Genomic DNA, 115343 nt, shown 5'->3' on the forward strand with positions numbered 1-115343 from the left:
GTGATCCATGGCAGACAGCACTATCAATCCCCTTGAAGGACAGATGAAGGCAACCGAGATCCGCGAGGCTGGAGAGACGGCCGAGCAGCCAAAACAGCGGCGCTTTGAAGATCTGCCCCCTGCTGCACAGCGCGCCTTGATTGAAGCGGAAGCCCGCCGAAAAGAGATTGATGCAGTTACCAAAAACAGGGCGAAGGAAATTAACGGGCGCGGCGGCCTCGACCCTGCACGTTACGAGGACTGGGAAGTAAAAGGCATCACCAGCGACTTTTAAGCACTGGTCCAGCCTACCCAAACCTTAGCCTTACCGGCTCAATCAGCACCACTCCCACAATGCACGGCCGCGCCGTTTCGCGCGGTCATCTCATATTCATCTAGAAAGTGCAAAAATTACAAACTTATCGCAGAGTTAGAATTTTACCACTTTCCTACGGTGAGTAGTGACATCATGCACCTTTATCATTCGCAGTTTTGCTCCGATTAGCTGCAACATCAGCAAATTGGTTAAGGCCCGATTTACCTTAAATCACTATAAATCTTCAGGACCAAGAGCTGTGAAACAAGATATGAGACTTTCCGTGACCAGCGTAGATGCAAAAGCAAAATCCTCCGGTGGGAATCCGTTCCAGCGGCTGCGCGACCAACTGCAAGGTATCCAGCCTGCGCTGCCGGACATCACCATGACCATCGGCGAACCTCGTCACGAACCACCTGCGTTCGTTGGAGAGGTGCTGGCACAGAACATCAACGACTTTCGCCGCTATCCGCCAATTCACGGTACGCCGAAGTTCCGCGAAGCTGTTGGAAGCTGGCTGAAGAACCGCTTTGGCCTTTCAGACAATTTTGATGCCGACAAAAGCGTCATTCCGCTCAACGGCTCCCGCGAAGGGCTGGTTTATGGCTGCGTCAGCGCACGGGATTACCTGAAAAAGCGCGATGCGACGCCTGCTGTCATCTTACCGAACCCGTTCTATCAAAGCTATGGCGCCGGTGCGCACATGGCAGGCGCGGAAGAAATTCTGCTGCCAGAACCGGCTGATGGCGCATTGCCGGATCTTGATGCGCTGGACCCAGCACTCTTGGATCGGACGATCGCGTTTTATTTCGCAACGCCTGCGAACCCGCAAGGCACTGTTGCCCCTCTGGACTACCTGAAGAAGCTCGTAGAGCTTGCCCGCAAGCACAATTTCATCGTGTTCTCTGACGAGTGTTACTCCGAGATTTACCGCGACGAGCCACCAGCAGGTATTTTGCAGGCCGCAGAAGCCATTGATGGCACGCTACGCAATGTTGTGGCGTTCAACTCGCTCTCCAAGCGCTCTAACCTGCCGGGTATTCGCTGCGGCTTGGCTGCTGGCGATCCCGAGTTTATCCAGTTTTTTGCCGATTTCCGTAACGTTGCCGCGCCGCAAGTCCCGCTGCCAGTGCAAGCGCTGGCCGTTCGCTGCTTTGGCGATGAAGAGCACGTTATCGAGAACCGGCGCCTCTACAATGAAAAGTACGAATTGGCGCAGGACATGCTGGAACCGCTGTTTGGCAACACCACCAAAGAAGGCGGCTTCTTCCTCTGGCTGGACGTTTCCCGCTGGGGCGACGGCGTAACAGTTGCTGAAAAGCTATGGCGTGAGGCAGGCCTAAAGGTGCTGCCGGGCGCTTACATCGCCTCGGATATGCCAGATGGCACAAATCCGGGTGCCAAATACATTCGCATCGCACTGGTGGAATCTCTTGAGACCAGCCGCGAAGCCTTCCAGCGCATTATTAATTGTCTGGAGTAAGAGACCATATGCGTCAGGCAAACACTATCAATCCAGCCCGAGTGGCAACTGTATCGCTTGAAGACACTGAAAACCCAATCAAGCGCTTCTTGAAGCGCAACCTGATTGCGGCAACGGGTCTGCTGATTATTGTCCTCGCGGTGTCCATTGCGGCCTCTCTTGCCACGTGGACCATTACTGATCCAAGCCTAAGCCATGCAACAACAGGGCCGACACAAAACGCACTGGGAACCCCCGGCGCAATATTGTCTGACTTGTTGATGCAAACCGTCGGGCTCTCGACTGCCATCTTCATTTTCCCGATTTTGGTCTGGGGTTGGCGGGTCTTCTGGCGTGGGCATTCCGGCTTTTCCAAAAAGCGATTTGCCAGCTGGCTCGGTGGAACGATAGTGTTTGCGGGCGGCCTTGCCGCCTTGCCTGTAAATCAGGCTTGGCCCCTTCCAACGGGCCTTGGCGGCTTCTTGGGCGACTGGGTGTTTGCTGTACCATCCGCCTTCCTGCCACAAATGTCAGAGAGCGTAAGCACGCTTGTAGGCGTCATCGGCCTTGGGCTGCCTGCCCTCTTTTTGCTTGCCCATGCAGCAGGCTGGGTAGGCCGCGACGCAGAACCGGTTGCTGTTGAAGAAGCCCCTGTCGCAACGCGCTACGACGACGAAGATTACGATGATGAAGAGGATGATCACCTCTCCACCGTCATCGGCCGCCTAAGCCACTGGAAGCTAATGGTGACGAGTGCCGTTAAACGCACAATGAACCGCCAGAAAGCCCAGCCAGCAGCATCTGCGGCGGCTGCAGCCACTCACGATGATTACGAAGATGACTACGATCATCAAGAGGAAGGCACCTATCGCCGCGGTTACACCCAAAACCAGCGGACCCAGCAGGCTGATGTCTATGATGATGAAGACGACTTCGTAGAAGAAGAGCTTGTTGAGGATGAAAAGCCGGCCGGCTTGGTAACGCGCCTGCGCCGTTCCGTTGCCAACCGCTTGATGCCGAAAGAAGACGACGGTCTTGACGAGTTCTACGACGCCTCAAAAGACCAGCCGCAACAAGGCGCAAACGCCCCCTACGATCAGGATATAGACGACGATCAATATGATCGCCGCGACTACGCTCATCACGATCAAGAGGATTTTCCGCCGTACCAAGGCGACTGGGAACCTGACGTTCCGCATGCCTATGATGACGATGACTACTACGATCATGAACAGGATCACCGCCACGAGCACGGGCACGATCATGACGTCGACCCTTATGACTACAAAGAGCAGGTGACGCCCGATACCCCAGCTCCTGCGCCTCGTTTGCGCCCTGTAGGAATTGCAGCGCCTTTAGAACCAGCGCCGACCGCACAGCCTCAGGCGCGCGTGGTACCACAAGCTCCTGCGCCCATACCAGCAGCCCCGGCCCGCAAAGAAGTACGCATTGCAGAACCGCAGCGCGAGCGGGAATATGAGCTGCCGCCTACAGAGCTTTTGCAGGAAGCGAAAGACACTGGCCGTGGCCGCCTGAGCCGTGATGCGCTAGAACAAAACGCCCGAATTTTGGAAGGTGTTCTGGAGGACTTTGGTGTACGCGGTGAAATTATCGAGGTTCGCCCCGGCCCTGTTGTAACTCTCTATGAACTGGCTCCGGCACCTGGCATTAAGTCATCCCGCGTTATCGGCCTTGCAGATGATATCGCCCGCTCTATGAGTGCGATCTCCGCTCGTGTAGCCGTCATTCCGGGCAAGAACGCCATTGGTATCGAGCTTCCAAATGCCACCCGCGAAACGGTTTACCTTCGTGAACTCATCGCAGCGCAGGACTTTGATCGCTCTAAAGCCAAGCTGGCAATGGCGCTCGGCAAAACCATCAATGGCGAACCGGTTATCGCAGACCTTGCCCGCATGCCTCACTTGCTGGTGGCAGGTACCACCGGCTCCGGTAAGTCCGTATCCATCAACACCATGATCCTTTCCCTGCTCTACCGCCTGACACCGGAGCAGTGCAAAATGATCATGATCGATCCAAAGATGCTGGAACTTTCCATCTACGATGGCATCCCGCACCTGCTGACCCCAGTGGTGACCGATCCGAACAAAGCGGTCGTCGCCTTGAAGTGGACAGTGCGCGAGATGGAAGACCGCTACAAGAAGATGTCCAAGATGGGCGTGCGTAACATCGACGGTTACAACACGCGCATTGAACAGGCCATGAAGAAGGGTGATCGCTTTACCCGTACGGTCCAGACCGGCTTTGATAAACACACCGGCGAGCCGATCTTCGAGGAAGAAGAACTGCCGCTCGAAAAGATGCCATACATTGTTGTTGTCGTCGATGAGATGGCAGACTTGATGATGGTCGCGGGTAAGGACATCGAAGGTGCTATCCAGCGTCTTGCTCAGATGGCCCGTGCTGCCGGTATCCACCTTATCATGGCCACGCAGCGTCCATCTGTGGACGTGATCACCGGTACCATCAAAGCGAACTTCCCGACCCGTATCTCGTTCCAGGTTACCTCCAAGATCGACAGTCGTACCATTCTTGGCGAAATGGGCGCAGAACAGCTGCTTGGTATGGGTGACATGCTCTACATGGCCGCCGGTGGTAAGACCCAGCGCGTCCACGGCCCGTTTGTCTCCGATGACGAGGTTGAGGATATTGTGAACCACCTGAAGGAACAGGGCGTGCCGCAATATCTTGAATCGGTGACCGAGGAAGAGGAAGAAGCTGGTGGCTATGACAGCCTGACTGCTGGCAGCGGCAACGCAAGCAACGATCTTTTTGATCAGGCAGTTGCCATTGTTGCACGAGACAAGAAAGCCTCCACCTCGTACATCCAGCGCCGTCTGTCCATCGGGTATAACCGTGCAGCGTCGCTCATCGAACGGATGGAGCAAGAAGGTATTATCGGACCGGCCAACCATGCCGGTAAGCGCGAAATTTTGCTGCGCACCGAGGACGAGGAATTTTAAGCAACCGGCAAGCATACAAGAATTGGGCGAAATACCGCCCAATCTTTGCCGAATAGACGAGTTAAAATAAGGCGAATCTGGCGCACATTGCAGCGCCCGCCAATCCAGAATTGACCGACGCGGAGTTTGTTTGATGATTGCAATGCCGATGCGCATGAAGAAGCAGAGCCTGATGCGCCTGTTCTCAGCCGCTATTCTGCTTTTAGGTGCCAGCCTTGTGGCGGCCCCTTCCCCTGCCCTTGCCGCAAAGACCAAAGCCTTGCCTTCCAAGCAGCAGGCACTGGCCGCAATCAATAACTACTTCAACCGCGTTAAAACCATGCATGGAGATTTCATCCAGTTTGGTCCAACCGGTGGCAGCGTTGAAGGCCAGTTCTTCATCAGCCGTCCGGGTAAAGTGCGCTTCTACTACAACAAGCCATCGACCCTCGACATCATCGCTGATGGCAAGATGATCAGCGTGAAAGACCGCAAGCTGCAAACGCAGGACCTGTGGCCGCTGTCGCAAACACCGCTGCGCTTCCTCTTGAGCGATAACATCGACCTTGCCCGCGATACCAACGTCACCAGTGTTGTTGTCGAACCGGACCTGATTTCCGTTGTTATTGACGATAAGACCCGCTTTGCCTCCGGTCGCCTGACGCTGATCTTCGACACCAAGGACTACAAGCTCAAACAGTGGACCGTGCGCGATAACCAAGGCTACGACACCTCGGTTGCCATCTACAACGTAGAAGAAAACGGCCCGACCAATCCGAAATTGTTCAAGATTGACTATCTGGCAAATGCTCGGCAGAACAGGGACAGATAGCCCTCAAAAAGAATTCTGAAAGAAAGCGGCTCAATGGGCCGCTTTTTTGTTTGGCTTAAAGCCCGTTTGAAAGAGACACCAATGGCCTTTTTTGCCGCCAGTGCCCACATGGATGACCTGCCAATCGCCAATCGGCTCTTTGCCGAACTGTGCGAGGAGCGCGGTGCCCGCCTCTATCTCGATGGTGATTTCAGATACGCCGGTTACATTGAGCGAGCTGACGGTAAGCGCTTTCCATTTGTTGGTGCCGCGTACTCACTAAACGGGCACGGACCAGCCCAGCTGGCAAAAGACAAAGATTATACCGGCCATATGCTCGCCCATGCCGGATTACCAACGCCAACGGGCATCATGGTTCATTCGGATGTAGAAATTGCAGCAATAGCGCGTCGCAACCCAGCCAGAGCCCACACCCTGAAAACGACAGCGGACGCGCTTACCTTTGCCACACATCACGGCTATCCGGTCTTCGTAAAACCGAATGACGAAATGCAAGGCACCGGCGTTTCGGCCGCTCATTGTGATGCAGAGCTAAACGTTGCCCTCAAAGAGCTTCTCACCACCTATGGCAAGGCGCTCGTACAGCAGGCAGTGAAGGGTAAAGATCTGCGCATCATCGTTCTGGATGGCAATGTTCTGCTCGCCGTTGAACGCATTCCTTTGAACGTCACAGGCGATGGAGAGACGCCGCTAGGAGCTTTGATCGAAGCTCATCTATCATCAAGAAAAACCCGAGGTGGCGGCCAGATCATTGCAGCAGATGACCCGCGCATCCATGCGCATTTGAAAGCACAAGGAAGGCACCTCGGTGACGTTCCAGCTTTGGGCGAAGTTGTTGGCCTTGTACCGGGTGCAAACCTCTCCACGGGCGGCTCTGCCGTTGACCGCACTTCATGCCTTGCACCGGACCTTGCCGCACTTGCGGTGAAAGCAGCGGAAGCCATTGGCCTTCGCTATGCAGGCGTTGATCTAATGGCGCACTCGGAGGAAGAAGCTGGACAGCCAGCCCATGTTCTTGAGGTAAACGCGGCTCCGGGCCTGACCCACTTTTACCGCGCAGATCAAAGCCATCAGGAGCCGGTTAAAAAGGTTTATGGCGCCCTTTTGGACGCCATACTGGCAAGCAACTAGTAGCCTTGTAGAACGGCCAGCGTCGTCAATGTAATCGACGCTGCAAAGGTCGTTACAAGCAGCACCTGACTGATAATGCCGCCATTCACGCGGTATTGCAGAGCAAGCACAAATGGCAGTACGCCACAAGGACCGGCAGCGGCGAACACGCCTGCGTTGGTCCAGCTTGGCGGCAGGCCTACAACACCAATCAGCATGACAGCGGCACACGCTGGCAACACAAACAGCTTCATGCAGGAGATGGTGGTCACAAGCATTTTGTTTTCTGTCAGCTTTTGTGCACTCAAGAAAATACCAAGCGCGAACAGGGAAACAGGCGAAGCAGCATCACCCAAGAAGCGGGTAAACACGCCCAAGCCATTGTCAAAGGACACCGCCATCAAATTGAGCCCCAGCCCTGCCAGCATAGACATGGCGTGCGGGTTCTTGATGATGCATGTGATGATCTTCAGCGCCGGGTTAACTTTGGAGGTGCTGCTGGCGCAATCGAGAATTACGACGGTGATGCCGTACATAATCATCGTATCGGTGGCGATTACGGCAACGATAGGCAGTACCGCATCAACGCCATAAATCACTTGCGCGATCGGCAGCACAAAGAACGTATGGTTGGTGAAGGCGGCCATAAAGCCAAAGAGCACACATTCCAAGATTGGCCGCTTGAACACGAAGCGGGTAATGCAGAAGGTTGTGAGGTTCACCAGAACCGCAACGGCCATGTACCCGACGACATAAAGAGGCTCGAATGATGAAAACGGAGCCGTGCCCACCATGTACAAAAAGAACGGCGGCAGGAGTGCATAAAACACAAGGCGGTTGAAGGTCTGGGCTTCTTGATTCGAAAACAGGCCAATGCGGCCACCTGCAAAACCCAAAAGGACAGCGCCGAAAATCGGCAGAACAGCATTCAAAAATACGTTGAGCACAGAGGGACCCCTTGAACGGAACCGCCAAGGGTTACGCTGGAGCGCCTCATTGAGCGACGCTCCAACTTGTCACAGGTATTTCAACCTATCAGTTAAAGCGGCAGTGCAGCCACAATCGTAATAGTGAACGCCGACAGGAAGGTTGTTACCAAAATAACCTCGCTCAGCAGATCCACCCTCGCCCGATACTGAATGCCCAGCACAAAGGTTAGAACACCACAAGGTCCGGCAGCCACGAGCACACCTTGAGGGACCCAGAAGTCTGACAGCGAAAACACCGGAACGAACAAAAGCCACGCAACGACTGGAATAAACACCAGCTTCATGAAGGTGATCGCCATCATGATTTTGCGCTCACCGCCAAGCTGCTGCTGGCTAAGCACAATGCCAAGCGCAAACAACGAACATGGTGCAGAGGCGTTACCCAGAAAACGGCTATAGACCCCGAAACCGTTATCCAGCGAGAAGCCTGCAAAGTTCACCAGAGTACCCAGCACCAGCGCCATGATATTCGGGTTCTTTACGAAGTTCTTGGCCAGATTGACGAGTGGATTGCCCTCCTGCTTCTTACTGGTCATCTCCAACACAAGGATCGTACCGCCAAGCAGAATAATGTTGTCGACAACGATTACGGAAATCACCGGAAGAGTGGAATCCGCACCGTGCAACAATTCGGCAATCGGCAAAATCACAAAGGTATGGTTACAGAACGCTGTCGCCATGCCCAGCAGCAAGCTTTCTGTAAACGACCTTTTGAAGACGAGGCGAGCAAGACAGAACGTTGCCGCATAGACAAACAGTTCCGCGCCCAAATAACCAAGAACATAGAAATAATCGAACTGTTCGAATGGTGCTTCAGCGACCAATATGAACAAGAGCGGAGGGAGAAGAACGTAGAATACGGTCTTGTTAATTACGCGAGCATCCGCGTCATCAAAGTATTTAATCTTGCCTACAATGTAGCCGATCAATACAGCACAGAAAATCGGCAAGACAACATTGAGAAATATATCAAGCACAGGACCATTTCCTCTTTGCGTTAATCAACGCCTACAGGAAATTCCGTGCTTCAACGAGTTAGGGTTATTTCTCAGATAAAGGAAACCTGCCCCGTTTCTCTGGAGCAGGTTTCAAACTGGCAAGTAAATATATCAGTACTGACCGAGCTTTGTTTCGCCTTTTACAAAGGTCTCTTCAGGAACATGCTTGATAACAGCCTGTCCGCACATGGTCACACCTTTGGTCGCGTCGTAGGTCATGGTTGGAGAGCCATGAAGTTCCCAACCCTTGTTGAGCGCTTCACTCACGCGGTGACAAAATTCAGAGGTATCTGGTTCGGTGATCAGACGATAAAGACGCATTGCAAGTCTCTTCACTACAATTGAAACGGGATGGGAACCTAACAAAATTAGCTGCGGAAAACCAGAAGGCTCCGGCGCACTAATCTGTTACTCACCCCGCCCTTCAATCGCCTGTGCAATCATAACTGTGCGCTCTGCCATCTGGGCATGCAGACGCTCCACCATCTTGCCTTCAACCTGAACAGCGCCTTTGCTTGCACTTTCTGGCAACTCGAACGCAGCGATGATTTTCTTCGCCCACTCCACTTCGGCAGTACTTGGCGCGAAGATACGATTGGCCGCTTCAATCTGTTTTGGATGGATAAGCGTCTTGCCATTCATCCCAAGATCCGCCCCTTGCTCACACTCGGCCGCAAAACCATCGAGGTCGGCGAAATCGTTGTAAACGCCATCCAGAACATCAACACCAGCAACGCGGGCAGCGGCTACACCCGTCATCAACCACGGCAAAAAGGCCATGCGCTGATTAGAAAAGCGCGCACCGCTCTCCTTAGCCAGGTCATTGGTACCCATCACAAAAACGGTGACCGGATACAACGGATCGCTTGCTGCCAGCGCTATTTCCTTGGCATTGAGCATGGCAAGCGGTGTTTCCAACATCGCCCAAAGCGCGGTAGGTTCTGCCTGTAGCTCTCCAAGAACCTGACGAACATAAGCAAGGTCTTCGGCGCTGCTTACTTTGGGAATAGCGATGGCATCGGCCCCAGCTTGTACTGCTGCTGCCAAGTCTTCAGCGCCCCAGTCCGTCTCCAGCCCGTTGATACGAATGACAACTTCGCGGTGACCGTAACCACCCGCTTTCACCGCAGCGCACACCTGCTCTCTGGCGACAGCTTTAGCATCAGGCGCAACAGCATCTTCCAGATCGAGAATAAGCCCGTCCGCATCCAGCTGCTTGGCTTTTTCCAGCGCTCTAGCATTAGAGCCCGGCATATAAAGCACACTCCGGCGCGGCCTAAATTCACTGTCTTTGGCTTCAGGTGTCATGCGAACCTCCCCATGCGCATAAAACTGACCATGAGTTGTAACTGAATTTGCTGCACTGCACCACTACCCGTAAGAGCTATTGTGAAGCCGCTAGAGAACGCCGGAAGATCAGATCCTTTGCAGCCACCACAGCACCAAGAACGATAAGCAGGCAGGAGGCAACAACGGGCATGGTGAGCGAGCCAAACCCCAGCAAGATCATCAAAAGCGTAGAAAGAAGAGGCGCGGCATAGGCGCTTGCTCCCAAAATCTGAATATCGCCGTGCTTCATGCCGATGTCCCATGTGAAGAACGAAAGGCCAAGCGGGAAAAGCCCCATGCCGACAATCGCCGCCCATTGCACTGCTGTCTGCGGAAACTGGGTTTCTTCAAAAAGCAAGTGAGCGCCAAGGGATAGAACCGCGGTGGCAATACAAAACCCACCGACAGCATCCGTTGGAACGGAAGGAAAGCGGCGAGAAAGCACCGAATAGGAAGACCAGAAAAGTGCCGCTGCCAGCGCGCACAAGTAGCCAAGCCAGTACTCGTCGCTAACGGCCAGAGAGCCATCTTTCATCAGCAAAACACCGACACCCAAGAGGCCCAGAAGGACGCCGATGATATGGTGGATGCGCAGGCGCTCGCCCGGCAAAAGCGCCGAGAACACAACAATCAAAACCGGCCATAGGTAGTTGATGAGGTTCGCCTCAAGTGGCGGTGCGTTGCGCAGACCTAGAAAATAAAAGGCGTGATACCCGAAAAGCCCAGCAACACCCAGCAGCCACACCCGTTTCGGCTGACGCAAGCTGCTAAACCCGCGACCAGTTACAGCAAGGCGCGCCATCGCCAAACCGCCGGAAATCGCAAAACACATGGCATTGAGCAGAAACGGCGGAACCGTGCCGGAAGCCGCGCCGAACGGACCAAGAAAAGACCACATGAAGATCGTGGAGAAGCCGATCATGGTCGCTGTTTGACGCGAAAAACTATTCATCGTTGCAAGCCAAATTGAAAAACACCAAATCAGGAAAAATCCATATCGGCCCTGAAGTGATTTTTCAATGCAATCAATGGCTACATTAAATTGGTCGAGGATTTACGCGTCGCTACGGAATACTCACTTGATTTGGGACTGAATTTCGCGTCACTGTATATCTGGGAAATTTATGGGACAGGAAAAAGAAGAGCATGAGTGACCTGACAATCAGAGTCCTTGATTATAGCGACGCCCCTACGCTCGCAGTACTTATTGCAGAAAACGCACAAGCCGTACGCCGCGGAGCGCCACGCCGCCCTGATGAAGTGTACGCTGAACGTGTTCTGGGTGATAAAACCGCAGAGTTGATCGGCGCCTTTGACGGGGACACCTTGATCGGCTTCGCGATATTTTTCGACCTGCCAGACCTAATCACCGGCTTCCGCGTTGGCCAGTTGGACGACATTTACGTACAGCCAGAATATCAGGGCAAAGGCATCGGCAAAGCGCTGATCGGCTTTATCGCTGCTGCTGGCAAAGAGCGTGAATGGTCTCACGTACGCTGGATGGTTTCCGAGAACAAAGACTTCGGCAGCGATCTTTACAAGCGCATTGGCGAACCTGGCGAAGAAAAGACTTACAACGTTTCTTTGGACCGCTTGGCAGACGCCTAATCGGCTCGCATCCCTTAAAGGGAGTTCAGATTTAGAAGACCTAAGGGCGCGGCGCTGACACTTTTCAGCAGCACGCGCCCTTCGCTTTTAGAAAAGCGGTGGAACTGGTCCGAGATCAATAAAGACCAAGCGGGCGCGGCCATTCTTCAAAGTGATTGGCAGCCGAATGACGGCTTTGCCATCAGCTTGCGCCCCTGATCCAAATGTCTTCATAGTCGTTTGAATGGATTTTGGAGCTTTAGACCCCTCAGGGAAGAACGGCGCCATAACGTGCGCCAGTCCCTCAATCCCTTCAATCGTTACAGGAAGGTCACCAGAAAGGCGTCCTTGTTGATCAACTGACAGCTCGCCTTGGGTTTCCAGCACCAGATCTCCCAGCTGTACCCGTAGGGATTTCAGGGAAATATCTATCCCCTCGGCTGCAAACAGATCCTCTAATGACCTGTGCTTGCCGTTCACCAACCCCATACCGTCGTTGAGCGTTAGGACAAAAGAAACGTCAGCATCAGGCAGCCTGTTTGCTTGCTCGAGCAGTTTGAAGCCGGAAAGTGAGCCTGCAACATCCATAGCTTGCGGCTGTTCTTCGTTCCGGCGGGTATGCAACTGCAGTTCCTGAGCACTCGCGCTCAAAGGTGCTTGGCGAGTTTCAACATCAAGCTCTAGTTCCCTTATCTCCAAGTCCAAACGGGAAAGAACCGGATTAACTTTCTGATCAACACCAAAACGGGCACTGGCGCGCGCACTGGCCCATTCAGCATCCACGCTGGTATCTTGTGACGGCAAAACTGCGCTTGCTGGCCCATCAGCCTCTACAATCAAGCGGTTGGGCGTATAAGCCATTGTCACCGCCCGCAGGCCATCCAAGGTCAGTTTCTCGCCTGCGTTCTCAACGGAGAAGCGCGAGCAGTTCAATTGATAGCGAGCCGGAAAGCCGCTAAACGAACGATCAGTGCACTCTAAGGCAGCTTGCTTGTCACTTGCATCAAACACTTCGGCCAGCCTCGCATCCAGCGAGTTCTTGCCGTAAAACCAGAAACCGGTCCAGCCGATACAGAAGAGAACCACCAGCCCAATCAGCACAAAGGTTGGCTTGCGCGGAGAGCTCTTCGGTTTAATGTCCTCGGACATAGATTACCCCCTTCTGGTTTTGATGCGATTGCACAAGGCTTAGGGGGCCTTTTTAGCGGTTACAACTGTTTTTTATATGAGTTTGTGCATATGAGCGATCTTTGGGTCTTTGGCTATGGAAGTTTGATGTGGCGGCCGGGCTTTGCCTACGAAGAAAAAGTTCCCGCCCTTTTACACGGCTCCCATCGTTCGCTCTGCGTTTATTCGTGGGTGCATCGCGGCACTCAAGAACGGCCGGGATTGGTGTTTGGATTGGACCGCGGCGGAGCATGCCGCGGCATGGCCTATCGCGTTCATGCTGACAATATGGATGAAACCGTCGCGTACTTGCGCGAACGTGAGCAGCAGACGATGGTTTATAAAGAAACCTATCGCACCATAAAGCTGGGCAGCGCTGCCACGCAGAAAGTAACAGCCCTCACCTTTGTGGTAGACCGCGACCACCAGCAATATGCAGGCGCCCTGCCATTACAGCATCAGTTGGATATTGTGCGCGGCGCTATCGGTATGTCTGGTGAAAATCCCGAATATGTCATCAACACAGCGCAGCATATTCAAGAGCTTGGTATCAAAGACCATAATCTTGAATGGCTCGCCAACGCGCTAAAAGCCTAGGCAGCACACAACGCAAGATCATCGAAAGCAGCTTTTCTATCCTCGTCACCCGTGGCGAGGAAATGCAGCAGCACAACACAATCTTCCGGCATCGGCTTTGGTAGACCGGCAGACAACATCTGCCCATCCTGATCTAACTGCCCAGACCAAACCAGTTCACTTTGATCTGCCTTCTTAACCACCAGAACGAGGCTATCGCTGTAGTGCTCCAACTCATCGGCAGGAACGCGTGTGAACAAATAGCGCTGACCCGAGCGGCCATGCCAGTAGGCAAAACGGTCTTCAAGGCCGAGCGCCTGTGCAACACTTGAGGCGGCGACTTTTGGCTGTCTTTGGGAAAACAGGGCGTACTGCATATCTCTTGTTCACACTTTGTTCGATTTCACACTCGAAATATATAGAACAAAATATGAACAAACTGCTACCAAAAAAACGGCTATGAAACTCACAGCCGTTTTCAATAGTTTTAGCTTTCCGCTGGCTGACGGGACCGTGCTACCGCATTCGCTCGCTGCCTTTGGCGCGCTTCCTTGATGATGATATTGTCTGGCGTTTCTTTTGCCGCCTCATCCAGCAGGCGGTTCGACGCGTTTTCAATCCGAACCTGTAGCTGCTCCATGAACACTTCCATAGGCAAACCCGGTTCGATTGCTGGCAGGATCTCAGCTTTAATCGTGCCCGGGAAGCGGAAGAAACGACGACGCGGCCAGTAGACACCTGAGTTGATCGCGACTGGAATAACCGGGCAATCAAGGTTTTTGTACAGGTGCGCAATACCGAATTTGTACTTCGGCTCGGCTCCAGCTGGACGACGTGTGCCTTCAGGGAAGATGATGATATTGCGGTCTTCAGCAATCGCTTCGCGGGCTTTTTCTGTCATTGCCGCAAGAGCAAGGGTGCGCTTACCACGATCAACCGGAATCTGGCGGAACTTGGCGGTGTACCAACCGAAAATCGGCACATAACGCAGCTCACGCTTCAAGATGAAGGTTGGATCATGCAGCCCTGGCAACAGGGCAAAGGTTTCCCAAGCAGACTGATGCTTGGACGCAATGATACAGCCACCCTTTGGAATATTTTCCCAACCGGTAACTTCCGAGCGAACGCCAGCAACCCAACGCAGCAGGAATACCTCGATATGCGACCAGACCGGCAAAACCCAGACACCCCAGCGGCGCGGCAATAGGAACACCGGACTTGCAACAATCATCAGCACAAACGTGGTGAGATAGAACAGAAAATTAAACAGTAAAGATCGAGCGTAAATCATTAGTCCGGATCACAAGCCATCGCCTAACTATGGCCAAGGCCACATCAGACATCTATTCGGTTAAGGGAGGCACTGACGTTTATACAGGTCTAGGTAAGCGCCAACTCCACACGCGTTCGCACGAGGATATACTTTACAAATTCGCGAAGGAGAAGCTTTGTTGTTGCCCAGCTCTTGTACCACTCCTGCAATTTTAGCCCAGTGTGGAAGACAGGAGCAGGCTTAAGTTCGATTTCTGGCAGTTGGTGCTGCAACTCCAACAGCGCTCTTGGCATGTGGTAGGCGCTAGTCACCACAAGCAGTGAGTCAAAGGCGTTGTTTCTCACCCAAAGCGCTGTTTCTTCTGCATTCCCAACAGTATTGAGTGCTTTACGGTCCAAATCGACACAGCAATCAAACAAGGCGATCTGCTGCGACGTAAGACGGGCGATTTGCTGGGCTGTTGTCTGCGGATTAACGCCAGAGATTAGCAAACGCTTGGCTTTTCCTTCCGCCAACATGTTCAATGATTTTGAAATGCGCTCACGCCCGCCTGTGAGCACAACAATACCCTCTGCATATTCAGGGGGATGTTCCAAGGAGGGGGTTAGCGATGAGACAAACCACGAAAATCCTGTGAAGAACGCAACCAGAAAGAGGGAAACAGAAACGCACGCAGCCAGAAATAACCGGCGCAGCAGTTTCCGCCACGAAAACGCCCGTTTTCGCACCTCTTTTGCAGACACTTTTGCCTGTCTGTTTTGCTCTTTTGGAACACCAGTTTGCCGCAGAAAATCATTAGGTTCTGGCTGCGTGTGTTCCCGAATTTCGCTTGCCATACCCTAACATAACATCAAATTTCGTTGTTTTTTAAACGGAAAGACTCGCTATTCCATGTTGGAAAGGTGCGAGTGAACTGCCAGCCGCGACGTAAACGCGGTAAGCGCTGCAACAAGCAACACCACAGCAGCAACACCAACGTAACCCGTTACACCCACCGACACAGATCCAACAAGCGCTTGCAGTTGGCTTGAAAATGCTTGTCCCGCCTTTGTAGCTCCGCCCATAAACTCGGCTAGAAGGAACAATAGCACAGCAACACCGCCGCCTATGCCACCGCCTTTAAGGCCCAGCCAAAGGAAGTGCTTTTGAAACTGGCGTGCAACAAAGCTGTTTTCCGCGCCAACAAAGTGCAGCACTTCAACAACTTCCTTGTTCCCCGCCATAGCTGCCCTTGTCGCAAACACCACCGACAAAATCATCGAAATAAGCACAAGAACCAGAACGGCAAACCCGCCGATAACAATGGCGTTGGCCATGGCAGAAAGTTGTCTTGTCCAAAGCCGGTGATCATCAAGGCTCGCGCCGCGAATATCGCTTTCCACCTGTTGTTTTAGCTCATTGATATCAAGCTGCTCAGGCGCGCTAATTTCTACCAAAATGATGCGCGGCACAGGCAACTCTTCAAGCTGCAAACCAGCCCCTAGCCAAGGAGAAAGCAGGTCTTCCGTTTCCTTGTCAGAGAAGGCTCTCGCCTGTCCGACACCCGGAAACTCTTGAACCAGAGCAATTGTCCTGTCGATCTCGCGCAACATATTGATGCCCTCGGTCGGACGGATCTGGATGGTCACCTCACGCACCAGATCATTACTCCAGTCGTTGGCTGCATCTTGCACAATGCTCACAAAGCCAACGGTAAGGCAGGCCAGAAAACTCATGATCGCCACAACCAGCATCAAAGCGCTGCCCACCACGTTTTGCGGCGGTACGATTGGCGCTGTTGGCCTGTGGGATTGGCGTTTGCGCTTTCTGGAAGGCTGCGCCGCTGTAGGCGCTTGCTTGGCTGCAGGCCGAGTGCCCTTCCCCGCAGCAGGCTTTGGCTGCGCCGAACCTTGACGCTTCTGCTGCATGTCGCTGCGCGGGGCGCTTGGTCCACGTCGATCAGTCATAAATAGTCAGCCGCCCGTCGTTCAAAACCAGATGGCGTGCATCCACCTGTTCAAGCAAATGCAGATCGTGGGTCGCTATAAGCACAGAAGTTCCCAAGCGATTAAGCTCGATAAACAAGCGCACCAAACGGCGAGCCAACGGCGGATCAACGTTACCGGTCGGCTCATCGGCCAGCAGAACTTCAGGTTGGGTAATCAGCGCCCGCGCGATAGCGGCACGCTGTTTTTCACCGCCTGAAAGAACCGGCGGAAGAACATGCATCCGGTCCCCCAGCCCCACCCATTTCAGCAGATCAATCACATCGGCACGGTATTCGTGCTCGGATTTACCGGCGACGCGGTGTGGCAGCGCGACATTCTCATAGGTCGTTAAATGCTCAAGCAGACGGAAATCCTGAAAGACGACGCCAATACGGCGACGCATTGCCGGCATTCTGGCACGGCTGATCTGGGTACAATCCTGACCAAAGATGCTGATAAACCCGCGCGTAGGCTTAAGCGACATAAACAGCAGACGCAGCAAACTTGTTTTACCGGCACCCGACGGGCCGGTAAGAAACTGAAATGATTGTGGTTCGATACTGAATGTCAGGTCCTTCAGGATTTCAGGACCCATCCCATACCGAAGCCCGACATTTTCGAATTTAATCAACGCCTGCTCCTCACTGTCACAGCGACGCTACTGATTTGCTGTTAACGCATAATTAAGTCTGTGCTTTTCGGGTTTGCAACTATCCCCAGCTTAGTTCCCGTTTAAAACTTTTGCCAAGTCGCCATGCATGCGCACAAATACAGAACTTCACCCTATTACCCTGCCCTGCAACAACGCAAAATTAACCCTTCATTAAGCATATTTATTATCCACTGGCCTCGGATCATGAGGTGCTTCGCATTCCATCATCCTGCAGGCAGCTTCAACATCAGCTCCTGTCATGCTCTTGTTACCGGGGTTTTAAACGCGTGAGGATCGCTTGTCCTGATTGCGGCACCGCCTATCAGGTGCCCGTTAGCTCCCTTGGCTCTGCCGGGAGAAAGGTGAAGTGCGCCCGATGCAGCTCCCACTGGTTTGCCGAGGTTCCCAAAACAGCCAGTGAAACAGAGGCAGACGAGCAATGGATGGATTTGGACCGCCAGACAAGCGCCAAGACGAACGGCACAGCAGATTCTGCAAGCCAGCGCTCTGCAGCCAACGATGATGAAATCGCCGACCAGCAAGATCAAAGCCAGCCTTCTTCGCTAGAGAGTAGTGAAGTGGCGCAGGACTCGCGTATTTCTAGCCCTACAGAACCGAAAAACAGCGCGGATATACCCGTAACTCCCAAAAACAAACGGGAGTCTGTAAAAAAATCACCGTCTTCCAGAAAATCCAGTGCTATAAGGGTGCGCCGACGCATGGGCTTGGCTCTTTTTGTAGCCTCCCTTGTACTTTGCTTTGTCACTTTTAAATATCGTGACGAACTGGTAAGGGCCTATCCTGAACTAGCGGAGCTTTACCAGCTCGTTGGCATAGAAATTAACCTGCGTGGACTCGTCTTCAAGGACCTGAGAACTTTTCGTGAATACGAAGAGACCTCGGAAATTTTGGTGGTTGAAGGAACCATCGAAAATATTACCGGGAAGACTAACCCTATTCCTGCTGTGCGCCTTTCTTTGCGCTCTCAGGATTTGCAGGAAATATATGCTTGGACCATTGAGCCCAAAGAAGCTCATTTGGACCCAGGTGCAACCACACGGTTCCGCACCCGGTTGGTATCGCCACCGGAAAGGGCCGCAGACATACAATTGCGCTTCGTAGGGCGCCAAGACAGAAGAGCGAGCATTCGATGACCGGACAGCCGGAAATCCGTGTGTTGTTTGATGAAGAAATCATCGCCACACGTGTTAACGCTATTGCAGAAGAAATCGCGAAAGACGAGCCAAAGGACCTGCTGGTCGTAGCAGTACTAAAGGGCAGCTTCATGTTCGCTGCGGACCTTGCCCGCGCACTGCACACCGCCGGTATGGCTCCGGAAATGGAATTTTTACACCTTTCCAGTTATGGAAGGGAAACAGTGTCATCTGGCACCGTAACTGTGTTGCGCGACATCGAGAGCGATGTGACCGATCGCGACGTAGTTTTGGTAGATGACATTCTGGAATCTGGCCGCACCCTGCGCTTTGCAGCAGACATGATTGCAAAACGTGGTGCTCGCTCTGTTCGTGTTGCTGCGCTTCTTGATAAGCCAGAGCACCGCAAAGCGGATATCACAGCCGACTATGTTGGCTTTGAATGCCCAGATAAATTCGTAGTGGGTTACGGCATGGACATGGCTCATGCCTTCAGACAGTTGCCATTCATCGGGTACGTCCCGCAGGAAGGCGACGCCTAAAAGGGGAAACGGCAATGGCACGCGTACTTCTGACAGAAGACGATGAAGCAGTCCGGGTTTTCGTAAAACGAGCCCTTGAGCTTGATGGCCATAACGTAACCGCTGTTGAAGACGGCACCGAAGCGGCTGAGGCTCTCTTGCAAAATCAGGGAGCCTTCGACCTGCTGCTGTCCGATATCAAAATGCCGGAGATGGATGGCATTGATCTGGCCATGCAGACCAGTCAGCGCTATCCCGGCTTACCTATCCTATTGATGACAGGCTATGCAGACCAGCGCGAACGCTCTGACGAGCTGAGCGGCTGCATTAAAGACGTGATCACCAAGCCGTTTTCTCTAGTAGAAGTTCGGCAAGCTGTAGCACGCGCTTTGGCAGGCGAAGAAATTCACGCAAAGCCGCGTATCTACGCCTAAGCCGCGAAGAACAGCGCTCTTCACACATCTATAAAGCGTAGAAGAAGCCCGTCGCCTCTAGCGCCGCGGGCTTAATACTGTTTGAGAAGACGTTCCAGATAGTCGAGCTCGTGCGGCGGGCGATCCGGATCAGAGAACCGGCGGCGGAGCTCTTCCAGAATACGGCGTGCCCGCTGAACGTCGATCACGTCTGGAATTTCCACCTGATTGCCAAACTCCGGCCCCTCTGTGCGGCGCATACGGCCCAAGGGATCTTGGCTATAGGGCGAGCGCGTTCCCGCGCTTTGGCCGCCACTTTGCCCAGTAAGCTGATCCGCCAATTGTCGTGCACCTTGCCTTAGAGCCTCAACAGCTTCGCCCTGCTCTCCAACAGCCTGTCCTGTCTGCCCTTCTTTCAGCGCGTCTTGGGCATCGCCCATGGCTTCACCAGCTTGATCCAGTTGCTGGTTCGGCTCTGCTCCATTGTTTGCAAGATCATCAAGAAGCTTTTGCAAGCGATCAGACAATGCACCCTGCTGTTTTTGCAAGGAGCGCAACGCATCTTCCATGCTCTGCCCGCCTTGATCCTGCTGCATCTGACCATTTTGCTGACGTTGCTGATGGGTTTCATCCATCAAAGACTGCTGCCCTTCTATCAGGTCACCAAGCTCCTGTAGCGCTTCCAGCATCTTTTGCTGCTGTGGGTTCGGGCGCTGAGGCCTTGCGGTCTGCAGATTTTCAAGCATTTGCTGCATTTGCGCCAGCAGTTCCCGAGCAGCCTCTAGAGATCCGGTTTTTGCCAACTCCTCCATGCGCCGCATCATCTCCTCAAGGTCTTGGGGACTGATGCTCTGGGCATTGGGGTCGGGCGGCATTTGCTGCGCTGTTTGAGGAGATTGCTCCATCTGTTGTCTAAGCGCCTGCAAATATTCCTGAAGGGCCTTGCGAAGGTTATCCATCAACTTGGCGATTTCCGCTTCAGAGGCACCCTCTTCCAGCGCACGGCGCAAAGCTTCCTGCGCTTCACGCAAAGCACGCTCTGCGTGAGATAGATCGCCATCTTCGACAGTCAGAGCAATATCCCAAAGAGCGCCGACAATCGGCGTAAGCGCTTCATCGCTACGGGCATCAGTAAGGCGCGAATAAACGTGGTTTAGCGGCAAATAGATACCAGCGTCATTGATGAATACCTCTGGCGCGATAAGCAGGCTATCCATTGCATCGATAACATCAACCTGCCGGTTCGTATCCATCGCCAGTTCGCGGCGTTGCTCCACCAACGACAGAGCCAGAGGCTCGGTAAACCGTCGTTGTGGCAAGGTAAGGCGAACAGGATCACTCCGCGTTTCCTGTCCTGCTTCATCCACTGCGATCAATACCAAGAAGACCTCTGATCCCGCCCATGGATGCGCAGTAAGGTCTTTAAATGTCTCTGCTGTCCCACTTAGCCCCTTGCCAGCAGGCAAACTCAGCATGAATTTTGGCGCTTCAACGAGAGGCGATAACGGCTTGTGCGCCCTTTGCATAGAGCCAGAAGCCGCGATTTCTGCCCGCGCCGATGCTACCCCATAATCATCGCCTGCCTCGTAAAGAAGCTTGAGACTGCCAGAAAGCTGCTCGCTTGGCGGTTCAAGCAAACGGATTTGCGGAGGCTTGTCTTCGGTTACCGAAAATTGCCATGAACGGATGATGTTCCGCCCTTCAGCAAGCACCAACTCCCCACTGGAGGCTAAATCAAACTGCCATTCTTGAGCCTGTTGACGCCTTCCATCCGGCGCTTTGATCTCTGGAAGTGGTTCTCCTGCTCCAGTGGTATCCTCGCCCTTAAAATACATAGAGGCTTCGCGGTCCCCTTGAACGCGAACCAGCACCTCACTGCCCTCAACCACTGTTATCGGGGCACCTTCCTCCCGCAGTTCCATGGAACTTCCGCTCAAAAATATCGGCGCTTCACCAGTATAAAGCGGCGGTGTAATCCATGCATCAATGCGCGTCGCAACAGAAGTGCCGGAAGCTTGGCGGTTGAAGGGATCTAGAAGGCTTTGCCAATTCGCACCGCCGGAAAGACCGAGGCTTGCAACAACGAACAGCCCAACCACAGCGCGGATGCCATAGGGGTCCCTCTGGTAAGTCTTTGCATTGGGGTAACCTACTTTAAGAGCACCCAGAGCCTCTCGCAGGCGTTTTTGATGGACCGTCCATAAAGCGCTGGCAGCAGGGTCATCCGCGCCAGCTGCAAGGCGATCTTCCATACCAACGAGAGGTCGGTGATCAACACCGCTCTGCAACTCGACGCGTCTTAGGCAATCAGCTCGCGTGGGAAATCTAAAGGTGCGGCACCGCCAAACGCTAACAGAAAAACCGGCAGCGAGGACCACCACAAGCGTACCCACTAGATAGAGCGGGATGACTTGCCAGAAACCAAGGAAACTCAGACCTGCGTAGACCGCAAGAAACGAGATTGGCCAAAGCACAAGAGGCCATCCCCGCTCCCAAATAAGCGCGAGCCTTGAAAGCAGAACCTTCCGCTCAATGGTTCCTTCTATGCTTTGAGAAAAGAGGGAGGAACGGGCAGAATCCGCTCCCTGACGCCCAGCAGAACGAGGCGTTACAGATTGCTCAGTGACGTTTGCATCATCGTTCAATTCGGCCTCTCATGCTGCCGCTTTTAGTTAAAGGGCAGCATAAGGGCTCAATGACGCTAGGGCAATCCGCTGATGGATATGGGCTTAAGAAGCCCTTATTTGCCAGCGACCCAGTTAGGAATTGTGTCCAAACCAAGCAGTTCATCGTAGGACTGACGAGGACGGACAACAGCAAACTTGTCGCCGTCCACCAGCACTTCAGGAATAAGCAAACGGGTGTTGTAGGTGCAAGACTGGGTCGCACCATAAGCACCGGCAGAATAGACAGCGATCAAATCGCCCTCTTCAAACTGAGGTACTTCGCGGTCTTTTGCCAGATAGTCACCTGTCTCGCAGACAGGGCCAACGATGTCAGCGGTAAAGGTCTCGCCGTTCTGACGCTCTTCAGAAACGGCACCAACTTCGTGGTGGGCTTCGTAAAGCGTTGGACGGATGAGGTCGTTCATCGCCGCATCAACAATCACAAAGTTCTTAACTTCACCCGGTTTTACAAACACGGTTTCCGTTACAAGAATACCGGCGTTTCCGGAGATCAAACGGCCCGGCTCAAGAATAATCGTGCAGCCCAGATCCTTTATACGCTTGCGAACTACCTCGGCATAGTCAAGCGGAGATGGAGCATCGATACCGCCGCCATAAGGTATGCCCAAGCCGCCACCAAGATCGACATGGCTGATATCGTGGCCATCTGCCTTCAATTGCTCGACCAACTCTCCAAGACGGGAAAACGCGCTGTCAAACGGCTCCAACTCAGTAATCTGGGAGCCTATATGCATATCGATACCGGTTACCTTGATGCCCGGCAGTTTCGCTGCATTCCCGTAAACCTCTCGAGCATGTTTCCAAGCGATACCGAATTTGTTTTCCGCCTTGCCGGTCGAAATCTTGGCATGGGTTTTTGCATCGACATCTGGATTGATGCGCAGCGAAATCGGCGCAACCTTGTCCATTTCGCTTGCCACTTCGGAAAGGCGGCGCAGTTCGGACTCAGATTCAATGTTGAAGCACTTGATGCCCACTTCCAGACCAAAGCGCATTTCAGAGCGCTTCTTGCCAACGCCGGAAAATACGATCTTGTTTGCCGGAACGCCTGCAGCCAAAGCACGGCGCAGTTCGCCCTCGGAAACAACGTCCATACCAGCGCCAAGGTTCGCAAGAACCTTCAAAACAGCAAGGTTGGAGTTGGCTTTAACCGCGTAGCACACCAGATGGTCAATACCCTCAAAAGCGCCGTCAAATACAGTGAAGTGACGCTCAAGGGTCGCGCGCGAATAACAATAGAACGGAGTTTCAACGGCCTGAGCCATTTCCGCGATGGAAACATCTTCGGCGTGCAGCACGCCGTTTTTGTACTCGAAGTGATGCAAGGTCGGGTCCTCAACAAACCGGGCCCGTGGCAGCTCTATCCGCGGGCATTTGTCTAGTTTTTAGATTTTTAATAGGGGTCAGATCAGCGGATCAAGCACAAAGCTCTTACCATCGACCGTGCTCTCAGGTTTTTCGCCTTCCAGTTCTACGACTTTATTTTCCTGCGCCACGGTATCACCGGGAATGACAGGATCAAGGCTACCTCTGCGACCACACGCAGAAACAGCAAGGGCCACACCAAGAATAACGGTAAGGGATACCAGTTTGGAGGAAAGGCCGGAGGACTGAAGCATTATTTCGCCGCCACAAAAAATCACAACTGAGAAATGGATAGAGCAGACTTCACTTGGGTAAACAAAGCCTGCTCTAATCCATGCACGTAATTAGAGGCCCATGCAAGGGCCAACTAACCCTAGATTACTTGGATGCAGTCTCTTTTTCCAACTGCTTGAGCCAGCGACGTGCTTGTTTGCGAACGTTTACCGGGCTGGTACCGCCATAGCTCTCACGGCTGCGAACGGATTTATCAACGGACAGAACCGAGTAAACATCATCAGTAATGCGCGGCTCAACGCTCTGCATTTCTTCAAGGCTCAAGCGGTGCAGTTCAACGTTCTTTTGAACGGCCATACCAACCAGAGCGCCGGTAATGTGGTGCGCATCGCGGAATGGTACGTTAAGAACACGCACACACCAGTCAGCAAGGTCGGTCGCCGTTGCATAGCCGGAACCAGCCGCCTTTTTCAGCACCTTGGTGTTGAGCACCATGTCATCGATCATGCCGTTCATCGCAGCAAGCGCCAAAGACAGGTTCGGCAGTGCATCAAACGCCTGCTCTTTATCTTCCTGCATATCCTTGGAATAGGTGAGCGGAAGACCCTTCATCATCACCAGAAGTGCATGCAGAGCGCCGTAGATACGGCCGGTTTTAGCGCGAACGAGTTCCGCTGCATCCGGGTTTTTCTTCTGCGGCATGATGGAGGAGCCGGTTGAGAATTTATCGGAAAGCTCGATGAACTTGAACTGGGCAGAACACCAAAGAACGATTTCTTCAGCAAGGCGGGAAAGGTGCATCGCGCAGATGGAGGCATCAGCCAGCACTTCCAGCACGTAGTCACGGTCAGAAACACCGTCCAGCGAGTTGGCCGTTGGGCGATCAAAGCCAAGCTCTGCAGCAGTCATTGCGCGGTCCAGCGGGAAGGATGTACCAGCCAAAGCTGCGCTACCCAGTGGGCATTCGTTCATTCGGGCACGAGCATCACGAATGCGCGAGCGGTCGCGGGCAAACATCTCCACATAAGCCATCATATGGTGACCGAAAGTCACCGGCTGCGCGGACTGCAAATGCGTAAAGCCCGGCATAATATCAGCCGCATGGGTTTCAGCCTTGCGTGACAAGGTGTTCAGCAATGTGGTGAGCTGGCCATCGATATCATCAACTGCATCACGCACCCAAAGACGGAAGTCAGTCGCAACCTGATCGTTTCTTGAACGGCCTGTATGCAAACGCCCTGCTGCCGGACCAATTAATTCAGCAAGGCGTGCCTCGATATTCATATGAATATCTTCAAGGGCGCGGGAGAACTGGAACTTGCCTTCTTCGATCTCTGACAGAATTGTGTCTAGACCGCCTTGGATCTTTTCGGCATCTTCCTGCGTAACGATTCCCTGCTTCGCCAGCATTCGGACATGAGCTTTGGAACCTGCAATATCCTGCTTGTACATCTTTTTGTCGAAATCGATGGAAGCATTGATCTCTTCCATGATCGCGTCTGGTCCCGCCGCAAACCGGCCACCCCACATGCGGTTGCTCATCTAACGCCCTCGTGCCTTTGAGAAAACTATGAAGAAAAAAATTACTACCGAAAGTTTGATGCCTCGAAAAGCAATAATTGCCGGTTTTCTTTTGATTGTTGGCGCTGGAGCGGGATACTTTAGTTTTACTAAACTGAGTTCAACCGATGCAGATGCCGCTACGTGTTCTGCATCTTTAGCTGCGGCAAAGGCGGTTAAATCTATCGCATCGGGGGAAGTGGCAGGTTTTTTGGCTGCTGAAAAACCGCTTTATCTTGGTGATCTAACGTTTGTTGATGACCAGAAAAACCAAATGAATATCTCGCAGGTTTCCCAAACCCGCCTCATGAACCTTTGGGCCACATGGTGCGCACCGTGCCGAAAAGAGATGCCGCATCTGGACAAGCTACAAAGCGAAATGGGCGCTGATGATTTCGAGGTCGTGGCCGTAAATGTCGACAGAGGGGAAAATAACGCTAAGCCCAAGGCTTTCCTCGAAGAAATCGGCGTGACCAATCTTGCCTACTACAACGATCACACCATGACGATTTTTCAGGACCTAAGGAAACTGGGCCGTGCGCCGGGCTTGCCAACAACCGTCCTTGTGGGCAAGGACGGCTGCGAGATCGGTTCTATGTTCGGCCCTGCAGACTGGGCTGCGCCTGAAGCGCAAAAGCTTATTAAAGCCGCCATGGAAGCGCAGGGCTAACTTACGGCTTGTCGGTTGCTCCGCCTTCACGAACGCGGATCAACCCTTCCTGTGCGGCAGACGCTACTAGCACGCCTTCACGGGTATAAATGCTGCCACGGGTAAAGCCGCGGGCACCCGAAGCGCTCGGGCTATCTTGCGTATAAAGCAACCATTCATCAGCTCTAAACGGACGGTGGAACCACATGGAATGGTCCAGACTTGCAGCCTGCAGGTCTGGATTAAACACCTGACGACCGTGATTGAAGAGCGAAGTATCCAGCAAAGTCATGTCAGAGGCATAAGCCAAAATGCACTGATGAATGAGCGGATCATCCGGCAAAGCGTCCGTCGCGCGGATCCAGACGTGCTGGTAAGGTGGCAACTTCTTGCGGGAGACAAAGTGGGTGAAGTCAACCGGACGCAGCTCTACAGGGCGCTTGCGCTGCCAATAGCGCTTCACCGCCTCTGGAGCATACTCCATAAACTTCGCCTTTAGCTCTTCCTCTGGCACCAGATCTTCCGGCATTGGCACATCCGGCATGTCGATCTGATGGGAAAGTCCCTCCTCCATCACCTGATAAGAAGCGGACATGGAAAAGATCGCCTTGCCATGTTGAACAGCCACAACGCGGCGTGTTGCAAAACTGGCACCATCTCTAATGCGCTCTACTTCGTAGATGATAGGAATGGACGGGTCACCCGGGCGCATAAAATAGCCATGCAGGGAATGTACCTGACGGCCATTGGGCACAGTGCGAGAGGCTGCCATAAGCGCTTGCCCGATCACCTGCCCGCCAAACACACGTTGCCAGCCGGACTTGGGACTTTGGCCGCGATAAAGGTTCTGTTCTAACGGCTCAAGATCGAGGATGTCCAAAAGCTGAGATACTGCGTTCGTCATGGGCGACAAATCCGGTGTTGTGGTGATATAGATCGCTTAGCGTGTAAAACAGGGTTGCATACAACAGTCAACGGGCCTTTGGAATAGGCTTCAATTTACAGGAAGCATGTTGATGACGATAGGGGAAGCAAACGGTCATAGTGAACAGTTTGATGTTCTGATTGCAGGTGGAGGCTACGTTGGTCTCTCGTTAGCCCTGGCAATCAAGCAATCCGAGTCGTCGTTGAACGTGGCCGTCGTTGACCTGAGACCAAGATCTGCAATCGAAAATGATCCGCGAGCCTCTGCAATTGCAGCAGCAGCGTCGCGCATGCTCGATCAGCTCGGCATCTGGTATAAGATCGAAGGTGAAGCGCAGCCGATCAACGAAATGATCGTCACTGACAGCAAACTGCACGACAGTGTACGCCCTGTTTACCTGACCTTTGCCGGCGAAGTGGAAGATGGTGAGCCATTCGCTCATATGGTGCCGAACAACAAGATGGTTGGCGCCCTTCACGATGCCTGCGTAGACGAAGGCGTGGTTATGTTCGCGCCCGAAAGCGTTAAGGACTTCACAGTTAAACAGAACGGAGTTTCCGTTAAGCTTGGGTCCGGCAAAACTGTCGAAGCCAAACTGCTCGTCGCAGCTGACGGTGTAAAATCTCGCCTGCGTGGTTTGGCTGGCATTCCGGTTAATCACTGGAACTACAAGCAGTCCGGCATCGTTACCACTGTTGCCCATGAGCGCCCACATAACGGCCGCGCAGAAGAGCACTTCCTGCCAGCTGGTCCATTTGCCATTTTACCTTTGAAGGGCAACCGCTCATCCATCGTTTGGACAGAACGCTCCATCGAGGCAGATCGCCTTGTAAATGGTGATGATTTCACCTTCGAGATCGAATTGGAACGCCGCTTCGGCCATCACCTTGGCAAGATCGAGGTCGAAGGACCACGCAAAGCCTTCCCGCTGAGCCTTACCCTCGCCCGCTCATTCGTCTCCAACCGCTTTGCATTGGCTGGTGATGCCGCTCATGGCATTCACCCGATTGCCGGTCAGGGTCTGAACTTTGGCTTCAAAGATGCAGCAGCACTGGCGGAGGTGATCGTCAACGCGCACCGTTTGGGTCTTGATATCGGTGCAGAGCATATCCTTGAAGATTACCAGCGCTGGCGCCGCTTCGACACGTTGCAGATGGGCGTGACAACTGACCTGTTGAACCGCCTCTTTTCCAACGACCTCGACCCTATCCGCGCAGTGCGCGATCTTGGCCTTGGAATGGTGGAAAGAATGCCGTTCCTGAAAGGCCACTTCATTGGAGAAGCGGCCGGCATGGCTGGCCCTACCCCTAAGCTGCTGCTTGGTAACCCACTTTAAATTTTCAGTTCCGGTACTAAAGACGTGACCAACAAAAAGAATACTGCCCGTTCCATCCTCATTACGGGCTGCTCCTCCGGTATTGGCTACCGCGCTGCCCATATGCTGCGTGAACGTGGCTGGCAGGTTTTCCCGACCTGCCGCAAACTGGACGATGTTGAAAAACTGCGGGCCGAGGGCTTTGAAGCGTTCTGGCTGGATTATCAAGACAACGGCTCAATCGAAAGCGCACTGACGCAGGTTCTTGATATTACAAATGGAAAGCTCGACGCACTGTTCAACAACGGCGCTTATGGTCTTCCAGGCGCTATTGAAGATATTCCCGTTCAAGCCATGCGTGATCAGTTCGAGGCAAACGTCTTCGGCTGGCACGACCTCACCTGCCGCGTAATTCCGGTAATGCGTAAACAAGGCCATGGCCGTATCGTGCAGTGCTCCTCCGTTCTTGGCCTCGTTGCCATGAAGTATCGCGGGCCGTACAACGCAACCAAATTTGCGCTTGAAGGTCTTACCGACACACTTCGCCTAGAGCTGCATGGGTCTGGCATTCAAATCAGCCTTATTGAACCAGGTCCTATCAGAACCAAGTTCACACAGAACGCTATTTCCATGTTCTTCAAAGAAATTGGCGAAGATGGCTTGCAGAGATCACACTTCCGCAAGATCTACGAGCGCCGCTTGAAGCACATGTCCAAAGGTGGCGCTTCCAAGTTCAAGCTGGAACCAGATGCGGTGGTTGAAAAACTCATCCACGCCATTGAAGCGCCCAAGGCAAAAGCTCGTTACTATGTGACGGTACCAACACATCTAATGGGTGTCTTGCGTCGTATTCTTCCATACTCCATCTTAGACAAAGTCCTCTTGAAGGCATCGGATTCGGAAGAATAATTCCAGCGGAGACAACGCGTGCAACTTTCCCAACCCTATAAGGCAAAGCTAAGAAACAGAACTGTCTGGAGCCGCCTGTTGGGCTGGGGCTTGCTATGTTACGCCGTTGCTTCCTACGGCAGCATTGTCACCATTCCGGCAATACCGGAATGGTATGCGTCTCTCTCAAAACCTGCGTTTTCGCCGCCAAACTGGCTGTTTGCTCCCGTTTGGACCATTCTCTACGCCATGATGGCGTTGAGCATCTGGCTGGCAACCGAATTCGAAAAGCCACGGGGTGAAAGTAAAGAAAAAACGCCATCCAAATTTACAGTCCAAGTCGTGTTTTTGGCCCAGTTGCTGCTCAACGGGCTTTGGTCTTGGGCCTTTTTTGGCAAACAGGAACCAATTCTGGCCCTTGTTGTACTGGTGGCAATCTTCGCTCTGGTTGTTTTATCAATCTATCTGTTTTCAAAACGCCAACCTCTCGCGGGCTGGCTCTTAATACCTTATGGGGCTTGGCTGCTTTACGCAGGTGCCCTGAACACCGCCATCATACTCCTGAATTAACTGGATAAATTGATTGGCAAATTGAATTGGAGGGAACCATGAGCGGTGTATTTTCCAGCCTTGTTCCAATGGCCCTTGCGGCTGTCGCTATTGTTTTGGGTTTAGGTCTTTGGAATATGATGCGCGGCGGTAGCTCTAGCCGTTCGCAAACCTTGATGCGCTGGCGCGTCATTCTGCAGTTTCTTGCGGTTATTCTTGTTATGGCTAGTGTGTATTTTGCTAGCGGACAAAACTGATAATAGGCATAGGGCACCATGGTTATTCTAAATAAAATTTACACCAAAACCGGTGACGACGGCACCACAGCGCTTGCAAGTGGTGATCGCCGCGTAAAACATGATCTTCGGGTCGATGCCTACGGCACGGTTGACGAACTGAATTCCGTTTTGGGCGTTGTGCGCATGCATGCTGCGCAGGAATTGCCGGATTTTGATGGTGTTCTTGGCCGCATTCAAAACGACTTGTTCGACATGGGCGCAGACCTTGCCTGCCCTGATACGGGTGAAGACTTGGGCTACGAGCCACTTCGCATTACCCCAAAGCAGGTGGAAGCGATTGAAGACGTTATTGACCGCATGAACGCGGACTTAAAGCCGCTTCGCTCTTTTACCCTTCCGGGCGGAACGCCTTTAGCGACCTATCTGCATCTAGCCCGCACCGTGGCCCGCAGAGCAGAGCGCCGCGTATCTGAACTGCAAGCGCAGGAGCCGCTCAACAAGAGCGTTCTGTTGTACCTCAACCGTCTTTCCGATCTGTTCTTCGTTGCATCGCGATACGCCAACAACAAAGGCGACGGTGACGTGCTCTGGGTTGCTGGCAAGAACCGCTAAACGATGGGCTGTCAATGCAAAGGACAGCCCTTCAACCCATAAAAGTGAAGGAGTTAGACCAAGGTATAGAGCAAACAGCATTGCTCAATCACGAGCCTTATACATTGGTGGAACCCTTACCATATTTTACCTAGCGTGCGCGTTGACAGGGTATCAACGGCTCGGTACGGTCGCCTGAAAATTGCATTGCAGCAAAGCCATCGCAACCAGTGGGAGGGCTCGGGTGTAAAAACCACAGCCGAAGGTGAGATGAATTGCTGGAATGCAGAGAGCAAAATACTCTCTAACATGGCTCTTCATTTGGAGGTTTTGGTAGGATGAAGATACTCGTACCCGTTAAACGGGTCGTCGACTACAACGTAAAAGTCCGCGTAAAGTCAGACGGTTCCGGCGTCGAACTGGCCAACGTCAAAATGTCCATGAACCCGTTCGATGAAATTGCCGTTGAAGAAGCCCTTCGCCTGAAAGAAGCAGGTAAGGCTGAAGAGATCGTGGTTGTTTCCATTGGCCCTAAACAGGCAACTGAAACCATCCGTACCGGTCTTGCAATGGGCGCTGATCGCGGCATTCTCGTGCAGACCGACGACAGCACCGAACCTCTTGCTGTTGCCAAAATCCTTAAAGGCATTGTCGATGCTGAAGAGCCGCAAATGGTTATCCTCGGCAAACAGGCCATTGACGATGATTGCAACCAGACAGGCCAGATGCTCGCAGCCCTTCTTGGCTGGGCACAAGGTACCTTCGCTTCCAAAGTCAACCTTGAAGACGGTTCCGTTGATGTGACCCGCGAAGTTGATGGTGGTTTGCAGACCGTAAAGCTTAAGCTGCCAGCAATCGTGACCACCGATCTGCGCTTGAACGAGCCTCGCTACGCTTCCTTGCCTAACATCATGAAGGCAAAGAAGAAGCCAATCGACGAGAAGACGCCGGCCGATTACGGCGTTGACACAGCTCCGCGCCTCAAGGTTATCAAGACCGCTGAGCCGGAAGCACGTCAGGCAGGCGTCAAGGTCGGTTCTGTAGCCGAACTCGTCGACAAGCTGAAAAACGAAGCAAACGTACTCTAAGAGCCAAGGAAGAGGAGTTAAAACATGACCACACTTCTTGTGGCTGAACACAGCAATACCGAACTTAACGAAGCTACAGCAAAGGCGCTCACCGCAGCAGCCGAGCTTGGCGGCGACGTTCATATCCTTGTAGCAGGTAAAGACTGCGGCGCAGCGGCCGATGCAGCTGCAAAGCTCGTTGGCGTAGCAAAGGTTCTGGTAGCAGATGATGCTGCTTACGAGCACCAGCTGGCCGAGCCAATGGCTGACCTCATTGTCAACCTTGCTGGTGACTATGACGCAATCCTTGCGCCTTCCACCACCAACGGCAAGAACACCCTGCCACGCGTTGCAGCAAAGCTCGACGTAATGCAGATCTCCGACATCATCAAAGTCGTCTCCGCAGACACCTTTGAGCGTCCGATCTACGCAGGCAACGCCATCCAGACCGTACAGTCTACCGATGCAAAGAAAGTCATCACGGTTCGTACCGCTTCCTTTGCAGCAGCAGGTGAAGGCGGTAGCGCCAGCGTTGAAACCATCAGCGCAGCCGGTGGCGCAGACCTTTCCTCCTTCCTTTCGCAGGAAATTGCAGAGCTTGACCGTCCAGAACTGACTTCTGCCCGTGTCATCATCTCCGGTGGCCGTGCGCTTGGTTCTGAGGAGCAGTTTAACACTGTGATCACACCTGTTGCAGACAAGCTTGGCGCTGCAATTGGTGCATCCCGCGCAGCTGTTGATGCAGGCTATGCACCAAACGACTGGCAGGTTGGTCAGACCGGTAAAGTGGTTGCTCCAGACCTCTACATTGCCTGTGGCATCTCCGGTGCGATCCAGCACCTTGCAGGCATGAAGGACTCCAAGGTCATTGTTGCAATCAACAAAGATGAAGAAGCGCCAATTTTCCAAGTTGCTGACTATGGCCTAGTCGCAGACCTGTTCGAAGCTCTCCCAGAGCTCGAAAAAGCGCTCTAATGAAGATCTATCCATGAAGAAAGAGCCCCGAAGCGACAATTTATTCGCCTCGGGGCTCTTGTTGTTTGTTGCCAAGATTGCACTGAATGGAATACACGTTATAGCGGAACTCTTGTGCTTGCATATCTTTGAGAAACTTGGATCGTATGATGGTGGCCGACTTGAAAATAATTGGTGTTGTAGGCGCTGGCCAAATGGGAAGTGGCATCGCGCATGTGTGTGCGCTGGCAGGGTATCCTGTTCACCTCTATGACATTTCGCAGGAGAACATCGATGCCTGCATGGAAAACATCCGAGCCAATTTGGGTCGCCAGATCGCCAAAGGCACGATCTCTGAAGATCAAGAACAAGCCGCAGTCGATTTGATCACCGCATCAACCGACAAAACAATCCTTTCTGATGCAGATCTTGTTGTTGAAGCTGTGAGTGAAAACGAGCAGGTCAAGCGCAAGGTTTACAACGCCATCTGCCCTATTCTGAAGCCAGAAGCCATTTTGGGCACCAACACGTCCTCGATCTCCATCACCCGTCTTGCTGCAGCAACCGATCGCCCTGAGCAGTTTATCGGCATTCACTTCATGAATCCGGTTCCTATCATGGAGCTGGTCGAGCTGGTGCGCGGCATTGCAACCGATGACGCAACCTTTGAAGCAAGCCGCAAGTTCGTTTCCATGCTTGGAAAAACTGTGGCGGTTTCCGAAGACTTTCCGGCCTTCATGGTCAACCGCATTTTGCTGCCAATGATCAACGAAGCCATCTACACCCTTTACGAGGGCGTGGGTTCTGTTGAGGCGATCGACACGGCAATGCGTCTTGGCGCAAATCACCCAATGGGTCCGCTGCAGCTGGCTGACTTTATCGGTCTTGATACATGTCTATCCATTATGCAGACCCTCTATGAAGGTCTGGCAGACACCAAGTACCGCCCTTGCCCGCTGCTGGTTAAGTATGTTGAAGCTGGATGGCTTGGCCGCAAAACCCAGCGCGGCTTCTACGACTATCGCGGTGAAGAGCCAGTTCCAACCCGCTAGCGCGGCGAGGTGGAAAGCTCCAAGAGCCTTGAATAAACTAGATACGAAAAACCCGCCTCTCGGCGGGTTTTCTTTTTTCTATTTAAATGAGCCGCTAAAGCCCGAAACGGAAAGCGGATTGTTCATCATCGCATCGCGGTCAGGCGTATCGAAGCCAACCTCACCCACAAACGCATCGAACATGCGCTTTACATAGCCCTCAGGAAGCCCGTTGGTGATGAAGACAATACGGGTGCGCCGATCATCATCCGGCCAGCCAGCAAGGCGCGCAGGCGGATGAAAGACGTGCTGAACGCCGTGAATAACAAGTGGCCGCTCAGGATCGCTTTCGGTTTTGATGATGCCTTTGACGCGCAGCAGCTTCGGCCCCTGCGTTGAGCGCAGCAGGTCGAGAAACATCTCCAGAACGGTTTCGCTTATGGCGCGCTCTGTTGTCAGCGAGAACGCTCTCACCTTGTCACTATGGCGGTTTATATCGTGATGGTGGTGCCCGTGATCATGGGTGTGTCCATGACCATGCTCATGACTATGGCCGTGGTTATGACCATGATGGTGGTGATAATCGCGAAACGCTTCTTCCTTCAGCCACTTGGAAACCTCTGGAATTTTGGTGTCCGGATTATACAGGCCGCAGTTGACGATGGATGCTGCAGTCACATCACCCTGCTGCACATCCAAAAGCTCAGCGCCAGGGTTCAGACGGCGAACACTGGCGATTGCTGCTTCCAACATCTGCTTGCCTTGCTCACCTTCTAGCAAGTCTGTCTTGGTAAGGATAACGCGGTCAGCAACGGCAACCTGCTTAACGCCCTCTTCATGCTCATCCAGCGTCGAAGGACCATTTACAGCATCAAACAGCGTGATCACGCCGTCGAGGCGGTATCTCATCACCAAGTAAGGGTGCAGCATAACACTGTGAAGCACAGGCGCAGGATCTGCGAGCCCTGTGGTTTCGATGATAACGCGGTCCACCTTCTTCATGCGGCCATTGTCCATACGGCGCAGAAGATCTTCCAGCGTGTTAATCAGGTCACCGCGAATGGTGCAGCACAAACAGCCTGATGAAAGCTCAATAATGCCGTCTTCAATGGAATCGACAAGCAGGTGATCCAGACCCACCTCACCGAACTCGTTGATAATGACCGCGCTATTTTCCAGCGTCGGGTCTTTCAGTAAACGGTTGAGAAGCGTGGTCTTACCAGACCCGAGGAAACCGGTAATTACGGTGAGCGGAATTGGCGTAGGAGGCGTTGTCGGGCGCTCGATCTCGGACATCTGGGCGTAAACTCTTGTTCTTGTTTAAAGGCACTTGGCCTAATTGCTGGAATACAGGCCCCCCGGAGCGCCAAACATGATCTGCTTGGCTTCATTCAGAGCCTGATTTTCTGAATACTGCTTTCTATCCTTATTCTGCGAACTTGCAAATATGGATGCACTCTCGGCAGTCTTGTTCATTCCAAAACTCTGATTGAGCTGACCGGCGTTACTCTGCTTTCGCCCTTGGCTCAAAGCAGGCTTGGGTGTCGGAAGAGGTACCGTTTCGCCGGGGAGTGTTAGCTCGGCAACTGCACTTTTAGGCAAACCGATTTTCACACGGACTGGCGCATATTCTTTGATCTGTGGCCCAAGAATTTCCTCATAGACCAGCTTCCAGTTTACCTTCTTGTTGTTGCCAACAACGTTTACGCCATCAGGCATTTGCTCATCCCCGCGGGCATAAGCCAAAATTGGTAACTGGCCGCGCTTACTGCCAAAGCGATCGACAAGCTGCTGCGCACTCAAGGATTCATTGCGCTTACAGTACTTTGCCTCTGGCGGCTTTTTAACGTTGCTTGAACGGCGGCTGTAAACAGTTGCACGGCCTGACTTAGCAAAGGAATCGTCAACCAGCTTTTTGGCAAAAGCGGCCCGTTCAAGGCCCGAACCTGCGCCAAGCACCACTGCAATAACGGTGCGTCCATGACGCGTAGCAGAGGTCGCAACGTTGTAACCAGCATCACAGATGTAACCGGTCTTCATGCCGTTGGCCCCTTGCACACGCAGCAAATAATCTTTGTTGCCAGAAGGCATGGTGATCTTGCCAAAACGAATGGCAGACTGATCCATATACGAGTGGTACTGCGGAAACTCGTTCCACAAAGCTAGCGCAAGGATCGCAAGATCACGCGCTGAAGATACCTGATTTGGATTTGGCAAGCCGTGTGGGTTCACAAAGCGCGTATGGGTCATTCCAAGGCGGCGGGCTTGCTCATTCATCATGCGAATGAACTCTTTTTCCGTTCCGCCAAGGGTCTCTGCAATAGCGACGGAGATGTCGTTGGCCGACTTGATCATGATCATGTTCAAGGCGTTATCCAGCGTCATCTGCGTACCCACCTTAAAGCCCATTTTGCTCGGTGGTTGGTTCAAAGCATTTTGAGAGATGGTAACCGGACTGGTAAGGGAGAAGCGCTCTGCGGCCACCAGACGAAACGCAATATAGGCGGTCATCATCTTGGTGAGGGAAGCTGGGTACCACTGCTGGAAAATTTCGTGCTCTTCCAGAACAGTGCCATTGCTGGCATCAACCGTAATCCACGCAGCAACATCTGCCCTCGCAGTTGCCGTATAGGCCATGGACAAAAGACAAACAGCCAGCACGCGTCCCAATCGACCAATTTTCATGAACTTGCCAGCAAACACGGTGACGCCACTCCACATTTCAAAGTTCTACCGCTTTCCCGCAATTGAGGATCACGGAAACGGAATTACGCTAAGGAAGATATTCTTCTAAAGTTAATAGGCCATATGCAGATACTGGGAAAAAAATAAGACAGGCTCGCCACACTTTCCCCCTATCCTCATCTTTCTTTAGCCTTCAACCAAGCGGATGTTAATAGGCCAGATTCGTAACCATCAAGCGAGTGATGCTAACTGGATCACTCAAAAAACTCCCTCCGTCAATCTTAGGGAGATAGCTAAAATGCCGTCGGCTATTTAACCCCTGTTTGCCGATGGTGCGCTATAGTGATTTGCAAACTACGGATCCACGCATAAGAACGAAAAGAAAAAGTGGAGTTCAAGAATGCTGCGTATCATTGCTACCCAATTGTGTCTGTTGGGCTTTATCTCGCTCGGTGCCAACACTGCGAATGCTCAAGTCAATGAAGATTGCACCAAAGACGCGTCGCCAGAAATGCAGCAGGCTTGTTCTACTCCGGCTTATCTGAAGGCCGCCAACGATATGCAGCAGGCCTACACCCTCGCCCAGCAAGCAATTGATGCGCACGAAAGTGCCAAGGATGAGAAGGAAGCTCAGGCTTCTCTGGATGCTTCGCAGCAGTCATGGGTTGCCTTCAGAAACAAGAGCTGCACCACCTTTGGTTATATCGGCCGTAGCGCGGCGATAGACCCAAAGAACATTGCAGCGTGCCTCGTAGATCTGACGACTAAGCGCACCGATCAACTGAAGCAGATCGTAGAAGAATATTCCAAGTGATAGAGAAACCTTGAAATGACATGGAAATAGAACCCTTATCGCCTGCAATACGGTTATGAAATTAGTTTTGAAAACAACCTTGCGTGCATATCATTGCCGCAAAGGAATATAAGAAAAACGTAGATATTATTCAGCAGTCTCTACCAAAGTTCGAGAGAGAATAACTGGACTGGACTATCAGCCCCATAATAATATCCCCCGAGAGGAAACAAGTCGGCTGACAACAGCCGCCTACACCCATGGGGAGGCCACAAATGACTGGGGAAGTATTTCCGGTGCCCGCCGATGTTGCGGCGTCTGCGCTTATCGATAACGAGCGCTATCAGGAGCTTTATAAGGCATCAACAGCAGACCCTGAGGCTTTTTGGGCCGAACATGGCAAGCGCGTTGATTGGATCAAGCCATACACTAAGGTAAAAAACACCTCCTACGACCCTCACAACGTTTCCATCAAATGGTTTGAAGACGGCACGCTGAACGTCTCTGCAAACTGTATTGACCGCCATCTGGCAGACAAAGCAGACCAGCCAGCCATCATCTGGGAGGGTGATGAGCCAACAGACCATAAGATCATTACGTTTAGAGAGCTCTCCGAAGCGGTAAACAAGCTGGCGAACGCCATGCTGGCAAACGGCGTCAAGAAGGGTGACCGCGTCACCATCTATATGCCGATGATCCCGGAAGCTGCATACGCCATGCTGGCATGTACACGCATCGGTGCTGTTCACTCCATCGTTTTTGGCGGTTTCTCGCCTGACAGCCTCGCGGGCCGAATTGAAGGCTGCGAATCCCGCTTTGTTATCACTGCAGATGAAGGCCTACGTGGCGGCCGCAAAGTGCCACTCAAAGCCAATACCGATGCTGCAATCGACAAATGTGGCGGCGTCGAAAAGGTGATCGTGGTCAAGCGCACTGGCGGTGATGTGCAGATGATCGAGGGCCGCGATGTCTGGTACCACGAAGAGGTCGCCAAGGTATCAGCGGATTGTCCACCTGCCGAAATGTCTGCAGAAGACCCACTCTTCATTCTCTACACCTCCGGTTCTACTGGCAAACCAAAGGGCGTGCTTCACACCACTGGTGGCTATCTCGTTTATGCCTCCATGACCCATGAATACGTCTTCGACTACAAGCCGGGCGACATCTACTGGTGTACGGCAGACGTGGGCTGGGTAACAGGCCACAGCTATATCGTTTACGGGCCTCTAGCTAATGGCGCGACCACCCTGATGTTTGAAGGCGTACCGAACTACCCGACAGCTTCGCGTTTCTGGGAAGTGTGTGACAAGCACAACGTCAACATCTTCTATACCGCTCCAACAGCCATTCGCGCTTTGATGGGCGCTGGCGATGAGATGGTAACCTCCACCTCCCGCAAGTCGCTTCGCGTTCTTGGCTCTGTTGGCGAGCCGATCAATCCCGAAGCATGGATGTGGTACTACAACGTCGTTGGTGAAGCGCGCTGCCCAATCGTCGACACATGGTGGCAGACCGAAACCGGCGGTATTTTGATTACTCCGCTTCCGGGGGCAACCGCGCTCAAACCAGGCTCTGCAACCCGTCCATTCTTCGGCGTTCAGCCGGCCATAGTTGATGCTGACGGCACCATCCTTGAAGGTGCGACAGAGGGTAACCTCGTCCTGCTCGACAGCTGGCCGGGCCAGATGCGTACCGTTTATGGTGACCATGAGCGCTTCGTACAGACCTACTTCTCCACCTACAAAGGCATGTACTTTACTGGTGATGGCTGCCGCCGTGACGAAGATGGCTACTACTGGATCACCGGCCGCGTTGACGATGTGATCAACGTATCCGGTCACCGCATGGGTACAGCTGAAGTTGAAAGCGCCCTCGTCTCCCATGACAAGGTCTCTGAAGCAGCAGTTGTCGGCTATCCGCACGACGTTAAGGGCCAAGGCATCTATGCCTACGTAACCCTTATGGAAGGCGAAGAGCCAACAGATGATCTTAAGAAGGAACTGGTCAAGCACGTTCGTGCAGAGATCGGTCCGATTGCAACACCAGACCTCATCCAGTTTGCACCTGGCCTACCGAAGACCCGCTCCGGTAAAATCATGCGCCGCATTCTCAGAAAAATCGCCGAAGATTCCTTCGAAAACCTTGGCGACACATCCACCTTGGCGGACCCAACCGTTGTTGGTGATCTCATCGACAACCGTCAGAACCGCAGCGTAGATGTAGAATAATCTCTAGAAACTAGAGAGAATGAAAGGAGGGCTAGTTGCCCTCCTTTTTTATTTGGAAAGGAAGATTTGCTGGATGTTGCGAGCAATCTCGGCAAACGCAGCAATAAGCTCGGCCTTGTTGTCAGCATAATAAAATTGATCTGACGTGCTGGCGCAGTAACGCATAATCTCCGCCGGCGTGGAGCCACCGCCAGTGTTGTAGTAGACCGAATAGACCGTCACACCGCTGGTTTTCATGTTGTCGCACATAGACTTGGCGAGATTGTTAGATTCTCTGGCAGGGTCGAGCTGGCACAGATCCTCTTCATCATCCCAAGTGTCGAAGTTCTTCCAATTGCCTGCCTTGTATTTACAGCGCTTTTCCTTGCGCTCTTTGACCTGCCTGAAAATCGTGTTGAACTGGCCATCAGTCATCAAAACTGCAAATTTCAGCAGTTCATCATCGTTGTAGGGACCAGGAACACTGTTGGGATCGATGCTGCGCCACAAGTCGGCCCAGTTCGGAGAAATCGTGTACCAGCCCCAGCCGATGCCAGTATGCCCCGCCGTTGCACCATTAGTGTTGAGCTTACGGATTTCGCTCACCATCTTGTCACGATCAGCAGTCAGCGGAACCAGTTTGGACGAGCTGGAACAGTTCGAGCTTCCGCCGCCAAAATAGCTGATCGAACCGCTACGGCGCTGGTCATAAGGCGCATCCGTAGTGGCATCCTGCCCTTCGCGCTCTGTTACACAGTAGCGGCTGGAACTCGCCTTATTGTTGGAGACCGTTTTAGCGCCCTCTTTAAAACGAACGCCAGTGCTGTACGGAATAAGAGAGATGCGCACCTTTGCATCTTCCGGCGTAACCTCAACAGGAAGTAGGGTAACAGCCAAATCCTCAGCAGCTTCACGCAGATCGCCGATGTGGTTTTTCATTGAGCCCGTCACATCAACAACCAAAGCAATTTCTGCATCGCGGGTTGGGAATGAAGCCTCAGCGCTCGCCGTTAGCGCAACATCCTTTTCAGGGTCCGTTCCATCGAGAATATTAAGCAAGTGAATGAAATTGGTTGGCACATCCGCATTCACTTTCGCAAATACGGTTCCGGCAACATTATCAATAACAAGCGTCGGCTCATGAACAATGACATCGCGGTAAACGCCGTTATTGCTAGACGCGCTACCGTCTGTTGGCCCACCCTGATTGGGCTGCCCGTAACCAGAGGTGTTGCTGTTGGCCTTGAAATATTTATGAAACTCTGCTTCGGCCTGCGCCTGCGTCATCATCTGAGTGGAGAGCTTATAAGAAAGCGCAAGTACCGCATTATCAAGCGCGTTTGTGACCACGCGTTTTGTGTTTACAGCGCGGCCAAAGTCGATCGCTGCCCCGGCAACGACCACAAGCACAACAATCATCACCGCGGTTATCGGTGCGATAACCCCTTTGTTGTTGCGCGTAAAATCTCCAAGTATTCCCGAATGAAGTTTTGCCATTTGCCCCTGCCCCGCAAAACCCAGTCTAGGCGATATTGCCCCATAGATTTTGAAGGGAGACTACATGATCAGTAGGCATTTTTGCGAGCAAAAGGAGAACTTGGTAATTGAACCCTTAACGTTATGTCTATGGCTCCAGCTCTATGTCCCAATAAAGGAAATCCAACCAACTATCGTGAAGGTAGTTTGGTGGGAACAGCCGACCATTGTTATGGAGATCATGCACGCTTGGCAGATAAGGAAACTGATGGGGCCGCATACCGATTTCCTGCCACGTCTTATTGCTTTTGCGCAAATTACAAGGCGAACAGGCAGTAACGACATTTTCCCATGTGGTCTTCCCGCCTTTTGAGCGTGGAACCAAGTGGTCAAACGTTAGATCCTGCGCTGAACCGCAGTACTGGCACTCGAACTTATCTCGCAAGAACACATTGAAGCGCGTAAACACGGGCTTCCTGTTCGAGTGAACATAGCTTTTGAGGGAAACTACACTTGGTAGTCTGAAGACGAAACTCGGGCTTCGCACGCACGTATCATATTCTGAAACGATGTTTACCCGATCAAGAAAAACGGCCTTAACCGCATCCTGCCATGACCATAATGACAGGGGATAGTAAGACAACGGCCTATAATCCGCGTTCAGTACGAGCGCCGGACACGAGCCAACCGGTACCGCTACTGTCACATCCCACTCCTTCGTCCTGCTGCAACTTCATGGGTTGAGCTGACCTACCTGAGAGGCATTTATAGTGTAGTGTCCAAGTGACAGAGTTGTGAAGGCAAAAACGCCAATTCTTCCGATCTTGGGAAGCTCCCGTTTTCCCACCCCTTCTAAGCCTATGGCATCCCTTCGTTTATCCGTTTTACACACGCCCAACAAAAAAGGGGCGCTGTAGAAGCGCCCCTTGCGAATTATGACGGTTCTGCGATCAAACGCTTAGAAATCGCGGTGATCTACGAAACGGCCCGCAATTGCAGCAGCGGCTGCCATAGCCGGAGAAACAAGGTGTGTGCGACCTTTAAAGCCCTGACGACCTTCAAAGTTACGGTTGGAGGTCGATGCACAACGCTCACCCGGCTTCAGCTTGTCAGCGTTCATTGCAAGACACATGGAACAGCCCGGCTCACGCCATTCAAAACCGGCAGCCTTAAAGATCTCGTCCAGACCTTCTGCCTCTGCCTGCGCTTTCACCAAACCGGAACCTGGAACAACCATCGCGTTGACGCGGTCAGAAACTTTGCGGCCCTTTGCAACGGCGGCAGCTTCACGAAGATCTTCGATACGGCCGTTGGTGCAAGAACCGATGAATACGCGGTCGATCTCGATATCGGTAATCTTGGTACCAGCGAGCAAGCCCATGTACTCAAGCGCACGCTGCTTGGATACGCGGCGGGTCTCATCCTTGATGCCAGATGGGTCCGGTACAACTGCATCAATCGCAACAACGTCTTCTGGAGAAGAACCCCATGTTACGATTGGCGGCAGGTTGGCAGCATCCAGAACGATCTCACGGTCAAACTCAGCATTTGCATCAGAATAGAGCGAAGACCAGTAAGCGACAGCTTTATCCCAATGCTCTGCATCCGGTGCCATCGGGCGGCCTTTGAGGTACTCGTATGTTTTCTCATCCGGTGCAATCAAGCCAGCGCGAGCGCCCGCTTCGATGGACATGTTACAAACGGTCATACGACCTTCCATCGTCAGCGCTTCAATGGCTTCACCAGCGTATTCGATCACGTAGCCGGTACCGCCTGCAGTGCCCAGCTCGCCAATGATCGCCAGCACGATGTCTTTCGCGGTAACGCCTTCAGGAGCTTTACCGTTCACAACAACGCGCAGGTTCTTCGCTTTCTTCTGGATCAGCGTCTGGGTTGCCAGAACGTGTTCCACTTCAGAAGTACCGATACCGTGAGCCAAGGAACCAAACGCACCGTGGGTAGATGTGTGGCTGTCACCGCAAACAATGGTCATACCAGGCAGAGTAAAGCCCTGCTCTGGACCAACGATGTGAACAACACCCTGACGGTCATCCAGCTCTGAAAAGTACTGAACGCCAAACTCGGCAGCGTTGTTTGCCAGCGTTTCAACCTGCAACGCGCTTTCAGGATCATCGATGCCCTGCGAACGGTCGGTGGTTGGAACGTTATGGTCAACAACAGCAAGTGTTCTGTGCGGATGACGAACCTTGCGACCAGTCATACGCAGACCTTCAAACGCCTGCGGGCTGGTTACTTCATGCACAAGGTGACGGTCGATGTAGAGCAGGCTTGTTCCATCTTCCTGCGTATTGACCACATGGTGGTCCCAGATTTTGTCATAAAGCGTTTTAGCCTGCGACATGGCGCGATCTCCTGAAACGACAACCCGGTAATGCAGTATACCCTGCTTTTGATACCCCCCGAAGGTCGTCGATTTTTGCCACCAGTGACTTTTGTTTTTTCACTATCACCGGATCATAAATCTTGATTGTGCATTGATGCAAAAGCATCAGCACTCGCCCACATAATTGGACTAGGAGCGGCCCAATGGCAAGCTATCTGACCCTTGAGTTTCTCTCAAGGCGCGTTGATTGGAATGGCGCTAAGGCACCGATTTGATGGGAACTAGGCGATTACGTTAGGTTGATTTCTACAATTTCCGGCGCACAGCGGAATCTAATTGGCAGCTGGGAGCAACCAAGCCCGGCACTGACAATGAGTGTCTTTGAACCCTCATCATGACGCCCATAAACGAACCGCTTTCCATGAAGAGAAGGCACTTTAATCGCCCCTATAAATGGCAGAAGCACCTGCCCGCCGTGGGTATGGCCACTCAGCACCAGCGAAACACCGTCAGGCACCTGAGGAAAAATGTCAGGCTCATGGGCCAGCAAGATAATGGGCCGCCCGTCCTGCTCCACCTGCTCAAGCGTTGCCCGCAAATCATCGCGCCTTCCGGGACCATGAAGTTTACCGTCATCGCTGTACTGATCTGCAAGTCCTGCCACCCAAAGGTGATTGTTCCCGCCAACAGAAACGCGGGAGGACTGGTTTTCTAGGACAGTGATATGCTCTTTCAAAAGCGCTCGGCGGGATCCTTCTAGATCTTCACTCCAATCGTGATTGCCAAGAACTGCATAGATACCGTGCGGCGCTTTCAAAGCACCAAGCGGCGGTGCCCACTCTTCCGGTTTTAAAAAGCCCAAGCAGAACGGCTTATGGATGCCGGTTTCATAGTCACCCAGCAACATGATGATATCGGGAGAAAGTGCATTTGCACGTTTCACAATACGCGCAATGTGAGCCGCGCTCATCCATGGCTTACATGCATGGATATCGGAAAGAACAACGATTTTGAGCGGACGTGCTAGATCTTTGTCTTTGAACAAAGGCAAATCGTATTTGGTAACACGAAGCCTCAGCTGCGGTTCAATAATGACCGCATACAGGCCAAGTCCCAATGCTGCGACTATGATAACCGTTATCCAGATCATCCAGACACCCTATCCAGTCTTTGTAAAGGAAGTTTGGCAAGGTTTGGTCCGCTTCGAAATAACTTTTAACGGCCATGAAAAAACCCCGCCGACAATAGCCAGCGGGGTCTAAACTTTTCTAAAGCTAAGCTGTTAGGCTTATTCTTCAGAAGCAGCAGCAGCAGCTTTCGCTTCAGCAGCAGCAGCTTTCGCAGCAGCAGCAGCCACACGAGCTTCCTCGTTAAGGCGCTTTGCGCGAACATTGGTGTTTTCTGCGATACGTGCAGATTTACCGCGACGATCACGCAGGTAGTAAAGCTTCGCACGACGAACGCGACCGCGACGTACTACTTCCACACCTTCAACCATTGGGCTGAAAATTGGGAATACGCGCTCTACGCCTTCACCGTAAGAAATTTTACGAACTGTAAAGCTCTCGTTGATGCCACCGCCAGAACGTGCAATGCAAACGCCTTCGTATGCCTGTACACGGGTACGGGTACCTTCGGTAACACGTACGAGTACACGTACGGTATCACCTGGAGAGAATTCAGGAAGTTTGCGCTTCTCTTCGATGCGCGCCATTTCTTCCTTGTTGAGCTGCTCGATAATGTTCATAGCAGTTTTATCCATTTTGCAATTGATCAGAGCGTCCTCGCACGGTCCAGCCGAGGGGACGGATACATCAAACCTTCACTATACCGGGAAGTAAGAGTGGAATATGACCCCACGCCCGCATGAGCGATGAGATTCCAGACTCCGGTTGGCGCGGTAATAACTGTTTTTCCGCCCCTTGTCATGGAAAAATTTGCGAAAAAGCGCGAATTAGCCCTTATCGCTGGCTTCATAAGCTTCCCATAAGTCCGGACGGCGCTCTTTGGTCAATTCCTTAGACTTTTCCAAGCGCCATTTATCAATCAGCTTGTGATTGCCGCTGGTCAAAACCTCAGGAATTGTGCGCCCTTCGAATTCAATAGGTCGGGTGTAGTGAGGGTGCTCCAAAAGCCCGTTCTCAAAGCTTTCCGTATCACCACTTTCCTTATTTCCCATAACCCCCGGAAGAAGCCGAACCACTGCATCCAGAACAATCGTCGCTGCCATCTCACCGCCGGAGAGGATGTAGTCACCAATGGAAACTTCCTGAAGATTGCGCGCTTCAATCACACGCTCATCAACGCCCTCGAAACGGCCGCAAACAATCACAACACCCGGACCATCAGCAAGTTCGCGAGCCATTTTCTGCGTCAGCGGCTTACCACGCGGGCTCATCAGCAAAACAGGACGCTCCTCGCCCTCTTCCACCACACCATCAATGGCCTTGGCAAGAATGTCAGCGCGTAGCACCATGCCTGCACCGCCGCCCGACGGCGTATCATCAACCGAGCGGTGCTTGTCGGTCGCATAGTCGCGAATGTTGCGCGCTTCGATCGACCAATCGCCCCGCTCCAACGCACGGCCAGACAAACTCAAACCAAGGTTCGCAGGAAACATTTCCGGATAAAGGGTCAAGATGCTGGCGCGAAAAGGCATTGTCTTCCTATTGAGTGATAGTGTTGTTAGCCCAGCCAATAGCGCAAATACGACAAAAACTCACGCTGAAATGACAAAATTTCCATTTATCTTAAGGTTGTAAAAGTAACGTTGGGATTTCATTAAGATATCATCCTTTACCTTTACGGATAATCACAGACTGGGAACTCTCAATGCTGCGCTTATTCAACCACTTGGACCTTGGATGGAAAAACCTGTTTGCCCTTGTTGCATGCGGGCTTTTTGGGCTTTGCTTCGGTCTGGTGTTTAAGCTCGGCCTCGACCATCCCTACGACAAGATGGTTCATATCGCTTATTTCGTTACCGTAACGATTGTTTTCACGCGCATTCTCAAGGGGCGATATGTGTTCGCCTCTCTTGCTGCGATTTGTCTAGGAATTGCCGGTGAAGTTGCCCAGTCGCACACCGGTGTGCGCTTCGGCTCCTTGGGCGATCTGCTGGCTAACACGTTCGGAATTGTTGCCGCTGCTGCTCTATATGCTTTGGTGAAATCTGAAACACGCATAGCCAAGAGAGACTATGGAACCCACGCAGCCGCAATTGAGCCGCTGCACCAACCTGCAGCGACACCAGCGCGTATTCATCTCATGAAAAAATAGCTATTCGCTATCCGGTTCTTTTTCGCCAGCTTCAAAGAAGCCGATTGGCGGAATAACAGTGACTGTACCTTCTTCAAGGTTGATCACTGGCACCACTTCCTTGGTGAAAGGGAAATAAATGGTGCTACCGGTTGCTGGCGCGACTTCCAGCAAATCACCTGCTCCGAAATTGACAACAGCTACAACGCGTCCATGACGGTCGCCGCTTTCGCCATAAACAGGCAGGCCAATGAGGTCGGTGTGATAAAACTCGTCTTCATCCTCGGTTTCAGGCAGTTTGTCCCGAGTGATGTAAAGTTTGGTGCCGTTAAGTGCCTCAGCTGCGTTGCGATCATTAATTCCTTCGAATTTTGTCACAACCACGGTCTTTTGGACGCGTGCGCGGGTCACTTTGAATTTGCGGCTACCATCGACGGTAACAAGCCGTCCATAGTCGGTGAAGGAGAGCGGGTCATCGCCGTATGGCTTGACCCGCACCTCACCCCGAATGCCGTGGGCAGCCCCAATCTGCGCCATCAAGATTAGATCTTCTGGTTTGCTCGCCATTTCAGCGCCTCATGCAGATTGGAGTTCCAAGCAATTATTCGGAAGCTTCAGCAGCAGCAGCTTCTTCAGCAGCAGCTTTTGCTTCTGCTTCTTTAGCCAGCTTCTCGTCAAGGCGTTCCTGAGCCTTTTTGCCGAGCTGAGCTTTGGTAGGGTTGTTGCGTGGCTCACGCTTCAGCAGGCCAGCTGCATCGAGGAAGCGGTGTACGCGGTCGGTTGGCTGTGCGCCGTTGTCAAGCCAATGCTTGATGCGGTCTTCGTTCAGCTCAACGCGCTTTTCGTCGCCTTTTGGCAGCATTGGGTTGTAGCGGCCAACGATTTCGAGGAAGCGACCGTCGCGTGGGGAGCGAACGTCAGCAATTACGATGCGGTAGAATGGGCGCTTTTTCGCACCACCGCGAGCGAGGCGGATTTTAGTAGCCATTTTTATTCTCCTAAATTCAGTCGCTGCTTCGGTCTGCAGCAATGGCTTCGTGATGCCGGATAACCTCTTTCACGATGAAGTTGAGGAATTTCTCGGCAAAATCAGGGTCCAGATTTGCGTCGACTGCCAACTGGCGAAGACGCTCGATCTGAGATTTCTCTCGGGCAGGGTCAGCTGGAGGAAGAGCATATTCAGCCTTTAATTTACCGACTGCTTGTGTGCAACGAAATCGCTCTGCAAGCATGTGAACCAAAGCGGCATCAATGTTATCGATGCTGGAGCGCAGACTTCCAAGGATTTCCTGCGCTTGCGCGGTTTTGTCGGTATCGGCCAATTTACTTCTTCCCTTTGCCTAGTCCTGGCAAGCCAGAACCGCCCCCAAGTCCGGGCAGTTTTGGTCCGCCAAGTCCTGGCAAACCACCGGGTAGCCCAGTGCCCGGTAAACCTTTTGGTAGCTCCATGCCGCCTGGCATCTGGCCAGCTTTAGCCATCTGCTCAAGCGCTTTAGGGTCGATGTTTGGCATACCACCCATGCCCGGCATTCCGCCGCCCATCGCGCCCATCATTTTGCTGAGCATGCCTTTGCCCTTGCCTTTGGTCATAGCCTTCATCATATCGGCCATCTGGCGGTGCATCTTCAGAAGCTTGTTCACTTCTGCGACCTCGACACCAGAACCGGCAGCAATACGCTTTTTACGGCTCGCCTTCAGCAATTCAGGCTTTTCACGCTCCACTTTGGTCATGGAGTTGATGATAGCGACCTGACGTTTGAACATGGAATCATCCAGGTTCGCCGCCTCGATCTGCTTCTTCATCTTGCCAACACCTGGAAGCATGCCCATCATGCCGGACATACCACCCATCTTCTCCATCTGGCCAAGCTGGTCCTTAAGATCGTTCAGGTCGAAGTGACCCTTCTGCATCTTCTTGGCCATCTGCGCAGCTTTTTCCGCGTCGATTGCCTCGGCAGCTTTCTCAACCAGAGAAACGATGTCGCCCATACCCAGAATGCGGTCTGCAATCCGCTTCGGGTAGAAATCTTCAAGCTCGTCCGCCTTTTCACCGGTACCGATGAGTTTGATCGGCTTGCCGGTAACTGCGCGCATGGAAAGCGCTGCACCGCCGCGACCATCACCATCCATACGAGTGAGCATGATACCGGTGATACCGACACGCTCATCGAAGTTCTGGGCAAGGTTCACAGCGTCCTGACCAGTCAGGGCGTCGGCAACAAGCAGGATCTCGTGCGGATTGGCTTCACGCTTGATGTCTGCCATCTCGACCATGAGAGGCTCATCAATGTGCGTACGGCCAGCCGTATCGAGAATAACAACGTCAAAACCGCCCAGTTTCGCAGCAGTCATTGCACGCTTTGCAATGTCGACAGGCTGCTGGCCGGCAACGATAGGCAGGGTCTCGATCTCGTTCTGCTCACCCAGAACCTTCAACTGCTCCTGAGCAGCCGGACGGCGGGTGTCGAGAGAGGCCATCAATACCTTACGCTTGTCGCGACGGGTCAGGCGGCGGGCGATCTTTGCAGTAGCGGTGGTTTTACCCGCACCCTGCAGACCAACCATCATAATGCATACTGGCGCTGGCGCGTTCAGGTCGATTGGATCGCCTTCACTACCGAGCATTTCCACCAGCTGGTCATGAACGATCTTAACGACCATCTGACCCGGCTTGATGGATTTAACAACCTCGGCACCAACAGCGCGGTGACGCACCTTGTCAGTGAACGAACGCACAATCGGCAACGCCACATCGGCCTCAATGAGCGCGCGACGAACTTCGCGCAGCGCTTCATTAACATCGGATTCCGATAGGGCACCACGCTTGGTGAGCTTATCGAGAATGCCGCCAAGGCGATCTGACAGATTATCGAACATAGCGTTCCTTCATCAAAATTAGTGTTTCTGAAAGTGAGATGGTCCCGCATCTTAGTGTATTCAATGCAAACCATCAGCAGGAAAGTCCCCAAAACACTGCTTTTTGCCTATTTTACTCGCCGGTTAAGCGATTAAACATAGCAAAAAAGCACCCGAGGGCGCATCGCGCTGTCGGGTGTTGACCTCTGGGCTCTCTTTATACCTTTTCGGGTCCCAGTCAGTGGCTCGGTTACAAACCTTTCCAGAATTGGCTTGGGATTTAAGGGGAATGTCGACGGGAGTCAAGTATTTTCCCCCCATTTTCGGCCGTTTGTCTGTACACCCCCAAACCTCGGGTTCTTGTAATGAACAGGAAATCCCCTAGTGTTTGTGCAAGATGTGGAGGAACGGCTTATGCGGGCAGCGCTTAAGGTATTGATTGTTATAGTTCTGGTGCTGACTGGCATCTACTTTTTCGGTCCAAGAGCCTCAGATGACACACAAATCAGTTTTAAGCCTTCGCAAATCGGTGAGAATGTCGATGAATACCTTGCCGAGCGCGAGAGCCAATACGATGACATCCGCTCCGGACTGGCAAAGCAAGTCATCTGGAACGATCCTCAAACCAAGCAGAAGACACCCTATTCCATCGTTTACCTGCACGGGTTTTCAGCCAGCAAATGCGAGATCCGTCCTGTTCCCGATAATATTGCTGACGCGATGGGGGCCAATCTCTTCTATACCCGCTTAAAAGGGCATGCGCGTACCAGCGAGGCAATGGGAGAAGCGACCCTGCCCCTTTGGCTCGACGATCTGGCTGAAGCTCTGGAGATCGGCAAACGCATCGGCGAGAAAACGATTGTCATCAGCACCTCCACAGGCTCAACTTTGGCAAGCTTTGCATTGCTTACAGATCAATATCCGGAATTGAAGGAGAATCTCGAAGCTGTGGTAATGGTCTCGCCCAACTTCGGACCAAACGCGTTTGGCGCGTTCTTGTTAGCTGCCCCTTATGCCAAAGAGTATGTCCCGCTCATCCTTGGAAAGACCTATGGAGACGATGCCGGAGCTTCTCCTGAGCGAAAGCACTGCTGGACGATGGTTTACCCCTCCACGGCTCTCGTACCCATGGCGGCAAGTGTTGATGCAGTTTCCCGTCTAAACGCGGAGAAAAACACGGTTCCGAGCTTGTTTTTCGTGAGTGAAAAAGATCAGACGGTTGATCCAGCCAAAACCCATGCGTTTTACGATCAGCTGGGCGGAAGCAAAGAATGGATCGATGTCGAAAGATCCGGCGATCCAAACTTTCATATCAACGCTGGTGCGGTAGTGAGCCCGATGAATGACAAATTCTTCACCGACACCATTTTGGACTGGCTTCAAGGACAAGGGCTTTTCAAACCGTAACCAGACGTTTCAAAGCCCTTGTTGCTGTTTAATCCTAGGAATAGTCGCGCTCACCAAAGATCGCAGAACCAACGCGCACATGGGTCGCGCCGTGCTGTACAGCAATCGGGAAGTCGGCAGACATGCCCATCGAAAGCTGAGAGAGACCGTTACGGCGTGCGATCTTTTCCAATAGCGCGAAATGCATGCCCGGCGCTTCATCAACCGGTGGAATGCACATCAAGCCTTCGATGCTCAAACCAAGCTCGTCACGGCACAGTGCGATAAATGCATCTGCATCCTTTGGCATGATGCCAGCTTTTTGAGGTTCTTCCCCGGTATTCACCTGAATAAACAGCTTTGGGTTTTTGCCCTGTTTATCCATCTCAACCTTAAGGGTTCTTGCGATTTTTTCGCGGTCGACACTGTGAATAACATCGAACGTTTCCACAGCCTCTTTGGATTTATTGGACTGAAGTGGGCCAATGAGATGTAGCTCAACACCCGGATAATCCGCCTTGAGCTCCGGCCACTTGCCCCGTGCTTCCTGCACTTTGTTTTCGCCAAATACGCGCTGTCCAGCTTCCAGAACCGGACGGATTTCTGGCGCATCAAAGGTCTTGGAAACCGCAATAAGTGTCACAGGGCCAGTCTTGCGCATATAGTCTTTCTCTACGCGCGCGATTTCACTTTTAATGTCCGCCAAACGTTTTGCGGCACCCTCGCTCATTGTCGTCTCCACACTTGAAAAAATCGAAACTATTTGGCCGAAAATGGCCTCAATATCCTGCTTATTGCTCTCTTACTGCCTTCTGCGTCATTTGTCGCTGGCAAATTATGCATTTTGCTCGTCTTGAAGGTTGACCGCGCCTCTGATTTCTGGTGACAGTCCTGCAAACGAATTTATTCCCTTTTGGGAACTCCAAAATAAAACGGCGGAACGAATGGCTACGGAGCGTTACAACGCGCGCGATACGGAAGCGCGCTGGCAAAAGAAATGGGAAGATAACAACGTCTTCACCACGGACAATGATGATCCGCGGGACAAGTACTATGTGCTTGAGATGTTCCCATACCCATCCGGTCGCATCCACATGGGTCACGTGCGCAACTACGCCATGGGCGATGTTGTAGCACGTTACAAGCGCTCAACCGGCTACAACGTTCTTCACCCAATGGGTTGGGATGCGTTCGGTATGCCTGCTGAAAACGCTGCAATGGAAAAGAAAGTCCACCCAAAAGGCTGGACCTATGAAAACATTGCCACCATGCGCGGCCAGCTTAAATCCATGGGCCTGTCTCTCGACTGGAACCGTGAATTTGCGACCTGTGATGTTGACTACTACGCACAGCAGCAGCGACTGTTCCTCGACTTCCTCGAAGCAGGTCTGATCTACCGTAAGAAATCCAAGGTAAACTGGGACCCTGTCGATATGACCGTTCTTGCGAACGAGCAGGTTATCGACGGCAAGGGCTGGCGCTCCGGTGCAACCGTTGAGCAGCGCGAACTGACCCAGTGGTTCTTCAAGATCTCCGATTATTCGCAGGATCTTCTGGACGCTATCGACACCCTCGACAAGTGGCCTGAAAAAGTACGTCTGATGCAGAAAAACTGGATCGGCCGTTCTGAAGGTTTGAAGGTCTTCTTCGAGTTTGTTGAAGCTGCACCAACCGGTGACACCGCTCTGGAAATTTTCACTACCCGTCCAGATACCCTTTTCGGTGCGTCCTTCCTCGGCTTGTCTCCAGATCATCCGATCACCGCAAAGCTGGCAGAAACCAACGAAGAGCTGCAGGACTTTATTGCCAAGTGCCGCCAGATTGGCACCACCGCAGAAGCAATCGAAACCGCTGAAAAGCTTGGCTTCGATACTGGCCTGCGCGTAAAGCATCCGCTTGACCCGTCTTGGGAACTGCCTGTTTACGTCGCAAACTTCATTCTTATGGACTACGGCACCGGCGCAATCTTTGCCTGCCCTGCCCACGACCAGCGCGACTTGGACTTTGCTCACAAATACGACCTGCCAGTGAAAGCCGTCGTGCTTCCTGAAGGTGAAGATGCCGCAACCTTCAATGTAGCTGACGAAGCTTACACCGGCGAAGGCACCATCTTTAATTCCGACTTCATGAACGGCATGTCCATCGCGGATGCGAAGGAAGCAGTTTCTGCAAAGCTGGAAAGCCAGAGCGTGAACGGCGCACCTCAAGGCGCTCGCGAAGTTAACTTCCGCCTACGCGACTGGGGTATTTCCCGTCAGCGCTACTGGGGCTGCCCAATCCCGATCATCCACTGTGATGACTGTGGCCCCCAGCCAGCACCGCGCGAAAGCCTGCCGGTACAGCTGCCAGATGATGTAACCTTTGACCGTCCGGGCAACCCGCTTGACCGTCACCCAACATGGCGCAACACCTGCTGTCCTAAGTGCGGTAAAGACGCTCTGCGTGAAACCGACACCATGGACACCTTCGTGGATTCCTCTTGGTACTTCGCACGCTTTACCGATCCGAAGAACGCAAACCCGACCGATCCAAAAGCAGCAAACGAATGGCTGCCGGTAGATCAGTACATCGGTGGTATTGAGCACGCGATTCTGCACCTGCTCTATTCCCGTTTCTTCACCCGCGCGATGCAAAAGACCGGTCACCTTGGCCTCAGCGAGCCATTCAAAGGCTTGTTTACACAGGGCATGGTGAACCACGAGACCTATAAAGCGTCCTCCAACAACCGTTGGGTCGCTCCTGCCGAGATCAAGATCGAGGAACTGGACGGCGTTCGCAAAGCAACTCTGCTTGAAACCGGCGAAGACGTGGTTATCGGCTCCATCGAGAAGATGTCCAAGTCCAAGAAGAACGTGGTTGACCCGACCGACATCATCGAAACCTACGGCGCAGATACTGCCCGCTGGTTCGTGTTGTCCGATAGTCCGCCAGAGCGTGATATTATCTGGACCGAAGACGGTGTTCTGGGTGCATGGCGTCACGTGCAGCGCGTTTACCGCATCATCAACGAGATTGCTGAAAAGACCGCTTCCGGCGTGGAAAAACCAGCAGAATTCGGTGATGACGCTCTCGCTCTGCGCCGCGTGACCCACAAAACGCTGGCAGCTGTTGCTAAAGACTACGACAGCCTCGGCTTCAACCGTGCAGTTGCCCGTCTTTACGAGTTCACAAACGCTGTCTCCAAAGCTCTGCAGGCTGACCTGTCCAAAGCGGATGTTGTGTTTGCGCTTCGTGAAGCTGCCGACAGCATGATGTCCATGATGGAACCAATTACGCCTCACCTTGCTGAGGAATGCTGGTCCATTCTGGGTAACGAAACCCTCATCAGCCAAACTGCTTGGCCGCAGATCGAGGAAGATCTACTTGTCGAAAATACCATTGTTCTGCCGATCCAGATCAACGGTAAGAAAAAAGGCGAGTTAACAATCGCACGAGACGCTTCCAAAGAAGACATCGAAGCGGCTATCCTACAGCATGAAGTTGTAGTGAAGGCTCTGGATGGAAACGCACCACGCAAAGTGATCGTCGTTCCTCAAAGGATTGTTAATGTCGTTGTCTAAATCGACAGGCCATAACACCAACTCAGCCCGCCGGATTATTTTCGGCGGCGCTGCTGTTCTGGCCGGTGCTCTCTTGCTATCGGGTTGTCAGGTGCGCCCTCTTTATGGCGTTACCGCAACGACTTTTTCCGTTGATGGCGCAGATCAAGTGCAGGTGAAAGACCAGCTTGCTGCAATTTCCATCAAGGTATCGCCAATTGGCGACCGTAGCGGCCTGGACCGGCTTGACCAGCTTATTCGCAACGAGCTGAACTATGCATTCAGACGTGGCGGAGATGCCCCTCAGGCAGCTTACAAGCTTGAGGTGCTTATGGATAAGCAGCAGACTGAAGTGGGCGTTGAGCGCTTGTCTGACGTGCCTTCTGCGTACAACGTAACTGTTTCGGCAAGCTTTGTTCTTTCCGATATCAATACTGACAGAACGCTGTATCAGGGCCGTGCATTTGCATCAGCCTCCTTCGACTTCTCCAGCCAGCGTTTTGCAAACTTGCGCGCAGAGCGTGATGCGGAAGACCGCGCAACCAAAGTGGTTGCTCGCGACATCCACGCCCGCCTTGCAGGCTACTTTGCAACAAACCCTTAAGGCCAAGAGGCTTCATGGTTGCGCTTAAAGCAGGCGACATTGACAAGTTTGTCGAGAACCCTCCGGCCTCGGCAAACCTTATTCTAGTTTATGGGCCTGATACCGGCCTTGTAAACGAGCGCGCCAAAAAGCTCATCGACAACACTGCAAAAGAAAACAACGACCCGTTTTCGCAGGTGAAGCTAGATGCTGCCGATCTCAATTCGGATCCGAATCGATTGATCGACGAAGCTCTAACAATCCCGCTCTTTGGTGGAAGGCGTACGATCTGGGTACGTGATGGCGGCGCTAAAAGCGTTGCAAGCGCTGTAGAGCCACTTTTCTCCAATCCCAACTTCGATGCTCTTGTTGTTATTGAAGCCGGTGATTTGAAAAAAGGCACTGGCCTTCGTAAGAAATTTGAAAGCAGCAAGACGGCCTATGCCATCCCCTGCTTTTCTGATGCCACTAGAGACGTTGACAGGCTCATAGAAGAGGAAGTCTCAAGCGCAGGTCTATCCATATCCCGAGAGGCCAAACAAGCGCTCCAGAGCCTCCTAGGCGCTGATCGCCTTGCAAGCCGCGGTGAGATTAAAAAGCTTTGCCTTTATGCAGCTCATGAACCGCGTATTGAAGTCAAACATGTAGAAGAGATCATCGGGGACGCCTCCGCATTCGCCATTGATGAGTTGATTGATGCCGCCGCTCTCGGCGATATGGTGACACTCGATCATGGGCTAGAGCGCCTGTCAGCAAGTGGCATGGATGCCGGTGTAATCGCCAGCCAAGCACTTAGACACTTCCAAACCATTCATCTATGCCGTCTGCAGATGGAAAAACGGACGCCTGCTGAGGATGTGGTTGATGGTTTGCGTCCACCTGTTTTCTGGAAGCGCAAGGCAAAGCTAGTACGCCAGATCAACATTTGGACCTTGCCGCGCCTTGAACGCGCCTTGGAACGCCTTGCAGATACAGTAAAACAGGCCCGTCTGAACCCGAACCTGTCAGTTGCTATTCTCTCTCATAATTTTTTGGCAATTGGTCAGGCCGCAAGACAGGCCAACAATCGTCGCTAAATGTTTTGAAGCCGAAACGATTATTCGGCTTCAAAGTCTGCTGCAATGCGCAGTTCCCTTAATGGGCGAACAATATCAATGGATTGCTGATAGGTTTCGTGCGCTTTGTAGGCATCCAAAGCCGCTTTGTTTTCAAACTCACCATAGACAACAAAGTCCACCGTTTCGTTTGAAATCGCATCAGTCTTCAAGTTTTTGCCGATTTCAATATGAGCCGCATGCGGGTTTGTTTTTAAAACACAAAGCCCTTCATAGACGCGCTCGTAGTCTCTAGCTTCTTTGACGGTGAAGAAAACGATATGGCGGATCATCCTGACCTTTGATTATTCTTGTTTGGTTTAGGAACTGCTTGTTTGGCGGCGATGGGCATATCTATAAAAATATGCCCAATCCCCTTTTCCCGTCTAGCAACGTGGTTTGGAAAAGCGCGTCTTCCAACAGGCTTTACGTACCCGATACAGCCTCTGTTTCGCTGCTGAGCTTTGCGCCTTTTGGTTCCTCGAAGAACAGAGTAATGCCAACGATGAGGAACCAGATAATGCAGCCAAGACCAAAGAACGCCCCTCCAGCGCCGCTGAGAGCCGGAATGATAGTCGATAGGCCCGCTACACCAACAAGTATCCCAAAGCCGCTGACAAAGCGTGGAAGCGCCTTAGAGCGAAGACCAGCTATGCTCAGAAGCAAGACCCATAGAGCACCGACAATCTCGTTACCTCCGCCCAAGCCTTCAACCACTGTCGACAGCATCTGCCATTGAAGAAGAGCAGCAGCGGGATCAACCACCAGAAGCCCCATAACGTGCTCAAAAGAGATTGTTGCTACCATGCCCGATGCAATAACCAGCCCGCACCAGATAACCCCAAAACCGGCGGCCAACTGCGAGAGATGGCTAGCCTGACGTTTCAAACGCTCATGCAAGGCCAGAACCAAGGCTAGAAGCACAACGCCGTTGAGGACATAGATGACAAAATACCAAACAAAAACAACTGTCTGATGGGCTTTAAAAAGTTCAAGGGTTGCAAGCGACGCCGCACCTTCGCTGTCATAGCCAGCAGGCATTAGCACTGCAAACAGTATGCCCATTCCGAAAATATAAGTACCCGCAGCTGCAAGGGATGCAAGCCCACCTACCCGCTGAAAATTCATGAAACGACCTATACAATTGAAAGTTGAGATAGGCTATTTACGGGTAAAACTTATAGTAACGCAAGGGAAGATATATCTACCCACCGTCGGGCACAAAAAAACCGGCCTGCGTGCACCGCAAGCCGGTCTTCTAATCCTTGGCCAGAACTCTCTTAGTTCTGGATGCCCAACAAACGGCAAACTTCATCAAGTTGCTCAACTGAGGTGTACTTGATCTTCAGTTCACCAACGCCCTTCTCAGGCTTGTGAGCGATGTTGACCTTAAGCCCCAAACCATCCGCCAGACGCTTTTCAAGCGCCTTGGTGTCAGCATCTTTCTCCGGCTTAGGAGCTTTCTCTTTTTTCTCGAGAATGGACGGATCCTGCGCAATGCGCTCCGCATCGCGAACCGTAAGCCCCTTCTCTACGATCAAATCCGCAAGCGCTGCAGGATCTTCTGCAGTAATCAGCGCGCGTGCGTGACCAGCAGTCAAAAGGCCCTCTGCAAGATAGTCTTTGACGGAATTCGGCAGTTTCAAAAGGCGCAGTGTGTTGGCCACATGAGAACGGCTCTTGCCGATAACCCGTGAAAGCTCCACCTGCGAATAGGAAAACTCTTCAATCAGCTGATCGTAACCAAGCGCCTCTTCGATCGGGTTGAGGTCCGCACGCTGAACGTTCTCGATGATCGCAAGTTCAAGCGCTTCTTGATCGGTTACCTCACGAATGATGACCGGCACTTCATGCAGGCCCGCTTTCTGGGCCGCTCGCCAACGACGTTCACCAGCAATGATCTCAAAGTGACCCGGCTCATTGGGCGTCGGACGCACGAGAATAGGCTGCACAATGCCCTTCTCCTTCACTGACTCAGCAAGGCTGGTCAGATCGCTTTCAACGAATGTTTTGCGCGGGTTACGTGGGTTCGGCTTTACATACTCAATTGGCACCTTGCGGCTATCGCGGGTGCGCTCAGGTGCTGCTGCTGGCTCTGTGTTAACTTCGCCTATAAGCGCTGCCAGTCCACGGCCAAGACGCTTATTGCTCCGTCCACCTTCTTCTGTTTTTGCCATTGTTCGATCACCTGTAAAAAACTTCTGTACCTATAACAGTACAAAGAGGCCCACTGCGCCGACTAGGCACAGGGAACACTATTCCACACTAAAAAGAAAAGATGACGGCAAAAGGCTACGCTGCCGCCATACGCATATCGCGCTCACGCTGGATAATTTCGGAGGCAAGACGCAGGTAAGCTTGAGAACCAGAGCACTTCAGATCGTAGAGCAGCGCTGGCTTTCCGTAGGACGGTGCTTCGGAAACACGCACGTTACGCGGAATGATCGTGTCATACACCGCATCGCCCATGGTTTCGCGAACGTCCTGAACCACCTGACTGGAGAGGTTGTTGCGGCTGTCGTACATGGTCAGCACAATGCCGTGGATCGTCAGCTCTGGGTTCAGCGTATGCTTCACCTGCTCCACAGTAGACAGAAGCTGGCTCAAACCTTCCAGCGCGAAGAACTCGCACTGCAATGGAACCAGAATGCTATGAGAAGCCGTCATTGCGTTGATGGTGAGCAGGTTCAAAGATGGCGGGCAGTCCACCAGCACATATGAAAACCCTTGCGCTGTGCCCTTCTCTGCCGATTTAGCAAGACCGGAAATCGCGCTGCGAAGACGGTATGCACGATCAGAGGCAGAGGAAATTTCCAGCTCGACACCAAGCAAGTCCATGGTGGAAGGAGCAATCCAGAGGCGCGGAACCGCAGTTTCCAAAATAGCCTCTTCCATGGTGCAGTCACCACACAGCACATCGTATGTCGAAAACTCGCGTGAGTTCCGATCGATACCAAGACCCGTGGAAGCGTTTCCTTGCGGATCAAGGTCAATCACAAGCACCCGCTCGCCGATTGCAGCCAGCGCGGTTCCCAGATTGATTGCCGTCGTTGTTTTGCCTACGCCACCCTTTTGGTTGGCAACAGTCAAAACGCGCGGAGACTGTGGTAGATTGCTCATCTGTCCAAACCTCGTCCGACTTAACGCGCCGCCATTTTCGTAATGATCAGCACCTTACTTTGCGGATCCACAAGACTATCATGTTCTACCAGATCCAACTCCCACTTGTGAGAGGCCTCTTCAATTTCCCGGCGAAAATCTTGCCCTTTGTGGAAAACAGCGGTTGCACCGCGCTGAACAAACTGCGCAGAAAACCCACAAAGCATCTCCAGATTGGCCAAAGCGCGAGCTGAAACGCCCTCAATCGGCGCCGTCCAACCCTTCGTTACAGCTTCGATACGACCCGCATGAACCTTGACCTTACTGCCAGTTTCACGCGCGACCGTACGCAAGAAGGAGGCCTTGCGCTGGTTGCTCTCCACCAGGTTCACCATGGTGTCTTCCCGGCCCCGCAGGAGGATTGCAGTCACAAGACCAGGAAACCCTGCCCCACTGCCGAAGTCGATCCAATGGTTTGCTTCAGGAAGGCTCTTCTGGATTTGAATGGAGTCTGCCACATGGCGCATCCAGATATCGTCCATAGTAGACGGCGCTATCAGATTCTGCGCCGGCTGCCACTTTCGAACCAAATCGACATAAATTGCAAACGCTTCAAGGGTTTCACATGAAACATCCGGATACATACGACGCACAGCGTCGATCTGGGCGCTATCCGCCCTACCCGTTAGACTTGTCATTTACGCAGCACCTGCGGCACTAAGGCCGTTACGACGAATATAAGAAAGGAGCAAAGTCAAAGCCGCTGGTGTTACCCCATCGATGCGGGACGCCTGACCAATGGTGGCCGGACGAACATCAATCAGCTTCTGCTTTACCTCATTGGAAAGACCGGCAAGATCATCATAGTTGATGGTCTTTGGAATGATGAGTTCCTCATCACGCTTCAACGCTTCAATATCTGCTGCCTGACGCTCCAGATAAACCGCATACATCGCATCCACCGCTACCTGTTTGGCATAGGTCAGATCGACGTCTGAGAGCTCCTCAAAGACCTCTAGGATCTGTTCCAGAGTGATATCAGGATAGGCCAGAAGATCGAATGCGGAGCGCTTCACACCGTCCTGATTGATCGGCAAACCGCGCTTACGGCCTTCCGATGGACTTATGCGCGAAGATTCAAAACGCTCCCGAATCTCCTTAAGGGATTCAAGCTTTGTTTCGAATGCGACTCGACGCGTTTCACCCACACAACCCCACTTTATACCAAGCGGCGTCAAACGCTGGTCAGCGTTATCTGCACGAAGGGAAAGGCGGTACTCGGCGCGGGAAGTGAACATGCGATATGGCTCGCTCACGCCACGGGTAACGAGATCGTCAATCATCACGCCGATGTAGCCATCAGCACGGCCAACGATAATATCGTCACCGTCAACGGCATTACGCGCAGCGTTCAAACCAGCAAGAAGCCCCTGTGCGCCCGCTTCCTCATAACCGGTGGTACCGTTGATCTGGCCCGCCAGATAAAGGCCCTTCTGTTTCTTTGTTTCCAAAGTCGGAAGAAGTTCGGTCGGATCGATGTGGTCATACTCAATGGCATAACCCGGCTGAATAATGGTTACATCTTCAAGGCCGGGAATAGAGCGGATGAACTGCTCCTGCACATCTTCTGGAAGCGATGTAGAAATGCCGTTTGGATAGATGGTGTGATCGTCCAGCCCTTCAGGCTCAAGGAAGATCTGATGGCCATCACGATCACCAAAGCGCACCACCTTATCTTCGATGGATGGACAGTAGCGAGGGCCCCTGCCCTTGATCTCGCCAGAGTACATCGCAGACTTATGAATATTGTCGCGAATGATCTGGTGGGTTTCCATCGTGGTGCGAGTGATGTGGCACGGCACCTGACGAACCGTGACCTCATTAGTCAGCGTAGAGAATGGGATCGGATCTTCATCGCCCGGCTGTTCAGCGAGCTGATCCCATTTGATTGTACGGGCGTCAAGACGCGCTGGCGTTCCGGTTTTCAGACGACCAAGACGCAGACCTATCTGTTCAAGAGATTCAGAGAGACCCATTGCTGGCGCTTCATCGACACGGCCCGCTGGTATTTTCTTCATGCCGATGTGGATCATACCGCGCAAGAAAGTACCTGTGGTGAGCACCACGGACTTTGCAAGAACGCGGGTTCCATCTGCAAGAACAACACCCTTCAGCTCGCCATTTTCAAGAATGAGTTTATCCGCTTCGCCTTCAACAACTTCAAGGTTCACGGTGGCACGGATCTCTCTCTGCATGGCTTCGCGGTACAGTTTACGGTCAGCCTGCGAACGAGGCCCCTGAACAGCTGGCCCCTTTCTGCGGTTGAGCATGCGGAACTGGATACCGGAAGCATCTGCAACGCGGCCCATCAAACCGTCAAGCGCGTCAATCTCACGAACTAGGTGTCCCTTCCCCAAACCACCGATGGCTGGGTTACAGGACATGATGCCCACAGTATCGAAGCGATGAGTAACAAGCGCTGTGCGTGCGCCCATGCGTGCGGCTGCGGCTGCGGCTTCACAGCCTGCATGCCCACCGCCAACAACAATGACGTCGAAGCGCTGTTCAGTACACTCTGACATTATTTACCTGCTGTATGCCCGCTCCAACACCTATTAGCACTGACAAAATAACTATCAATGAGGCGCAGCGGGTCTAGATAATTTGAAACTTACAGCGGTTAATACAGCATCAAAGGGCGGCGGTCAAAGGCTTACAGGCAACGGGTGAGTCGCCTGCAAGCAACAGCGAGAATCATGTTATTCACATATTCACCGCTATCAATTCACTGAGAAGATTCCGCTTGCAGGAATCGTTTCACGTGAAACATGGTTAAAGCTACTTACCGATACAGAAGTCTCTGAAGATCACATCAAGCAGGTCTTCAACGTCAATACGGCCTGTAATCCGGCCCAGATGATCAGCGGCACGACGCAAATCCTCACTGCGCAGTTCGATAGGCAACTGCTTTGCAGCGATAGCTGTTTCGATCGATTTAACGCACTGCTCTAGATGAACACGGTAGCGCTCACGGGTAATGAGCGGATTTTCGATCAAACCGATATTCTGCTCGGCAAACACCTTGAGCGCTTCCAAGAGCTGATCCATACCTCCACTAGCGACAACGGATGTATCGATGACAATAGATTCTGGATCATGATCTGCATCATCTCCCCGCTCTAGATCGCTCTTGGTCTTCAAGAACCACAGGCCTTTGCGGTGACGAAGATCTTCAGGAACATCCAAAAGAGAACCGTTCGGTGGAAGTGTCCAGAGAATAAGGTCAGCACTTTCTGCATGAGCAAGTGCGCGGCGGATACCTTCTTTTTCCACCAAACCTGCATCATCACGTAGGCCCGCAGTGTCAGCCAAAGTGACCGGATAGCCGCCAAGGTCGAGATGAACCTCAAGCACGTCGCGGGTCGTTCCAGCCTCGGGGGTAACAATCGCAACATCGCGCTGCGCCAGCTTATTCATCAAACTGGACTTACCTGCATTCGGCGGACCAAGCAGAACGACTTGAAGACCAGAGCGCAAACGCTCCCCTCTCCTTGCATCAGAAAGGTGCGCGTGAATTTCACCTGAGAGAGCTGTTAGCTCCATCCAGATTTCATCAGCAACAGAATCCGGAACATCGTCCTCATCTGCAAAATCAAGTTCCGCTTCGATCATGGCACGGCTGCGTACCAACGCTTTACGCCATCCATCATAGAGCTCACCAAGAGCACCGGACATCTGGCGCTGCGCTTGACGACGCTGAGCTTCGGTCTCTGCATCGATCAGATCAGCAAGACCTTCCACTTCGGTGAGATCAAGTTTTCCATTTTGGAAAGCGCGGCGGGTATATTCCCCCTGCTCGGCAGGACGGCTTCTTTCAAAACCGGAAAGCACGCGCAGTACCGCCGCCACAACAGCGCGGCCACCATGACAATGCAGTTCCACTACATCTTCACCGGTAAAACTGTTAGGCCCCTCAAAGCGCAGAACCAGCGCTTCATCCAGAACCGAACCATCGGCAGGATCGTAAAGACGGCGCAGAGCAGATTCACGTGAAACAGGGAACTTGCCCTTAATGAGCGCACGTAGAACAGTAAAGCTCTCAGAGCCAGACAATCTGATGACAGCAACGCCGGACGGCAGCGCACCACTGGACAAAGCAAAAATGGTATCAGTTGTGCCAGAATAAGAGACGCTCATATACTAACCAATCATTCCCAGCGTTTGGACCCAGCACAAGGCCTACGCTTCCTATTATATCTGATAGATGCCCGAATGGACGTACCCACTATGTGCCACAATCGCTTAACGAACGCTTCAAGCCCTTACCTTCTTCAACATAAAGATAACCCTGTTCATTGGTGGGAATGGGGCGAAGAGGCACTGCAAAAAGCTCAAGCACAAGACAAGCCAATCCTTTTATCCATCGGGTATTCAGCTTGTCATTGGTGCCACGTTATGGCGCACGAGAGTTTTGAAGATCAGGAAACCGCTGATCTGATGAACCAGCTATTTATCAATATCAAGGTCGATCGGGAAGAGCGGCCGGACATTGATTACATTTATATGCGGGCGCTGCACAGTTTGGGAGAACAAGGCGGCTGGCCCCTAACAATGTTTCTCACACCGTTCGGCGAACCATTTTGGGGTGGCACGTACTTTCCGCCCACAGCTCGATATGGCCGTCCATCTTTCAAAGAAGTTCTAGGTTCCATCGCTCATGCTTATGAAACAAATCGCGATGCCATTGAAGACAACAAGCAGATACTTCTGCAAGCCCTACAGAAAGATACAGCCTCACGAGAGGGCGATGGAATCGATGTCACACTGCTAACCGCTGCGGCCCAGAAGATTTCTTCTATCCAAGACCCTATCAATGGCGGACTTAACGGCGCGCCAAAGTTTCCGCAGGCCTCAGTGCAAGAGGTCCTATTCAGAGCAGCTGTTCGTGAGAGTTCCCTCCCCTATCGCGAACAGTTCCTCCAATATCTAGACCGGATGGGTGAAGGCGGCATCTATGACCATCTAGGCGGTGGTCTTGCTCGTTACGCTGTCGATTCAAAATGGCTCATCCCTCACTTCGAAAAAATGCTCTACGACAACGCTCAGTACATTCAGCAGTTATCTTGGGCCTACGCAGCCACGGGAGATACAGCCTACAAAAAGCGCATTGATGATGTCGTCGGATGGATAGAACGCGAGATGTCTCTCCCTGATGGAATTCTTGCTTCAGCATTAGATGCAGACAGTGAGGGCGAAGAAGGCAAATTCTACGTCTGGTCCTATGAGGAAATCGAGAAACTCATCACCAACACCGGCCAACTGGATGCGCTAAAAAAATTCTACGACGTAGCACCAGATGGCAATTGGGAAGGCAAGATAATCCTCAATCGTCTCGCTGCCGATTCAATTCCAACCGACAAAGAAAAACGTGATCTCGATGCTGCGTTCCGAATTCTTTTCACTGAACGGGAAAAACGCATACGCCCACATCGCGATGACAAGGCACTTACTGATTGGAACGCAATGACCGTCGTTGCTCTAATCAGCGCTTTTGACAATGTTTCATGTGAATCAAATCGCACTCTCGCCACCAGAGTTTTCGCAGCGACACGAGAGCAAAAGAACACTCCCCTTCCCCATTCTACAAGGCTTGGAAAAATTGGAGCGGATGCTTTTGCTGCAGATTATGCATGGATGGCCCGAGCCGCCCTCGCCCTTGCCAGAACCGAACCTGATGAGCAGGTGCGGGCAGAATATTATCAAGACGCAGAAAAATATCTCGCCATATTGAAGAATGAATTCAAAAGCGACGAAGGTGGATTTTTCTTCACCTCACATACTGCAGATAAAACAGTTATCAGACCTCTTCACGCCTATGATGAAGCAACGCCGAATTACAACAGCGTCGCTGCTCTTGCATTCATTGAACATTGGGTACTGACTGACAGCGAGGAAAGCAGAGAAATCGCCGATCAAATTATAAGCCGCTTCGGACCTCTTATTGCAAAGAATGTCACCGGCACATCATCACTTCTAAATGCCTTTGATACACGCATCCGATTTAAGAAAGTGATTTTGCCTTCTGCCGGGGACGCGGATCAGCGAGCAACTCTTACCCAAGCAATTATCAGAAAAGCTGATCCTGCGATTATTATGGAGCACTACCCCGGTCCAGCTTCCAACAAACTACCCATCAACTTCTCGCAGAACGAAGCACTCTACATTTGTTCGGAAGATGGATGTTCATTACCTATCACAGACCCAAGTCAATTCTAGAGCCAATAAAGTGCAAGAGTTTCCTGATCTGAGGGTGACTGGAATTCTCCATCTATACAGAAGTTATACACCGAGATTCCAACAGGACGATTCACGTGAAACATGCCCACTAATAAAGACTGGGTGATGATTCACGTGAAACACGTCTAGACAACACAAAAGCAAGAGAATCTCGGTCTTATTTCGAAAGAGTCATGAACTCTTCAAGCCTCAGCCGATGAAGCACATGACGCTTCAAAGGACTATCATCGTCCACAGCCGGATGATCAAAATCATCCACAGCATCACGGTGCATTCCCAGCTTATCCATTACGCGACCAGAACGGATATTCATTGGCACCCGCATGGCAATAATCTCTTCAAGGCCCAGTGTCTCAAACCCATAAGCGAGCCACGCTCTGGAAGCCTCAGTCGCATATCCCCTCCCCCAGTACTCACTCTTAATACGCCAGCCAATCTCGACACATGGATCAAACGGCAACGGCACATCAAACTCAGGGATACTCAAACCAGCAAAGCCGATAAACGTTCCATCCACCTTATCGGCGATTACAGGGAAACAAGAACCGTTTCGTTCCTGCTTTTCCATAAGCCTTACAAGCATCCTTTCGGAATCGACTCGATCCATAAGCGCTGGAAAATACTCCATCACAATTGGATCAGCACACATCTGTGCCAGACCATCTAAATCGGATAGCTCCCATTTTCTGAGGGCCAGTCTTTCGGTCTCCAAAGTCGGTGTTGCTAGCAAAGGCATAATGAAAGCTCCAAAGAAAAAGGGCCGTCCCTTTTATAAGAGACGGCCCTCAATCACAATTCAGAAATACGATATTTTACGTATTCATTGAATCGAAGAAATCGTCGTTGGATTTGGTCTGGCGCAGTTTGTCGAGCAAGAACTCAACTGCATCCACGGTGCCCATTGGGTTGAGGATACGGCGCAGAACGAACGTCTTCTTGAGCTTGTCGGCAGGAACCAGAAGCTCTTCCTTACGTGTACCAGAACGCTGAATATCAACGGCTGGGAAGACGCGCTTATCAGCGATCTTACGGTCAAGGATGATTTCGGAGTTACCGGTACCCTTAAACTCTTCAAAGATCACTTCGTCCATGCGGCTACCCGTATCAATCAGCGCTGTTGCGATGATAGTCAGGGAACCGCCCTGCTCGATGTTACGAGCAGCACCAAAGAAGCGCTTAGGACGCTGCAGAGCGTTCGCATCCACACCACCGGTGAGAACCTTACCAGAGGACGGCACAACGGTGTTGTAAGCGCGGCCCAGACGAGTGATGGAGTCCAGAAGGATCACAACGTCACGGCCATGCTCTACAAGGCGTTTTGCCTTCTCGATAACCATTTCCGCAACCTGTACGTGGCGTGCAGCTGGCTCATCAAAGGTAGAGGAAACAACTTCACCATTCACGGTGCGCTGCATGTCCGTCACTTCTTCTGGACGTTCATCGATCAACAGAACGATGAGGTAGCACTCTGGGTGGTTGGTTGTGATGGATTTTGCAATGTTCTGCAGGAAGACAGTCTTACCGGTGCGCGGAGGCGCAGTGATAAGAGCACGCTGACCTTTACCAAGCGGTGCAACCAAATCAATGATGCGGGAGGAAAGGTCTTTGCTTGTCGGGTTTTCAATTTCGAGATTGAAACGCTGCTCTGGGTAAAGCGGTGTCAGGTTATCGAAGTGAACCTTGTGGCGCGCTGCGTCAGGATCTTCAAAATTGATCTTATTGACCTTCAGAAGGGCGAAGTAACGCTCACCTTCCTTAGGGCTGCGGATCTGGCCTTCAACAGTGTCACCGGTACGCAAAGAAAATCTGCGGATCTGGGACGGGGAGACGTAAATGTCATCCGGACCTGGAAGGTAGTTCGCATCAGGAGAACGAAGGAATCCGAAGCCGTCTTGTAGGACTTCGACAACACCTTCACCAATAATTTCAATATCTTGTTCTGCAAGCCGCTTAAGAATAGCAAACATAAGTTCCTGTTTGCGCATAGTGCTTGCATTTTCTACTTCATGTTCCTCTGCGAAAGCGAGGAGCTCAGTAGGGGTTTTAGATTTTAGATCTTTAAGTTTCATTTCCCGCATGAATAGGGATCGTCTTTTCTACTGGTTCTATGCTGTAATAAATAAGTCTTGCACGAACTAGGAATTTAGGTGGGATCGTGTAACTTTCGTAGCGCAGCTCAGCTGAGCAATGTGGTCCGCTTTCTCCGAGCGCGAAAAAGTCACCTTTGGTGAAGTTGGGCAGCAATATACCCAACTCTTTGCGTTGCTTCAAGAGCCAAAATATACTGAAAAATCACAATAGGAGAGAATTTTAAATAAAACAGACTAAATCGTAGGTTTAAACACCACGATAAAGACAATGGCGACCATTAAAACTGTCGGTACTTCATTCAAAATTCGAAAATAACGCGAGCTTTTCTGGTTGTTATCTGCCGCAAATCGCTTCACATGCCCGCTTAGCAAGCCGTGATAGCCACTCATAATTAGAACAAGTACAAATTTAAGCATAAACCAAAAATCATGGTAGGCACTGAGCAGAACAACTGCCCAAAGACCAAAAATCCAGCTGGCGATCATAGCCGGATTCATGATGGCCTTGAGTAATCGCCGCTCCATGACTTTGAAGGTTTCGCTTTTATCAGAGCCTATTTCACAATCGGCGTGATAAACGAAAAGGCGAGGCAGATAGAAAATTCCGGCCATCCAGGCAATCACCGAAATGATGTGCAGTGACTTTGCTAGGCTGTACCAATCCATAATCTACTCCGCCTCTTCCCGTTAACGTGTTTCTAGATCTCGCCTTTGACGCGCTTGACCATGCGCGCAACATGATCTGGTGATGTTTGCGGCGTTACACCATGCCCCAGATTGAAGATATGCGGACCAGAGCCGAGCGTCTCCAGTACATAGTCAATTCCCTCATCCAAAGCTGTGCCGCCGGCCACAAGACGCATCGGGTCCAAGTTACCCTGAACCGGAACCTTCTTCTGAAGCGCCTGAGCAACGTGTGCAGGCACGGTCCAGTCAAGACCAAGGGCATCCACCCCCGTACCCTCTAAATAACGCTCCAGACGCGCTGCAGAGGCTTTTGGGAAGCCAATGAGCTTGGCATCAGGGCGCTGTGCTTTCACACCAGCCACAATCTTGGCTGTTGGTGCGATGCTCCAACGCTCAAATCCGGCATCATCAAGCACACCGGCCCAGGTATCAAAAATCTGCAAGGCATCGGCACCGGCATCGATCTGGGCGACGAGATAGGTAATGGAAGCTTCAACGAGCTGATCGATGAAAGCCTGCATCAGCTCAGGATCCCTATAAGCGCCGATACGAGCGGCGGTCTGGTCCTGAGTGGTATGTCCTGCAACAGAATAGCAAGCGACTGTCCACGGAGCTCCGCAGAAGCCTAGAAGAGTGGTTTCGGATGGTAGCTGAGCACGCAGGCGTCCAACGGTTTCGATAACCGGAGCCAAATGCTTCATCGTCCTAGCCTGATCGAGCTTTGCCAATTGCTCGGAGCTAAGAGGTTCAAGAACAGGTCCTCTGCCCTCTTCAAACCAGACTGGATAGCCCAGAGCGTCTGGAACGACGAAGATATCAGAAAACAGAATGGCTGCATCAAAGCCATAACGGCGGATCGGCTGGAGAGTGACCTCGGTAGCAAGATCGGGGTTGTAGCAGAAATCGAGGAAGTTCTTCGCCTTGGTTCTCTCTGCCCGGTACTCAGGAAGATAACGACCTGCCTGACGCATCATCCAGATAGGTGGTCGCTCTAGGGTTTCTCCGTTCAGTACGCGCATCACTGCCCGTTCATGAGACTTCATAGCCAATCCCCTTGTCCACTAATCCCCCAATAAGAAGATTCTTATTAGAGTGATTTTTGTTTCTATTAGGGAGTGGATTACAAGGATCAAATAAACTCCACAATGCACCAAAGAGGGATAGAGAAAACGACAGTTGTGCTATTCGACCGCGAAACGATAATGCACAAGAGTCGATAAGAGTCATTTATCCTATAAGATTCAGCGGGTTATCGCCGAAACGTTTTTTTACGAACTTTGGATTGCAGCGATTGTAGCCTGTGAATACACTCCTAAAAAAGTGTGTAATCCAAAGAACTCAAACCGTTTCGCCTAAAACATCCACGCGCCTGTGATTTGTTAATTAAATATAGCGAACGAGGATGAAATTCGCGTAGCCTGCGAGTTGTCAGGGGTTATCCATGATTGTTCAAAGACGTGGGGATTGAATCATGGGAAAAGATGCTAACTATTTCCATTTACACATGATTTCGGATTCAACGGGCGAAACTTTGATGACTGTTGCCCGTGCTGCCAGCGCTCAATACGCCAACATAGAGCCGATTGAGCACGTATATCCCCTCATTCGTCAGGAGCGCCAGCTAGAACGGGTGCTTCAAGAGGTGGAAAGCGCCCCTGGTATCGTGCTCTATACTCTAGTGGAGCAGGATCTAGCTAAGCTATTGAAAAAGCGATGCAAAGAGCTTGGTGTTCCCTGTGTTGGTATCCTCCAGCCTGTCTACGATATCTTCCACTCCTACCTGAATGTTTCGGAAACGTGGCGCGTTGGCGGCCAGCATGTGCTTGATGACGAATATTTCGAGCGTATGGAGGCCCTGAACTTCACCATGATGCACGACGATGGCCAGATGATGGAAAATCTGGAAGAAGCGGATGTCGTTCTTCTGGGTATTAGTCGTACATCAAAAACGCCCACCTGCATCTATCTAGCTAATCGGGGGATAAAGGCAGCAAACGTTCCTATTGTTCCGGAGATAAAACTGCCCAGAGGCCTGTTTAAGCTAAGAAAACCCTTGGTTATCTGCCTAGTTGCATCTGCGGATCGGATCCGTGACATTCGGCAAAATCGGGTACTGGAAACCATGGGTAAAACCAACGAGGTTTATGTGGATCGTAAATCCATTTCGCAGGAGATACGAGCATGCAAGGCAATGGCCAAGGAAAACCATTGGCCCCTACTGGATGTAACCCGCAAATCCATTGAGGAGTCATCGGCGGAGATCATTTCGTTGCTGAAAAAGCACCGTGCGGAACATGGTGCACGCCCATAGCTATTGAAAACCGCAGCCGGCTATGTCTGATAGAGCCTAACAACGACAACAAGTGATCCCCAATCAAGAAAGAAGCCTATGACCGATCTTGTTCTGGCGAGTGGTAGCCGTGTTCGCGCCACCCTGATGGAAAACGCAGGTCTGTCCTTCACCATTGATCCGGCGAAGGTGGATGAGCGCGCTGTTGAAGAACCGCTTCTGGCACAAAATGTTGAGCCGCAAGAAATTGCCCGCGTTTTGGCGCAGGCCAAAGCGATTGAAACCTCAACCCGCAACCCCGGTAAAATGGTTGTCGGGGCTGACCAAATCCTTGCTTTTGAAGGCACGCGCCTCACCAAACCGGAAAACATGGCAGCCGCTCGCGCTCAGCTAGAGAGCTTCTCCGGCAAAGCCCACGCACTGCACGCTGGCGTGTGTGTTGCCTTCGATGGCCACGTTCTTTGGGAAACCGTCTCTACAGCGAACCTACACGTTCGTACCCTTTCACCAGAGTTTCTTGACTGGTACATGGAAACGGCTGGAAGCGATATTCTCTCCAGCGTTGGTGCTTATCAGCTTGAAAGCGTTGGTATTCAGCTCTTCCAGCGGATTGAAGGCGACTACTTTACGATTTTGGGTCTGCCTATGCTGCCGCTGCTCGACTTTTTGCGCAAATCTGGAACGTTGATTAAATGAAAACCGCAGCCGTAACGGGACATCCTATCAAACATTCTCGCTCGCCTCTTATTCACGGCCACTGGCTGAAGAAATACGGGATGGAGGGAGCCTATGGAAAACAGGATGTACCGCCGGAAACCGCAGTAGAGTTTTACAGCAACCTGCAATCCCACGGGCTTGTGGGCGTCAATGTCACCATTCCCAACAAGGAGGCGGCCTTTAAGGCTGCGCAGACGCTGGATGACGCCGCAAAGGCGATTGGCGTTGTAAATACCTTGTGGCTGGATGATGAGGGCACTCTTCACGGCGCCAATACCGACGCGTTGGGTTTTCTTGGAAATCTCGATCAGGCAGCGCCGGGTTGGGACAAAGCCAACAAAAAGGCAGTCGTTCTAGGTGCTGGCGGCGCAGCCCGCGCTATTGTGTGGGCGCTTTTGCAGCGGGAATTCACAGAGGTGTATATCCTCAACAGGACTCGCCAAAAAGCCGAGGATTTGCGCGATTATTTCGGTGAGCGAGTCATTTGCGATGACTGGGATAACCGGTCGAATACACTTGAAAACTGTGATCTTCTCGTAAACACAACCGCGCTTGGTATGTCTGGTCAGCCTGATCTTGAGATCGATCTCGCCCTGCTCCCAACTCACGCCGTGGTCACTGATATTGTTTACACCCCTCTCATTACAGGCCTGCTAGAAGCAGCGCGCGGCCGCGGCAACTCCATTGTGGACGGGCTGGGTATGCTGCTGCACCAAGCGGTTCCGGGCTTTGAGAAGTGGTTTGGTGTACGCCCAGAAGTGACCGATGAACTCCGCGATATCATCATCGCGGACATGGAGAAGTAATGAGATGATCATTTTGGGGCTCACCGGTTCTATCGGAATGGGAAAATCAACGACAGCGAAGATGTTCGCGGCCGAAGGCGCTGCGGTTTATGACGCTGATGCTGCCGTCCATAGCCTTTATGCCGGTAAAGCTGCCCCTTTGATCGAAAGTGCATTTCCTGGAACAGTAAAAGACGGCGTCGTGGACCGCACGGCGCTTGGAAAGATCGTTCTTGGGGATGCTAAGGCAATGAAAAGGCTTGAGGCTATCATTCACCCATTGGTGAGAAGCGAGGAAAAAGCTTTTTTATTACGGTCTCGAAATGAAAATCGAGCTGTTGCTGTAATCGACTCCCCTCTTCTGCTCGAAACCGGCGGCGATGTGCGCGTTGATGCAGTTGTGGTGGTAAGCGCCGATGCGCAAACTCAAAAGCAGCGGGTTCTTGCAAGACCGGGCATGGACGAAGAAAAGCTGGACTCCATCCTTTCCAAGCAGATGAGCGATGCTGACAAGCGCAAAAAAGCCCACTTTATTGTCGATACGTCCAAGGGTATGGAAGCAGCCGAACGAGCTGTAAAATCCATTTTGCGGAGCGTTGCAGCAAACGCCTAAACGCCTCCCCTCGTAAGGGCTATTGTACGGCCAAATAAACGGAATGAATGAATGCGGGAAATCTCTTTCGATACTGAAACGACGGGCCTCAATCCGCTGGATGGTGACCGCTTGGTCGAAATCGGCGGCGTTGAGCTGTTCAATTTCATTCCCACTGGCCGCACGTTCCACGTTTATGTGAACCCGCAGCGTGACATGCCGGAAGAAGCCTTCCGCGTTCACGGGCTCTCTGCAGAGTTTCTCTCCGACAAACCGCTGTTCGCTGATGTTGCTGATGCATTTTTGGAATTCGTTGGCGATGCCCGCCTTGTGATCCACAATGCGCCCTTCGATATGGGCTTCATCAATATGGAACTGGGCCGCGTTGGCCGTCCGCCTATCGGCAACGAACAGGTCCTTGATACACTAAAGCTGGCGCGCCGCCTGCACCCAACCGGTTCCGCATCTTTGGATGCGCTGTGTAACCGTTACGGTATCGATAACTCCAAGCGAACCAAGCACGGCGCGTTGCTCGATGCTGAATTGCTGGCTGAAGTTTATCTGGAGATGAACGGCGGCAAGCAGAAGAATCTCGGTCTTATGCCCGATGATGCCAAGTCCTATTCTGATGATGAGGACGATGCGCAGGGCCTTCTCAAGCACGCTCCGGCAAAACAGCGCCCTACCCCTCTTTCTGCACGCCTCACAGAGGAAGAATTAAAGCTCCACAGCGAGTTTGTCGGCGGAATGAAAGGCGAGACCCTTTGGAGTAAATACGAGGGCTGACAGGCCATTAAAAAGCCCGCTACGTTGAGCGGGCCTTTTTGTATCTGAAACTTGTTTAGAGCATCGATGGTAGAACGCGGTCTGGCGGGCAGTGCCCGTCCATAAACGCTTTGATGTTCATGATCACCTTCTCGCCCATATCAATACGGCCCTCAATGGTTGCCGAACCCATATGTGGCAGTAAAACCACCTTGTCGTTCTTGAGCAGGCGCGGGTTTACCGCAGGCTCATGCTCAAACACATCAAGACCAGCACCTGCAAGCTCTCCTGCTTCGATCTGGCGGATCAGTGCGTTCTCGTCCACGATCTCACCGCGAGCAGTGTTGACGATGTAGGCATCCGGCTTCATCAGCTTCAAGCGGCGGGCAGACAGCAGGTGATAGGTTGCTGGCGTATGTGGACAGTGGATCGAAACTACATCCATACGGGCAAGCATTTGGTCAAGGCTCTCCCAGTAGGTGGCCTCCAGACGCTCTTCCACCTCAAGCGGCTCGCGAATACGGTTGTGATAGTGGATGGACATACCGAACGCGCGGGCGCGGCGGGCAACAGCCTGACCGATACGGCCAAAACCGATAATGCCGAGACGCTTGCCCCAAATGCGGTGACCCAGCATCCATTGCGGCGACCAACCGGACCATTCGCCCTCTTCAATCTTGCGAATACCTTCAACCAAGCGGCGTGGTACAGCAAGAATAAGCGCCATGGTCATGTCCGCTGTATCTTCGGTCATAACACCGGTGGTATTGGTGATGGTAATGCCGCGGTTGTTGGCAGTAATCACATCAATGTTGTCGATGCCATTACCGAAGTTGGCAATCATCTTCAGGTTGGGTCCTGATTGAGCCAGCACTGAAGCATCGATGCGGTCTGTCACTGTTGGCACCAAAACATCGGCTGTTTTGACGGCCTCCACCAGTTCAGCCTGACTAAAAGGCTTGTCGCTAATGTTGAGACGCGTATCAAACAGCTCCCGCATGCGCGTTTCCACTACATCGGGCAGTTTGCGCGTTACAACCACAACAGGCTTCTTTTTCGTCATGAACCCCGCCTTTATCCGTTCCGTTGAGGGTTTATTAACCCTGTGCTATTCACGATGAGGGTCACGGTGACCCTGAGTTGTTTCTAATGCAGAACTTCGTTGCAAAACAAGACTTGTAATGCACTCTTGTTTGCACTAGCTGCCCCTCATATGCGCACCGTCCTTCAAAGGGTGGAAGCCTCCACCCCTTAACTGCAACATTAATGCGATTCTACCGTACGGAAAGATTCGAAATCATTATGGCAAACTTCACATTTCGCTCCGGTCGATTTCTTCTCGGTTCTCTTGCAATAGCTGGCATGCTTTCGGCTATAGATATGGCGGCGCTGGCCCAGACAGCAAGCTCCAGCGTTTCCGGATTGCCAATACCAAGATATGTGAGTTTGAAGTCCGACCGCGTAAACGTACGCGTTGGCCCAAGCCGCGAGCACGATGTTTCATGGACATTCATTCGCAGCAGGCTTCCTGTTGAAATTATTGCAGAATATGAGGATTGGCGCCGCATCCGTGACTGGGAAGGGCAAACCGGTTGGGTGTTCAGAACTTTGTTGACCGGATATCGCTCCGCACTCGTAACCCCATGGGAAAGCGCGGAAGGAAATACGCCGCTGCGCCGCCGCCCGGGTCCTAATGAGCGTGTCGTTGCAGAGCTGGAGCCGGAAGTTCTGGTTGGCGTTTTGGAATGTAAAGATGGCTACTGCCGCGTCTCGGGAAGAGACTTTGACGGCTGGGTCGATCAGAGCCGGCTTTTTGGCGTTTATCCTGACGAAGTTGTCGAATAATCCTTTAGGATAAGTTTTATAAAAAAGGGCTGCGATACCGATCGCAGCCCTTTTTGTTTCATTATCGAAATGATTTTACTGATCGCGTTTTTCCATCAGCTTCAGCTCTTCCAAGCGAGGCATGGAAACGATGTTGTAGCCGGAATCAACAAAGTGCACTTCACCGGTTACACCGCCGGAAAGATCAGAAAGCAGATAAAGGCCGGAGCCACCCAGTTGCTCGCTGGACACTGTCTCAGCAAGCGGTGCGTTGACCAGCTGGTAGTTGAACATGGCGCGAGAGTCACCAATGCCAGAGCCTGCTAGCGTGCGCACAGGGCCTGCAGAAATCGCGTTGACGCGGATCTTTTGAGCGCCGAAGTCCATCGCCAGATATCGTACAGATGCTTCCAGCGCAGCTTTCGCAACGCCCATCACGTTATAGTTCGGCATCACGCGGGTAGAACCGCCATAGGTCAGCGTGACCATGGAGCCGCCATTTGGCATCAGCTCGGCAGCACGCTTTGCAATCTCGGTAAACGAGAAGCAGGAAATCACCATGGTGCGAGAGAAGTTTTCGCGGCTGGTGTCGGCGTACCGGCCCTTGAGCTCGGTTTTATCCGAGAATGCGATGGCGTGGACGAGGAAATCGATGGTTCCCCATTCTGCTTTCAGCTGTTCGAATACGCCGTCCACGCTTGCAAGGTCTTCCACATCGCAAGGGATCAGCTTTTCGCAACCAATAGAATCTGCAAGGGGTTTTACGCGCCGGGCGAAAGCGTCGCCCTGATAGGTGAAGGCCAGTTCGGCCCCATGCTCTGCCAGTTTTTTGGCAATGCTCCAGGCGATGGAGTGATCATTGGCAACGCCCATTATAAGGCCGCGTTTGCCTTTCATCAGGCCGCCCATACCTAAACTCCTGTCAGCAGGGCGCCGCGCTGCGACGCCCTACAAATTCGTTTCTTAGTCGGTATAGCGTTTGAACACGAGAGACGCGTTCGTACCGCCAAAGCCGAAACCGTTCGACAAAATGCAGTTGAGACCAGCGTTGTCGACGCGTTCGAGCACGATCGGCAGGTCTGCAAACTCAGGATCAATTTCTTCAATATGAGCGGAAGCGGCGATGAAGTCACCCTCCATCATTAGAAGGGAATAGATCGCTTCGTGAACGCCAGCTGCACCCAGAGAGTGACCGGAAAGAGCTTTGGTTGCAGAGATTTTCGGAACGTTGTCGCCAAATACTGCGCGGATCGCTTCGATCTCTTTAACGTCGCCAACCGGAGTAGAGGTCGCGTGCGGGTTGATGTAGTCAACCTTGCAGTCCAGATCTTTGATAGCCAGCTGCATGCAGCGCTTTGCGCCTTCGCCGCTTGGTGCCACCATGTCGTGACCGTCAGAGGTTGCGCCGTAGCCAACAACTTCTGCATAGATCTTCGCGCCGCGTGCTTTCGCGTGCTCCAGCTCTTCCAGAACCAGCACACCAGCACCGCCTGCGATAACAAAACCGTCACGGTTTTTGTCATATGGACGAGAAGCGGAGGACGGCGTGTCGTTGTAGTTGGAAGACATAGCGCCCATAGCGTCGAACATGTTGGACAGGGTCCAGTCCAGATCTTCGCCACCGCCTGCAAAGACGATGTCCTGCTTGCCCCACTGGATCAGTTCGGCAGCGTTACCGATACAGATGTTGGTGGTCGCACAAGCTGCGGAGATGGAATAGTTCACACCATGAATGTGGAACGGCGTTGCCAGAGTTGCCGAGTTGGTAGAGCTCATCGCTTTTGGCACTGCGGTAGGGCCAATGCGTTTCGGGCCCTTTTCGCGGGTGATGTCTGCTGCTTCCACGATTGCCTTGGTGGAAGGGCCGCCAGAACCCATGATGATGCCGGTACGCTCGTTGGTGATGAGGTCTTCGGTAAGACCTGCATCGGCAATAGCTTCTTCCATTGCCACGTAGTTCCATGCAGAACCTTCGCCCATGAAGCGGGTTACACGGCGACCGAGCTTTTCAAAAGCGTCAAGGGTAGGCTGACCATGAACCTGGCAGCGGAAGCCAAGTTCAGCGTATTTGTCAGCGTGCACAATGCCGGATTTACCCTCGCGCAGGCTGTCCTGCACTTCTTTAGCGTTATTGCCGAGAGAGGACACAATGCCCATACCGGTAACGACCACACGTCTCATAGAGGACTCCCGTGGATGAAAACTATAAGCTGCCAAATGGCAGCCTATAGCGAAGTATTACAGAAGAACCCGGTGATACTCACCCGGCTCCGATTTCTTCTTGCCGCTAGGACCTGAAGATTACTCTTCAGACTGGAACAGACCAACACGAAGGTCTTTAGCGGTAAAGATGGTTTCGCCATCAGCCTTAACCCAGCCGTCAGCAATAGCCAGTTTCAGGCGGGAGCGCATAACGCGCTTCATATCAACGCCGAACTCGAGCTTTTTGACGGAAGGGGTAACCATGCCGGTGAATTTTACTTCGCCGGAAGAAAGTGCACGGCCACGACCAGGCTCACCCAGCCAGCCCAGATAGAAGCCGGTCATCTGCCAAAGAGCATCCAGACCAAGGCAGCCAGGCATCACAGGGTCACCAATGAAGTGACAACCGAAGAACCAAAGATCAGGCTTGATTTCGAATTCAGAGCGGATCATGCCCTTGCCGTACTCGCCACCTTCCTCAGAGATCTGGGAGATGCGGTCAAACATAAGCATTGGAGGCACAGGAAGCTGTGCATTGCCTTGACCGAAAAGTTCGCCGCGACCGCAAGCAAGGAGGTCTTCGTATTCGTAACTCGAACGCTGTTCGTGCATTCTATTCCCGCATGATTGCTCGTTTCGCTATAATTGGGCAGCAGAGCGATGCTCAAGTAATTACGAAACGAAAGTTCTAAAAGTTAATCCGTTGCGCACTTCCTAGCACAGCCCATACAAGTTCGAAAGGGTGCACTACACGGTATGGGGTGTTCTTCCTGTGAGCAGTTGCTTTCGTTTTACAGACAACTTATTATTCTTCGAAGATGCTGCAGATGCAGAATCCCGTTTGTATGTATGGTTTCAAAACACGCTTGCAATGGTGAAAATTTTAACGTTGCGAGAATATCCGTGTTGCTGACGTCGCCAAGCAACGGCTAAGGCTCTTAAGAGGTGCTGAAGCACGGTTTGGCAGTTTGGTAAAAAGAGTAACCTGGCCTAGGAAAAACATGAGTATTGCACATAACGCTCAAGACCATGATGTTGTAAGCAAACTGCGTGATGCAGGATTGCGCCCTACCCGCCAACGCGTTGCTCTTGCAGAACTTTTATACTCCAAAGGCAACCGACATATTTCTGCCGAAGGTCTGCACGAAGAAGCCATACTGGCAAGTGTACCTGTTTCTCTGGCAACGGTTTACAACACATTGCACCAGTTTACCGAGGCTGGCCTGCTGCGCGAAGTTGCCGTTGAAGGTACTAAAACCTACTTTGATACCAACACAACAGAGCACCACCATTTTTACTTCGAAGATGAAAACCGCATCGTCGATATTCCTGATAGCGATCTGTCGCTGATCAACCTTCCAACACCACCGGAAGGAACAGAGATCTCGCGTGTCGAAGTGATCGTGCGTGTAAAAAAACTGGGTGAAAACACCGTGTTGGCGGTGTAGTCACACCAATTATTCGGTGTGTGCGTCAATTTATCACGCTTTGGTTTTTTTCTCTTTGCTCTTGCACAGATCGTAAATGATGCAGCGATGGCACTCCGGCTTGCGCGCTTTACACACGTAGCGCCCATGCAGGATGAGCCAGTGGTGTGAATGGCGCACATATTCCTTCGGAATAATCTTCTCCATCTTCTTCTCGACATCCAGCGGCGTTTTACCCGGTGCAAGGCCTAAACGGTTCCCAAGACGGAAAAGGTGCGTGTCTACGGCGATAGTCGGCTGACCGAACCAGATGTTTAGCACCACGTTGGCTGTTTTGCGGCCAACGCCCGGCAGCGCTTCCAGCGCCTCACGGTTATCCGGTACTTCCCCGCCATGCAGGTCAATGAGCTGCTGCGAGAGCGTAAAGACGTTCTTTGCCTTGTTCTTGTAAAGGCCGATTGTGCGGATCTCTTCGCGGATTTTGTCTTCGCCCAGAGCCACCATCTTGTAAGGATCGTCAGCCAGCTGGAACAAGTGCTTGGTTGCTTTGTTGACGCCAACGTCCGTGGCTTGAGCTGAAAGCACCACCGCCACAAGCAACGTAAACGCGTTCGTGTGGTCTAGCTCTCCTTCCGGCTCCGGATCGAACTTCTCGAACACCTCGAAGATCTTATGGATTTCCTCTTTGGAATATCGGGAGCGGGAACTCACGGCCCGTTTTGGCTTTGCAGCTTTTTCAGTGCCTGTAATTTTCTTGGTCTCGCGCATAAGTATCTTTTCGTAATATCGAGAGGCTTTATAATCGAACTATGGAGAAGCAGTGTGACGGCAACCAACCATCGACAGAGCATACCCAAGCCCTTGCTGATAGGGAACAGTTTCCGCCCTTCTTTGAAGCTGTTTTAACCCCGCATAGATCACTTTCTAAGGGCGGTTTGTGGCTGTTGCTTGGTGCTCTGGGGTTTCTCTCGCTGTTCTATTCCGTTTTCCTGATTGCCCTCGGTTTCTGGCTTGCACCGCTGGTTCTTGCTCTGCCCCTTATCTCGATTTGGCTAGCGTTTCACTGGAACAACAACGACGCGAAAGCTTACGAGCACATCTCGGTTTCTCCATTAGAAGTACGAATCCGGCATGTGAACAAAATTGGAAAAGAGCAGGAGTTTTGCTGTAATCCGTTTCGGGCCCGAATTGAAACAAAACACGATGAAGATCAAGGGATAATCAGCCTTTTGCTCTATGCAGAAGGCAAAGTGGTCACCATCGGCAAGTTCCTTAATCCGCAAGATAGAACAAATTTTGCCCATGCTTTTGCGCAGGCTCTCCACACCGCTCGCCGCTCTGGCGTTAGTCCCAAACTATCGTGATTTTCAATGCTCACAAGGCATTCGGCCTGTCCATCGGTTTTCGGGTGGTTAGCATCGGCGCCTCCTTCTATGATGCCCTTCAAACTATGACAGCAGATGATGAATTAGCCCCATGCAAGACATGTTGATTGATGCGCTGCCAGCGCCCTCCAAAAGCGATCAAGAACATTACGATATTGTTCAACGCACATTGAAAGCAATTGCACAGGATTGGCGTGAGCAACCATCTTTGGAGCAGCTTGCCGAGCAGGTTCACATGCAGCCAATCCAGTTGCAGCGTGTGTTTTCAAAGTGGGCAGGCATTACGCCAAAGCAGTTCTTGCAGGCACTCACGCTCGATCATGCCCGTGCCATGTTGAAGGACTCTGCCTCGGTTCTGGATACAGCGATGGAGGTTGGCCTTTCTGGACCTGCCCGCCTGCATGATCTTTTCGTGACCCATGAAGCAATGACGCCGGGCGACTATAAAAAGCGTGGTGAAGGGGTAACGGTATCCTACGGCTTCCATCCCTGCCCGTTCGGTCTAGCGCTTGTTATGGCAACTGATAAGGGCCTTGCTGGACTTGCGTTTGCCGATCCGGGTGAAGAAGCCACAGCGTTTGAGGATATGAGCCGCCGCTGGCCTGCGGCCCGCTTTGAAGAAAGCCCGCAACAGACCGCTGGTTACATCCACCGCATCTTTGATCCGCAGCAATGGTCACAGGAGCAGCCGCTGCGTTTGGTCTTTATCGGAACGGATTTTGAAGTCCGCGTATGGGAAACGCTTTTGAAAATTCCCCTCGGCCAAGCAACCACCTATTCGCAGATTGCCGCCAAGCTGGGCAAACCTACCGCCTACCGCGCCGTTGGCACTGCTGTTGGCAAAAACCCGCTCTCCTTCGTGGTGCCGTGCCACCGCGTTCTGGGGCGTGATGGTAGCCTTTGCGGCTATCACTGGGGCCTTACCCGCAAACGCGCCATGCTCGGCTGGGAAGCAGGACTCGCTGGCGCGGTGTAGGTGGAAACTCCCATGAAAATAGTCCAGTCTATCCCTGATTTGATTTGGGGTTGGATAGACATTGCACTGTTTTATGAAGGAATGGCGGAAGGCTAAGGGGCTCACCCTGCAGTCTTTAGGAGAAAGCGTCGATATAGATCACGGTACGCTATCAAAACTCGAAAGAGGGTTTAGGCGTTGGAATTTGGAGCAGTTGGTACGCGTGGCCGAAGCTTTGGATGTAGAGCTTTTTATGCTCTTTATCGATCCGAATGATCCCATTGGAAAAATTCATGACGAGATTAGGCGCATACCTTTAGGGGCAAGAGATACCGTCGTTGAAGTGATCAGAGCTATTGCAGACACTCCGATCATTAGTGATCCAAACGAAGAAGTAGCTCCGGATAGTCAGAAACAAAAAAGCGGGCTCTAAAGCCCGCTTTTTCATCAGTATTCAAATGGCTAAACCGCCTAGAGGTCGAAGCCCAGCATGTTACCAACGGTGAACACGTCTTTGTCGCCGCGGCCACACAGGTTCATCACGATGATCTGGTTTTTGTCCATCTGCGGTGCCATTTTCACCACCTGTGCCAGCGCATGGCTTGGCTCAAGAGCTGGAATGATGCCTTCAACGCGGGTCAGCATCTGGAATGCGTCCAGCGCCTCTTTATCGTTGATGGAAACATATTGCACGCGGCCAATATCTTTCAGCCAAGAGTGCTCAGGGCCGATGCCTGGATAGTCAAGTCCTGCGGAGATGGAGTGGCCTTCAAGGATCTGGCCGTCATCGTCCTGCAGCAGGTAGGTACGGTTCCCGTGCAGAACGCCCGGCTTACCAGCGTTCAAGGATGCGCAGTGCTCTTCGGTATCAAGACCGCGGCCACCCGCTTCAACGCCGTAGATTTTTACAGCATCGTCATCAAGGAACGGGTGGAACAAGCCAATTGCGTTGGAGCCACCGCCAACAGCTGCAACGAGCGCGTCCGGCAAACGACCTTCCATTTCCAGCATCTGCTTCTTGGTTTCTTCACCAATCACGGACTGGAAATCACGAACCATTTCCGGATACGGGTGCGGACCAGCGGCTGTCCCGATGAGGTAGTAGGTGTCTTCAACGTTGGTCACCCAGTCACGCAGGGCTTCGTTCATGGCATCTTTCAAGGTGCCAGCGCCAGCGGTTACCGGAACGATCTCAGCGCCCAAAAGCTTCATGCGGAACACATTTGGCTTCTGGCGCTCAACGTCGGTTGCGCCCATGTAAACCACGCAAGGAAGACCAAAGCGGGCGCAAACGGTTGCTGTTGCCACGCCGTGCTGGCCAGCGCCGGTTTCTGCGATGATGCGGGTTTTGCCCATGCGCTTTGCCAGAAGGATCTGGCCAAGGCAGTTGTTGATCTTGTGTGAACCGGTGTGGTTAAGTTCGTCGCGCTTGAAGTAAATCTTCGCGCCGCCCAGTTCCTCGGTCAAACGCTCAGCAAAATACAGCGGCGAAGGACGGCCGGTGTAATAGGTGTTGAGCGACTTCACTTCTTCAAGAAATGCGGGATCAGCCTTGGCATCATTGTAAGCTTGTTCCAGCTCAAGAATGAGAGGCATAAGTGTTTCGGCAACGAAACGACCGCCGAAATCGCCGAAGCGACCGTGATCATCAGGTCCCGAACGCAACGTGTTTGCGTGCTGGTTCATAGGCAGGTCCCCATACATTATTCGTTAGGCGCTCAGGGCTTCCTTCACAAACGCCTTAATCAATTCAACGTCTTTTATGCCTTTCTCGCGTTCAACGCCAGAGGAGACATCAACCGCAGGAGCGCCGGAAACAGTCAGCGCTTCGCGTACATTCTCGATCCCCAACCCTCCAGAAAGCATATAGGGTTTGGAGAGCTTGATGGATTTCAAAAGGGTCCAATCAAAGGAAACACCGTTTCCGCCCGGGCGATTGGAGTCCTTTGGAGGTTTGGCATCAAACAGGAAGCGATCAACGGCATCACCATAAAGAGATGCCTTTTCAAGATCTTCCGCTGTGCTGATGCCGAAAGCTTTCATCACAGGCAGGCCAAAGCGGCTTTTAACCGCTGCACAGCGCTCGATACTCTCGCTGCCATGCAACTGGATCACGTCAGGGCGAACATGCTCTACGATCTCGCCAAGCTCTTTATTGCCCATATTAACGGTCAGCGCTACGATCTGCGTGCGCCCACGCGCATGCTCGGCAAGTGCCTTGGCTTTCTCGATGGAAATATGACGCGGACTTTTAGGAAAGAACACGAGGCCGATCATCCCTGCGCCAGCATCAATTGCTGTATCAAGGGTTTCTATGTCCGAAAGACCGCAAATTTTGATCAAGGTGTCGCTCACGACCAGTTCCGCCCGTAACGTGTTTTTCCGCTAAGGTTTAAAGCAGAGTTTTTACAGGTTGTCACCTCTTGGGTGCATACTCCGATTTGCTGAGCTTTGCGATTTTCTCAATCCTCAATGGCGTTAAGGCAAGCAGCTTCACAAAACAAAAGAGCGAGGAACAAGTCCCCGCCCTTTCAATGCCAAAGATGATTTTAAAAATCAGGTCACATTATAAGCAGCAATTGCCGCCATATTGAAGATGTCATTATCCTTTGCCCCCATCGGAACGATCTGAACCGCCCGATCAAGGCCTACAAGCAGGGGTCCAATGACCGTGGAACCACCTAGTTCTTGCATCATATTCACAGCGATAGATGCAGAATGGAACGCAGGCATCACCAAAACGTTGGCAGGGCCGGTCAAACGGCAGAACGGATAGTTCGCCATTTTGTCCATGTTGAGGGCCACATCGGCACCCATTTCACCCTCGTATTCGAAGTCTACACGGCGGCGATCAAGTATTTTTACCGCCTCCATAAGGCGCTCTGAGCGCTCGCCTTTAGGGTGTCCGAATGTTGAGTAAGCCAACATTGCCACGCGTGGCTCATAGCCAAGGCGGCGGGCAACGTGCGCTGCTTCTTCTGCAATGTCAGCCAGCTCTTCAGAGGTTGGCATCTCATGAACTGCAGTGTCAGCAACAAGAACGGTACGGCCACGGTTAATGACCAGAGACAGACCAATAACGCGGTGACCCGGCTTAGTGTCGATACACGCTTTGATCGTGTCCAGCGCGACGGAATAGTTACGGGTAAGGCCGGTAACCATGCAGTCTGCATCGCCGCGAGCAACCATGATCGAAGACCAGTAGTTACGGTCGCTGTTTACAAGGCGCTGGCAGTCACGCAGCAAGAAGCCCTGACGCTGCAAACGGGCATAGAGGTAGTTTGCGTAGTCGTTGCTGCGGTTGGAAATACGCGCGTTCTCGATGGTGATACCGATACGGTTGATATCGATACCCGCTGCTGACGCGTTTTCGCGGATTTCTTCTTCACGGCCAATAAGGATCGCTTCACCAAGGCCCTGAGAAACGTAGTTAGCCGCTGCGCGGATAACCGGAGTTTCCTCGCCTTCAGCAAACACGATGCGCTTTGGATTTTGGCGAACCTTGGAAACAAGGCGCTGCAAGGTGCCCGCCATCGGGTCACGGCGGGACTGGAGCTGAGCCTTATAGGCTTCCATGTCCACAATCGGACGCTTTGCAACGCCGCTGTCGATTGCTGCCTGCGCAACTGCAGCCGGAATGCGGGAGATCAGGCGCGGATCAAACGGAACCGGAATGATGTATTCAGGGCCGAACTTTGGACGTGCACCACGGTAAGCTGCTGCTACTTCATCCGGCACATCTTCTCGGGCCAGTTCTGCCAGGGCCTGCGCACAGGCAATCTTCATCTCGTCGTTGATGGTGGTCGCATGAACGTCCAGCGCACCGCGGAAGATGTAAGGGAAACCAAGAACGTTGTTTACTTGGTTTGGATAGTCAGAGCGGCCGGTTGCAACAATCGCATCGTCTCGAACGGCATGTGCTTCTTCCGGCGTGATTTCCGGATCAGGGTTTGCCATTGCAAAGATGATCGGGTTCGGCGCCATAGCGCGCAGCATGTCGGCAGTCAGTGCACCCTTAACCGAAACACCAAGGAACACGTCAGCGCCTTTGAGAGCATCATACAGTGTGCGGGTATCGGTCTCGATAGCGTGGGCGCTCTTCCACTGGTTCATACCTTCAAGGCGGCCTTTGTAGATAACGCCTTTGGTATCGCACAAGGTTACGTTCTGATGAGGAACGCCCATTGCCTTGATGAGTTCGATACAGGCAATACCTGCAGCGCCAGCACCGTTACAAACAACCTTCACTTCGCTGATGTCGCGGCCGGTCAGGTGAACAGCGTTGATGAGACCTGCAGCAGCGATAATTGCGGTGCCGTGCTGATCGTCATGGAATACCGGAATGTCCATAAGCTCGCGCAGGCGCTGCTCGATGATGAAGCAGTCCGGGGCTTTAATGTCTTCCAGATTGATGCCGCCGAAGGACGGACCAAGATAACGAACGCTGTTAATAAACTCTTCAACGTCGAGCGTATCGACCTCTAGGTCAATTGAATCCACATCGGCAAAGCGTTTGAAGAGTACGGCTTTACCCTCCATTACCGGCTTGGAAGCCAGCGCGCCGAGGTTACCCAGACCCAAAATTGCAGAGCCGTTGGAGATAACGGCAACCATGTTGCCGCGAGCAGTGTAGTCAAACGCTTTGCTAGGATCTGCAGCGATCGCCTTTACAGGAACTGCTACACCCGGGGAGTACGCAAGGCTAAGATCACGCTGCGTTGCCATAGGCTTAGTAGGTGTGATCTCCAGTTTGCCCGGTTTACCTTCCTGATGGAACTGGAGCGCATCCTGGTCGGTAAAGCTAATTGTATTAGACGCTGATTTGTCTGTGGTTGGCATCAGCTGAGGTCCTCACCCGAATCGTGCTAATTATATTTAATAAATCGAAGACAGACATTATCCCCGCATTTTCGCTATCTCAAGGTAAGAAGACCACTAAGCACGGTGAAACCCCCTGCCCGTTTTGCTATTGTCCGCGCCATGACAAGTGATGCGACGACCCAAGCTGCGCCGGACACTTCCCGTGTCACGCCCATGATGGCGCAATACATTGAAATCAAATCTGCAAATCCTGACAGCCTCCTGTTCTACCGAATGGGAGATTTTTATGAGCTGTTCTTCGAGGATGCAGAGGAAGCCTCCCGTGCGCTCGGCATTACGCTCACAAAGCGTGGCAAGCATCAGGGTGAGGATATTCCTATGTGCGGCGTGCCGGTGCACGCAGCTGATGACTATCTGCAAAAGCTGATTGGTCTGGGTTTCCGTGTCGCTGTGTGTGAGCAGACCGAAGATCCGGCCGAAGCGAAAAAGCGCGGTTCCAAGTCCGTTGTTCGCCGCGATGTTGTGCGCCTTGTCACGCCCGGAACGCTCACAGAAGACCGCCTTCTGGATGCGCGCCGCAACAACTTCCTTGCCGCCGTTTCCCGTTTGAAATCGGGCTCCAGCAGTGAAGCGAGCACCTTCGGTATTGCGTGGATTGATATGTCCACCGGCTCGTTCCGCGTGGCTGAATCCGATGATGTACGCCTTGGCGCCGATCTTGCCCGTATCGAGCCAACAGAAATCGTCGTCGCCGATGCGTTGTTGCAAGAGCCGGAACTGCGCATGGTGCTGGAAGGCGTTGGTGCAGCGCTTTCTCCTGTGCCGCGCGTTTATTTTGATGGCTCCACCGCAACAGACCGCTTAACCGGTTATTTCGGTGTGGGTACGCTTGACGGTTTTGCCAGTTACTCTCGCGCAGAACTGACTGCTGCGGCCGCTGTTCTGGCTTACATCGAAAAGACCCAGCTGGGTGAGCGTCCGCTTCTCGACCCACCAGCTAAGGAAGTGTCTGCCGGTCAGCTACTGATTGATCCAGCGACCCGCGCCAACCTTGAGCTTACCAGAACGCTGGCAGGCGAGCGCCGTGGCAGCTTGCTGTTTGCTATCGATCGCACCGTTACGGGAGCGGGATCTCGCTTGCTTGCAAGCCGTCTGGCGAGCCCGTTAACAGACCCTGAAACAATCAATGATCGCTTCGATACGCTGGATTATTTCGCAGGCGATACGATGCTGCGCGAAGATATCCGCCAGCTATTGAAAGCCGCGCCGGATATGGCCCGCGCTCTGTCTCGTCTGGCCGTTGGCCGCGGTGGTCCGCGTGATCTTCAGTGCATTGCTGTCTCTCTCAAATCCGCCCGTGAAGTAGCTGGTCTTGTAGCCTCCAGCGCCAGCTATCCGGTTGAAGTTTCCAAGGCGCTTGAAAGCTTGAAGGATGCGCCGCACGAGCTTGGCGAGCAGCTCGACCGTGCTATCGCCGAAGAGCCTCCGCTACTGAAGCGCGACGGCGGCTTCATCGCCACCGGCTACCATGGCGACCTCGACGAGCTGAAAAGCCTGCGGGACCAGTCGCGCAAGGTGATTGCCCAAATGCAGGCCGATTTGGCCGAAGAGCTTGGCATTCGCTCTTTGAAGATCAAGCACAACAACGTACTAGGCTGGTTTATGGAAGCGCCAACGGCCCAGTGCGATCCGATGAAGGATGATCCGGCCCGCTTTATCCATCGCCAGTCCATGGCAGGCGCCATGCGCTTCACCACCACCGAGCTGGCTGATCTGGAAAGCAAGATCGCAAGCGCTGGTGAGCGCGCCCTTGCTATTGAGCTGGAAATTTTCGAAGAGCTGACCAAAGCCGTTGTCGCGGCTGGCAACCAGATCAAGGGCGCCTCTGACGCACTCGCTTTGCTGGACGTTTCCACGGCCCTTGCTGTACTGGCCGAGGCTGAAAACTACACCCGCCCGACAGTTGACACCTCTCTGGCGTTCCACATCGAAGGTGGCCGCCATCCTGTCGTTGAGCAGGCGCTGCGTAAAACCAGCGGCGAACAGTTTGTTGCCAATAATGCCGATCTTGGTCCGCTGGCTGAAGCAAAGCTGGGTCAGATTTGGCTGATCACCGGTCCTAACATGGCCGGTAAATCCACCTTCTTGCGCCAGAACGCTTTGATTGCGGTGCTTGCCCAAATGGGCTGTTTTGTTCCGGCAAGCAAAGCCCATATCGGCGTTGTTGATCGCCTGTTCTCCCGCGTTGGCGCGGCAGATGATCTGGCCCGTGGCCGCTCCACCTTCATGGTGGAAATGGTCGAAACGGCAGCCATTCTCAATCAGGCAACAGACCGCTCTCTCGTTATTCTCGATGAAATCGGACGCGGTACGGCGACCTTTGACGGTCTTTCCATCGCGTGGGCGGCGATTGAGCATCTACACGAAACCAACCGGTCCCGCGCGCTGTTCGCTACTCACTATCACGAGCTAACAGCCCTTGCTGCCCGTCTTGAACGTCTGGCAACGGCGACCGTTCGCGTGAAAGAGTGGAAGGGCGACGTTGTCTTCCTGCACGAGATCGTACCGGGTGCGGCTGACCGCTCCTACGGTATTCAGGTGGCCAAGCTTGCAGGCCTTCCGGCAACAGTTGTTAAGCGTGCGCAGTCCGTTCTCTCCCGTTTGGAAGAGCAAGACCGCAAGTCTCCTGCGGAAATGCTAATCGATGATCTTCCGCTGTTTGCTGGTATCAGTAAGCCGCTGGACCAAATCCCAGAACCAACGCAGGAAGTTGAACCGCAGTCTACCGAGCTGCAAGACATGCTTTCTGAGATTGATCCTGATGATATGACACCGCGTCAGGCGCACGAAGCCCTTTACGCGCTCAAACAAAAGCTGAAGGAGCTTGAGGCAAACTAGCCTCAAGCCGCAAAGCGATAGGCGCTCATGCTCAAGGAGCGGTGGGTCCAGCTCTCATGCAGTTTGGTCGCCGCTGCGCCTTTGCCTGCCGCACCATAGGCCACAAACAGCGGCATTAGATGCTCATCTGTTGGTAGTGCCCGCTGATAGTGGGCGTGGTTTTTCAGATCAAGAATGGCCGCGTCACCAAGCGCCAATGCATTCTCGACATCTTTGTCGAACGACACAGCCCACTCAGGGATGGGTTGATTTTCCGGTCCCATCTCTCGGAAATTATGGGTAATAGCGCCCGTGCCGATCACGAGAATGCCCTGTTCGGCAAGGGGCGCCAAAGCGCGGCCCAACGCAATGCTTTCAGCTGCTCCATAGCCAAGAGGCAGAGACACCTGAACGATTGGCAGTGTGTTTTCCGGCAAAGCAAGGATCAGGGGAACCCAAGTGCCATGGTCTAGCCCCCAAGTGTCATCCGCTTCGATCTTCAGTCCGCCAGATGAAACCGCCTCAATAACGCTACCCACGAGCCATTGCGGCGCTGCGCCGTCATAGTTCATCTGATGGAGTTCCTCGGAAAACCCTCTGAAGTCATGGATCGTCTTTAGCGGGCCAGCTGCCGACACCTTCAGCCCTTTGGTCTCCCAGTGAGGCGAGATAACAACCAGTGCTTTGGCTGCGGTGATTGAAGGTCCCATCTCCTTCAAGAAATCATGGGCAGCGCTTTGTGTGACGGCCAGATTTGGTGCGCCATGGGGCAGAAACAGTGGATCTTGTTTCATTGTCATCTCCGTGTTTTCAAGTTGGAGACAACCTATTGGATGTGCTTTGCAGTGATAATGCCAAGAGTTTGAACAGGATCGTCAATGATCCGTGAACAATGGGAGAAGCGCCAGAAAGCGGTAGAAACAAGGGCGTTTGCCTGTTAGTTCTCTGCTCAACGCAAAAAGGCAATCCCATGACACAGACACTAAAAATCAAGCGTTTGCCCCACGGGGCGGACCTGCAATTGCCAGCTTATGAAACAGCTGATGCAGCGGGTATGGATCTTCGTGCCGCAGTAACCGATCCTGTGACCCTGCTTCCAGGTAAGCGCGCCCTCATCGAGACCGGCCTTGCCATGGCAATTCCGCGTGGCTTTGAAGGTCAGGTGCGTCCGCGCTCCGGTCTTGCTGCCAAAAACGGTGTGACCGTTCTCAACACACCGGGCACAATCGATGCGGATTATCGCGGCGAAGTAAAAGTCATCCTCATCAACCTTGGCGATGAACCATTTGTCGTTGAACGCGGTATGCGTATAGCACAGCTGGTTCTGGCTCCAGTGGTACAGATGGCGACAGAAGAAACCGGCAGCCTTGACGATACCGATCGCGGTGCTGGCGGCTTTGGCTCTTCTGGCACGAAATAATTTTCTAAAGCCTGCCCGCGAACGGCGAACCTTAGCCGGTTGCGGGTGGGCCTGATTGCAATGAATGAGGACGCGCCAAGCGTTCTTCCAAGTGGGGTAAGGGTATGACACCGGAATTGGTAATCTTCGACTGTGACGGCATTCTGGTGGACACTGAAACCATCGCGAACCGTGTTTTGTCGGAGTTTATTGCTGATATCGGCCTCGACTTCTCTCCATCCGAATGCCATGCCCGTTTTACCGGACGCGCGCTTGATACCATCCAGCGCATGCTTGAAGAAATGACCGGTAAGGGTTTGGGCTCTGACTGGGCCGACCGCGTGCGCGCAGCTGATCTGGAAGCATTTCGCGCCGGTATCGAGCCAATTGACGGTGTTCGGCAGGTCGTAGAAAGCTTGATCGAAGAAGGCATTCCTTACTGCGTCGGCTCTTCTGGCCGCTATGAGAAAATGCACCTAACCCTTGGTTCTGCCGGTCTATTGGAATTCTTCAAGGACGTTCTGCACTCCGCGCAGGATGTAAAAGAGGGCAAGCCAGCCCCTGACATCTTCCTTTATGCGGCCCGCAGCATGGGCTATGCGCCGGAAAACTGCGTTGTTATTGAAGACAGCATCGCGGGTATGATGGCGGCTCGCTCTGCTGGTATGCGCTGCTTTGGCTATACAGCCCATTTGCAAGGCGAATTGCAGGACCTTCATGATGTAGGCGCGGTGCCATTTGGCCATATGAGCGAACTTCCAGCGCTGCTCGGCCTTAAAGAGCACGTCTCCTGATTGATGAGTGTTTGCGGAACAAACTCCTAAAACATTATCCTAGGTAAAGTGCATTTTGAAAAAATGTGCTTCTCGAATTGTGCCTTTTAGAATGAATTTTCACAAAGTCCCGTGCGAACAGTTTTCATAACCTCGTAAACAGGCTCGCTGCTTACTACATTTCTCTCCAAGACATCGATTAGTTTCAAGAGTTTACAAGAATCGACTACTGGAGGTCACCAATGACAAGCGCTGCACCGGGTCGTGGCAAGATTTATAATTCCATCATCGAGACCATCGGCAACACTCCGATTGTTCGCCTTGATAAGCTGGCTAAAGCTCATGGCGTGAAAGCCAACATTCTGGCAAAGCTCGAATTTTTCAACCCTATCTCTAGCGTGAAAGACCGCATCGGCGCTGCCATGATTGAAGCCATGGAAGCTGCCGGCCAGATCAATCCGAAAGAGACAACGCTTATCGAGCCGACCTCCGGCAACACAGGCATTGCGCTGGCATTTGTTGCAGCCGCAAAAGGATACCGCCTCATCCTCACAATGCCTGAGTCCATGTCTGTTGAGCGCCGTAAGATGTTCAAACTGTTGGGCGCTGAGCTGGAGCTAACCGAAGCGGCTAAGGGTATGAAGGGTGCGATTGCCCGCGCTCAGGAGCTGATGGAAGAAATTCCAGGTGCTGTGATCCCGCAGCAGTTTGAAAATGCTGCAAACCCAGAAATTCACCGCAACACCACTGCGCTGGAAATCTGGAACGACACCAACGGCGAAGTGGATGTATTTGTCTCCGGCATCGGTACAGGCGGCACCATCACCGGCGTATCGCAGGTTCTTAAAGAGAAAAAGCCGTCCTTGCACGTTGTAGCGGTTGAGCCTTCCGCAAGTCCGGTTCTTTCTGGCGGCCAGCCAAGCCCGCATAAAATTCAGGGCATCGGCGCAGGCTTTGTGCCGGGCGTGCTCGACACCTCTGTCTACGATGAGATCGTCACCATCGAAAACGATGATGCCTTCGCAACAGCTCGTGAAGTCGCGCGAACCGAAGGTGTTCCAGTGGGAATCTCTTCAGGAGCAGCTTTGAAAGCAGCCTTGGAAGTCGGCGCTCGTGAGGATATGGCCGGTAAGAATATCGTGGTCATTATCCCAAGCTTTGCAGAGCGTTACCTCTCCACCGCACTCTTTGACGGTTTGGAATAGGCCAAAAGAAAAGGGAGGCTTTTTGCCTCCCTTTGTTTATTTGTTTCGGGTGCGAAATTAATCACTCCGGCGGGGTGCCGTTCTTAGCTAGAACCTCGCCTGCCAGATAAAGCGATCCACAAAACAGAATACGGGCCGGTTCGCCGATCAGAGTGAGTTCGTCTTCAAGCGCGACCAGTGCTTCTTCTAGGCTTTCATAGCCGCGCGTTTTAAGACGAGCTTTTGTGGCAAACTCTGCCAGCTCTAGCGGTGTCCGGCCCTGACTTGTTGTAGTCAGTGGAACGCAAGAAACGCTCTTCACCAAACCATCAAAGCAGCGGAAGAACCCTGTCGGGTCCTTGGTCTGCATCATGCCGCTGATGAGATAAACCGGTTTTGGTGCTGTCTCGTTAAGGTCAGCAAGGAACGAGGAAATCACCTCGCCCGCCCCCGGATTGTGACCACCGTCTACCCAGATCTCTGTTTGTTCGGGAAAACGCTCTAGCACAGTGCCCGTACGAAGCGGTTGCAGGCGCGCTGGCCAGCTTGCAGCACGCAGCGCTGTGTTTGCCTCTCCCTCTGCCGTTTCCGTGCTCAGCAGCCCTGCAATGCGCAGCGCGGCCACAGCAAGGCCTGCATTGTCGAGCTGATGGTGACCGTGCAGCTTCGGCAGTGCCATATCCAGAAGACCGCCTTCATCTTGATAGATAAACCGACCGCCCTCGTCCCAAGATGTAAACTCCTGCGTCCCAAACCATAGCTCGGCTTTACAGCGGGCCGCTTGGCGCTCGATTACCCGGTGCACCTCATCAACTTGCTGGGCACTGACAACGGGGCAGCCCTGTTTGATGATACCGGCTTTTTCGGCAGCGATACCGGAAAGCTTGTCTCCCAGAAAGTTCTCGTGGTCTTTGGAGATCGGTGTGATCACGCTGACAAGCGGTTTTTCGATGACGTTAGTCGCATCCAGAATGCCGCCAAGACCAACTTCAAGAATGAGATAGTCGGCAGGTTCGCGGGCAAACAGCCAAAATGCAGCGGCGGTTGTTGCTTCAAAAAATGTTACCGGACCTTCACCTGCTGCAACTTCAACAGCGAGCAAAGCGTCCATGAGGCGCTCATCGCTCACAAATTTGCCGGTGCTGCCAAGGCGGATGCGCTCGTTAAACGCCACCAGATGCGGTGAGGAATAAACGTGAACCCGCTTTCCTCGCGCTTCCAATAGTGCGCGAATGAACGCGCTTGTAGAGCCTTTACCGTTGGTTCCGGCGACGTGGATGGTTGGTGGCAACTGCTTTTCAGGATTACCCAATGCCTTGAGTACAACCTGCATGCGCTCAAGCGACAGGTCGATTTCGGCAGGGTGAAGTTTCATCAGGCGCTCAAGCGCTTTATTCACGGCATCCATAGGCGTTGGTTTCTCGTTGGTCCTGAACCACAAACAAAAAGTCCGGCACCATGCGCCGGACTTTCAAAATTCTAGCAAAAAGAATGGCCTAGCTTATGCTGCGCCATTTGCTTCCTGTGCTTCTGCTGCTGGCGCTTCAATCTGCTTTGCTGCATCCAGTGCAGGTACAGCTGCTTCACGCTTAAGCAGAAGGTTACAGATGTTGGAAATGGTGTCTTTCATGTCATGACGATGAACAACCATATCCACCATGCCGTGATCGACAAGGTATTCAGAACGCTGGAAGCCTTCTGGCAGCTTCTCGCGGATGGTCTGTTCAATCACGCGCTGACCGGCAAAGCCGATGAGAGCACCTGGTTCTGCAAGATGAACGTCGCCTAGCATCGCGTAGGACGCTGTCACACCGCCGGTTGTCGGGTTGGTAAGAACCACGATGTAAGGCAGGCCAGCATCACGCAGCATCTGAACACCAACGGTGGTGCGCGGCATCTGCATCAGGGAAAGAATACCCTCCTGCATACGTGCACCGCCCGAAGAGGCGAACATGATGAACGGGGTCTTGTTCTCAACAGCGGTTTCCATGCCCTTGAGGATCGCTTCACCAGCAGCCATACCAAGAGAGCCACCCATGAAAGCAAAGTCCTGAACAGCAGCGGTCATGTCGTAGCCGTTGACTTTACCCTTTGCGACCATGACGGAGTCTTCAAGCTCGGTCTTGGTGCGGGCATCTTTCAGGCGGTCTACATAGCGCTTCTGATCGCGGAACTTCAGCGGATCAACCGGCACCTCAGGGGTCGCAACGGTTTCGTACTCGCCACCATCAAAGAAGTATTCCAGACGCTTTTTGCCTGCAATACGCATGTGGAAGTTAGAGTTCGGGACAACCCACTGGTTTGCCTCGAGATCACGGTGAAAGACCATTTCACCCGTTTCCGGGCATTTGATCCATAGGTTTTCCGGCGTGTCGCGCTTTTCTAGAAAGCTGCGAATCTTTGGCCGTACAACGTTGTTAATCCAGTTCACGGGCAGCCCCGGCTGTTGTTAATGTTCTTGTCAAAGGCGCAGTGCAAATAACGCACTGCATGAAACGATAGGTCAAGACCGCGCTTTTTCTACGCCAGAGCGCAAAGAAGCAACAATCTCGGTTACCGCGGCAACGGTTTTGTCGGTCGCTTTGCCGTTTTCATCAAGGCTCTTACGGACAGCCTCAACGAGAACAGAACCAACAACCACGCCGTCGGCGTCTTTACCAATAGCGGCAGCGTCCTCGGCAGTTTTAACGCCAAAACCAACCGCAACAGGCAGATCGGTATGCTGCTTGATACGATTGACCGCTGAAGCGACATCCGCTTTGCTCTTGATTTCCGAACCGGTCACACCGGTGACGGAAACATAGTACACAAAACCGGAGGTATTTTTCAAAATCGTCGGCAACCGGACATTATCAGATGTAGGTGTGGCCAAACGAATAAAATTCAAGCCCCCCTGCACGGCAGGGATGCACAATTCATCATCTTCTTCTGCTGGAACGTCAACAATGATAAGCCCGTCGGCGCCTGCTTCCTTGGCTTCTTTGACGAAGTTTTCAGAGCCGCGCACGTAAATCGGGTTGTAATAGCCCATCAGAACGATGGGGGTGTCATTGTCGGTTTCGCGAAACTTGCGCACCATGTCCAAAGTTTTGTTCATGGTCTGGCCGTTTGCCAGTGCACGCTGGCTCGCCAGCTGAATAGGCACGCCCTCTGCCATTGGGTCAGAAAACGGCATGCCTAGTTCGATAACATCGCTGCCTGCGGCCGGAAGTGCTTCAAAAATTGCCTGCGAAGTCGCACCATCAGGGTCGCCTGCGGTAATAAAAGTTACAAGCGCAGGGCGACCTTCACTTTTCAGTTTCGCAAAGCGGCGATCAATACGAGTTTCAGTCATGCAACTCCAACCAACGAATAGATTTGGAGGGATTTCCCCTAAAATAGACAGAGAAGGGTGTAGGGTGGCAACCTGCACTCTGTCAATAAGTGGTTGGGGTTGGATGGGGTAAATGCCAAAATAAAGCGTAGTTTTACCGCCTAATCTTGGGAAAACCTCAAGAACTGAGTTTGCGGATAATTGACTGGTTGGCTTCTTCGCGGGTCAGACCCTGACGGGCCAACTGCTCATCGCTCATGTTCATGTAACGCTCTGCCATCTGGGCAGCCAAAGTGCTCTGGGCAAGGGCGTGGAGGAAATCAGCAGTCGCTTTGTAAGCGCCTCGTGCTGCATCGGCAACGGCATGGAAGTCGTGGTGTGGGTGGTGGATGCTGGCCATTTTGAATGCCTTTCCTAGTTACAACCTCAAATTGCATACATGAGTATACAATATCGAATCTGGTGTGACTACAGGTAGTTTCGCAACGCAGCTTTGAACTGAGTGCATGGCTCTTAATACAGCCGAAAATGAAAAACCCCGCGGTGAACGCGGGGTTTAATCTTTCTCAAGTCAGCGTCTAACGCTTAGCGACCGAAACGGGCCTCAACGAAGCCGAAGATACGGCGAACGTCGTGCAGAACAGGTTCTGCAATCGCTGCTGCGCGCTCCGCACCATCCTTAAGAACGGCGTCAATTGCGGTTGGATCTGCCACCAAACGGCGGATTTCGCCGGTCATTGGCGCAAGCTTTTCAACGGCAAGGTCGGAAAGAGCTGGCTTGAACGCAGAGAACTGCTGGCCGCCATATTCCTTCAGAACGTCTGCTTTGGTGGTGCCGGCAAGAGCTGCATAGATGCCAACAAGGTTGTCAGCTTCCAGACGGTCTTTCAGGCCTTCCACTTCGCTTGGCAGCGCGTCAGGATCGGTCTTTGCCTTTTTGATCTTCTTCGCAATGGTCTCTGCATCATCGTTGAGGTTGATGCGGGACAGATCGGAAGGATCAGACTTGGACATCTTCTTGGAGCCATCGCGCAGGCTCATGATGCGGGTCGCAGGACCAGCAATCAGAGGTTCTGGCAGCGGGAAGTAAAGCTCTGCAGGAGATTCCGGTGTCGGCTCAGGGTTTGTCACGCCAAGGCCCAGCTCAACGATGCGCTCAGCGTAATCGTTGTTGAACTTCTGGGCGATATCGCGGGTCAGCTCAAGGTGCTGCTTCTGATCATCGCCAACCGGTACGTGGGTTGCGCGGTAAGCCAGAATGTCGGCAGCCATCAAGTTAGGGTAGGCAAACAGGCCAACAGAAGCGTTCTCGGCGTTCTTACCCGCTTTTTCCTTGAACTGCGTCATGCGGCGCAGCCAGCCCATACGGGCAATACAGTTGAACATCCAAGCCAGTTCAGAGTGCTCTTTCACCTGACTCTGGTTGAAGATGATCGCTTTTTTAGGATCAACGCCCGCTGCCAGATACGCCGCGGTTACTTCGCGGGTGGCGCGCATAAGTTCAGCTGGGTCTTGCCACACGGTGATCGCATGCAGGTCAACAACGCAGTAAACGGAAGGCATCTGGTCCTGAAGTGGAACAAAGCGAGAGACTGCACCCAAATAGTTTCCAAGATGCAGGTTGCCGGTAGGTTGAACACCGGAAAATACGCGAGGCTCAAAAGCCGTCATTCTATTAATTCCCTATTGCTACAGCCGGTTGGAAGGGCTTGATGGGCTGCACCCTATGTGCAGAAAACAAGATGCTATATGAAGAACGGCGAGCCCGCGCGCAACAAAAATTGCAGCGAGTCACCGTTTTCTGAAAATGGACCTGCTTATTGTTTGCGCCGGCGCAGACGTTTGGCTTGTTCCTTTAGGTTAAAGGCGCCAGTCACTTGGGCTAGAACCGCAAAGGTGACCATGCCCACCAGCACCAAAATGCCAAGCTGCCCTGCCCGCACGATAAACAGCGGAGATGTCGCCATTGGCGCAAGGAAAACTGCAGCGGCATAAACGGCTGCGCCCATCAAAAGGCTGGCCAGCAGCAGCAGCGGAACGCGGCGCATCAAGGTTTTATCGGTCTGGAAATGGCCGCGCTTCCAAAGCACATAACCCAGCAGGCCTGTGTTGGCCCAGCCAGCAACCGACGTTGCAACGGCAATGCCCACATGCTGAAGGTACGGGAACAAAGCGATAGAAAGCACCACGTTCACGACCATGGAAACGCCTGCAAAATACATTGGCGTTTTGGTGTCTTCGCGAGAGAAGTAGCCCGGTGACAGCACCTTGTTGAGCACAAAGGCCGGAAGACCGACAGCAAACGCCATCAGCGCCGTTGCGGTGTTAGCAACCGCTGCACTGTCGAATTGGCCGCGCTCGAAGAGAACCGAAATGATTTCCGTTGGAATTACAACCAGCGCAACAGCGGCAGGCAGGGTGAGCGCTAGAGCGAACTCAAAGGAGCGGTTCTGGGTGTCCATGAGCGCTTGAACATCACCAGAGCGCAGCTGACGGGTCAGGCTTGGAAGCAGTACAACGCCAATGGCAACGCCCACTGTACCAAGTGGCAGCTGATAGATGCGGTCTGCGTAGTAAAGATAAGCGTTTGCGCCTTCCTGCAAGGAGGCGATGATGGTGCCAACGGTAATGTTGATCTGGGTAATGCCGCCAGCAATAACGCCCGGAATACCAAGAGCCAGCAAGCGCTTAACGCCTTTCGTCATACGGGGGCGTTTGATAGGCACGGAAAAGCCGATACGGCGCATGTCAAAAGCAACAAAGGCAAGCTGAACAAGACCGGCAAACGAAACACCGCACATCAAAATGATACCGGTGAGCTGGTCAGGCGCACGGTCGGAAAGGCCGATACCTGCCAGAACGAGGATCATCACCACATTCAGCATAACAGGCGCCAGTGCCGCTGCAGCAAAGCGCTGGTAGGTGTTCAAAATGCCGGAGATAAACGCCAGCAGTGACATGAACAGCAGGTATGGAAAGGCGATGCGCGACATCAACACGGTGAGGTCGAACTTTGTCGGGTCTTCAAAGTACCCCGGCGCCAGCAGGAACACCAAAGCCGGCATGAAGAGCTCGGCAACTGCGGTTACAACAACAAGCGTCCAGAACAGCGCTGCAGCAATCTCGCCAGCAAACTGGCGCGCGCCCTTCTTGCCCTCTTCTTCTACTGAGCGGGCAAACAGCGGAATAAAGGCGGAGTTGAACGCCCCTTCCGCAAACAGGCGGCGGAAGAGGTTTGGCAAGCGAAAGGCCACCACAAACGCATCCGCCACAGGTCCGGTACCCACAAAGGCAGCCAACAGCATGTCACGAATGAAACCGAGTAGGCGGCTCAACATTGTAGCGCCGCCTACTGTGGCAAAGTTCTTAATCAGGCTCATAAAGTATGTTTAGCTCGCCAATTTATGTGGCCGCCCGCCGCGTGGCTTTGGAGCAGGCTCGGCATCTGCACCGTCAAAGGCAATGCGCATGGTATCGCGTATGACTTCCTGACGGCCCACGTTGCTGATTTTGTCTCCCATTAGATCAGTTACATAGAACACGTCCACCGCCCTCTCGCCAAAGGTCACAACATGTGCCGAGGCAATGTTGAGGTTAAGGGCGGAAATGGCTTTGGTGAGGTCATAAAGAAGGCCCGGTCGGTCAAGACCCGATACTTCGACCACCGTGTAGTCCTCGGACCATGAGTTGCTCACGTGCACGGTGGTTTCAATATCAAACGCCTTACTCTTGGAGTTGGTCGCCTTTTTCACCTTAGCAGCGCTGACAACCGGCTCCTTGCCCTGCAGAGCCTGCTCAATCAGCTCGCCAATGCGCTCACCGCGGCGGCGCTCGTCCTCATCCTCCGGCAGTTCGCGGCGAACGAAAATGGTGTCCAGCGCCAGCCCGTTGGTGGTGGTGTCGATCTGCGCATCAACAATATTGGCGCCAGCGGCAAAGCAGGCATGAGCGATAATGGAAAGCAGGCGCGGATGATCGGGCGCCAGAACGGTGATTTCCGTGACCGCCTCGAACGAGTGCGGCTGTACGCGGGTTGCCAGCAAATTACCCTTGGCTTCCGTATCGCGGATCATCTGGGCGTGGCGCAACTTGCTGTCCAGATCGCCGCGCAGCCAGTAGGCGCGGTAATGCTTTCCCATGTATTCTTCGCGCTGCTTGGCGTTCCAGCGCTTTTTCTTAAGCGCTTCATCCAGTTCGCTTTTGATCATCTCAACGCGCTGGTTATGGCTCATGGCGCTGTGACCGCCGCTCAAGATGGTCTCGCTCTCGTAGTAGAGCGTGCGCAGCAACTGGCCCTTCCAGCCGTTAAAGACGCCCGGACCTACAGCGCGGATATCGGCAACGGTGAGGATGAGCAGCAGCTTCAGGCGCTCAAGGCTCTGCACCTTGTTGCAGAAATCTTTGATGGTCTGCGGGTCGTTGAGATCACGCGACTGCGCCACCGTGCTCATTTCCAGATGATGCTCAATGAGCCAAGCAACGGTATCCGTTTCGGATCCGGAAAGACCTAGGCGCGGACATACCTTTCTGGCAATGCGCGCACCTGCAATGGAGTGGTCCTCAGGCCGGCCCTTGGCGATATCATGCAGCAACATCGCAACATACAAAACGCGGCGGCTCGGCACGGTTTTGATAAGATCAGTCGCCAGAGGATGATTATCCCCCCCCAGACCGCGTTCGATTTCCGACAGCACGCCAATGGAGCGGATGAGGTGCTCGTCTACGGTGAAGTGGTGATACATGTTGAACTGCATCATCGCGATCACCTTGCCAAACTCCGGTACAAAGCGGCCCAGAACGCCCGCTTCGTTCATTTTGCGCAAGACAGGTTCAGGGTCACTACGCGAGCACAGCACCTTCATGAACAGGCGGTTCGCCCCTTCATCCTGACGCAATTCCGTGGTGATCAGCTTCAAAGAGCGTCGGATCAGCTTCAGCAGCTCAGGGTGAATGTCGAGATTGTGCGTGTCGAGCAGCACGAAAACGCGAAGCAGATTGGTCGGGTCACGCTCGAAGATATTCTCATTCGCCGCAACGATACGCCCGTTCTCGTCGTAAAAGTCTTTGGTGCCCTTAATCGTGGTGCGACGGCGCAGCTTGCCCGGCACAATGCGCTCGATGAAGCGGGAAATACCCGGCGCCTGCTTAACGTGTTGCTCTTCAAGCGCGGCGGAGAACACGCGGGTGAGATCACCCACATCCTTTGCAACGAGGAAGTAGTGCTTCATGAAGCGCTCAACGTTCTGCTGGCCCGGATGGTCCTTGTAGCCAAGGCGGGTGGCGATCTCGCGCTGAACGTCAAAGGTCAGGCGGTCTTCCGGCCGCTTGGTAAGAAAATGCAGGTGGCAGCGAACAGCCCAGAGAAAGTCTTGGGATTTGCGGAAGCTGTTGAGCTGTCGGCGGGAATAAACGCCCTTCTCCACCAGTTCCGAGCCGTTGCGCACACGGTAGAAGTATTTGCCGATCCAGAACAGGGTGTTGAGGTCGCGCAGACCGCCCTTACCCTCTTTGACGTTCGGTTCCACCAGATAGCGGGAGACACCGTGACGGGCGTGACGTTCATCGCGCTCGGCAAGCTTTGCGGCAATAAACTCGGGCCCAGAGCCTGCGATAACCTCCTTATCAAAGCGCTCCACCAGCGTTTCGTAGAGCGAAAGATCGCCCCAGACATAACGCGCCTCAAGCACGGCGGTGCGGATGGTCATATCATCGCGTGCCTGCTTGATGCATTCGTTAAGGCTGCGGGTGGAGTGGCCCACTTTGAAACCCATGTCCCAAAGCATGTAAAGGATGTATTCAACGATCTGGTCGCCCCACGCGGTTTGCTTGTAGGGCCAGACAAACAGCAGATCGATATCCGACTGCGGCCCAAGCGTTGCGCGGCCATAACCGCCAACGGCAATCACGCTGATGCGTTCTGCCTTGGTCGGGTTCTTGTTGGGATAAACGTAGGTGGTCGCAAACTCGTAGATCACCTGAATGAGCAAGTCTTGCAGACCCGATAGGCGCTCGGCGCAACGCCGTCCGCTGCCATCATCCAGAAGCATCTGCTCAATTTCGGCGCGGCCCGCTTTGTTCAGCTCTTTCAAACGGGAAAGAACAGCACTGCGCACTTTGGGGCTGGAGCCATCGCCGCCATGCTTTTCAATCAGCGCTGCGAACTCTTCAAGAACAGCAGGTGGCTCTAAAAGGTGTGAAATCTTTAGTGCGGCAGGTGTCATAACGGCGCGTCCATTCCCTGTGGGGCTACTGCGGCTTGCGAAAGCGCAGACCTCTTGAATGTCCTGCGTTATTTTATGTTTTGCAAGCCCGTAGGGCTATGTGTTTACACGTTGTCCTTGGCGCAAACAACACGTAGCTGGTGCAAAAGGTGGTCAATAGACTCTTCGGAGAGGCCGCTGATTTTCATTGCCACCATGTTGGTGAGTTCAGTGGCGTTGGGGCTAAGGCCGCCGGTATCAATGGTCACGCGTGGGTCAGAAAGCTCGGCAAGACGTTGCAGCTCTTCAGCCTCGTCCCAAATCACGTTGAAATAGGTGATGATGCGCTGAACCATATACCAAGTTGGTGTGCCGCGCTTGCCGTGTTCAAGGGCAGACAGATAGGCGCTGGAAACCGAAAGGGCTTCCGCCATCTCTTTCAGCGTCCTGTTGTTTTTCTTTCGCAGTTCCCGAACTTTGGCTCCAAATGGTGTCATGAGTAATCTCTGGATGAATTCCTGCGCTTGCGAATTTGAACATAAATTGCCCCCTCACCGCCATGGGTAAGATGAGCTTCTTCAAATCCTAGCACCAACTGGCGAAAATCCGGAGCTGAAAGCCAGTGTGGAACCATACGTCGCAACACGCCGCGATCATCGCCAAAGGAAAAGCCCTTCGCGCGGCTGCCTTTACCTGTGATGACAAGCACCAAGGAATAGCCGGAAACCTGCGCGTGATGCAAAAACCCGCGCAGCCGATCATGGGCCTGCTGCTGGGTATAGCCGTGCAGATCAAGACGGCCATCGATAGTGCGTCCGCCGACCTTGGTGACCTTTTTGCGCTCTCTGCGGTGCATGGTGACCAGAGGCGGAATGGATGGAACGGCAGGTTTTGGTGCTCGCAAGGCAGCAGAAGAAACGTGAACCTTCGCTTCGGCCTTGGCCTTTTTAGCTGCGTTTATCTCGGCTGGTGTTGGCTCTGGCACATGCGGAACAAGGTCTTCCTGATTGAACGCCTCACCCTCTGGGTGCATTGGGGTAACCGAGGTTGTTACCCGCTGCCATAGGAGCCGGTCCGACGCAGAAAGGTGCTTGCGCCGCCTTCTATTGTTGTTGTTATTCATTGTCATGCGTTCGGTCCGTACCCTGCCAAGATTGGCTTGGGGCGAAATACAATAAAGCGCGCCTCGTGTTTTATGCGGCCCGCCAGATCTCCTGCCTCAATTCCCTCGCCTGTATATATGTCCCCTCGCGCTGGGCCAACAATGGCAGAGCCCGTATCCTGCGCAATCATTAGTCGCTGGAACTTTTTTTCCAGACCAAACGCCCAGGGCAGCCGCGTCTGCACAAAGATCGGCATGCCGTAAGGGTGCAGGTTGCGGTCAATTGCCAGCGATCGCATTGCGGTTAGCGGTATGCCAGCGCCTCCTTTGGGTCCACCGTCTTCATCGTCTAGCGAGAAGAAGATATAGCTTTCGTTCTGGCGCAGCAGCCCATCTCTTTGATCAGGGTTAGCGTCCAGCCAATCGCGAATGGCCTGCATGGACATAGCCTCGCGAGAGACCTCGCCGCGCTCGATGAGAATACGCCCGATGGGCGTGTAAGGATGACCGGATTTACCGGCAAAGCGTAGTTGGCGTGCGCTGCCGTCTTCCAGCCTCAAGCGGGCCGAGCCTTGGATTGCGATAAAAAACGCATCGGCAGGGCTTTCAAGCCACACCAGCTCCAGACCCTTGCCGTCAAGCGCTCCGTCCATCACCGCCGCGCGGTTTGGCAGCTGCTTCATGCCCTCAGGTAGCCCGTGAAGGGGAACCGAAAAGCGGCGGCTTGGCGTAAGAGATGCGGTGACCTCCGGCTGGTAATAGCCGGTCACGAACCCATCGTGATCAACAAGTTCGGGTTGGAAGTGGTTTTCAAAAAACATCCGCGCGCGCACATCATCAAGCGGGCCAAGAGATGTGGCTCGGCGGCAGATTTCAAGAAACTCTTGTTTTTGCGTGCCCTCCCAGAAGTGCTGCAGCGACTGGGCGTTTTTGCACTGGGCCATGAACACGGAAAAGGCCGCGGAATGATCTTCCGCAGCCCAACCGTCAATATTCTCGAACTTTATAGAATGGCTTTTCATCTTGCTTGGCTTGGCGCGCTCCCCTGCCTCAACTGTTACTGCTGAAAGCAGGACTAACAAAGCGCTTCCGAGTATGCCGCGCAGGCTGAACCAGCCGCACGAGAAAATCATTCTGCCGATTCAGTTGCCACAAGTTTCCAGTTTGGATTGTTGGAGCCCAGTTCACGGCTGAAGGTCCAGATGTCGGTCACTTCGCTCACCTGAGTCGGGTCACCATCAACAATGTGGCCTTCTTCGTCCTTGGTCGCGGAGATCAACTGTGCTTTCAATCGAACAGTAATCTGCGCAACGTTGCCGGTCAGGTCTACGTCCGAAATGGCTGCCTTATCGATGCCGATAAAGGTCGAATCGACAGTTTCCTTGCGGGATTCTCGTTCGTTGATCGCGCCAACAAAACCATCAAACACTTCATCGGAAAGCAGACCCTTCAAGGTCTTGCGGTCGCCATGGGCAAACGCAGTGATGATCATCTCATAGGCAGCGCCTGCGCCTTTGATGAACTCTTTCGGATTGAAGTTAGGCTCGAATTTGAGAATCTCGTGAAGTTTCTCGTTGCTTGGTGATCCTGCAGGAGCAACCTGATTGATGGCTGCCTCGATTTCATCGCGGCTTTCATCATAAACGCGTGCATTGCCGGTTTTTTCATTACCTGGCAGCGGAATGACATTGTCGCCATTACCGTTTGCGCGCTTTTCAGGTTCCTTCTTTTCTCCGCGTGCGGAGTATGGATCATATGGCGGCCGCTCGTTCCCTGTCCGTTTTCCAAGTACGGAGCGGAGACGAAGGAAGATAAAAACAGCTGCTACGAGAAAAATAATATTGGTTACGTCAAAAATCTCGCTCATGTCACGTCGCCGACCGGTCCTATTCTACAACGCCGCAACCGATATTTGTTGCAGCCCGCCTGTTCATTTAGTTTGGCTCTAACGCTTTTTACAGCCTCTGTCACTAATTTAAGGTTTCTACGCGCAACTTCCAGTGATTTCCGGATTGTACCTTAGACGGGGCACCAAACTTTAATGTCCTTGGGGAAATAATCTAAGAAATCGTACTAGAGTTTGTTGTTTTTCGCTGATTACACTCGAAAAACAACAGTGCAGCGCCTATGTTCGGGAAAACGGATTATAAAAGCGAAGCCATGCCAATTGGATTGATCTTACTTGCTGCCTTTATTCTGCTGCCAACGATTGAAATTTATCTTTTCATCGAGGTCGGCAGTGAAATCGGCGCTATTCCAACAATTCTGCTTACAGTAGCAACTGCAGCAGCCGGTTCTCTCATGTTGCGCCATCAAGGGCTTTCGCTTTTGATGCGAATGCGCTCGGAGATGGATGCAGGACGTGTGCCGGGTGACGAGCTGATGCAGGGCGCCCTCATCGTGGTTGCCGCTATCATGTTGCTCATCCCGGGATTCTTCACCGATGCCATCGGTTTACTGCTGTTTATTCCGCCAGTACGCGCAGCAGTTGGCCGCTTTTTGGCTGCCCGCGTTGATATGCGCACGGTGAACATCAAAACCTCGCAAAGCTACAAGCGCGATAGCGGTGTTGTAGACCTTGACGAAGGTGAGTGGTCTAGCTCTGAAGATCGCGATGGCCGCCGCAATGGCCCATCCAATGGTCAGGACCGCATTAGCCCGTGGCGTGACGATAAAACCGACTGACAAATAGAGCTGGAGCCTGCTGTCAGGCTCCGGTTAACTGTAACAATAATTTGATCATGTCCCCGACCCCTCCAAAGATATACCTAGTGCAGTTTAGAAAAGCTGTAAAAATTCAATAATTGATTCTGGTGGGGTTATTCATGGAACGAGCATCGGCGGCAGCGCGGATCGACTGGGTCGATTATGCCAAAGGCTTCTGCATCATTTTGGTTGTCATGATGCACTCCACCTTGGGTGTTGGAGCTGCAATCGGTGAAACCGGCTGGATGGGCGCAATCGTTGCTTTTGCTGCGCCTTTCAGAATGCCGGACTTTTTTATGATCTCCGGCTTGTTCCTCGCAAATGTCATCAATCGCGACTGGCGCTTGTATCTGGACCGTAAGCTGGTCCACTTTTTCTATTTCTACGCCCTGTGGCTGACCATCCAGTTTGCACTGAAACTACCATCGTTTGCCGGTGAATACGGCTGGAACGAAGCGCTGCTGATGTATCCAATGGCGTATCTTCAGCCCTTTGGTACCCTTTGGTTTATCTACATTCTGCCGATCTTCTTTGTGCTGACTAAACTGCTGCATCAATTCAAGGTGCCTTGGCAGGTGACGTTGGCTGTTGCAGCTATTGCGCAAATCGCCACCATTCACACAGGCTGGCTGCTGCTTGATGAAACGGCGGGACGTTTTGTGTTCTTCTTCGCCGGTTATATCTTTGCCTCCAAGATTTTTGAGTTGGCCGCTTGGGTGCGTGCCAATGCGCTAAAGGCGCTTGCTCTGCTAGCGCTTTGGGGACTGGTGAACGGAACCGTCGTCTTTGCCGGTTATTCGCAGCTGCCGTTCGTGTCTCTCGGTTTGGGTGCGCTTGGCGCTTTTGCTGTGATTTGCGTTTCGGCGCTGCTAGCCGATGTTCACCGCCTCGGTTTCTTGCGGTACTGCGGTCAGCGCTCTATCGCGGTTTATCTGGCCTTCTTCTTCCCCATGGCAGTGACCCGCACGGTCTTGATCAAGCTCGGCGTTGTGCCAGACGCAGGGACTTTGTCTTTGCTCGTAACAAGCGCTGCTGTCGTCGGTCCGCTGATCTTGTGGTGGCTTATTGAAAAAACCGGCTTTGGCGCCTTCCTTTTTGAGCGGCCGCAATGGGCCTACATCGCCCGTTCTCCAAGAGCTGCGGCAGAACCAGCACAATAAACTGACGCAGCGTTAGAGCTTCTTTACCTGCTTCATCTATAGTCCTTGTTAGCGGCTTGGCCTTACGGGTCAGGTCGCTGGCCGCTTGGCATCACCAAGAACCACAAGAACAATGGACTTGCCAATGATGAGCTGGATAAAGGCGGGCGTGAGCGCTCTGCTGCTGTGCTTTATTCTTTCTCTTCCCTTTGCGGGGGCGAACGCCAACCCGACCATACAAAGGCAGGATGAGAAGGCATTGAAGATGCTTTCTGATTTGCTGGAGCTGTTTCGCAATACCGAAAAAATGCAGTTCACGGTGAATGCCAGTGAAGAGCGTGTATTCAAAGATCTGGTCCCCCTCAACTTCACCTACCAGTATTCGGTAAAACTGGAGGGAGAGGATAAGATCAAGATTGAGCTGCCTCGCGTGAACGGTCTGAGCCAGCTCTTCTATTTCGACGGCATCATGAGCTACTACGATGTCACGAGGAACCTTTACACCGAGGGCGACTTTACCGGCGATTCCGGTAGTTTGGTGAAGGTTCTGCGCGATGAGTTCCAGCTCTCCTTCCCCGGTCTGGACATCATCAATCGCAATCTTTCCAATACCATCAATAACTGGACCAACACCGCGCTTTATGTGGGGCGGGAGTTACTGCCAGAAGGCGTTGCCCATCACTTGGCGTTCTTCAGTCAGGATATCGATTGGCAGATCTGGATTTACGAGGACACCGGCCTGCCGGGTTATCTGATCCTCTCCTACAAACTTCTGGACGGGCTACCACAAACCCATGTGCGCTACAGTGGTTGGAACTTGAAGCCAACCTTCAAGGACAATGAGTTCCGCTTTGATCCACCTGCAGGCGCAAGCCAGTTCGCCCTGCCCGACTTCGGCAAGAAAGTAAGGGGGACGCAGCAATGAAGAAGTTTCTCTGTATCGTGATGGCGGGAACCAGTGTGGCCTTTGCTGCTTATGCACTCACCACCATCGATGAACCGCTTGCCGATCTCTCCGCGATTGCTGCGCCGCGCTACTTTGCAAAGATCGACGTTGCCCCGCCGCCAAAGCCCGAAAGAGCCATTGACGGAAATGGATCTGTTTTGTTTTCTGAAACCGTCGCCAAGACCAGCACGGCGCTTGGCTCGTTCTGGGATAACAAGAACCGCCGCGTTCAAGCGCAAGGCAATTCCCTTGTCTCGGTCTTCGACCACAAAGCGGAAGCGGGAGCCACTGACATTCAAAGCGCCTCGAATTTCTTCTTTGGCGGCTATGACGAAGGTGTTCTTTATGAGCTTCCGCAGACCTGCATGGTTTTAAAGCCACCAGCGCCGCTAATGTCATCGGGCAAAGCAGATGCACCGGAGCAAAAGGTGAAAGAGCTGAAGAAGCTTCCAGAAGGCGTAAAAGTCAAAGCTGGCAAACTTACAGCCAAAACGCAGGTGAAGGAGCCGCCGCGCAAACCGGTTTTGGTTCCCGTCGTCGCTGAGCAAAGCCACGAGGCGTTTTTGGAGGCCATCGAAAACCTGCCGGTTGAGGAGCAATCCCTTCGCGAGTTCTTCGCCATTCATAAAGGGCAATTGGTGTTTGAGTGTGAGGGTATTCGTTACCGTCCGGTTCTCATAAATAACCAGTCAGGTTTCCAGCCGATTTGACGAAACGCTATGCGCGCGCCGGCGCGCGCATGCAACCAGATAAAAAAGTTAGCTTGATAGCGCAGTTCGCCTCTTTTCAAGCGCCGCCTGCGCGGGCATGATCCGCCCATGTCCACGTCATCCATAGCCCCAGCGCTTAACGAGAACGATCACCTGATTTTGGTCGATGGTTCCACCTTCATTTTCCGCGCGTATCACGCGCTGCCTCCGCTTACCCGTAAGCCGGATGGCTTGCCTGTTGGCGCAGTTTCCGGCTTCTGCAATATGATCTGGAAGCTGATCCAAGAAGGCCCGTCAAAAGAAATTGGCGAAAGGGCAACTCACCTTGCTGTGATCTTCGATAAGTCCGGCAAGACGTTCCGCAATGACTTTTACCCTGAATACAAAGCGCATCGTCCGCCGCCGCCGGAAGATCTTATCCCGCAGTTCGGCCTAATCCGAGAAGCGACCCGCGCGTTTGGCCTGCCTGCTATCGAGCAGGAAGGCTATGAAGCTGACGATCTGATCGCCACCTACGCCCGTCAGGCTGCAGCTGCTGGTGCTAAGGTGACAATCGTCTCTGGTGACAAGGACTTGATGCAGCTTGTTACCGAGCGCATTGGCCTTGTTGACACCATGAAGAACAAGGTAATCGGCGCTCCGGAAGTTTTTGAAAAGTTCGGCGTCGCGCCAAACAAGGTCGTGGAAGTGCAGTCTCTTGCTGGCGACAGCGTGGATAATGTTCCCGGTGTTCCGGGCATCGGCCTGAAGACGGCAGCGCTTCTTATCAACGAGTTTGGCGATCTGGATACGCTTCTGGAACAAGCCGAAACCATCAAACAGAAAAAGCGCCGCGAGAACCTGATCGAGTTTGCCGAGCAAGCTCGGATCTCCCGCCGCCTCGTACAGCTGAAAGAGGATGTGCCGGTTGAGGTTGAGGTGGAAAGCTTCTCCTGCTGCAACGTGGACGGCCCAACGGCAGTTGGCTTCCTCAAGGCGATGGGCTTTACCAGCCTGACCCGCAAAGTCGCGGAGTTCTGCGGTTCTGAAGCTGATGCTATCGAGGCCGTTGACGTTCCTGTTGTTGGTTTTGAAGCTGCTGCAAAAGCAGAGGATAAGCCTGCGGACAAAGAGGGGATTGCTGAGGACAAAAACTGGAGCCCATCCGCTCTTGTTGAGCGTATAAAAGCGCAGCAGTCAGCTAATCCTGTAGATCGTTCCGCATACGAAACAGTTTCAACGGTGGAACAACTCCAAGCGTGGATTTCTGTTGCTTATGAAACCGGTTATGTCGCGGTTGATACCGAAACCGATGATCTCAACGCCATGCAGTCCGGCCTTGTTGGCGTATCGCTGGCAACGGCTGCTGGCAAAGCCTGCTACATCCCGCTCGCCCATGTCGATGGGGAAGGCGACCTTCTCGGCGGCGGTGCGCTTGTCAGCGGCCAGATCCCGATGAGCGAAGCGCTCGATCTCCTCAAGCCGATGTTGGAAGACCCGTCTGTTCTGAAAATCGCTCAGAACATGAAATACGACTGGCTGGTTCTGTCGCGCTACGGCATTGAAATGGCGCCGTTTGATGACACGATGCTGCTCTCCTACGTGCTGGATGCAGGCGTCGGCGGCAATGGCATGGACGAGCTGTCAGAACGTTGGTTGGGTCATACACCAATCCCGTTCAAGGATGTGTGCGGTTCCGGTAAGTCGCAGATTTCGTTCGACAAAGTTCCACTTGATAAGGCAACAGAGTACGCTGCAGAAGACGCAGATGTTACCCTTCGCCTCTGGGAAATTCTGAAACCACGTCTTGCTTCTGAAGGTATGGCAACCGTTTACGAGCGCCTTGAGCGCCCGATGGTTGAAACGCTTGCGAAGATGGAGCGCCGCGGCGTTGCGATCGACCGTCAGATCCTTTCGCTTCTTTCTGGCGAGTTTGCGCAAAAAGCAGCAGCGCTGGAAGCGGAAATTCACGAGATTGCGGGCGAACCGTTCAACGTTGGCAGCCCTAAACAGCTTGGTGAAATTCTGTTTGCGAAAATGGGTCTTCCGGGCGGCAAGAAGACTAAAACGGGCGCGTGGTCTACCTCTGCATCGGTGCTGGATGATCTGGCAGCTGAAGGCCACGAACTGCCAAGCAAGATTGTCGACTGGCGTCAGCTTTCCAAGCTGAAATCCACCTATACCGACGCATTGCCGGGCTTTATCAATCCGCAAACCGGCCGTGTTCACACCTCCTTCTCACTGGCGGCAACGACAACGGGTCGCTTGTCTTCTTCTGAACCGAATGTGCAGAACATTCCAATCCGCACCGAGGAAGGTCGCAAGATCCGCAAAGCGTTTATTGCTGAGAAAGGCTTTAAGCTGATTTCAGCTGACTATAGCCAGATCGAGTTGCGTATCCTTGCTCACATGGCAGATATTCCGCAGCTCAAGCGTGCCTTCGCAGAAGGGCTGGACATTCACGCGATGACGGCCTCTGAAATGTTCGGTGTGCCGATTGAAGGTATGGATCCGATGGTGCGCCGTCAGGCAAAGGCCATCAACTTCGGTATCATCTATGGCATCTCTGCGTTTGGCCTTGCCAACCAGCTGGGCATTTCACGCGGTGAAGCGGGTGATTACATCAAAACCTACTTCGAGCGGTTCCCGGGGATTCGCGATTACATGGAAGAAACCAAAAAGTTCGTCCATGCAAACGGTTACGTGGAAACTATTTTTGGCCGCAAAGCGCACTATCCAGATGTGAACACAAAGAACCCGAACATGCGTCAGTTCTTTGAGCGTGCCGCTATCAACGCCCCTATTCAGGGCTCGGCTGCTGATATTATCCGCCGCGCGATGGTGCGGATGGACGACACGCTGGAGAACGCAAAGCTGGATGCGAAAATGCTGCTTCAGGTGCACGACGAATTGATCTTTGAGGTGCCGGAAGATCAGGTTGATGCAACCAAAGCCTTGATCGTTTCGGAGATGGAACGAGCTGCGGAGCCTGCAGTTAAACTCTCCGTGCCGCTAAAAGTAGAAGCAGAAGCTGCTGATAACTGGGACGAGGCGCACTAGCGCCTCTCCACTCCCAAATGCGCAGGCGGCATAGAGGTTAATTGTAATCTCTTTGCCACCTCTAACTATCGCAACTAATGTGATGGTCAATACATGGCTATGCCAGCCACACTTATTCAGTTTGGCACTTCAAAACGCTAGAAGAACTTCGATGTCTGACAAAAGCATTCCAAATAACAAGTTACCAATTTCGGTTTTCATCATTACCAAGGATGAAGAAGACCGGATTTTGATGGCGATTGACAGTGTTAAAGACTGGGTAGACGAGATCATTGTTGTTGATTCAGGGTCTACTGACCGAACAACCCAAATAGCAGAAGAAGCGGGCGCGAAGGTCTATTTCAACGAATGGAATGGCTATGGCGAGCAAAAGCGCTTTGCGGAAGATCAGTGTCGGAATACGTGGCTTTTAAACATCGACGCCGATGAGGCAATTAGCCGAGATTTGGCGTCGGAGATCCAAAATCTGTTTCGGCCATTACCGGAAAAGGACATCTACAAGGTACATATTGTCGATGTTTTTCCGCATGAAAAAACAGCGAAAAAGTGGGCTTACGGTTATTGGCAATATCGTTTGTACAACAGAGAAAAAGGCCGCTTTTCTTCTTCCAGCGTTCATGACACCGTAAGGCCCGATAAAGACGCGACTATTGGGGTATTAAAAGGCAAGATGGATCACAGGTCTCAAAGGTCGATCCAGTTTGTTGTCGAAAAAATGAACCGTTATTCCGACATGCAGCTAGATGATATGATCGCTAAGGGAAGACACATATCAGCCTTCAGACTCTTCACGGAGTTTCCTGTCGCATTCTTCAAAAGCTACTTCATCCGCCGCGCGTTTTTGTACGGCGGCTGGGGAATTGTAATCGCCAACAACTACGCGTTTTCCAGATTCATCCGGATAGCCAAATACTATCAATACACTTTGAATAAGAATGCTGGCGAACAGAACTAGGAAGCAAACCTAGCTTTTAGGGAATGCATGCAGCAGTTCAGGCCGAGTTGGTCTCAAACTTTAAATAGCCTAGAGGGGATTACCCCTCTAGCATTTCTGCCCAGCTCTGCGGTTTGTCGCCGTTGAGAGGATTTTTCTTCGAGTGTTTGTAGCGGATGGTGTCAAACGCCATTGTGTAGGTGTCGATCAGGAGCAGCCTGCCTAGAAGGCCTTCGCCAAAGCCAACAATCTCTTTGATGGCTTCTAGCGCCTGCAATGAGCCCACTACACCTGTGAGAGCGCCAAGAACACCTGCTTGAGAGCAAGTTGGCACAGTGCCTTCCGCCGGTGCGTTAGGAAACAGGCAGCGATAGGTTGGGTTGGGTTTGCCTGCCTCATCACACTCATATGGCCTCAATAGCGTCAAAGAGCCATCGAATTGACCGACTGCGCCTGTTACCAGCGGCTTTTGCGCAAAGAAACACGCATCGCTGACGAGATAGCGGGTTGCGAAGTTATCCGATCCATCAATCACCAGATCAAACGCCGAGACTAGCTGCATGGCGTTTTGGCCGGTGATGCGGGTCGGCAGCGGTTCTACTTTTACGTTGGGGTTCAGGCGTGCAATGGCTTCTGCTGCGCTGGCGACCTTGGGTTCGCCCAGCTGATCTGTATCATGAATGATCTGCCGCTGTAGGTTGGATAGGGATACATAGTCATCGTCAACGATGCCAAGTGTGCCAACGCCAGCAGCCGCTAGATACTGCAGAACCGGCGCGCCTAGTCCTCCGGCTCCAATGACCAGAACGCGAGCTGATTTCAGTTTCAGCTGGCCCGGTCCTCCAACATCACGAAGCACAATATGGCGCGCATAGCGCTCCAGTTCAGCTGGGCTAAGAGCTTCCACTGTCTCAAACTCCAATTTGCACGTTCTTCTTTGCTTTCAGATCATTAAAGCGAAAGTGCACGTTTTAACCAAGTATACGGCTCACAAGGCGGGCGGTGTAATCAACCATCGGTATCACGCGGGCGTAATTGAGCCGCGTAGGTCCGATCACGCCCAGCACACCGATAATCCGCTGTTCGCTATCGCGATAAGGAGACACTACCAAAGAGGAACCGGAGAGGGAAAACAGCTTGCTTTCTGATCCAATGAAAATTCGAACCCCTTCACCGTCTTGGGAAGATTCCAGAAGCTGAATAAGGTCGTTCTTGTTCTCAAGGTCATCAAACAGCATGCGTATGCGCTCAAGGTCTTCCGCAGCATCGAGATCTTGAAGCAGATTGGAGCGACCCCGAACAATGAGGTTGGGCTTATCTGAGCGCTCGCCAGCCCAAACCGCAACACCTGTATCTACGACCTTGGATGTTAGCCGGTCCAGCTCTGCCTGATTTTCGTTTCGTAAGCGTTCCAATTCCGACTTTGCCTCGGTTAAGGTGCGATTTCGAATGACGGAATTGAGATAGTTTCCAGCTTCGGTGAGCGCTGATTGCGGCAGACCGGGTGGCAAGTCGATGATACGGTTTTCAACGGCACCATCTTCGTTCACCAACACAACAAGGGCTTTCAATGGCTCGATACGCACAAACTCTACATGGCGCAGTGTTGCATCGCGCTTGTGGGCCAGAACAACCCCTGCCCCTCGGCTAAGGCCGGAAAGCATCTGGCTGGCTTCGGTGAGAATTTGCTCTGGTGACTTCTTGTCTTGGGAGGCTTTTACTTGAATGGCGATCTGCTGGCGCTCTTCCTTTGTGAGATCGCCCACCTCCAAAAGACCATCGAGAAAGAGACGTAAGCCCGTCTCCGTCGGAAGACGTCCTGCGCTGGTATGGGGAGAATAAAGCAGCCCCATATGCTCCAAGTCTGACATCACATTGCGAATGGAGGCAGGAGAAAGCGGCTTGGTCAGCCCTCGCGCCAGATTGCGCGATCCCGTGGGTTCACCGGTATCCAGATAATTATCAACGATCCTGCGGAAAATCTCGCGAGAGCGCTCGTCAAGATCACGAATTGGAACGGATGGAGGGCCGATGGTCACTGGGAATTGGTTCCTGAAACTGCTTTACAAGGTGGGATAGTAACCCAACAGGAAGTGCAGACACAATCTAGCTCATGACCACTGGGAAAACTGCAGTGCTCTAGCGGAATTAAAGGGAAGAACGAGAGGAAAGCGAAAGCTTCCTTTGCGCTTCGCAGAATGGGGCGCTACAAGTCGGTTAACAAGTGAATTGAGCTGAAAAATCGAAACGGAGTTGGTTTTGAAACGTCCATCAAATCGCGCACCGGAAGAAATGCGTCCGGTAACACTGGAACGCGGTGTAACTAAGCACGCAGAAGGTTCCTGCCTTGTGAAGTTTGGCGACACCCATGTGCTGTGCACCGCTAGCTTGGAAGAGCGCGTTCCGCCGTGGTTGCGTGGTCAAAACCGTGGTTGGGTAACAGCTGAGTATGGCATGCTGCCACGCTCTACCCACGACCGTATGCGCCGTGAGGCTTCCTCCGGCAAACAATCTGGCCGTACGCTGGAAATCCAGCGCTTGATCGCCCGTTCCCTGCGCGCTGTTGTGGACCTGAAGGCTCTTGGCGAGCGCCAGATCACCATCGACTGTGACGTTATTCAGGCTGACGGCGGTACCCGCACAGCATCGATCACCGGTGCTTGGGTTGCTCTGCACGACTGTCTGAAGTGGATGGAAGCGCGTGAGATGGTGAAGGTTGAAAACGTGCTGAAAGACCACGTTGCTGCTATCTCCTGCGGCATCTACGAGGGCGTTCCGGTTGCAGACCTTGACTATGACGAGGATTCTTCTGCTGACACCGATGCAAACTTTGTTATGACCGGCAAAGGCGGCCTTGTAGAAATTCAGGGTACTGCTGAAGGTGAGCCGTTCTCCGAGGAAGAGTTCCTCAAGCTGATGGGCCTTGCCAAGAACAGCATCGGCAAGTTGGTCGAGCTGCAAAAACTCACCGTTCTTTAAGAGAGACGAGTATGAGCCACAGAAAACTAGAGCCCGGCCGCCTTGTTCTGGCTACCCACAACAAGGGCAAGCTTAAGGAAATTCAGGATCTCTTGGCACCGCACGGCTACGAAGTCATTTCGGCAGCCGAGCTGGACCTCCCTGAACCGGTTGAAGACGGAGACACGTTCGAAGCAAATGCGCTTATCAAAGCAGCGGCGGCGGCAAACGCCTCTGGTTTGCCAGCACTTGCTGACGATAGTGGGTTCTGTGTGAAGGCGCTTAACGACGCCCCTGGCATTTACTCCGCCCGCTGGGCTGGTCCTACCAAGGACTTTTCTGTGGCAATGCAGGCGGTAGAGGATAAGCTGCTAGAAGCTGGCGCTACCTCTACCGCCGATCGCGCCTGTTACTTTGTTGCCGTACTGTGCCTTGCATGGCCAGATGGTCATGCCCAGTACTACCGCGGCGAAGTGCACGGAACCGCGATCTGGCCGCCAAAGGGCCTTGAAGGTTTCGGCTATGATCCTATGTTCCAGCCAGATGGTTTTGAAAGAACCTTTGGTG

At 52.8% G+C, this 115343-nt stretch carries 111 protein-coding genes and 1 pseudogene (1 of these 112 only partly in view); 50 read left to right on the top strand and 62 right to left on the bottom strand.

The features are described from left to right. Positions 1–43 precede the first annotated feature (43 nt). From E1162_RS14295 to E1162_RS14315, 5 genes are all read left to right on the top strand, one after another. Positions 44–274 (top strand): DUF1674 domain-containing protein, encoded by a 231-nt coding sequence (locus tag E1162_RS14295; protein ID WP_155132700.1) that lies wholly within the window; start codon positions 44–46, stop codon positions 272–274. A 292-nt stretch (positions 275–566) separates the two neighbouring features. Then, complete coding sequence (locus tag E1162_RS14300; protein ID WP_155132281.1) at positions 567–1778, top strand: aminotransferase class I/II-fold pyridoxal phosphate-dependent enzyme; 1212 nt, start codon at positions 567–569, stop codon at positions 1776–1778. 8 nt (positions 1779–1786) lie between these two features. Beyond that, the gene (locus E1162_RS14305) at positions 1787–4738 is read left to right on the top strand and encodes a DNA translocase FtsK (protein ID WP_155132283.1); all 2952 of its coding nucleotides are present in this window, start codon (positions 1787–1789) and stop codon (positions 4736–4738) included. 133 nt (positions 4739–4871) lie between these two features. Next, on the top strand, positions 4872–5549 hold the full coding sequence (locus E1162_RS14310) for an outer-membrane lipoprotein carrier protein LolA (RefSeq protein ID WP_155132285.1): 678 nt from the start codon (positions 4872–4874) through the stop codon (positions 5547–5549). A gap of 81 nt (positions 5550–5630) precedes the next feature. After that, positions 5631–6680 carry an ATP-grasp domain-containing protein gene (locus E1162_RS14315; RefSeq protein ID WP_257099006.1) on the top strand — a complete coding sequence of 350 codons (1050 nt, stop codon included), beginning with the start codon at positions 5631–5633 and terminating at the stop codon, positions 6678–6680. Here E1162_RS14315 and E1162_RS14320 read toward each other — a convergent pair. The 5 genes from E1162_RS14320 to yddG all read right to left on the bottom strand — a co-directional run bounded on the left by E1162_RS14320 (position 6677) and on the right by yddG (position 10927). Beyond that, positions 6677–7606, bottom strand: a complete 930-nt coding sequence (locus E1162_RS14320; protein ID WP_155132289.1) for an AEC family transporter — start codon at positions 7604–7606, stop codon at positions 6677–6679. The two genes, E1162_RS14315 and E1162_RS14320, sit on opposite strands and share 4 nt — an antisense overlap. 92 nt (positions 7607–7698) lie before the next feature. Beyond that, a complete protein-coding gene (locus E1162_RS14325; protein WP_155132291.1) occupies positions 7699–8625 on the bottom strand; it encodes an AEC family transporter in 927 nt (308 codons plus the stop codon). A gap of 132 nt (positions 8626–8757) precedes the next feature. Continuing rightward, positions 8758–8967 carry a DUF1737 domain-containing protein gene (locus tag E1162_RS14330; protein WP_155132293.1) on the bottom strand — a complete coding sequence of 70 codons (210 nt, stop codon included), beginning with the start codon at positions 8965–8967 and terminating at the stop codon, positions 8758–8760. A gap of 87 nt (positions 8968–9054) precedes the next feature. Then, positions 9055–9954: an HpcH/HpaI aldolase/citrate lyase family protein gene (locus E1162_RS14335; protein ID WP_257099007.1), complete on the bottom strand. Its 900-nt coding sequence runs from the start codon at positions 9952–9954 to the stop codon at positions 9055–9057. A 76-nt stretch (positions 9955–10030) separates the two neighbouring features. Then, positions 10031–10927 (bottom strand): aromatic amino acid exporter YddG, encoded by an 897-nt coding sequence (yddG, locus tag E1162_RS14340; protein ID WP_155132295.1) that lies wholly within the window; start codon positions 10925–10927, stop codon positions 10031–10033. Between the two features lie 194 nt (positions 10928–11121). Between yddG and E1162_RS14345 the strand changes: the two genes are divergently transcribed. After that, positions 11122–11583, top strand: coding sequence for a GNAT family N-acetyltransferase (locus E1162_RS14345; RefSeq protein ID WP_155132297.1), 462 nt, complete (start codon positions 11122–11124; stop codon positions 11581–11583). An 87-nt stretch (positions 11584–11670) separates the two neighbouring features. Here the strand turns inward: E1162_RS14345 and E1162_RS14350 are convergent, their stop codons facing one another. Beyond that, positions 11671–12711, bottom strand: a complete 1041-nt coding sequence (locus E1162_RS14350) for a DUF2125 domain-containing protein (protein ID WP_155132299.1) — start codon at positions 12709–12711, stop codon at positions 11671–11673. 90 nt (positions 12712–12801) lie between these two features. Here E1162_RS14350 and E1162_RS14355 point away from each other — a divergent pair, with 90 nt between their 5' ends. Beyond that, the gene (locus tag E1162_RS14355) at positions 12802–13326 is read left to right on the top strand and encodes a gamma-glutamylcyclotransferase (protein ID WP_155132301.1); all 525 of its coding nucleotides are present in this window, start codon (positions 12802–12804) and stop codon (positions 13324–13326) included. On the opposite strand, the gene E1162_RS14360 is transcribed toward E1162_RS14355, so the two are convergent. From E1162_RS14360 to ftsE, 5 genes are all read right to left on the bottom strand, one after another. Continuing rightward, positions 13323–13682, bottom strand: a complete 360-nt coding sequence (locus E1162_RS14360; protein ID WP_155132303.1) for a hypothetical protein — start codon at positions 13680–13682, stop codon at positions 13323–13325. The genes E1162_RS14355 and E1162_RS14360 overlap by 4 nt on opposite strands. 110 nt (positions 13683–13792) lie before the next feature. Further along, the gene (locus E1162_RS14365; protein ID WP_155132305.1) at positions 13793–14596 is read right to left on the bottom strand and encodes a lysophospholipid acyltransferase family protein; all 804 of its coding nucleotides are present in this window, start codon (positions 14594–14596) and stop codon (positions 13793–13795) included. An 89-nt stretch (positions 14597–14685) separates the two neighbouring features. Next, positions 14686–15321 (bottom strand): YdcF family protein, encoded by a 636-nt coding sequence (locus E1162_RS14370; RefSeq protein WP_371311949.1) that lies wholly within the window; start codon positions 15319–15321, stop codon positions 14686–14688. A gap of 141 nt (positions 15322–15462) precedes the next feature. Further along, positions 15463–16524 carry a cell division protein FtsX gene (locus tag E1162_RS14375; RefSeq protein ID WP_257099008.1) on the bottom strand — a complete coding sequence of 354 codons (1062 nt, stop codon included), beginning with the start codon at positions 16522–16524 and terminating at the stop codon, positions 15463–15465. Continuing rightward, positions 16517–17176 carry a cell division ATP-binding protein FtsE gene (gene ftsE / locus E1162_RS14380; RefSeq protein WP_155132308.1) on the bottom strand — a complete coding sequence of 220 codons (660 nt, stop codon included), beginning with the start codon at positions 17174–17176 and terminating at the stop codon, positions 16517–16519. Before ftsE ends, E1162_RS14375 begins: the two co-directional genes overlap by 8 nt. Before the next feature lie 308 nt (positions 17177–17484). Between ftsE and E1162_RS19795 the strand changes: the two are divergent. The 4 genes and pseudogenes from E1162_RS19795 to E1162_RS14400 all read left to right on the top strand — a co-directional run. Then, positions 17485–17580 (top strand): annotated as a pseudogene (locus E1162_RS19795) (MJ0042-type zinc finger domain-containing protein); the annotation flags it as partial. Between the two features lie 60 nt (positions 17581–17640). Continuing rightward, positions 17641–18351 carry a DUF3426 domain-containing protein gene (locus E1162_RS14390; protein ID WP_155132310.1) on the top strand — a complete coding sequence of 237 codons (711 nt, stop codon included), beginning with the start codon at positions 17641–17643 and terminating at the stop codon, positions 18349–18351. Then, the gene (gene hpt, locus E1162_RS14395) at positions 18348–18893 is read left to right on the top strand and encodes a hypoxanthine phosphoribosyltransferase (protein ID WP_155132312.1); all 546 of its coding nucleotides are present in this window, start codon (positions 18348–18350) and stop codon (positions 18891–18893) included. The genes E1162_RS14390 and hpt overlap by 4 nt, the downstream gene beginning before the upstream one ends. A 14-nt stretch (positions 18894–18907) precedes the next feature. Next, on the top strand, positions 18908–19306 hold the full coding sequence (locus E1162_RS14400) for a response regulator (protein ID WP_155132314.1): 399 nt from the start codon (positions 18908–18910) through the stop codon (positions 19304–19306). A 71-nt stretch (positions 19307–19377) separates the two neighbouring features. On the opposite strand, the gene E1162_RS14405 is transcribed toward E1162_RS14400, so the two are convergent. From E1162_RS14405 to argH, 4 genes are all read right to left on the bottom strand, one after another. Beyond that, the gene (locus tag E1162_RS14405; RefSeq protein ID WP_155132316.1) at positions 19378–21930 is read right to left on the bottom strand and encodes a TIGR02302 family protein; all 2553 of its coding nucleotides are present in this window, start codon (positions 21928–21930) and stop codon (positions 19378–19380) included. 95 nt (positions 21931–22025) lie between these two features. Further along, a complete protein-coding gene (lysA, locus tag E1162_RS14410) occupies positions 22026–23297 on the bottom strand; it encodes a diaminopimelate decarboxylase (protein WP_155132318.1) in 1272 nt (423 codons plus the stop codon). A gap of 78 nt (positions 23298–23375) precedes the next feature. Continuing rightward, a complete protein-coding gene (locus tag E1162_RS14415; protein WP_155132320.1) occupies positions 23376–23591 on the bottom strand; it encodes a lipoprotein in 216 nt (71 codons plus the stop codon). Positions 23592–23715: 124 nt separating this feature from the next. Next, the gene (gene argH / locus E1162_RS14420; protein WP_155132322.1) at positions 23716–25113 is read right to left on the bottom strand and encodes an argininosuccinate lyase; all 1398 of its coding nucleotides are present in this window, start codon (positions 25111–25113) and stop codon (positions 23716–23718) included. A gap of 28 nt (positions 25114–25141) precedes the next feature. Here argH and tlpA point away from each other — a divergent pair, with 28 nt between their 5' ends. Beyond that, complete coding sequence (gene tlpA, locus E1162_RS14425) at positions 25142–25801, top strand: thiol:disulfide interchange protein TlpA (protein ID WP_155132324.1); 660 nt, start codon at positions 25142–25144, stop codon at positions 25799–25801. Between the two features lies 1 nt (position 25802). Here tlpA and tesB read toward each other — a convergent pair whose 3' ends face one another. Continuing rightward, the gene (gene tesB, locus E1162_RS14430) at positions 25803–26684 is read right to left on the bottom strand and encodes an acyl-CoA thioesterase II (protein ID WP_155132326.1); all 882 of its coding nucleotides are present in this window, start codon (positions 26682–26684) and stop codon (positions 25803–25805) included. 106 nt (positions 26685–26790) lie between these two features. On the opposite strand from tesB, the gene E1162_RS14435 reads away from it, so the two are divergent. From E1162_RS14435 to E1162_RS14470, 8 genes are all read left to right on the top strand, one after another. Then, positions 26791–28041: a ubiquinone biosynthesis hydroxylase gene (locus E1162_RS14435; protein ID WP_257099009.1), complete on the top strand. Its 1251-nt coding sequence runs from the start codon at positions 26791–26793 to the stop codon at positions 28039–28041. Positions 28042–28065: 24 nt separating this feature from the next. Next, complete coding sequence (locus tag E1162_RS14440; protein ID WP_371311950.1) at positions 28066–28929, top strand: SDR family oxidoreductase; 864 nt, start codon at positions 28066–28068, stop codon at positions 28927–28929. Positions 28930–28947: 18 nt separating this feature from the next. Next, positions 28948–29478 (top strand): TspO/MBR family protein, encoded by a 531-nt coding sequence (locus tag E1162_RS14445; protein WP_371311951.1) that lies wholly within the window; start codon positions 28948–28950, stop codon positions 29476–29478. Between the two features lie 38 nt (positions 29479–29516). Next, positions 29517–29714 (top strand): twin transmembrane helix small protein, encoded by a 198-nt coding sequence (locus E1162_RS14450; protein WP_155132330.1) that lies wholly within the window; start codon positions 29517–29519, stop codon positions 29712–29714. Between the two features lie 18 nt (positions 29715–29732). After that, a complete protein-coding gene (locus tag E1162_RS14455; protein WP_155132332.1) occupies positions 29733–30308 on the top strand; it encodes a cob(I)yrinic acid a,c-diamide adenosyltransferase in 576 nt (191 codons plus the stop codon). A 317-nt stretch (positions 30309–30625) separates the two neighbouring features. Then, a complete protein-coding gene (locus tag E1162_RS14460) occupies positions 30626–31375 on the top strand; it encodes an electron transfer flavoprotein subunit beta/FixA family protein (RefSeq protein WP_155132334.1) in 750 nt (249 codons plus the stop codon). A gap of 24 nt (positions 31376–31399) precedes the next feature. Next, on the top strand, positions 31400–32329 hold the full coding sequence (locus tag E1162_RS14465) for an electron transfer flavoprotein subunit alpha/FixB family protein (RefSeq protein ID WP_155132336.1): 930 nt from the start codon (positions 31400–31402) through the stop codon (positions 32327–32329). A 149-nt stretch (positions 32330–32478) separates the two neighbouring features. Next, on the top strand, positions 32479–33360 hold the full coding sequence (locus E1162_RS14470; protein ID WP_155132712.1) for a 3-hydroxybutyryl-CoA dehydrogenase: 882 nt from the start codon (positions 32479–32481) through the stop codon (positions 33358–33360). A 78-nt stretch (positions 33361–33438) separates the two neighbouring features. Here E1162_RS14470 and E1162_RS14475 read toward each other — a convergent pair whose 3' ends face one another. Further along, positions 33439–34635 carry a CobW family GTP-binding protein gene (locus E1162_RS14475; RefSeq protein ID WP_155132338.1) on the bottom strand — a complete coding sequence of 399 codons (1197 nt, stop codon included), beginning with the start codon at positions 34633–34635 and terminating at the stop codon, positions 33439–33441. Between the two features lie 39 nt (positions 34636–34674). Then, the gene (locus tag E1162_RS14480) at positions 34675–36060 is read right to left on the bottom strand and encodes a D-alanyl-D-alanine carboxypeptidase family protein (RefSeq protein ID WP_257099010.1); all 1386 of its coding nucleotides are present in this window, start codon (positions 36058–36060) and stop codon (positions 34675–34677) included. 364 nt (positions 36061–36424) lie between these two features. Here E1162_RS14480 and E1162_RS14485 point away from each other — a divergent pair, with 364 nt between their 5' ends. Continuing rightward, positions 36425–36838: a lysozyme inhibitor LprI family protein gene (locus E1162_RS14485; protein WP_155132340.1), complete on the top strand. Its 414-nt coding sequence runs from the start codon at positions 36425–36427 to the stop codon at positions 36836–36838. Positions 36839–37092: 254 nt separating this feature from the next. Then, positions 37093–39045, top strand: coding sequence for an acetate--CoA ligase (gene acs / locus E1162_RS14490; RefSeq protein WP_155132342.1), 1953 nt, complete (start codon positions 37093–37095; stop codon positions 39043–39045). A gap of 48 nt (positions 39046–39093) precedes the next feature. On the opposite strand, the gene E1162_RS14495 is transcribed toward acs, so the two are convergent. From E1162_RS14495 to trmD, 6 genes are all read right to left on the bottom strand, one after another. Then, entirely contained in the window at positions 39094–40521 is a 1428-nt protein-coding gene (locus E1162_RS14495) for a pilus assembly protein TadG-related protein (protein WP_155132344.1), read from the bottom strand. Between the two features lie 127 nt (positions 40522–40648). Then, positions 40649–41206 (bottom strand): HNH endonuclease, encoded by a 558-nt coding sequence (locus E1162_RS14500; RefSeq protein WP_371311952.1) that lies wholly within the window; start codon positions 41204–41206, stop codon positions 40649–40651. 252 nt (positions 41207–41458) lie between these two features. Then, complete coding sequence (gene leuC, locus E1162_RS14505; protein ID WP_155132346.1) at positions 41459–42862, bottom strand: 3-isopropylmalate dehydratase large subunit; 1404 nt, start codon at positions 42860–42862, stop codon at positions 41459–41461. A 271-nt stretch (positions 42863–43133) separates the two neighbouring features. Beyond that, positions 43134–43994: a metallophosphoesterase gene (locus tag E1162_RS14510; protein WP_155132348.1), complete on the bottom strand. Its 861-nt coding sequence runs from the start codon at positions 43992–43994 to the stop codon at positions 43134–43136. A gap of 138 nt (positions 43995–44132) precedes the next feature. Next, a complete protein-coding gene (rplS, locus tag E1162_RS14515; RefSeq protein ID WP_155132350.1) occupies positions 44133–44591 on the bottom strand; it encodes a 50S ribosomal protein L19 in 459 nt (152 codons plus the stop codon). 207 nt (positions 44592–44798) lie between these two features. Next, on the bottom strand, positions 44799–45503 hold the full coding sequence (gene trmD, locus E1162_RS14520) for a tRNA (guanosine(37)-N1)-methyltransferase TrmD (RefSeq protein ID WP_155132352.1): 705 nt from the start codon (positions 45501–45503) through the stop codon (positions 44799–44801). A gap of 173 nt (positions 45504–45676) precedes the next feature. On the opposite strand from trmD, the gene E1162_RS14525 reads away from it, so the two are divergent. Next, entirely contained in the window at positions 45677–46123 is a 447-nt protein-coding gene (locus tag E1162_RS14525) for a VanZ family protein (protein ID WP_155132354.1), read from the top strand. On the opposite strand, the gene rimM is transcribed toward E1162_RS14525, so the two are convergent. Genes rimM through ffh form a run of 4 tightly spaced genes read right to left on the bottom strand, consistent with a single transcriptional unit; the run spans position 46124 to position 48979 of the window. Further along, on the bottom strand, positions 46124–46669 hold the full coding sequence (gene rimM, locus E1162_RS14530; protein WP_155132356.1) for a ribosome maturation factor RimM: 546 nt from the start codon (positions 46667–46669) through the stop codon (positions 46124–46126). Positions 46670–46703: 34 nt separating this feature from the next. Beyond that, a complete protein-coding gene (gene rpsP / locus E1162_RS14535; protein ID WP_155132358.1) occupies positions 46704–47090 on the bottom strand; it encodes a 30S ribosomal protein S16 in 387 nt (128 codons plus the stop codon). Between the two features lie 16 nt (positions 47091–47106). Further along, positions 47107–47424, bottom strand: coding sequence for a chorismate mutase (locus E1162_RS14540; RefSeq protein ID WP_155132360.1), 318 nt, complete (start codon positions 47422–47424; stop codon positions 47107–47109). Position 47425: 1 nt separating this feature from the next. Next, a complete protein-coding gene (gene ffh, locus E1162_RS14545; RefSeq protein ID WP_155132362.1) occupies positions 47426–48979 on the bottom strand; it encodes a signal recognition particle protein in 1554 nt (517 codons plus the stop codon). A gap of 363 nt (positions 48980–49342) precedes the next feature. On the opposite strand from ffh, the gene E1162_RS14550 reads away from it, so the two are divergent. Continuing rightward, the gene (locus tag E1162_RS14550) at positions 49343–50365 is read left to right on the top strand and encodes an alpha/beta hydrolase (protein WP_371311953.1); all 1023 of its coding nucleotides are present in this window, start codon (positions 49343–49345) and stop codon (positions 50363–50365) included. Between the two features lie 34 nt (positions 50366–50399). Here E1162_RS14550 and E1162_RS14555 read toward each other — a convergent pair whose 3' ends face one another. Then, the gene (locus E1162_RS14555) at positions 50400–51074 is read right to left on the bottom strand and encodes a YggS family pyridoxal phosphate-dependent enzyme (protein ID WP_155132364.1); all 675 of its coding nucleotides are present in this window, start codon (positions 51072–51074) and stop codon (positions 50400–50402) included. Positions 51075–51288: 214 nt separating this feature from the next. On the opposite strand from E1162_RS14555, the gene leuS reads away from it, so the two are divergent. From leuS to holA, 3 genes are read left to right on the top strand one after another with little or no spacing between them, the layout of a single operon-like run. Continuing rightward, positions 51289–53904, top strand: a complete 2616-nt coding sequence (gene leuS, locus E1162_RS14560; RefSeq protein WP_155132366.1) for a leucine--tRNA ligase — start codon at positions 51289–51291, stop codon at positions 53902–53904. Then, positions 53891–54487 (top strand): LPS assembly lipoprotein LptE, encoded by a 597-nt coding sequence (gene lptE / locus E1162_RS14565; RefSeq protein WP_155132368.1) that lies wholly within the window; start codon positions 53891–53893, stop codon positions 54485–54487. Before leuS ends, lptE begins: the two co-directional genes overlap by 14 nt. Before the next feature lie 14 nt (positions 54488–54501). Beyond that, on the top strand, positions 54502–55542 hold the full coding sequence (gene holA / locus E1162_RS14570; RefSeq protein WP_155132370.1) for a DNA polymerase III subunit delta: 1041 nt from the start codon (positions 54502–54504) through the stop codon (positions 55540–55542). A gap of 20 nt (positions 55543–55562) precedes the next feature. Here holA and E1162_RS14575 read toward each other — a convergent pair whose 3' ends face one another. The 7 genes from E1162_RS14575 to mnmE form a co-directional block, all read right to left on the bottom strand. After that, positions 55563–55853, bottom strand: coding sequence for a Dabb family protein (locus E1162_RS14575; RefSeq protein ID WP_155132372.1), 291 nt, complete (start codon positions 55851–55853; stop codon positions 55563–55565). A 133-nt stretch (positions 55854–55986) separates the two neighbouring features. Then, positions 55987–56688 (bottom strand): DUF4386 family protein, encoded by a 702-nt coding sequence (locus E1162_RS14580; protein WP_155132374.1) that lies wholly within the window; start codon positions 56686–56688, stop codon positions 55987–55989. Positions 56689–56840: 152 nt separating this feature from the next. Further along, positions 56841–57737 carry a ParB/RepB/Spo0J family partition protein gene (locus E1162_RS14585; RefSeq protein WP_155132376.1) on the bottom strand — a complete coding sequence of 299 codons (897 nt, stop codon included), beginning with the start codon at positions 57735–57737 and terminating at the stop codon, positions 56841–56843. A 115-nt stretch (positions 57738–57852) separates the two neighbouring features. Continuing rightward, positions 57853–58680, bottom strand: a complete 828-nt coding sequence (locus E1162_RS14590) for a ParA family protein (protein ID WP_155132378.1) — start codon at positions 58678–58680, stop codon at positions 57853–57855. 20 nt (positions 58681–58700) lie between these two features. Beyond that, positions 58701–59357 (bottom strand): 16S rRNA (guanine(527)-N(7))-methyltransferase RsmG, encoded by a 657-nt coding sequence (rsmG, locus tag E1162_RS14595; protein ID WP_257099011.1) that lies wholly within the window; start codon positions 59355–59357, stop codon positions 58701–58703. Continuing rightward, complete coding sequence (gene mnmG, locus E1162_RS14600; protein WP_155132380.1) at positions 59358–61241, bottom strand: tRNA uridine-5-carboxymethylaminomethyl(34) synthesis enzyme MnmG; 1884 nt, start codon at positions 61239–61241, stop codon at positions 59358–59360. 256 nt (positions 61242–61497) lie between these two features. After that, entirely contained in the window at positions 61498–62856 is a 1359-nt protein-coding gene (mnmE, locus tag E1162_RS14605) for a tRNA uridine-5-carboxymethylaminomethyl(34) synthesis GTPase MnmE (RefSeq protein ID WP_155132382.1), read from the bottom strand. Positions 62857–62931: 75 nt separating this feature from the next. Between mnmE and E1162_RS14610 the strand changes: the two genes are divergently transcribed. Then, positions 62932–64935: a thioredoxin domain-containing protein gene (locus tag E1162_RS14610; RefSeq protein WP_257099012.1), complete on the top strand. Its 2004-nt coding sequence runs from the start codon at positions 62932–62934 to the stop codon at positions 64933–64935. Between the two features lie 178 nt (positions 64936–65113). On the opposite strand, the gene E1162_RS14615 is transcribed toward E1162_RS14610, so the two are convergent. From E1162_RS14615 to hemE, 4 genes are all read right to left on the bottom strand, one after another. Then, on the bottom strand, positions 65114–65692 hold the full coding sequence (locus E1162_RS14615; RefSeq protein WP_155132384.1) for a GNAT family N-acetyltransferase: 579 nt from the start codon (positions 65690–65692) through the stop codon (positions 65114–65116). A gap of 76 nt (positions 65693–65768) precedes the next feature. Continuing rightward, positions 65769–67034 carry a transcription termination factor Rho gene (gene rho, locus E1162_RS14620; protein WP_155132386.1) on the bottom strand — a complete coding sequence of 422 codons (1266 nt, stop codon included), beginning with the start codon at positions 67032–67034 and terminating at the stop codon, positions 65769–65771. Between the two features lie 246 nt (positions 67035–67280). Continuing rightward, a complete protein-coding gene (hemJ, locus tag E1162_RS14625; protein ID WP_155132388.1) occupies positions 67281–67712 on the bottom strand; it encodes a protoporphyrinogen oxidase HemJ in 432 nt (143 codons plus the stop codon). Between the two features lie 32 nt (positions 67713–67744). Then, a complete protein-coding gene (gene hemE, locus E1162_RS14630) occupies positions 67745–68776 on the bottom strand; it encodes a uroporphyrinogen decarboxylase (RefSeq protein ID WP_155132390.1) in 1032 nt (343 codons plus the stop codon). Between the two features lie 428 nt (positions 68777–69204). On the opposite strand from hemE, the gene E1162_RS14635 reads away from it, so the two are divergent. From E1162_RS14635 to dnaQ, 5 genes are all read left to right on the top strand, one after another. Beyond that, complete coding sequence (locus E1162_RS14635) at positions 69205–70044, top strand: pyruvate, water dikinase regulatory protein (RefSeq protein ID WP_155132392.1); 840 nt, start codon at positions 69205–69207, stop codon at positions 70042–70044. A 78-nt stretch (positions 70045–70122) separates the two neighbouring features. Further along, positions 70123–70719 (top strand): Maf family protein, encoded by a 597-nt coding sequence (locus E1162_RS14640; RefSeq protein ID WP_155132394.1) that lies wholly within the window; start codon positions 70123–70125, stop codon positions 70717–70719. Continuing rightward, a complete protein-coding gene (locus E1162_RS14645; protein ID WP_155132396.1) occupies positions 70716–71546 on the top strand; it encodes a shikimate dehydrogenase in 831 nt (276 codons plus the stop codon). Before E1162_RS14640 ends, E1162_RS14645 begins: the two co-directional genes overlap by 4 nt. Positions 71547–71550: 4 nt before the next feature. Further along, positions 71551–72138 carry a dephospho-CoA kinase gene (gene coaE / locus E1162_RS14650; RefSeq protein WP_155132398.1) on the top strand — a complete coding sequence of 196 codons (588 nt, stop codon included), beginning with the start codon at positions 71551–71553 and terminating at the stop codon, positions 72136–72138. 51 nt (positions 72139–72189) lie between these two features. Beyond that, entirely contained in the window at positions 72190–72903 is a 714-nt protein-coding gene (gene dnaQ / locus E1162_RS14655) for a DNA polymerase III subunit epsilon (RefSeq protein WP_155132400.1), read from the top strand. A 55-nt stretch (positions 72904–72958) separates the two neighbouring features. On the opposite strand, the gene E1162_RS14660 is transcribed toward dnaQ, so the two are convergent. Then, positions 72959–73945: a 2-hydroxyacid dehydrogenase gene (locus E1162_RS14660; protein ID WP_155132402.1), complete on the bottom strand. Its 987-nt coding sequence runs from the start codon at positions 73943–73945 to the stop codon at positions 72959–72961. Between the two features lie 239 nt (positions 73946–74184). Between E1162_RS14660 and E1162_RS14665 the strand changes: the two genes are divergently transcribed. Then, positions 74185–74727, top strand: coding sequence for an SH3 domain-containing protein (locus tag E1162_RS14665; RefSeq protein WP_155132404.1), 543 nt, complete (start codon positions 74185–74187; stop codon positions 74725–74727). Between the two features lie 75 nt (positions 74728–74802). On the opposite strand, the gene fabI is transcribed toward E1162_RS14665, so the two are convergent. The 3 genes from fabI to fabA form a co-directional block, all read right to left on the bottom strand. Then, a complete protein-coding gene (fabI, locus tag E1162_RS14670; protein WP_155132406.1) occupies positions 74803–75615 on the bottom strand; it encodes an enoyl-ACP reductase FabI in 813 nt (270 codons plus the stop codon). 54 nt (positions 75616–75669) lie between these two features. Next, on the bottom strand, positions 75670–76887 hold the full coding sequence (gene fabB, locus E1162_RS14675) for a beta-ketoacyl-ACP synthase I (RefSeq protein WP_155132408.1): 1218 nt from the start codon (positions 76885–76887) through the stop codon (positions 75670–75672). Between the two features lie 120 nt (positions 76888–77007). Then, positions 77008–77520 carry a 3-hydroxyacyl-[acyl-carrier-protein] dehydratase FabA gene (fabA, locus tag E1162_RS14680; RefSeq protein ID WP_155132410.1) on the bottom strand — a complete coding sequence of 171 codons (513 nt, stop codon included), beginning with the start codon at positions 77518–77520 and terminating at the stop codon, positions 77008–77010. Positions 77521–77909: 389 nt separating this feature from the next. On the opposite strand from fabA, the gene irrA reads away from it, so the two are divergent. Beyond that, on the top strand, positions 77910–78356 hold the full coding sequence (gene irrA, locus E1162_RS14685; RefSeq protein ID WP_155132412.1) for an iron response transcriptional regulator IrrA: 447 nt from the start codon (positions 77910–77912) through the stop codon (positions 78354–78356). A gap of 33 nt (positions 78357–78389) precedes the next feature. Here irrA and nth read toward each other — a convergent pair whose 3' ends face one another. Beyond that, positions 78390–79103, bottom strand: coding sequence for an endonuclease III (gene nth / locus E1162_RS14690; RefSeq protein ID WP_155132414.1), 714 nt, complete (start codon positions 79101–79103; stop codon positions 78390–78392). Between the two features lie 41 nt (positions 79104–79144). Between nth and E1162_RS14695 the strand changes: the two genes are divergently transcribed. From E1162_RS14695 to E1162_RS14705, 3 genes are all read left to right on the top strand, one after another. Further along, positions 79145–79699: a DUF2244 domain-containing protein gene (locus tag E1162_RS14695; protein WP_155132416.1), complete on the top strand. Its 555-nt coding sequence runs from the start codon at positions 79145–79147 to the stop codon at positions 79697–79699. A gap of 112 nt (positions 79700–79811) precedes the next feature. Beyond that, a complete protein-coding gene (locus E1162_RS14700) occupies positions 79812–80696 on the top strand; it encodes a methylated-DNA--[protein]-cysteine S-methyltransferase (RefSeq protein WP_371311954.1) in 885 nt (294 codons plus the stop codon). A 73-nt stretch (positions 80697–80769) separates the two neighbouring features. Beyond that, a complete protein-coding gene (locus E1162_RS14705) occupies positions 80770–81108 on the top strand; it encodes a helix-turn-helix domain-containing protein (RefSeq protein WP_155132418.1) in 339 nt (112 codons plus the stop codon). 38 nt (positions 81109–81146) lie between these two features. Here the strand turns inward: E1162_RS14705 and trpB are convergent, their stop codons facing one another. The 3 genes from trpB to E1162_RS14720 form a co-directional block, all read right to left on the bottom strand. After that, positions 81147–82361, bottom strand: a complete 1215-nt coding sequence (trpB, locus tag E1162_RS14710; RefSeq protein WP_155132420.1) for a tryptophan synthase subunit beta — start codon at positions 82359–82361, stop codon at positions 81147–81149. Positions 82362–82385: 24 nt separating this feature from the next. Next, positions 82386–83030: a phosphoribosylanthranilate isomerase gene (locus E1162_RS14715; protein ID WP_371311955.1), complete on the bottom strand. Its 645-nt coding sequence runs from the start codon at positions 83028–83030 to the stop codon at positions 82386–82388. A gap of 201 nt (positions 83031–83231) precedes the next feature. Further along, on the bottom strand, positions 83232–85514 hold the full coding sequence (locus tag E1162_RS14720) for an NADP-dependent malic enzyme (RefSeq protein ID WP_155132424.1): 2283 nt from the start codon (positions 85512–85514) through the stop codon (positions 83232–83234). 141 nt (positions 85515–85655) lie between these two features. Here E1162_RS14720 and mutS point away from each other — a divergent pair, with 141 nt between their 5' ends. After that, entirely contained in the window at positions 85656–88394 is a 2739-nt protein-coding gene (mutS, locus tag E1162_RS14725) for a DNA mismatch repair protein MutS (RefSeq protein WP_155132732.1), read from the top strand. A gap of 2 nt (positions 88395–88396) precedes the next feature. On the opposite strand, the gene E1162_RS14730 is transcribed toward mutS, so the two are convergent. Further along, entirely contained in the window at positions 88397–89167 is a 771-nt protein-coding gene (locus E1162_RS14730) for a DODA-type extradiol aromatic ring-opening family dioxygenase (RefSeq protein ID WP_155132426.1), read from the bottom strand. Positions 89168–89343: 176 nt separating this feature from the next. On the opposite strand from E1162_RS14730, the gene dut reads away from it, so the two are divergent. The 3 genes from dut to cysK all read left to right on the top strand — a co-directional run bounded on the left by dut (position 89344) and on the right by cysK (position 91750). After that, positions 89344–89793, top strand: coding sequence for a dUTP diphosphatase (dut, locus tag E1162_RS14735; RefSeq protein ID WP_155132428.1), 450 nt, complete (start codon positions 89344–89346; stop codon positions 89791–89793). Positions 89794–89897: 104 nt separating this feature from the next. Further along, positions 89898–90566, top strand: coding sequence for an HAD family hydrolase (locus E1162_RS14740; protein ID WP_155132430.1), 669 nt, complete (start codon positions 89898–89900; stop codon positions 90564–90566). A gap of 221 nt (positions 90567–90787) precedes the next feature. After that, positions 90788–91750, top strand: coding sequence for a cysteine synthase A (gene cysK / locus E1162_RS14745; protein WP_155132432.1), 963 nt, complete (start codon positions 90788–90790; stop codon positions 91748–91750). Between the two features lie 61 nt (positions 91751–91811). On the opposite strand, the gene E1162_RS14750 is transcribed toward cysK, so the two are convergent. The 11 genes from E1162_RS14750 to E1162_RS14800 all read right to left on the bottom strand — a co-directional run bounded on the left by E1162_RS14750 (position 91812) and on the right by E1162_RS14800 (position 104211). Then, positions 91812–93137, bottom strand: coding sequence for a bifunctional folylpolyglutamate synthase/dihydrofolate synthase (locus E1162_RS14750; protein ID WP_155132434.1), 1326 nt, complete (start codon positions 93135–93137; stop codon positions 91812–91814). Between the two features lie 93 nt (positions 93138–93230). Continuing rightward, positions 93231–94160, bottom strand: a complete 930-nt coding sequence (gene accD / locus E1162_RS14755; protein ID WP_371311956.1) for an acetyl-CoA carboxylase, carboxyltransferase subunit beta — start codon at positions 94158–94160, stop codon at positions 93231–93233. Between the two features lie 72 nt (positions 94161–94232). Then, on the bottom strand, positions 94233–95063 hold the full coding sequence (trpA, locus tag E1162_RS14760) for a tryptophan synthase subunit alpha (protein ID WP_155132438.1): 831 nt from the start codon (positions 95061–95063) through the stop codon (positions 94233–94235). 157 nt (positions 95064–95220) lie between these two features. Next, complete coding sequence (locus tag E1162_RS14765; protein ID WP_155132441.1) at positions 95221–95442, bottom strand: hypothetical protein; 222 nt, start codon at positions 95440–95442, stop codon at positions 95221–95223. 185 nt (positions 95443–95627) lie between these two features. Beyond that, positions 95628–96713, bottom strand: a complete 1086-nt coding sequence (gene trpS, locus E1162_RS14770; RefSeq protein WP_155132444.1) for a tryptophan--tRNA ligase — start codon at positions 96711–96713, stop codon at positions 95628–95630. A gap of 146 nt (positions 96714–96859) precedes the next feature. Then, positions 96860–98422 carry a murein biosynthesis integral membrane protein MurJ gene (gene murJ / locus E1162_RS14775; RefSeq protein ID WP_155132447.1) on the bottom strand — a complete coding sequence of 521 codons (1563 nt, stop codon included), beginning with the start codon at positions 98420–98422 and terminating at the stop codon, positions 96860–96862. A gap of 9 nt (positions 98423–98431) precedes the next feature. Continuing rightward, the gene (locus E1162_RS14780; protein WP_155132450.1) at positions 98432–101263 is read right to left on the bottom strand and encodes a [protein-PII] uridylyltransferase; all 2832 of its coding nucleotides are present in this window, start codon (positions 101261–101263) and stop codon (positions 98432–98434) included. A gap of 104 nt (positions 101264–101367) precedes the next feature. Beyond that, positions 101368–101739 (bottom strand): helix-turn-helix domain-containing protein, encoded by a 372-nt coding sequence (locus E1162_RS14785; protein WP_155132453.1) that lies wholly within the window; start codon positions 101737–101739, stop codon positions 101368–101370. Beyond that, entirely contained in the window at positions 101736–102371 is a 636-nt protein-coding gene (locus E1162_RS14790) for a Smr/MutS family protein (RefSeq protein WP_155132456.1), read from the bottom strand. Before E1162_RS14790 ends, E1162_RS14785 begins: the two co-directional genes overlap by 4 nt. Then, positions 102368–103366, bottom strand: coding sequence for a murein transglycosylase A (gene mltA / locus E1162_RS14795; RefSeq protein WP_155132459.1), 999 nt, complete (start codon positions 103364–103366; stop codon positions 102368–102370). The genes E1162_RS14790 and mltA overlap by 4 nt, the downstream gene beginning before the upstream one ends. A gap of 107 nt (positions 103367–103473) precedes the next feature. Continuing rightward, complete coding sequence (locus E1162_RS14800; protein ID WP_155132462.1) at positions 103474–104211, bottom strand: Tim44/TimA family putative adaptor protein; 738 nt, start codon at positions 104209–104211, stop codon at positions 103474–103476. Between the two features lie 260 nt (positions 104212–104471). Between E1162_RS14800 and E1162_RS14805 the strand changes: the two genes are divergently transcribed. From E1162_RS14805 to E1162_RS14830, 6 genes are all read left to right on the top strand, one after another. Next, complete coding sequence (locus E1162_RS14805) at positions 104472–105029, top strand: FxsA family protein (RefSeq protein ID WP_257099013.1); 558 nt, start codon at positions 104472–104474, stop codon at positions 105027–105029. 140 nt (positions 105030–105169) lie between these two features. Next, complete coding sequence (locus E1162_RS14810; protein WP_155132465.1) at positions 105170–106210, top strand: acyltransferase family protein; 1041 nt, start codon at positions 105170–105172, stop codon at positions 106208–106210. Between the two features lie 124 nt (positions 106211–106334). After that, positions 106335–107114: a DUF2092 domain-containing protein gene (locus E1162_RS14815; RefSeq protein WP_257099014.1), complete on the top strand. Its 780-nt coding sequence runs from the start codon at positions 106335–106337 to the stop codon at positions 107112–107114. Next, positions 107111–107845 carry a hypothetical protein gene (locus E1162_RS14820; protein ID WP_155132471.1) on the top strand — a complete coding sequence of 245 codons (735 nt, stop codon included), beginning with the start codon at positions 107111–107113 and terminating at the stop codon, positions 107843–107845. Before E1162_RS14815 ends, E1162_RS14820 begins: the two co-directional genes overlap by 4 nt. A 108-nt stretch (positions 107846–107953) precedes the next feature. Next, on the top strand, positions 107954–110884 hold the full coding sequence (gene polA / locus E1162_RS14825) for a DNA polymerase I (RefSeq protein WP_155132474.1): 2931 nt from the start codon (positions 107954–107956) through the stop codon (positions 110882–110884). Between the two features lie 151 nt (positions 110885–111035). Beyond that, positions 111036–111839 (top strand): glycosyltransferase family 2 protein, encoded by an 804-nt coding sequence (locus E1162_RS14830; RefSeq protein ID WP_155132477.1) that lies wholly within the window; start codon positions 111036–111038, stop codon positions 111837–111839. Between the two features lie 79 nt (positions 111840–111918). On the opposite strand, the gene E1162_RS14835 is transcribed toward E1162_RS14830, so the two are convergent. Together E1162_RS14835 and hrcA are read right to left on the bottom strand one after the other, a co-directional pair. After that, positions 111919–112725 (bottom strand): HesA/MoeB/ThiF family protein, encoded by an 807-nt coding sequence (locus E1162_RS14835; protein ID WP_371311957.1) that lies wholly within the window; start codon positions 112723–112725, stop codon positions 111919–111921. A 64-nt stretch (positions 112726–112789) separates the two neighbouring features. Beyond that, entirely contained in the window at positions 112790–113857 is a 1068-nt protein-coding gene (gene hrcA / locus E1162_RS14840) for a heat-inducible transcriptional repressor HrcA (protein ID WP_371311958.1), read from the bottom strand. A 220-nt stretch (positions 113858–114077) separates the two neighbouring features. Between hrcA and rph the strand changes: the two genes are divergently transcribed. After that, the gene (gene rph, locus E1162_RS14845) at positions 114078–114797 is read left to right on the top strand and encodes a ribonuclease PH (protein ID WP_155132483.1); all 720 of its coding nucleotides are present in this window, start codon (positions 114078–114080) and stop codon (positions 114795–114797) included. An 11-nt stretch (positions 114798–114808) separates the two neighbouring features. Further along, positions 114809–115343, top strand: the 5' portion of a protein-coding gene (rdgB, locus tag E1162_RS14850; RefSeq protein ID WP_155132486.1) for an RdgB/HAM1 family non-canonical purine NTP pyrophosphatase. Its footprint extends 89 nt past the window's final position; only the first 535 of its 624 coding nucleotides appear in the window; its start codon is at positions 114809–114811; the stop codon falls past the right edge of the window.

This window comes from Pseudovibrio flavus, assembly GCF_009711345.1.
In the GTDB taxonomy this organism is placed as follows: domain Bacteria; phylum Pseudomonadota; class Alphaproteobacteria; order Rhizobiales; family Stappiaceae; genus Pseudovibrio; species Pseudovibrio flavus.

Coding starts and splice junctions, on each gene's coding strand:
- argH (WP_155132322.1), bottom strand. CDS start 25,113: ATGAGCAACCGCATGTGGGGTGGCCGGTTTGCGGCGGGACCAGACGCG.
- E1162_RS14790 (WP_155132456.1), bottom strand. CDS start 102,371: ATGACAATGAATAACAACAACAATAGAAGGCGGCGCAAGCACCTTTCT.
- leuS (WP_155132366.1), top strand. CDS start 51,289: ATGGCTACGGAGCGTTACAACGCGCGCGATACGGAAGCGCGCTGGCAA.
- E1162_RS14450 (WP_155132330.1), top strand. CDS start 29,517: ATGAGCGGTGTATTTTCCAGCCTTGTTCCAATGGCCCTTGCGGCTGTC.
- E1162_RS14665 (WP_155132404.1), top strand. CDS start 74,185: ATGGCAAACTTCACATTTCGCTCCGGTCGATTTCTTCTCGGTTCTCTT.
- E1162_RS14525 (WP_155132354.1), top strand. CDS start 45,677: ATGCTGCGCTTATTCAACCACTTGGACCTTGGATGGAAAAACCTGTTT.
- E1162_RS14495 (WP_155132344.1), bottom strand. CDS start 40,521: ATGGCAAAACTTCATTCGGGAATACTTGGAGATTTTACGCGCAACAAC.
- E1162_RS14360 (WP_155132303.1), bottom strand. CDS start 13,682: ATGCAGTACGCCCTGTTTTCCCAAAGACAGCCAAAAGTCGCCGCCTCA.
- E1162_RS14365 (WP_155132305.1), bottom strand. CDS start 14,596: ATGATTTACGCTCGATCTTTACTGTTTAATTTTCTGTTCTATCTCACC.
- trmD (WP_155132352.1), bottom strand. CDS start 45,503: ATGCCTTTTCGCGCCAGCATCTTGACCCTTTATCCGGAAATGTTTCCT.
- E1162_RS14730 (WP_155132426.1), bottom strand. CDS start 89,167: ATGAAACAAGATCCACTGTTTCTGCCCCATGGCGCACCAAATCTGGCC.
- E1162_RS14480 (WP_257099010.1), bottom strand. CDS start 36,060: ATGTGGAGTGGCGTCACCGTGTTTGCTGGCAAGTTCATGAAAATTGGT.
- mnmG (WP_155132380.1), bottom strand. CDS start 61,241: ATGTCAGAGTGTACTGAACAGCGCTTCGACGTCATTGTTGTTGGCGGT.
- mnmE (WP_155132382.1), bottom strand. CDS start 62,856: ATGAGCGTCTCTTATTCTGGCACAACTGATACCATTTTTGCTTTGTCC.
- E1162_RS14355 (WP_155132301.1), top strand. CDS start 12,802: ATGAGCGATCTTTGGGTCTTTGGCTATGGAAGTTTGATGTGGCGGCCG.
- E1162_RS14335 (WP_257099007.1), bottom strand. CDS start 9,954: ATGACACCTGAAGCCAAAGACAGTGAATTTAGGCCGCGCCGGAGTGTG.
- E1162_RS14695 (WP_155132416.1), top strand. CDS start 79,145: ATGGAGAAGCAGTGTGACGGCAACCAACCATCGACAGAGCATACCCAA.
- E1162_RS14700 (WP_371311954.1), top strand. CDS start 79,812: ATGCAAGACATGTTGATTGATGCGCTGCCAGCGCCCTCCAAAAGCGAT.
- murJ (WP_155132447.1), bottom strand. CDS start 98,422: ATGAGCCTGATTAAGAACTTTGCCACAGTAGGCGGCGCTACAATGTTG.
- holA (WP_155132370.1), top strand. CDS start 54,502: ATGGTTGCGCTTAAAGCAGGCGACATTGACAAGTTTGTCGAGAACCCT.
- tesB (WP_155132326.1), bottom strand. CDS start 26,684: ATGACGAACGCAGTATCTCAGCTTTTGGACATCCTCGATCTTGAGCCG.
- E1162_RS14415 (WP_155132320.1), bottom strand. CDS start 23,591: ATGCTTCAGTCCTCCGGCCTTTCCTCCAAACTGGTATCCCTTACCGTT.
- E1162_RS14435 (WP_257099009.1), top strand. CDS start 26,791: ATGTTGATGACGATAGGGGAAGCAAACGGTCATAGTGAACAGTTTGAT.
- E1162_RS14305 (WP_155132283.1), top strand. CDS start 1,787: ATGCGTCAGGCAAACACTATCAATCCAGCCCGAGTGGCAACTGTATCG.
- E1162_RS14800 (WP_155132462.1), bottom strand. CDS start 104,211: ATGAGCGAGATTTTTGACGTAACCAATATTATTTTTCTCGTAGCAGCT.
- acs (WP_155132342.1), top strand. CDS start 37,093: ATGACTGGGGAAGTATTTCCGGTGCCCGCCGATGTTGCGGCGTCTGCG.
- dut (WP_155132428.1), top strand. CDS start 89,344: ATGACACAGACACTAAAAATCAAGCGTTTGCCCCACGGGGCGGACCTG.
- E1162_RS14295 (WP_155132700.1), top strand. CDS start 44: ATGAAGGCAACCGAGATCCGCGAGGCTGGAGAGACGGCCGAGCAGCCA.
- E1162_RS14830 (WP_155132477.1), top strand. CDS start 111,036: ATGTCTGACAAAAGCATTCCAAATAACAAGTTACCAATTTCGGTTTTC.
- E1162_RS14750 (WP_155132434.1), bottom strand. CDS start 93,137: ATGGATGCCGTGAATAAAGCGCTTGAGCGCCTGATGAAACTTCACCCT.
- E1162_RS14345 (WP_155132297.1), top strand. CDS start 11,122: ATGAGTGACCTGACAATCAGAGTCCTTGATTATAGCGACGCCCCTACG.
- fabB (WP_155132408.1), bottom strand. CDS start 76,887: ATGAGACGTGTGGTCGTTACCGGTATGGGCATTGTGTCCTCTCTCGGC.
- E1162_RS14705 (WP_155132418.1), top strand. CDS start 80,770: ATGAAGGAATGGCGGAAGGCTAAGGGGCTCACCCTGCAGTCTTTAGGA.
- rsmG (WP_257099011.1), bottom strand. CDS start 59,357: ATGACAAGTCTAACGGGTAGGGCGGATAGCGCCCAGATCGACGCTGTG.
- E1162_RS14510 (WP_155132348.1), bottom strand. CDS start 43,994: ATGATCTGGATAACGGTTATCATAGTCGCAGCATTGGGACTTGGCCTG.
- E1162_RS14455 (WP_155132332.1), top strand. CDS start 29,733: ATGGTTATTCTAAATAAAATTTACACCAAAACCGGTGACGACGGCACC.
- rpsP (WP_155132358.1), bottom strand. CDS start 47,090: ATGGCTACTAAAATCCGCCTCGCTCGCGGTGGTGCGAAAAAGCGCCCA.
- E1162_RS14460 (WP_155132334.1), top strand. CDS start 30,626: ATGAAGATACTCGTACCCGTTAAACGGGTCGTCGACTACAACGTAAAA.
- E1162_RS14740 (WP_155132430.1), top strand. CDS start 89,898: ATGACACCGGAATTGGTAATCTTCGACTGTGACGGCATTCTGGTGGAC.
- E1162_RS14635 (WP_155132392.1), top strand. CDS start 69,205: ATGGGAAAAGATGCTAACTATTTCCATTTACACATGATTTCGGATTCA.
- E1162_RS14575 (WP_155132372.1), bottom strand. CDS start 55,853: ATGATCCGCCATATCGTTTTCTTCACCGTCAAAGAAGCTAGAGACTAC.
- leuC (WP_155132346.1), bottom strand. CDS start 42,862: ATGTCGCAGGCTAAAACGCTTTATGACAAAATCTGGGACCACCATGTG.
- coaE (WP_155132398.1), top strand. CDS start 71,551: ATGATCATTTTGGGGCTCACCGGTTCTATCGGAATGGGAAAATCAACG.
- E1162_RS14640 (WP_155132394.1), top strand. CDS start 70,123: ATGACCGATCTTGTTCTGGCGAGTGGTAGCCGTGTTCGCGCCACCCTG.
- E1162_RS14805 (WP_257099013.1), top strand. CDS start 104,472: ATGTTCGGGAAAACGGATTATAAAAGCGAAGCCATGCCAATTGGATTG.
- E1162_RS14470 (WP_155132712.1), top strand. CDS start 32,479: ATGGTGGCCGACTTGAAAATAATTGGTGTTGTAGGCGCTGGCCAAATG.
- trpB (WP_155132420.1), bottom strand. CDS start 82,361: ATGAACCAGCACGCAAACACGTTGCGTTCGGGACCTGATGATCACGGT.
- E1162_RS14585 (WP_155132376.1), bottom strand. CDS start 57,737: ATGGCAAAAACAGAAGAAGGTGGACGGAGCAATAAGCGTCTTGGCCGT.
- E1162_RS14310 (WP_155132285.1), top strand. CDS start 4,872: ATGATTGCAATGCCGATGCGCATGAAGAAGCAGAGCCTGATGCGCCTG.
- E1162_RS14330 (WP_155132293.1), bottom strand. CDS start 8,967: ATGCGTCTTTATCGTCTGATCACCGAACCAGATACCTCTGAATTTTGT.
- trpS (WP_155132444.1), bottom strand. CDS start 96,713: ATGACGGCTTTTGAGCCTCGCGTATTTTCCGGTGTTCAACCTACCGGC.
- E1162_RS14475 (WP_155132338.1), bottom strand. CDS start 34,635: ATGTCCGAGATCGAGCGCCCGACAACGCCTCCTACGCCAATTCCGCTC.
- E1162_RS14465 (WP_155132336.1), top strand. CDS start 31,400: ATGACCACACTTCTTGTGGCTGAACACAGCAATACCGAACTTAACGAA.
- E1162_RS14315 (WP_257099006.1), top strand. CDS start 5,631: ATGGCCTTTTTTGCCGCCAGTGCCCACATGGATGACCTGCCAATCGCC.
- E1162_RS14660 (WP_155132402.1), bottom strand. CDS start 73,945: ATGACGAAAAAGAAGCCTGTTGTGGTTGTAACGCGCAAACTGCCCGAT.
- E1162_RS14815 (WP_257099014.1), top strand. CDS start 106,335: ATGATGAGCTGGATAAAGGCGGGCGTGAGCGCTCTGCTGCTGTGCTTT.
- E1162_RS14785 (WP_155132453.1), bottom strand. CDS start 101,739: ATGACACCATTTGGAGCCAAAGTTCGGGAACTGCGAAAGAAAAACAAC.
- lptE (WP_155132368.1), top strand. CDS start 53,891: ATGTCGTTGTCTAAATCGACAGGCCATAACACCAACTCAGCCCGCCGG.
- E1162_RS14780 (WP_155132450.1), bottom strand. CDS start 101,263: ATGACACCTGCCGCACTAAAGATTTCACACCTTTTAGAGCCACCTGCT.
- trpA (WP_155132438.1), bottom strand. CDS start 95,063: ATGACTGAAACTCGTATTGATCGCCGCTTTGCGAAACTGAAAAGTGAA.
- yddG (WP_155132295.1), bottom strand. CDS start 10,927: ATGAATAGTTTTTCGCGTCAAACAGCGACCATGATCGGCTTCTCCACG.
- ffh (WP_155132362.1), bottom strand. CDS start 48,979: ATGTTCGATAATCTGTCAGATCGCCTTGGCGGCATTCTCGATAAGCTC.
- dnaQ (WP_155132400.1), top strand. CDS start 72,190: ATGCGGGAAATCTCTTTCGATACTGAAACGACGGGCCTCAATCCGCTG.
- rho (WP_155132386.1), bottom strand. CDS start 67,034: ATGCGGGAAATGAAACTTAAAGATCTAAAATCTAAAACCCCTACTGAG.
- cysK (WP_155132432.1), top strand. CDS start 90,788: ATGACAAGCGCTGCACCGGGTCGTGGCAAGATTTATAATTCCATCATC.
- E1162_RS14375 (WP_257099008.1), bottom strand. CDS start 16,524: ATGACTGATCGACGTGGACCAAGCGCCCCGCGCAGCGACATGCAGCAG.
- E1162_RS14765 (WP_155132441.1), bottom strand. CDS start 95,442: ATGGCCAGCATCCACCACCCACACCACGACTTCCATGCCGTTGCCGAT.
- irrA (WP_155132412.1), top strand. CDS start 77,910: ATGAGTATTGCACATAACGCTCAAGACCATGATGTTGTAAGCAAACTG.
- nth (WP_155132414.1), bottom strand. CDS start 79,103: ATGCGCGAGACCAAGAAAATTACAGGCACTGAAAAAGCTGCAAAGCCA.
- tlpA (WP_155132324.1), top strand. CDS start 25,142: ATGAAGAAAAAAATTACTACCGAAAGTTTGATGCCTCGAAAAGCAATA.
- E1162_RS14820 (WP_155132471.1), top strand. CDS start 107,111: ATGAAGAAGTTTCTCTGTATCGTGATGGCGGGAACCAGTGTGGCCTTT.
- rimM (WP_155132356.1), bottom strand. CDS start 46,669: ATGGCGAGCAAACCAGAAGATCTAATCTTGATGGCGCAGATTGGGGCT.
- polA (WP_155132474.1), top strand. CDS start 107,954: ATGTCCACGTCATCCATAGCCCCAGCGCTTAACGAGAACGATCACCTG.
- E1162_RS14810 (WP_155132465.1), top strand. CDS start 105,170: ATGGAACGAGCATCGGCGGCAGCGCGGATCGACTGGGTCGATTATGCC.
- hemE (WP_155132390.1), bottom strand. CDS start 68,776: ATGAAGTCTCATGAACGGGCAGTGATGCGCGTACTGAACGGAGAAACC.
- E1162_RS14485 (WP_155132340.1), top strand. CDS start 36,425: ATGCTGCGTATCATTGCTACCCAATTGTGTCTGTTGGGCTTTATCTCG.
- E1162_RS14610 (WP_257099012.1), top strand. CDS start 62,932: ATGGACGTACCCACTATGTGCCACAATCGCTTAACGAACGCTTCAAGC.
- E1162_RS14400 (WP_155132314.1), top strand. CDS start 18,908: ATGGCACGCGTACTTCTGACAGAAGACGATGAAGCAGTCCGGGTTTTC.
- E1162_RS14300 (WP_155132281.1), top strand. CDS start 567: ATGAGACTTTCCGTGACCAGCGTAGATGCAAAAGCAAAATCCTCCGGT.
- mltA (WP_155132459.1), bottom strand. CDS start 103,366: ATGAAAAGCCATTCTATAAAGTTCGAGAATATTGACGGTTGGGCTGCG.
- E1162_RS14645 (WP_155132396.1), top strand. CDS start 70,716: ATGAAAACCGCAGCCGTAACGGGACATCCTATCAAACATTCTCGCTCG.
- hemJ (WP_155132388.1), bottom strand. CDS start 67,712: ATGGATTGGTACAGCCTAGCAAAGTCACTGCACATCATTTCGGTGATT.
- E1162_RS14390 (WP_155132310.1), top strand. CDS start 17,641: ATGGATTTGGACCGCCAGACAAGCGCCAAGACGAACGGCACAGCAGAT.
- E1162_RS14615 (WP_155132384.1), bottom strand. CDS start 65,692: ATGCCTTTGCTAGCAACACCGACTTTGGAGACCGAAAGACTGGCCCTC.
- hpt (WP_155132312.1), top strand. CDS start 18,348: ATGACCGGACAGCCGGAAATCCGTGTGTTGTTTGATGAAGAAATCATC.
- E1162_RS14580 (WP_155132374.1), bottom strand. CDS start 56,688: ATGAATTTTCAGCGGGTAGGTGGGCTTGCATCCCTTGCAGCTGCGGGT.
- E1162_RS14350 (WP_155132299.1), bottom strand. CDS start 12,711: ATGTCCGAGGACATTAAACCGAAGAGCTCTCCGCGCAAGCCAACCTTT.
- fabI (WP_155132406.1), bottom strand. CDS start 75,615: ATGGGCGGCCTGATGAAAGGCAAACGCGGCCTTATAATGGGCGTTGCC.
- E1162_RS14720 (WP_155132424.1), bottom strand. CDS start 85,514: ATGCCAACCACAGACAAATCAGCGTCTAATACAATTAGCTTTACCGAC.
- mutS (WP_155132732.1), top strand. CDS start 85,656: ATGACAAGTGATGCGACGACCCAAGCTGCGCCGGACACTTCCCGTGTC.
- rplS (WP_155132350.1), bottom strand. CDS start 44,591: ATGAACATTATCGAGCAGCTCAACAAGGAAGAAATGGCGCGCATCGAA.
- fabA (WP_155132410.1), bottom strand. CDS start 77,520: ATGCACGAACAGCGTTCGAGTTACGAATACGAAGACCTCCTTGCTTGC.
- E1162_RS14590 (WP_155132378.1), bottom strand. CDS start 58,680: ATGAGCAATCTACCACAGTCTCCGCGCGTTTTGACTGTTGCCAACCAA.
- E1162_RS14555 (WP_155132364.1), bottom strand. CDS start 51,074: ATGAGCGAGGGTGCCGCAAAACGTTTGGCGGACATTAAAAGTGAAATC.